The following is a 115,343-nucleotide window of genomic DNA, read 5'->3' on the forward strand; positions in this document are numbered from 1 at the left end:
TCACTATAGTGATTATCAAGAAGCCTTAAAAATACAAAACTATCTTTCTTACAAACTTGGAAATTTGCTTATAAAACATCCTTTTACTTTTGTATTTAGGGTAGCTGGTGTTTATAGAGAGTGGAAGAAGGGTAGATAAAAATATGACAGAAGAAACAAAAACCCCAAAAGTAAAAATTTTAGTAGGCTATCATAAACCAGCAGTTTTACTAAAAGATGATATTTTAACCCCAATTCATTTAGGAAGAGCTTTAGCTACACAAGCTTCAAAAGATGGAGAAATGTCTAAAGAGGATTTTGAATGGATGTGTGAAAATATGATAGGAGATGATACAGGAGATAATATTTCTCATCTTAATAGATATTTTTGCGAACTTACGGGAATTTATTGGGCTTGGAAGAATTATGATAAATTAGGCAATCCTGATTATATAGGGTTTATGCATTATAGGAGAATTTTTGATTTTTGTAGTGAATCACTCAATTTGCCAATAAGCAAAGAATTTAATACGCCAGAATTAGATTATGTTAATAATTCTGATAAAAATAAATATTTAAATCAAAAAGATATTATAAATACTATATTAAATTACAATAGGGTAATTTCTAAATCCCAAAATGTAAATCCATATTTGCATTATAAGCATGTTGGAGATTTTCTAAAAATTAAAGACTATGATATTTGTTTAAATATAATAAATGAAAAATTTAATAAATATTCTAGTGCATCTAAAAACTACAACAGCAATAGTAATTCATATTTTTGCAATATGTTTATTATGCCAAAAGAAGAGTTCTTTGAATATTGTATATTTTTATTTGGGGTTCTTTTTGAATGTAGAAAACAAATTGATATAAGTGAATATAATACAGTAGAGCAAAGGGTATTTGGTTACCTTGGCGAATGGATATGTGGTATATTTTTTACATATATAAAAATAAAAAAGTATTTATTAAAAGAATTGAATGTAATATATATAAAAAATTATGAATTACAACAAGAAATCACTCCAGCTTTTACAGATAATAATATTCCTATTATTTTTTCATGCGATGATAATTATTTACCTTATTTAGCAGTAATTTTACATTCTATTAAAATAAATTCTAGTAAAGACTATAATTATGATATTTGCATATTATATAACTCATTAAATAAAGAAAATATGGATAAAATAAAAAATTTTATTCAAGATATAAATATTTCTATAAGATTTATTAATATCAGTCCTCATATTTATAATGCAAAAAAACAAGTTCATTTTCATGTTGCTGCACATTTTAAAGAAGCCAACTATTATAGATTTTTTATCCCAAGTATTTTTAAAAACTATAAAAAAATTATTTATTTAGATTGTGATATGTTGGTTTTAAAAGATTTAAAAGACTTATATTCATATAATTTTAATACTTCTATCGCAGCCTGCAAGGAAATTACTGCTATTTTAATTGTTTTAAATAATATTGATAAATATTATATTGATTTCATTAATTCAAAACAAGCTTTTAAAGATATTAGCAATTATATTCAATCAGGTGTATTGGTTTATAATATCTCAAAATGTATTGAAAATAACTTTACTCAAAAATGTTTAGATACCTTAAAATATTTAGAGCATCCACCTATAGTTGATCAGGATGTTATTAATAGTGCCTTTGAGGGAGATATAAGTTTTCTTGATGCAAGATGGAATTTTACTTGGAATTTACCTATAAGATATCCAAATTTTAAGACACTGCTTCCAAAGGCATTTACAAAAGATGCTTTAAAAATGATAAAAAATCCTTATATTATTCATTATAATGATATTTTTAAACCTTGGAATTCACCACATCTACCAAACGCTCACCTTTGGTGGCACTATGCTAGACAAACACCATTTTATGAAGAAATATTATTTAAAAATATCACTCAAAATATTTCTAGCTTTAATCATACAAATTTCACTCCACAAGGAGCAGTAGAAAAGGTAAAAACACATTTATCTTATAAATTAGGAAAAGAAATATTAAGTATAAAAGAAAATAAGTTAAAAATACTTATACTACCTTTACTACCTTTTACTTTAATCTTTATATATATAAAACATAAAATATCAATTTTAATATTTAAACTTATATTAAATTCAAATCCAAATTTGAAATCTTCACCATTAAATCACTATAGTGATTATCAAGAAGCCTTAAAAATACAAAACTATCTTTCTTACAAACTTGGAAATTTGCTTATAAAACATCCTTTTACTTTTGTATTTAGGGTAGCTGGTGTTTATAGAGAGTGGAAGGAAAACAGATGAGTAAAGAAATTCAAGAGTTTATAGAAAAATTAAAAGATTGGAAAAATAATTTTTCTATACAGGATTATGATTATACAAAATATAATTGTGAAGTTGCTGATATCGCTAAATGGCAAAAAGAAAATAATGTAAATGAATTAATCAATTTTTGGAATGAAAAAATAAAAGAAGATTATTTCGAGCTGAAACATCCTATATATAATGATGTGATTACTAGGGCAACTGATAATTATTTTGACAAAAATGTACTCAATATTATTTTTATGACAGATAGAAATAATAAAAATCCTTGGATATTTGCACAGTGTTTTAGAAGCGTAAATTTAGTTATTTGTCAACAAGCAGTTTTTTCTATTTTTGAAGATAATCCTGGATACAATAATAATATTATGCATACAATTCAGAAATTAGTAAATGAATATGCATTCAATTATAATATTTCTAAAAAATTTGCAATTTTATTAAGCAATGCAAGACCTACTCACTTCTTTTATATGTTATTATGCTATGTTATTTCAATTAATTTTTTAAATATAAAAATTCCCTATCAAAAATGTTTTTTTTATTCAAAAAAAAAACAAAATTTCGAAAAGCTCAAATAACAGAGTTTTTATTTTTCCAACAGTTATGCCTTTACCTATAAACCATTTTTTAAATTTGAATGTATCTAATTTCGTCCTCCAAGAATCTCTTGAAGATTATGATACTCTCGTAGAAAAAGATAATTTAACACAAGAATATGATTTAACTATTTGGCTAGGACTACCTGGAGAAAGAAGAGCTTGGTTAGAACAAATACAAGGAACAGCAAATATATTAAAGCATCTTAATAAATATTTTAAAAAAATAAAAGTTTATATAGATGGTATGACAGCTTATGATGGAGAAAGACAAGATTTTCCTGAAAATAAAATTCTTTTTAATAAAGTTGTAAATGCCACAAAAGAACTTTTACAAAAAAAATATAACAATATCTCTATAAATACAAATTCTTATAATAATATTTACAGTATTAATTCTAAAGATTATCATGAAAGAGAGTATATACCAAATTCTAATACTTCTATCCTAGACTTTGATGAATTAAAGGAGCTAGAATTTCAAAGTCAAGATAATACTTATGATAATCACATTAATGCCTTAGAAAAATTAAGTGAAATAAAATCTAAAGAAAAACTCATTGTTTTTAAATCTTTAGCAGGATATGATTATAGAACTAAGATTTGCTATTGTAATGATTGTGATATTGCTATAAGCGATAGCGGAACTACTGCTTTAGTGCCTTTTAACTTTCATAAAAAACCAGGTGTTGTATTTTATGGTGATATCTCTTTGACTTGGATTCATTATTCGCAAGCATTAATACAAAATGATTTTCAAAAATTATTTAATAAAAATTTAATGAAACAAACAAATAGAAAATCTCCTTTTATTTGGGATTACCACATCCCATCAGAACATATTTATAATCTTGCAGCTGAAGTATTAGAAGAATTAAGCATAGCAGGTAAATTAAAGATTAAAAACCTTAAAATGCATCGTCTTGATGTTCCACCTGTAGAATTAGTAGCTAAACAATACGAACTAGAGCAAAAACTAGGGATTAAACTTTCTATAGAAAATGTAGCTTTATATAATGAATTAGAAAAACAAATCAGTACTCTAGCTTTACACAACAATATAAGTTTAAACAAGGCATTAGAAAATATTAATACAAACAACACTTTAAATTCTACTTTACAACATTCTTTACAAAGCAAAGAACAAATCATTCAAAACTTAGACAATAAGATTAAAAACATAGAATTTAAACTTCATTTCAAAACAGCCAAAGAAAGAATTCAAAACCATTTAGCCTATAAACTTGGAAGTACCTTGATAGAAAATTCAAAGTCTTTGCTAGGTTATATAAGAATGCCTTTCGTTTTATCTTATATAAGAGATAAACACAAACTTGAACAAAAAAAGTATGAAGAAAATATTAAAAAACATCCAGAACTTATTTTACCACCTTTAGAATCTTATCCAGATTATAAAGAAGCTTTAAAGGAAAAAGAATGTTTTACTTATAAATTAGGGGAAGCTTTGATACAAGCTGATAAATATTGGTATAAAGGTGGATATATAAAGTTTTATTTTGAAAGTAAGAAAATGAAGAAAGAGTTTTTAAAAAGGAGAGAAGAGTGAGTGTATTAAAAGCTTTAAACAATAGTTTCAATAAAGACACTAATACCACAAATTGCATCTTAAATAAAAGCAAAGAATTGTTTTTTGGTACTTTAAGAAGTATTGTAAAACAGATAATGTTTGAAAAGTGTAGTTTTCAAACAAGTGGAAGATGAAATTAAGATAAAAAATAAAAGTTAAATTTAAGAAAGGATAGAAATGAAATTTACAGCAGTTATTCCGGTGAAAGCCAATAGTTCAAGATTGCCAAATAAAAATATAAGACCTTTTGGTAATGAAAATTTGCTTACAAGAAAAATTAGACAAGTAAAAACTTCAAATATAGCTGATAGGATTATTGTAAGCTCAGACAGCGATGAAATGCTACAAATGGCAAGAGATATGGGGGTTGAAGCTATAAAAAGACCTATTGAGTTTGCAGATGAAAGTAGGCCTTTTGGAGAATTTTTAATTTATTTAACAGAACTTATCAAAGAAGGACATTTGGCATATACTTGTGTTACCTCACCTTTTTTAGATGAAAATCTTATGAAGCAAACAAAAGAAAAATATATTGAAATAATACAAAATGAATATGATTCTTTGATTACAATTTATAAGTTTAAACATTATCTATTAGATGAGAATGGACCAATAAATTTTCAAATGGGACTTAAACATCAAAATTCTGAATATTTGCCAGCTTTGGATTTTTTCACAAATGGAATTTTATTTGCCCCAATAGAATCTGTGAAAAAATGGCATTATAATTATGGACCCAAAGCTTACAGATTTGAAGTAAATCAGAAAGCTTCCATAGATATAGATACGAAATATGACTATTTAGCAGCATTAGCTTGGCTAGATGAAGATAGGCTTATGGGGGGGGGGGATCAATAAATGCTTAATGCAATACCTAGCTCACTCTTATGGCTTTTTAGCATCAAAGGTTGCCTAATGAAAATATTAGGTGTAATTCCAGCAAGATATGGTTCAACAAGATTTCCAGGCAAACCTTTAGTCGATATTTTAGGCAAACCTATGATTTGGTGGGTTTATCAACAAGCTAAAAGAGCTAAAAAACTTACCAACTTAATAGTTGCTACAGATGATGAGAGAATATCTAGGGTTTGTGATGAATTTGATATACCTTGGATGATGACGAAGACCACTCATCAAACAGCAGCTAATAGACTTTATGAAGTTTCCAATAAAGAAGAAGCCACTTATTATATACAAATTAATGGTGATAAACCTGTGATTGAAGCTTGCTTGATTGATTTGGTAATTCCTAATGAAATTCCACAAGATATTGAATTTGGATCGAATTTGGTTGTTAAAATGGATAATCCAGTTGAAGTTATGGAACCTAGCAATATTAAGGTTGTATTTGATAAGAATGGTAATGTTTTATATATGTCACGCTCACCCATACCATTTCCTTATAAAAGCTTAAAATTTAATTACTACAAACATATTGGAGTTATTGGTTATAACAAAAAAATGCTCGATTTATATAATAATACAAAACCGGGAATTAGAGAATCGATAGAAGGTATAGATACTTTAAGATTTAATGATTATGGCAAAGTTTTTAAAGCTATAAAAGCATCTTATATTAAGTCTTTATCCATTGATACTCCAAAGGATTTAGAAAAAGTTATTGAAATTATAAAAACAAAATTTAAAAATAATGAGCTTAATAATATTAAGGAGATTTTATGAATAATATGCAAATTTTAGATTGTACTTTGAGAGATGGTGGCTATATAAATGATTGGAAATTTGGTTTAAATGTCATTCAAGATATTATTGGAAAATTAATTGAAGCTAATATTGACTTGATTGAAGTGGGTTTTTTGAGAGATTGTGATTATGATGTAAATAAAACTCTGTTTAATAATTGCAAAGAGATTGCAAACATTTTACCAAAACACAAAAGAAATTCTCAGTTTGTAGCTATGATTTTGCATAACCTCTATGATATTAATAAGCTAGAAAATTATGATGGGAAAACTATCGAATTCTTAAGAATAACTTTTCATGATTATGATATTGATGAGGGTTTGCAATATATTGCTAAAGTGCAACAAAAAGGATATAAGGTTTTTTGTAATCCTATTAATATTATGGGATACTCTGATAAAGAGATTTTAGAACTCATACAAAAAGTTAATATTATTAAACCTTATGCTTTTTCTATAGTGGATACTTTTGGTTCAATGGATAGAAAAGATCTAATAAGGATATATGCTTTATGTGCTAAAAATTTACATCCTGACATTGTAATAGGTTTACATTTACATGAAAATTTAAATTCTTCTTTTGCATTAGCGCAAGATTTTTTAAATATGGCAGATTTAAAAAGGCGACATACTTGTGATGGTTCTTTGTTCGGTATGGGGAGGATACCAGGGAATTTATGTATAGAGTTACTTGCGAGTTATCTTAATAAAGAGTTTGCTTGTAATTATGATGTGGATTATCTTTTAGATGCTATTGATGATCATATTCTTAAGCTAAAAAAAATTGAAGAATGGGGCTATAATATTGCTTATGCTTTAAGTGCTAAGCATAATTTGCATAGAAATTATTCGGAGTTTTTGTTGAATAAAGGCAAAATAACTTCTAAACAAATTAATCAAATTTTATCTCAAATAGAACCGCATAAAAAAACTGCATTTGATAAAAATTATATTGAGGAATTGTATTTAAAGTTCCAAAATGTAAATATTGATGATAGGCAAAGTTGTGAGATTTTAAAGAAAATACTGCAAGATGCTAATATTTTGCTATTGGCTCCTGGAAAGTCGCTTGAAAATGATAAACAGGTTATTGTAGATTATATAGAAAAGTATAAGCCTATTGTAATTTCTTTAAATTTCTACACCGATGGTTTTAAATGCAAATTTGCATTTTTCAGCAACAATAAAAGATTTTCTTTTTTCAAGAAAGAACTAAAAGAAGGAAAATATATTATTACTTCTAATATTAAAGATGAAGTAGGATATAAGCAATTGGTTTTTGACTATTATAAATTGGCATTTTTAAATGGGGTTTTATATGATAATTGTACTATTATGTTGTTAAAGTTATTGATAAATATTGGCATTAGAAAAGTTAGCATTGCTGGGTTTGATGGATTTTTGGAAGAATGCTATTTTGATTTTGCACTTAACACTAATGCTAGTTATCAAAATGCTTTGGAAAATAATCAAAAAATTAAAAATAGATTAAATAGTTTAAATAAAGAAATTGATTTAAATTTTATAACTCCAAGCATTTTTGAAGAATGCTTTAAAACTCAAGGTAAATAATGCATAAATATAAAAATATTTTATGGGATCTTGATGGGACTTTACTTGATACAAATATAGGAGTAATTAAAGCAGTTAGAAAAACGATTGAAATGTTACATTATGATATGCCAAATGATGAAAAACTTAAAAAATTTGTAGGTCCGCCTATGCAAGAAAGTTTTGAAAAATATTTTGGGCTTAGTCAAGAAGAAGCACTAAAAAATGCAAATATCTTTAGAGAATTTTATAAAGATTATCTTTATGAAGCTAAACATTATAATGGAGTTTTAGAATCATTGCAAAGGTTAAAGGAGCGAAATTTCAAAATAGCTATAGCCACAAATAAAAGCCATGAAAATGCAATAAATATCTTAGAAAAATTTGGAATTTTAAAGTTTTGTGATTTTGCCAAGGGGAGTGATTTAAAAGGTGAATTAACAAAAACAGATATTGTTAAGGAATGTTTAAATTATTTAAATGCAAAACAAGAAGAGAGCGTATTGATTGGAGATAGTATAGCCGATGCTAAAGGTGCTAAAGAAAATAATATTGATTTTATAGCGGTGCTTTATGGTTTTGGGTTTAAATCAGCAGAAGACTTAAAAGATATACAGCATATAGCCAATTTTAAAGATGTTTTTGCACTGAGTGATTTTTTGTTAGATTATAAGGGAGATAAAAAATGCTAGAAGAATTAAAAGAGAAAGTATGTAAGGCAAATATAGAGCTTTTTATTCAGAAAATTGTAATTTTTACTTGGGGTAATGTGAGCCAAATAGATCCTAAGAGTAATTTAGTTGTAATAAAGCCTAGTGGCATACCTTATGATACAATGAAACCGCAAGATATGGTGGTTGTAGACTTAAAAGGTAATATCATAGAGGGGAATTATAAGCCTTCATCAGATACTCCGACACATTTGGAGCTTTATAGAAATTTTAAAGAGCTAAAAAGTGTAGCACATACTCATTCAGTTTATGCTAGTGCTTTTGCTCAAGCAGGACAAGAAATTATTCCTTTTGGAACAACACAAGCGGATTATTTTTATGAGAATATCAGAGTAACTAGGGATCTTACGCAAAAAGAGATTCAAAAAGATTATGAATTAAATACAGGAAAAGTTATAGTTAAAGCACTTCAAGATCAAGAGATTATGCATACACCAGCAATATTAGTAAGATCTCATGGGCCTTTTATTTTTGGAAAAGATGCTTTAGACAGTGTGCATAATGCCGTAGTTTTAGAAGAGATTGCAAAGATGAACTATATAACTTTAAAACTTAATCCAAATATTAAACGATTATCTCAAGATATTTTGGATAGACATTACTTAAGAAAACATGGAAAAAATGCATATTATGGACAACAAAATTAATGCTTTAGTTTATTTAATTTAAGGAGTAAAGATGAAATGTTATCTATGCGGTAGCAACAATTATCATAAAAGAGAAGGAAAAGTAAGAGATAATCCAAATATAGAGATATTAGAATGTGATGAGTGTGGGTTGGTGTTTTTAGATACAAGAGATATAGGAGAAGACTTTTATAAACAAAATAATATGCTGAATGCTGATTTTTTTAAATTAACACAAAGAGATAGTGATAGCTTAAAAAATCAAATATTATTTCTTGAAAGAGAGTGGAGATTGAGGGCGCAACTTAGATTGGATTTTTTAAAAGAAACGATCATTGGAAAAGATATCTTGGATTTTGGTAGCGGACATTGTCAATTTTTGAGTTTAGCTAAAGAATTTGCCAAGAGTGTAACAGGAATAGAATTAGAAGAACAAGTAGAACCTATTTATAAAAAACACAATATCCCTTTATATAGAAGTATTAGCGAATCTATGGAGAGAGAGAAAAAAAAAGGGGGGGGGGTAAAATATGATATTATAACAGCCTTTCATGTAGTAGAACATTTGCAAGATCCTATTGCAATATTAAAAGAACTTTCTACTTGTTTAAAAGAAAGTGGAAAGATAATTATAGAAGTTCCTAATGCAAATGATGCACTACTTACCATCTATAAAAATAAAGCATTTAGTGAGTTTACTTATTGTAGCGGGCATTTGTTTTTATATAATTTGCATACTTTAAGAAAGCTTGGAGAAAAAGTGGGTTTAAAAGTAGAATTTGTAAAATGTATCCAAAGATATCCTTTATCCAGCACATTACATTGGTTAAGCACAGGAAAGCCACAAGGACACAAACATTGGGGAAATTTTATAGATAATCCTATTTTACAAAATGCTTATGAGCAAACTTTAGCATCATTAGGTGCAACAGATACATTGATAGCACAGTTTGTTTTAAAATGATAAATAAAAATATATTTTAGGAAATAAGATATTAACACACAAGATCACCAAAGATTAATCACAATCTTTGGTAATAAATATAATTTGGTCTTTGTTTTTTAAAGTGACTGAAACTTTATTATCTCCAAGTAGTTTAATATGAAAATCGCCTTCAACCTTACTGCAAATTTTTCCATTGATATGGGTATTATTTGGATAATAATCTAAATAATAAATTAAGTGAGGAATATAAATAAATATCTGTGCTAGTTTGCCCATCATTAAACTTATAACCCAAATGATAGAAAAAATTCCCATTATTATATAAAATACTATATGCCATTGATTTACAAATTTAAAATATTCAACTAATTTATTTTTTAAAGTTTTAGAATAATCTATCATTATAAAAACAATAAAAAGCATATATATTACGAGAATAATAAAAATTACAATAACGAAAAAAGAATAAAATAAACTTAAAGCTCTTATGGATAAAATAAAATTATCTGGTATAAATCCAACAATATAATAAATATGCTCTCTTGCAAATCTTTCAGCAACAATTTGAAAGATAATATAGGTAAATAATAAACCAAAAAACCATAGTAAAACTTTAACAAACTTAGAATTTGAAAATTTTAAATACAATATTTTAAAAATTCTTGCGGTATCAAAAATAGCTGAAATTAATATTGCAATAAAGCCAAGATAAATATATAAAGTATGTTCAAACCACCAATTTTTATCTAATACTATACTAATGATATAAGGTGCAATCAGTATCAAGAATCCTAAATAATATCCATAATATAATTTTTTATTTAATTTATCCCAAGTCAAGTTTTAACACTCTATCAACTGTTTTATCCATATCATAATATTTATAATCCCCAAGCCTACCTAAAAAATACACATTTGTAAGTTTAGCAGCTTCATTTAAATATTTTTCATATAGCTTTTGATTTTCATCATTAGGTATAGGATAATATCTTTCATTTTTCCCATCTTCATACTCACAAGGAAATTCATAAGAAAGTATGGTTTTATTAGATTTTTCATCAAGATAATATTTATATTCAACACTTCTTGTAAAATCGTAATTTTCAGGGTAGTTTATCTGAGGGCCTGATTGCATATACTCTTTATCAAAAGTTTCAAATACTATATTTAAACTCCTGTAAGGCAATTTACCAAATTTATAATCAAAAAATTCATCGATCGCTCCTGTGTAAAATAATCTTTCATATTCTATATCTTTTTTTATGTCTTTAAAATCAGTATTTAATTGTACTTTTATCAAAGGATGATTGATTATATTTTCAATCATTTTTGTATAACCATCTTTTGGTATAGCTTGATAAGTATCTACAAAATATCTATCATCACGACTTATGTATATAGGAACTCTTGCACTTACTGAAAAATCAAGCTCTTCAGGCTTTACACCCCATTGTTTAACGGTGTATCCCAAAAAAACTTTTTTATAAATGTACTCAGCTAAAAATTCTAAATCTTTATCATTTGCATTTTTTAATTCTAAAATAGGAATTTTGGAATTAAAAGCAAATTTACTTACTAATTTTTGCTCAAGTTCTTTGGCTAAATATTCTGGAAAAACTTTATGTAAAGTATCAAGATTAAATGGGATATTTACTTCTTTACCATCTATAAAAGCTTTTACTCTATACATAAAATAATGCCATTTTGTAAAACGACTTAGATACTCCCAAACTTCTTTTATACTAGTGTGAAAAACATGGGGTCCATATTTATGCACGGTTACATTACTTTCTTTATCTTTATAATCATAAATATTTCCGCCAATATGCTCTCTTTTATCTATGATTAAAACCTCTTGTCCTTTACTAGCTAAACGCTCAGCTAAAATCGCCCCGCTAAGCCCACAACCTACAATTAAATTTTTTACTTTTTTCATTTTAATACTTTCTATTATTTTCCCAATCCCAAGCACTTTTAATAATATCTTTAATATCAGTGTATTTTGCTTCCCAAGATAAGATTTCTTTTGCTTTTTTATTATCTGCGTATAATCTTGCAGGATCCCCTTCTCTTCTTGGTGCATAATTTATAGGGCACTTTTTGCCACTTACAACTTCAGCTGCACTGATAATTTCTTTTACACTTGTACCTATTCCCGTACCAAGATTTATACAACCACTAAATTTATGTAAATTTTCCAAAGCTAAACGATGAGCTAAAGCTAAATCTTCTACGTGAATATAATCTCTTATACAAGTTCCATCTTTAGTATCATAATCGTTTCCAAAAATATTTATAGCAGGAATTTCTCCTTTTATAGCTTTTAAAACTAAAGGAATTAAATGAGTTTCAGGTTCGTGACTTTCACCGATAAGTCCATCCTTGCTTGCACCTGCAGCATTAAAATATCTTAAAGAAATATGCCTTAAACCATAAGCTTTTTCATAGTCAGCAAAAACTTGTTCTATCATAAGTTTAGTTCTTCCATAAGCGTTAATAGGATTTTGAGGGTGTTTTTCATCAATTGGAGTATATTGTGGCTCTCCATAGGTTGCACAAGTGCTTGAAAATACTATATCCTTAACATTATTTTCAAGCATTGCATTTAAAAGATTTATAGTTCCTACTACATTATTTTGATAGTATTTTGCAGGATTTACAACACTTTCTCCAACATAAGCAAAAGCTGCAAAATGCACTAGGGCATCTATTTTTTCTTTTTTAAAAACACTAGTTAAAGAAAAAGTATCTAATAAATCTGCATGAATAAATTTAGCTCTTTTGTCTATAGCTTGTTTGTGTCCATAGATGAGATTATCCATGACAATACAATTGTAATTATTATCTAATAAATGTTTTAAGGTATGTGAGCCTATATATCCTGCACCACCTACAACTAAAATATTTTTCATCTACCTATACCTTGATACTCAAAACCTAGTTTTACAGCTTCATTTTTATCAATCAAATTTCTTAAATCAATAATTTTTTTATGTCTTAATAAATCACAAGCCTTTTTTAAATCAAGACTTGAAAATTCTTTCCATTCTGTTAGTATAGCAATCACATCAGCATCTTTTATAGCTTCATACATAGAATTAGCATAATCAATCTTATCTCCTAAAATTTGCTTAGCTAAATCCATAGCTTTTGGGTCATAAGCACAAATTTGAACTTTTTGCTCCAAAAGTTTAAAAACAATATCTACAGCAGGACTTTCTCTACAGTCATCAGTACCATCTTTAAAAGCAAGTCCAAGTACGGCTATTTTTGGATTTTTAATATCCTTAACGCTATTTAAAATTCTTTCACACATATGGTTTTTGCGCTCTTCATTTCCCTTAATAGCTGCATTTATTAAAGTTAAATCGATATCATTTTGCTTACCCATAAAAGCCATAGCTAAAGTATCTTTTGGAAAACACGAACCTCCATATCCAGGTCCAGGATTTAAAAAACGATTTCCTATCCTAGTATCAAGACCCATACCTTTAGCAACTTCTAAAATATCAGCTCCAGCTTTTTCACAAAAATTTGCCATTTCATTAATATAGTGAATTTTAATAGCTAAAAATGCATTAGAAGCGTATTTAATAGTTTCTGAAGAACGGCGATTTACAAAAAGCAATTCGCTTTTTCCTTGAAAAGGCTCATAAAGCTTTTCTATCACTGCTTTTGCTCTTTGTGAATTTGTTCCTACTATAATTCTATCTGGATTAAAAAAATCATATACCGCAAAACCTTCTCTTAAAAATTCAGGTAAAGAAAGAACATCAAATTCAGCATTTGGATTTTTCTTACTAATTAAACTTTCTATATCATCGCCTGTACCAACAGGAACAGTAGATTTTGTAGCAATTACTGTATAACCTGTTAAATAATCCGCTAGCTCAGTTGCAGCCGCATGAATATACTTCATATCTGCTTCTTTTGTAACTGGGTGCGGTGGAGTTCCTACTGCTATAATTACTAAATCTGCATCTTTAATGCCTTCTTGCATAGAAGTTGTAAATTTTAAACGACCTTCTTTTACATTTTTATGAAAAAGCTCTTCAAGATTATCCTCATAAATTGTTAAAATTCCATTATTTAAGGCATCAATTTTTGATTTTTCTCTATCTATACAAATAACATCATTGCCAAGTTCTGCTAGTCCAACACCTGTTGGAAGTCCAACATAACCTGTTCCTATGATTCCTACTTTCATAAATTTTATCCTTTAAATTCTGTAATTTTTTCTTTAAAATACTTTATAGTTTTTTCCAAACCTTCATCTAAATTTATCTTTGGCTCCCAATTAAATTTAGCTTTAGCTAAAGAAATATCAGGTCTTCTTTGAATTGGATCATCCAATGGTAAATCTTTATAAATAATCTTTGATTTTGAACCTGTTTTTTCTATAATTTTTTGTGCTAATTCTTTTATGGTAAATTCACCAGGATTGCCAGTATTTATAGGTCCTTGAAAATCTTTTGAAGAATTCATCACTTTAATAATAATATCAATTAAATCATCCACATAACAAAAAGAACGCGTTTGCGAACCATCTCCATAAATTGTGATATCTTTTCCACTTAAAGCTTGACATATAAAATTACTTACAACTCTGCCATCATTTGGATCCATATTTTCTCCATAGGTGTTAAAAATTCTTATTATTTTAATATCCACGCCTTCATGTCTATGATAGTCAAAAAACAAACTTTCAGCACATCTTTTTCCTTCATCATAACAAGCGCGAATTCCTATAGGATTTACATTGCCTCTATATTCTTCATTTTGTGGATGAATGAGTGGATCTCCATAAACTTCTGAAGTTGAAGCTTGCAAAATAGTTGCATTATGCTCTTTTGCAAGTTCAAGCATATTGATAGCACCATATACACTTGTTTTTGTTGTTTTTATGGCGTGTTTTCCTTGATAAGCAGGCGGAGAAGCTGGACAAGCAAAATTATAAATTTGATTGAGTTTTTGTGTGATTTTTAATGGCTCACAAATATCATGCTCTATAAAAGTAAAATTTTCATTTTCTAAAAGTTCTTTGATGTTTTTCATTTTACCTGTATAATTATTATCTACACAAATAATTTTATTGCCTTCACCAAGCAATCTTTTGCATAAATTTGAACCTAAAAATCCTGTTCCACCAGTAATTAATATATTTTTCATAATTTTACACACCTCCTTTTCTAAAAATTTTCAATCAAATCTGGTATTATAATATAAAACTCTTTATTTTCAATTAATAAAAATAACATACTTTAATAAATTTTTAATTTTATCAGAATGCATAATGACATAAAAACCAATCATTTCACGTCAAAACACTTTAGAATCCATACAAATATTTTTCCAACTTTATATGAATAGTGATTCTTAATTCTTTTTAAACTTGGATTCTCATCTAACTCCGACACAAACTCAACAAAAGGAAAATATTTTATATTATTTTTGAAATTTTGTTTTTCTAGATAATAATCTTGAATTTCTTTTTTCATTTTAGGAATAAGAGTTAATAAACCTTTAAAATTCCTATAATTATTTAAAAAAAGATATCCTAAACGGTAACTTAACTCATATTTAAAAGATTCTGCTCCGCTAAGTTTAAATTCTTTAAAATAAGGCTCTAAAGAATTTAAATAAGCTAATAAATTTAAAGGATCTTTTTCTAAAAACAAAATTACAACAGCTCTATCTAGTAACATAGGTATAAAAACTTTTTTCGTTTCTATTAAAATAAGATTTTCTGCTTTATTTTCTTCTATAAATTCAGCTACTTTTACACAACTTAAAACACAACTTAACGCCGCTTGATATCTTTTGAAAAGCTCATAATTTTTATTAGCTTTTAAATATAAAGGATACAAATAAGAATTACCAGCTACTTTTGTTCGCTCATTTTGCGTCATAATACTTCCTGATCTCACACGATAAACATAAAGTGTTTCTGGATAAACATATATATATTTTGCCATAGAAAAAAGTAAAATTCCAAAATGATTATCTTCATGGATAATGCCATTTATAAATTTTAATCTGATTTTCATTAAAAAACTAAAATTTATCATTCCTTGCCAAGCAAACCAAAATAAAGGTTTATGCTCAGAATTCACTTGTTTTAACCAATCTAAAGAAGTTATAATTTGCTCTTGATTATAATCAAAAAATTGCATTTGATTTTTAGTCTTTTTCTTTAAAGGAATCTCAATTAATGAATCATGTCCAAACCAAACTATATCCACATTATTAATTCTTTTAACACATTCCTCAATACAATTAGATTTCCAAAAATCATCACTATCTAAAAAAATAATATAGTCAATTTGCAAAATTTCAAAATTTTTATCTAATATAGTATTTTTTCTATAAATACCACAAATATCCAAATAATTTTCATTAATAATTTGAAATTTTAACAATTCTTGCTCTTCTTTTTCAAACTGTAATGTATATTGATCGGCAAAAAATTCTATCCCTGTGTTTCTAGCACTCGATAAACCACCATTTTTCTTATCAATTATAATAATTCTCTCATCTTGCAAGGCGTATTTTTTTGCTATACTTAAAGAATTATCATTGCTACCATCATTAACCAAAACTATACTTAAATTGGTGTAAGTTTGATTAATAACGCTTTGTATACACTCATCTAAATATTTTTCTACATTATAAATAGGAATTACAATACCAACTTTTTTATTTTGCATAATTCAAATACCTTTTAAAAGTATTTTTAGTACGAGCTAGAAATTTAATAATTTTAAAAAAAGGGCTTCTATAAAAATCATAAAATTTTTTAGGATTTTCTATAATTTTTTGAAGTTCCTTAAGTTCGCCTTGAGTAAAAAATTGACTATTTAAACAAGATAGTTCATTTTTAAAATCCTTAGCAAAATACTCAAAAAATTCTAGTTTATATTTTGTATCAATACGTCTAATATTCCACCAATAACTTTTAAATTTTCTATAAAGAAACACATCTTTAAAATATTGATTTTTTCCAAGATGTAATTCTAAAAAATTTTCTATAAATTTATACTCATCACAAACATAATACACTTTATCTTTACTTTGCATCGAAGCATTTGGATTATCTTGCCTATAAAAATACAAACCCTCATTATGAAAATAAATATTTTTTGCAAAAACTACCATTAAAAACCAAAGTCCCAAATCTTGATAAGAAGCTCCTAAAGTTTCATTAGCTCTAATGTTAAATTTTCTTATAAAATCCATTTTATAAATACCACTTTGATTCATGTTCCAAGAATTTTTAAGAATTTCTATTTTATCATCGAAATACAAGGTTTTCCCATATAAATTTTTATCATAACAAATGGCTTCATTTTGGAATTTTTTTACTCTCTTTTTATCACAAAAACCTATAATATCAGCTTTAATCATATCACAATCATAACTTTGAGATAATACCCAAAGCTTTTCACACATCAACAAATGTGCATAATCATCACTTTCAACTATAGTAAAATATTTACCTTGAGCCTGCTCTAAACCGAGATTAATCTGATAACCTAAACTTTTTTTATCAGACAATATAATTTTAATCCTTTTATCCTTTAAAGCATATTCTTGCAATACTTCCAAAGTTCCATCATGAGAATAAGCATCAATACATAAAATTTCTATCTCCTTTAAGCTTTGATTTATAACACTTTCAAGACATTCTTTTATGTAAAAAATTGAATTAAAACTAGGAATTAGAATAGAAATTCTTATCATTACAATCTTCTCAAAAACAACATAAATCGCTCAAAGCTAAAAAGTTTTGGTTTATAAGCGTCAAGTAAAACAGCATATTTATCTATACTTACATTATATTTTTTACAAAGTTGTTCATAAAATTCTATCAGACTTGCTCCATTATCTTCTAAGTTAGAAGCAAGTTTAATTTTTTCTTGCAAAAGATTTGAATTTTTATCATACTGCCTAAAATATCCACGCAGTCTATTTCTTCCATGATAAATATGAAAAGCAACTTTTTTTTCAAAAAAATAAGGCAAACCATTAAAAGTAAGATATTTTCTAAAACCTTCGCTTAAAAGCGGGGCTTTATAAAATTTATTAACCATTAAATCCTTAGTTGGTTTAATTACATTTTTATAAAGTGCAAGTTTAATCATGAATTCAAAATCTTCGCCGCCACGCCCTATAAAATCTTCATCAAAACCACCCACAGCAAAATAATCTTCTTTTTTCATAAAAATACTTCCACCGCTAGGACTTGCAAGAGCAATAAACAAATCCTTTCTAAAAGAAATATACTTCTCAAACATTTCTTCTCTGCTAAATTTAAAAACCTTCCTTGAACCTTTCCTTGAAAGATATAAACAAGGCAAAATTATAAAAGGATTTTTACCATTTTTTATATCATTAATACACCCATCACTTAATGCTTCATCAAATAAGTAATCCACATCCATAAGATAAATAAAATCGCTAGAACACTGTTCAACTGCTCTATTTCTGAGTAAGCTCTGACAAATTAATCTTGTATAAAATCTACCTGAAACTAATTTTACATTACTTTTCTTTGCGCAAATTTTTCTAAGATATTTATCATATAAACTTCCACGGTCATTATGCCCAAAAACAATCTCAACTTTATCGCTAGATCTTTTTAAAATACTCTTAACTTTTTTCAGTATATCAAAAGGTCTAAGATCCAAATCTACAGGAACAATAACACTATATTTACTCACACATTTCCTATCGCATAAAGTTGAATAATACCTACAATCTTATTTTCCCTAGATACAACAATTTCTTTGATTTTATGTTTTAACATGATCTCCTCTGCTTCACTTGCCATAGCATCAGCATCAACTACTTTAGGATTTGTACTCATGATTTCTTTAGCCTTAAAATCAAACCTTGGTTTATCACTTGCTTTTAAAGCACGACGCAAATCCCCATCAGTGATGATACCAACCAATTTTTCATTTTCAAGTACTACGCAAAGCCCTAGTTTTCCACTAGTCACCACATCAACAAGATCGTTAAATTCAGTATCAGGATGCACTATAGGAAGATTACTTGAAACCATAAGATCTTTTACCTTGGTTAAAAGCTTACGCCCCAAACTCCCCCCTGGATGAAAAAGGGCAAAATCATCAGGCTTGAAATTTCTTACCTTCATCAAAGCAGCAGCTAAAGCATCCCCCATAACCAAAGTTGCCGTTGTCGAAGACATAGGAGCAAGCTGCAAAGGACAAGCTTCCTTTTCCACAGCTATATTTAAAAATATATCGCCTTGCTTTACAAGGGTGGAATTTTTTTTACCACACATTACTATAAGTGGAATTTTGCGCTTTTTTATAGCAGGAATGATTTTTAAAATTTCTTCAGTTTCTCCTGAATTTGAAATAGCGATTAAAACATCTTCAGGAGTTAACATTCCAAGATCTCCATGCAAAGCCTCTCCTGGATGGATAAAAAAGCTTGGTGTTCCTGTGCTTGCTAGAGTAGCTGCTATCTTAGCACCTATATGGCCTGATTTACCCATTCCACTGACTATGCAACGCCCTTTGGTATTTAGCATCAAATTTACAGCTTGATTGAAATTTTCATCTAAATTTTTAGCTAAATCTAAAATAGCTTGCGCTTCTTTTTCAAAGACTTCTTTGGCTATTTCAAGAGTATTCATTTTAAACCTTAAAGATTAAGCACAACATTGGTTGCAATAGCAATTTGATAAAGAATTTGAGTTAACATTGAAAAAATTTGCAAATTCTCACTATCTACTTTTGGCAATACCAACACAGAATCACCTGGTTTCATATCTATACCACTATGATATTTTTCAGCTTTTCCATTGCTTCGTATCACTAAAACTTTTGAAGTATCCGCTCTTTCTCCATAACCTCCTGCAAGATTGATATAATATCTTAAATCTTTTCCTTTATCATACACAAAAGCTCCAGGTAAAGAAACCTCGCCCTGAACTATGACAAGATTATTCTTACTTGGTACATTAATAGTATCACCATTTTCTAAAATAACCGAATTATAAGACTTTGGATTATCGATGACAATTTGGCCCTTAGGCTCTACTTGCTTAGCTCTTTGAATAAATTCTAAAATCGTTTTTGCTTGTTGAGCTCTTATAGCCGCGCCTTGAGCTGTAACAGAACTGCTAGTTAAAGCTAGAGTTTCAAGCTCTTTAAGTTGAGCATTGATAAGTTCTTTTTGAGTTCTAGCTACACTTTTTCTAAATACTTGCAAAGCTTGCATATTTGATTGCGGATTAGCCTTGATTAGTTTAGAAATATCTTCTAAAGTCGTTCCTTTATCCACAACTAAAGTTTTTAAACCATTATGCTCGCCATTTACACTTATAGTTATATTTTCAGAAACATACTCAGGGTGAAATTCTACCTCATCTCCCGTTCTAAGTAAAACTTTTGAAAATTGCATTTTATTATAAGCACTGACATCAAGTTTATGATCTTCACCATAACTTTTTACGATAGCATTAGTTACGATAGGTTTAGCACCTGATACTCTAGCTAAGTCAGCTAAAGTTTTAATATCATTTGAAAGTTCAAAACGAAAAGGTCTTTGCACATCACCGTTAACAAAAGCGTAATTTTGAACATTTCCTACTAAAATAACATCTCCGCTTCTAAAAGGAAAAAGATCCATTTGCCCTTTTAGCAAAAAATCATACAAATCGATATTTTTTATCACGCTGTTATTGCGCAAAATTTGAATATCTCTAAAACTTCCATATTCTAAATTTATACCCCCTGCTTTATCAAGATACTGTATTACTGAATCCGAGCTAAGTCCTTGATAAAGTCCTGGAGCATTAACGCTTCCTGTTACAAAAACACTGACATTTTGATAAGCATTCATATCTGCATAAACAAAAACATTGCTTTTATAGATTTTATTAACACGCGCTTTTATAACACTTACAAGGGCGCTATTTTTCACACCTAGTAAATTTACAGCTCCTACTTTAGGGATAAAAATATTTCCTTGAGAATCCACCACTAAAACTTGTGAAAACTCAACAGCTCCCCAAATTTTAAGACTGATTTGATCACCGACTGCGATCTTATAATCTGGGTTATAAACTCTTTGATTGTAATTTTTAAAATTTCCATTAAAAAGATGAGCACCAAATACTAAAATTTGATGAATTTTTGTAAGATTATTTTCTTTATTTGCTATATCATAATTTGAGCTTAAATTTTGATCTATGCTAGTTGTAGTAGAACCTTGATCCTCTGCTGAAATGATTTGTGAAACATCCACGGCTCCAAAACATAAAATACAACTAAAAAATAAAATTAATATTTTTTTCATTTTAATACTTATGCTCCTCTATTATCATTTTAATAAATTTAACAATCCCAAAAATCAAACATAATACAATAAATGCTGTTAAAATATCATAAATTCTTTCAGGATATTTTGCGCTTTCTGGAATATCTGGACTTTGGATGATGACAAGTTGTTTTATTTTTCTTAATGCTTCTATTCTAGCGCTTTCATAAGCTTTTAAAGCTGCTTCGTAAGCTTTTTGTGCAAAAGTAGCTTCTATAGTTAAATCCTGAAATTTAGCAGCCAAATCGTTAAGCTTTTGAGAAGAATTGTTAGCTGAAATTTTAGATTTTTCCCTTAAAAGCTGTTTTTTAATCGCTTCAATTTCTGCTTTAAGTGCTACTACTTCAGGTGCTGCATCATTCATATAACTTTGTAAAGTTAAAAGTTTAGCTTCTTTTTGAGCTAAATTAGCCTCAATTTGCGCAACCAAACTCGCTTTAGCTTCAGCTTGCTTTAAAGGGTCAAAAACTCCATACTTATTTTGAAAAGCAATTAAATCATTTTGTGCTTTTTGATATCGTTCTTTGTATTTTTGTACCTCATTTTCAGCAAAAGCCATTTGTTCTCTAGCTGCTTTATGAGAGATTTCGTTGATAAACTTTTCGCTTTCTTGCATAATAGTTTGAGCAATCAAATGAGCTGATTTAGGTGTAAAACCTTCTACTTCTACCTGCAAAAGCTTAGTAGTTTCATCCGTATGCACCTTAACTCTTGCTTGGTAATATTTAAGATAAGATTCTATCGAACTTGAATCCCAAATTTTAAAAGGCAAATCTATATGTTGTTCTTGATAAAGACTTTTAAGTTTAATTTTCCCATCTAAAATTTTTAACATATCACTTGATTCTATATAACCTTTTAGATAATTTAAATCTTCGCTTGCTGTAGAAGTACTACCAAGCAAAGACAAAATTCCACTTGTTTGAGCACTTTCTCCGCTTGTTGATCTAACATCTAAAATCATCGTGCTTACATATCTTGGCGCTGCAATCAACGTATAATAAATCACAACAAAAATCATTATAAACCAAACAATTTTAAAAGAATCAAATATACTTAAATCTTTGATTTTTTCTAATAAAGTTTTATTTTCTTCCATTAAGCTTTTCCTTGATATACAGCTATTCCTTCATCTACATCATCATAAACCGTAATTTGTCCATTTTTCATATAAATTATTTTATCACACCATTCTTTAATTTCAGCTACATTATGAGATACCATAATCACCTTTGATTTGCTTAATCTTTCCCTATATAATTTCACGCTTTTTTCTCTAAAAGCAGGATCTCCAACAGCTCCAGCTTCATCGATTAAATAATAATCAAAATCAAAGGCCATACTAAGTCCAAAAGCTATCCTAGCACTCATTCCCGAAGAATAAGTCTTCATAGGCTCATCAAAAAATTTCCCAAGTTCTGCAAAATCTTCTACGAATTTTACTTTTTCTTGAAGTTCTTTACCCTTATATCCATACACTCTAGCTACAAATTTAGCATTATCTCTAGCAGTTAAAGAACCTTGAAAAGCTCCGTTTAAACCCAAAGGCCAAGATAATTTTTTATTAGTAATTATTTTACCACTATCAGGAAGCTCTGCCCCGCTTAAAAGTCTCATAAGAGTGGACTTACCTGCACCATTACCCCCCATCAATCCTATACTACAATTTTCAGGAAATTCGAAAGTAAAATTTTTAAAAACATAATGCCTCCCACCGCTAAATAAAGGATAAGATTTAGTTAGATTGATTAACTTTATCATTCTTTTTTTGCCGCCGTTAAAGCTTGTCTGTTATAGTAATAAACAAAAAGTCCTATAAATAAAACAAGTAAAATCCAGAATATAGCATAAAAATAGCTATATTCATCCTGCAAAGGATAATTCTCAAAAAAATTAAATCTTAAAAGTTCAAAAATATGAAGCAAGGGATTATAATATAGTATATCAAGTAAAGGACGAGGAGTTAGCCAAGTAGGAAGTATAACACCTGAAGTCCAATAAAACACTATGCTAAAATAAGTTAATAAAGTTCTTAAAGGCTCTACAAAATGCCAAATAATAGCAAAACAAACCCCCAAAGCAAAAGCTGAACACATAAGTAAAAAAATACAAAATAAAACCCCAAGTAAATGAGCGGGGAATACATCAAATCTAAAAAACCATCCTACAAAAAAAAGTACAGTGATAAAAATCACAAAATAAATACAAAACTCAAGCAAAGTTCTAGCAATAAATACATGTATAGGCTTTACAGGCTTATAAGCAAAAAGAGCCAAATTTGCCTGAGTACCATTCATAAGTTGAGTTACTATACTTCTAAACATAAAATAAGGCATAATACCTGAAATTAAAAACATAAAAATAGAAATTCCCTCAGGCATAACTTGATGATGATATTCTCTTATGATAGTGACAATTGCTGTGATTGCAAGTGTTATTGACATTGGCTCTCCAACCACCCAAAGATAACCTAAATGTCTATTGGCACCAAATCTAGTTTTTAACTCTCTAAAAAATAAAGCGTGAATTACATTTAACATTTATTTTCTATACCTAACAATTTACATAAACTATAATCATAACTCATTTTTTTAAACAAAATCATAAAAATTTATTTTTTACAAAATTCAAGCTTTTTACTAAGTCCTAAAGCATTGTTAGTAAATTTAAGCCAAAAAAGCTCTAAGGCATAAATTTTTGCACTTTTATCAAGTTTAGCAAAGGGGAATTTAGAAAAATAAATTTTCATTTGCTCCTTACTTGCCATTTTAAACTCGGCCTTAGCTTGCACACCTTTTAAAAAGGCTATTTTACTTTCTTTGGCTATATTAAGTGCTATACTTGAATTTTCACTGGCTAATCTTATATGCTTAGTATCTTCATGAGAAGCGATAATAAAAGCTAAATTCTTCTCATCAAAAGCATAAAAAGCACTAGCTGTATAAACACCTTTTTCATCAATCACAGCCCAAGATAAAAGTTGCTCATTTTTTATAAATTCTAAAATTCTTTCATCCATGATTATAAAAATTATACTAAAATATTTTTAAAAATAACCGATTTTTAATTTAAACTATAAATATAAGGGGAAGAAATGCAAATTGATGCTAGCAAAAACCAAAGTTTTTCGATGGATTATACAACAAAAAGTGGCAAACACTTAGCCTTATCTATGTATGACAATCAAAGCATAAGTTATGCAAATAATGAAGAAGGTAAAACTCTTAATCTTAAGCGTCAGTATGGTTTTAGCTTTACTTTTGAAGGCTCTAAACTCACACAAAATGATCTTGATGAGATTAAAAATGCTATGAAAGAAGTTGAACCTATGATCAAAGATTTTTTAGCAAATTCTAAAGTTGGAGAGTTAAAGCCAAAGGAAATTATCGAATCAGCTATGCAAATGGCAAATGTTCTACCAACTCCAAATGATAAAAACCATCAAAATGCTATTATGAATAATTTTACAAATAAACTCAGTGATTTGCTAAAACAAAATCAAACAAATGATAAAGATATCAATACTTCTATGCTTGAAGATAGCAAAAAACTTCTTGATGAAGTTTTAGAACAAATGAAAAAACAACTTGAAAAACAACAAGAAAAAGCCAAGGAAAATCAAGATAAGACAGATGATAGTTTAAATCTTTACGCTTAAATCATATAATATTAAAAATTATCAAGGAGTTTTAAATGACAAATATCGAAATTTTAGAAAATATGCTCAAACTCCAACAAAAACTCAACGATGAAACAAACGGCTTAAATTGGGAAAATGGCTACACCAAAGAAGGAAAACTGATCAGTTGGAGACGCTGTATTTATATGGAATGTGCAGAACTTATAGACTCTTTTGCATGGAAACATTGGAAAAACATTTCAAATCCGACAAATTGGGAAAATGTGCGTATAGAGATTGTCGATATTTGGCATTTTATTTTAAGTCTTTTACTTGAAGAGTATCGCGATAAAAACAATAAAGATTTCAAAGCTATAGCCACAGAAGTTAATGCTGTAAGCGTGTTTCAAGATTTTTGCAAAGAAGAAGAATACCCTAATGAGGGTGATATTTATGGCATTTTAAATGATATAGAGCTTATTATCCATAAATGCAGTGGTTTTGGATTTAATCTTGGAGAATTACTTTCAACCTATTTTACTCTAGCTATTAAATGTGGGCTAAATCTTGAAATTCTTTATAAGACCTACATAGGTAAAAATGTTTTAAATATTTTTAGACAAAACAATGGTTACAAAGATGGTAGCTATAAAAAAACTTGGAATGGCAAAGAAGACAATGAAGTTTTAGCTCAAATTTTAGAACAAGAGCTTGATTTTGATACTATTTATAAAAAACTAGAAGAATGCTACAAAAAGGCATAATTTGGATATTTTAAAACTTGCAATCAAAGATTTTTTAAGTCTTAAATTTTTAAAATTTGCCTTAATTCCTTTGATTTTTAGCCTTATACTGATGCTTTTTTTAGGAGTACTTGGCTTTTCGGCCTTGCTTGATTATTTTAATTCTTTATTTAGCGTTGGAGAAGATTCGTTTTGGGCGTGGTTTTATGCTCTTCATTTTGTACAAATTTTAATCACCATCATAAGTTTTTTATTTTCAGGTTTTATTGTTGTTTTTGCTTCGGTTTTTTTAGCCCTTTTTATCACTTCTTTTCTTACTCCTTTTATCGCTAAAGAAATCAACCAAAAATATTACCATTATGATAATACAAACGAAGTTTCAACCTTAAAAACTATCTTTGAAATTTTTAAAATATTTATAAAATTTATAGGGATTTTATTGCTTTGCACCTTGGCTTTATTTTTACCTTTTATAAATATTTTTGTATATTATCTTGCTTTTTATTATCTCTTTCACAAACTTTTAATGATTGATGTTACAAGCACGATTTTAGACAAAGAAAGTTTTAAAAATTTTCATTCTGATTTTTCGCCTTTAGAGTTTAAATTTAGCACTCTTTGTTTTTATCTACTCTCATCAGTACCACTTTTAGGACTTTTTTTGCAAGTATTTTTTGTGATTTTTCTCACACATTTAAGCTATCAAAGAATTTTAAAACTAAAAGCTAAGGCTTGAAATATCGATTTTGTGATTGTATAAATAAGCTCTTAAAAGTCTTGGAATTTTAGCTATTCTACACTCTTCTTTGAAATTTTTAGGTAATTTTTGACAAGTTTCATACTCAAAAACAATAGCTTGTTCGTTTTTATATGCAAGTGCTATTTTACCACCTAAAACACAATCACCCTTTAAAAGCTCTTTTCTTTGTGCCGTGCTTAAAAGCAAACCTTTCATTTTCACCGCTCTAGCAATCAAGCTTTCATTTTTAGGGCAAATAAGAAGTCCTTGAATTTCTTTGATATTTTCAAAATCATAAAGTTTTTTCCTGTCTTCATCAAGATAAGAAAAACTTCTTTTTAAACCCTGATGAAATTCACTCACAAAGGCATTAGAGAAATTTTTTCTTATATAATTTCTAAAATATTTTTCATTTTCATTACTTTCATCATGGAAATAAAAAATATCTTTTTCTTTTAAAAAAGATGAAATTTCATCTTTACTTATAAAGAGTAAAGGGCGTAAAAGTGTATAATTTTGGCGTTTTTCACACTCTTGCATACCTAAAATTTCAGCCAAACCTGCTCCTCGTGAAAGTTGCATCAAAAACCATTCAAATTGATCGTTTAAATGATGGGCTAAGATAAGATGATCATAATCTTGCTCAAGACAAATTTTTTCAAAAAAATCATAGCGAAAATCTCTGGCTTTTTTTTCAAAATTACTTTGAAATTTAGGAGCGTGTTTTATGAAAATTTTTTTATGAAATTTTAAAGCAAGTTCTTTGGCTTTTAACTCTTCTAAATCACTATTTTTTCTTGTTTTGTAATTTATCATCACAAGATCAAAGTCGATCTTTTCTTGCATTAAAAGATAAAAAAGCGCACTAGAATCACTTCCATAAGAAAAAGCGAGTAAATTTTTACCCTTTTTTAAAAGGGCTAAAATTTCATCTTTAATTTGCATCTACTTTTCTTAAAGCCTTAGCAAGGAGCTTTTTATCAAGGTTTTGTAAAATTTCACATTCATAAATTTGCCCCATTTCTAAATTTCCACATTCGCTTTCATTGATAAGAATTTCCCCATCAATCTCTCTATCCCATCTTAAATCTTTAGCTGCGATAAAAAACTCTCCCTCGCTACTTTCTCCTGTGCAAACTACTAAACGCTTTTGCCCTACTTCTTTTTCAAAACTTTTTTCTATCACTTCATCAACAATTTTTTCTATGATTTTAAGCCTTTTATTGATCACTTTAAAAGGCACTTGCTCCATATCAAAAGCGGCTGTATCTTCTTCCTTAGAATACGCAAAAACACTCACCCTATCAAAACCAAAGTCTTTAACAAACTCACAAAGCTCTTCAAAATCTGCCTCACTTTCACCTGGATGCCCTACGATAAAGCCCGTGCGTAAAAAGCTATTTGGCGCACTTTTCATTAAATTTAGCATTTCTTTAAGTCTTGTGCTATTTGCCCCACGCTTCATGATTTTAAGCATATTATCACTTATGTGCTGCAAAGGCATATCAAAATAATTTACAAAAATTTCAGAAGCTATAATGCGTTTGATCAAAGCTTCACTCGCGCTCGTAGGATAAAGATATAAAATTCTAGCCGCTCTTATGCCTTTGATTTTTTCCACCTCATCGATTAAGCGTATAAGCCCATCTTTTTCACCCTTATCAAACAAATAAGAACTCGTATCTTGTGCAATAAAAGAAAAGTCCTTATAACCTCTAGCTACCAAATCTTTAAGCTCAGCTATAATGCTACTTATCTCGCGAGATTTTAACTTGCCTTTAAAACTTGGGATGGCACAAAAAGAGCATTTTTGATTACAACCTTCGGCGATTTTTATAAAAGCATGGGAATTTGAACCTGTGATAATACGTTTAGAATTTTCACTCTGCAAATAAGTCGAATTTGAAAATAAATTTGTTTTTTTAAGTATCATTTCATCGACTCTTTCATAATCACCCACACCTGTGAAAAGATCAACCTCAGGAAGTTCTTTCATAAGTTCTTCGCGGTAACGCTGCATCAAACAACCCGTAACCACCAAAAGAGAATCTTTTTTTCTTTGTTCGTGCAAATCCAAAATCGCATTAATACTTTCTTTTTTTGCACTATCGATAAAACCACAAGTATTTACGATTATAACATCAGCTTTGCTTGGTTCATCGCAAAGCTCATAAGCACTAAGACGTCCTAGCATAATCTCACTATCGACTAAATTTTTATTACAACCTAAAGACATAAGATAAAGTTTTGACATTTTTCTCACTTTTTTAAATTTTTTGATAAAATAATTCCTTAAAATCATATCAAAATAATAATTAGGAAAAATTTATGAATGAAAAAAATATAGTTTTACTTGGTGGAAGTAATTCTGTAATGGTAAATGGGCTACAAAAAGGGTTAAAAGAAGGTATTGAAAAATTTAATACCACTGTCAACAAGGAGCAAGAGAAATTAAAATTTTATAATTTAGCCTTGGGAGCATCTTCATCGCTACAAAATTTATATGAACTTAAACGCAATAGAAACAGAACTATATTAAAAAATGCTAAACTTATTATTTCCGAATCAAACATAAACGACTCTTGGTCTTATAATAATTTTGAAATTTACGGAATTATAGAATCATTTTTTACAGAATTAAGTTGTTTGAATAGTAAAATATTAATTCTAATACTACCTTTTTTTAATTACAATTCTAAAGTCATTAACCAAATTCACAAAAAATTAGCTCTAAAATTTAATTTTAATATTATCGATATAAATAACTATTATGAAAAATTTAATTTAATTGATTTTTCTTTTTTAAGAGAAAAAGATGGCTCTCATCAATTTGATATAATTTACACACAATTAGGAAATAGTATTATTAATAATATAGAAAATTTTTTAACAAACAATACACATAACGTACACAGTTCAACCTTTCATTTTAAAATTTGCGAAGCAGATGTATTAGAAAATTTATCAAAAAAAAATATCATATATTATCGCTCTAATTCTGCTTTTAATGAAAAATGCATAAGGTTATTTGACTCCAATCTACTAAAATTTCCAAATAAATATAAAGGGTTTAAACTGATAGGTTATCACTGTTGGACAACCGAAGAAGATGCAAATATTTGTGTTTCACAAAATTGGTTAGAAAGACGAAAAATTACAAGCAATATTCTTATTTATAATAAAAATGGTGAGGTTTTATTAAAACCTTGTCTTGATAATATATTTGTTGATATATATTCTTCCATTTGCATTGATGAAGATACATACATTAAAGTTAATAAAGATTCATTATCTTATTGTGATTTCATTGCATTTTTTTTAGCCTATCCAAAAAAACATATTAATGATAATTTAAACTTTGAAAAATTACAAAATATTAACATAAAAATTCCAAAAAAATATGATTTTAATCACTTAATTCCCCAAATAGAAATTTATAAAGAAATCATTAATGAATATCATTTTTATAAGGATAAATCTACCTTATCACAAGAAAATCTGTTAAATTTCCAAAATAACTACGGAAAAGCTAAAACAAGAATTCAAAACCAACTTTCTTATAAACTAGGACAAGCTTTGATTATAAATTCTAAAAGTGTATTAGGCTACTTATCTTTACCTTTTATAATATTAAGCATTGTTATTTCACATAAACAAGAACAAAAGGCTTATAAATTTAAAATAAAGAAAAATCCAAATTTGGCTTTACCACCTTTAGAAACTTATCCTGATTATAATGAAGCTTTAAAAGAAAAAGAATGTTTTACTTATAAATTAGGAGAAGCTTTTATTAAGGCTAGTAAGAATTGGTATGGGGGGGGGTATATCAAATTTATACTCAAAGATGCGCCTAGGTTGAAGAGAGAAATTAAGAAGAGGTAAAATAAGCAAATTTCTTTAAACATTCGCAAAATATAAGAAATTGTGCAATAGATTTTTTAATGTAAAATTTGCTAAAATAATATCTTAAAAATGAAGAAAGAAAATTTTTATGGATAACTACGAATTTAGCGAACTTTTAAAAACTTTAAAAAACAAAGTCGGCAACATAGCCTCCATCATCAAGCCTGAAAATATCCAAACAAGGCTTAAAGTAATCGAAGAGCTTGAAAATTCTCCTTCTTTTTGGAGTGATGTTAAACAAGCAGGAATCATAGGTAAAGAAAAAACTAAAATCACCAATCTACTTAAAAACTATGAAAATGCTTTTAATGCTCTAAATGATGCAAGCGAACTTTTCGATCTGGCCAATAGCGAAAACGATACAGAAACGCTTGAAGCTTTATTTAATGACGCACCAAAACTTGAAGATACTATCACAAGTCTTGAAATTTCCATGCTTTTAAGCGGGGAAAATGATGGTAAAAATGCCATTGTTTCCATTCACCCAGGTGCAGGTGGAACAGAAAGTAATGACTGGGCAAGCATACTTTATAGAATGTATTTAAGATTTTGTGAAAGAGAAGGTTTTAAAGTCGAAACTTTAGACTTTCAAGAAGGCGAAGAAGCAGGTCTTAAAGATGTGAGCTTTTTAGTTAAAGGCGAAAATGCTTATGGTTATTTAAAAGCTGAAAATGGTATCCATCGTTTGGTAAGAACTTCTCCTTTTGATAGTGCAGGACGCCGCCATACAAGCTTTTCAAGTGTTATGGTAAGCCCTGAACTTGATGATGATATAGAAATTGAAATCGAAGAAAAAGACATAAGAATAGATTATTACAGAGCAAGTGGTGCAGGCGGACAACATGTCAATAAAACAGAATCGGCTGTGAGAATCACGCATTTTCCAACCGGCATAGTTGTACAATGCCAAAATGACAGAAGTCAGCACAAAAACAAAGCCACCGCTTTTAAAATGCTAAAATCTCGCCTTTATGAACTTGAACTCATGAAACAACAAGATAGTGCTAATGCCGGAGAAAAAAGCGAGATAGGCTGGGGGCATCAAATCCGCTCTTATGTGCTTTTCCCTTATCAGCAAGTCAAAGACAATCGCAGCGGAGAAGCTTTTTCTCAAGTAGATAATATCCTTGATGGGGATATTAAGAAAATGATAGAAGGCGTTTTGATTGCTTTAAAAGCGGAGTAACAGGCTTAAAAATAAATAATTTCCGCAAAATGTCGGTATAAAAAAGAATTAGAAAGATAGCGGGATTTTCCCGCTATTAATATAAACCTGCGTCTTTTGTTTTATCTATTACACTGCAATAATCTTTTAAACAACTAACTAAAACTAACCTATAATTTTTATCTTTATCCATTAAAAAAATATAATTGCTATATTTTTCAGGACTTTGTTTTTTCATATCTTTGATGTGATTAGAAGCCCATACATAAATTTCTTTTCCTTCTTTAATAGAAGAAAGATTTTTTAAAGAAGCAATATCATAAAGCTTATAATTTGGATATTTTTTCATAATCTCTTGATTACCTAAATCAAACATAGCTTGATCGTTGCCATTGTTTTTTAACTCGACTAAATCGCCATCGCCACACAACCTATAATCAAAGTCATAGCTCCTAAAGCCAAAGCACTTGTTAAAATCTTTTTCATTTTTACTCCTATTTTAAAAATTAAATTAATATAATTATACCTAAATTTAAAATTTAAATATCATTTTTGCAATAAATTCTAAAGTAAAAATCACATAAAATTTAACTCACAATCATTTCATTCAAACAAATTTTTATGCAAAATTTCTTCTAAAACCACAGTGGCATAAGAGCCTTTTTGTAAAAAAAACTCTATACAAAAATGAGCTTTTTCTTCATCATAACGCCATTTTAACTCTTCTAAATATCCCCACATAAAGCGTCTTGAACCTTGCATTTTGGATTTAAACTCCAAAGCATCTTTAAAAATTTCATTTTCTAAATTTAAAGCCAAACCTTCTCCTGTTTCATAAGTCTTAACACCGATTAAAAGCCCCATAGCACTAATGTCTCTTGCTCTAAAACGCTCAAGCTCAGCACTTAAATCCTCGCATAAAAAACACTTTCCAAAAGGATAATGCCCTAAAACTTCGCCTTTTAAAAGTTTAAAAAATTGCTCTTGTTTTTTAAGTTCTTTAGCTTCTTCTTTAGAAATTTTATAAATTTGGATCAATTCTTTTTCGCTAAAATCATTTGCAAAATGTGATAACTCCACTCTTTTACTCACATAGCGATTAAAAAGCTCACTTTGAAAAGCTGAAATTAAAAACTCTTTCATTTTTACATTTTTCATCTTTTTGCCACGCAAAATTTCAAGCCCTTCTTTATAATTATCTCCAAATTTTCCAAAACGCTGATAACCAAAATAATTCGCAAAACCTTGTTTATCCAAATTCATCAAAGCTTGTTCTAGTTTTAAAGCATCGCTTGGCATTACTTTTTTTAAGCGTATGAAAAAAGAATTTCCTTTTAAATGCCCTATTCTTAGCTTGTTTTCATGGGTAAAAATTTCTAAAATTTTAAGTTTAGGATGAGAAAAATTTGACAAAAAACTCTCAAATTTTTTAGGCATAGAAAGGTATTGAAAGGTTGATCCTTGCTTGTCTTTAAGCCCTGCATAACCAAAATCTCTTATTTTAACCCCGCTTACTTCGCTTAAAATTTTTAAAGCTTCATTTGTGGTTAAATCTTTTTTATTGATATGCAAAATAAGATGCTCACCCTTACCGCTAAATTCATACAAAGGTCTTTCACGCACTACAAAATCATCGCTATTTTTACTAAAATACGCATTAATAGGGCTGTGTTTTAAACTATACAAAGGCTTAAAAATGATGTTCTCTTCCGCTAAATTCATATTTTCCTTTCACTGCTTTTCCAAAGATATTTAATTTCACGCCGTGTTTTTTGGCTATTGTTTCTATATTTTGCTGTTCTTTTTCATCAAAAGCAAATAAAATTTCATATTCTTCTCCACTATAAAGCGTATAATCATCAAGTTTTTTAAACCAAGAAATACCGCATTTATTTAAGGCTAAAAGTCTTGATAAATCCTTGCTTAAACCATCTGAAATATCCATAGCACAAGAAATTAAAGGTGCGATTTCATAAAAAAAACTAGCTCTTAATTTTGGCTTTATAAATACATGGTTTGGTTTTAAAGTACCCCCATTTTGTAAAATTTCAAGCCCTTTTAAACTTTGCCCTAATTTTCCTGTATAAGCAAGTAAATGTCCTTTTTTTAAACCTTTTCTAAAAACAGCTTTATTGTTAATCTTTGAAATGATAGTAAGACTAATGTCTATTTTATCATTGCCTATAGTATCGCCGCCTATGATTTTTATATTAAATTTTCTCGCTGTTTTTAAAAAACCTTTTTGCAAGGCTTTGATCTCATTTTCGCTTAAATTTTTTGGTAAGGCAAGTCCTAAAAGTGCGTATTTTGGTACAGCATTCATCACAATGGTATCTGAGATATTGACAAGCATTGCTTTTGTAGCGATTTGCTCTAAGCTAAGCCACTCTCTTTTAAAATGCACATTTTCAAAAAACAAATCCTTACTATAACACCAATCATCAATAATAACTCCATCATCGCCATTTTTTTCATTTAAAAAAGCTTTGATAATAAAATCTTCTTTATTCATAATGCGTGATTTTATAAAATTTCCTTTTAAATTCTAGTGAATTTTAAAAAAATTTTATATAATATAGAAATATTTAAGGAAAAACCATGAAAAAATTAGAATTAAGAATTTTTAGATTTGATAAAACCAAGGATTATGAGGCTTATTATAAACCTTATATTTATGATAATTATGAAAATTTTGCAAGTTTTTATGATCTGCTTTTGCAAATTCAAGATGATGATATTTATTTTGATTTTGATAAAGATGAAGACACTTATATAGTTGTAAATAAGCAAATCATACCACTTTTTACACCTTTAGAAAAAATAGCAAAAGAATTTGATTTTAATCTTTGTATCGAGCCTTTAAGTACAAAAAGAGCTATTAAAGATCTTATCATTGATAAAAATGATTTTTTAGACAAATACAAATATCTTGAAAAATTTGGCAATGAAGAGGATAAAAAGCTTTATGCAAAATATGATTATTTATATTATGCAAGTGAAATTTTAGACTATCTTCCTGAATATATGGGTGATGGAGTGTTTTATTTGGCTTCAAAAATGATAGAAAAATATCCTGAAAAAAAGATAGAAATTTTAAAAACTCTAGCAGATAAAGAAAAGGGTATTTTTTATCATCTTGAAAGCAAAAATGAAATTTTAGAAACAACGATCAAAAACCTACAAAATGAAATTTTAAATTTAGGGCTTTTTGATAAAAATATTTTACACTTTGATTTACCTAAAACCAATGCTTTTGACAATGAGATCAAAGAACTTAAGGAAATTAAGCATAATTTTAAAGATTTCAATATAGCTTTTTATGGTTTTAATGCTTGTGATACTTTAAAATCCAAACTTGAGGCTAAATTTATTTCCTATGAAAACAGTACAAAAAATAATGGTTTTACTTTGCTGAATTTAAATCCTACACTAAGCTATAAAATGGCTGCAGATATTGTTTTGGACGCTTATGATAGCGGGGCTGATTTTATGGTAGTAAAAGAAGAAAAAGATTTTTATCTTTTTGATACTTGTGCTAAAAAACTTATGCAAACAAGCAAAAGAGATTTTGAAGACTTTTATATTTTAAGCCGTTTTGAGTTTTTAGCCCTTATCCAAGGCATACAAGCTCCATCATTAAAAAATCACACTTTAAAGGTTAGTTTGATATGAAAATCTCTTTAGAATGTAAAGATCTCATCATAGAAAAAACTTTAGAACTTTTTTTAAAAGATCATTTGGTAATGAAAAAAGATTGTGATTTTATCATTAGTGATGAAAAAATTCACACCGCAAAACCCTTATTTATCATCTCTAAAAACTCTCCATTTTTAAGCGTGCCATTTAGCAAAGAAGCCTTGTTTGAGTCTTTAAATGAATTTGATAATGCCTTAAAAGCAGCAGCTTTGCAACTTGCACTTGAACAAAAAAGACTGCTTGAAGAAAAAATTGACGCTATTGCTTTAGAATTTAAAAAAGATTATGAAAATAAAATCGATCTTGCCATAAAAGATCTTAAAAACAAACTTGTAAAAGCACTTAATGATGAATGATGAATTTATAAGCGTTAAAGACTTTTTTAATCACAATGAAAAAAGAAAAAAATTGCTTCAAAAACAAGAAATTAAACCTCCTAAAGAAAAAATAAAAAAAGTCAAAGAAACAAAGCTTTATACAAATATAGAAAGTGGTAAATACAAGGGAAAAAAACTACTTTTACCTAGTCTTACAACAACAAGAAGTACCAAAAGCATAGTAAAAAGTTGTGTTTTTAATGTAATAAGAGAAGATTTAAGAGATAAAATTTTCATTGAAGCCTTTGGTGGAAGTGCTTTGATGGCGGCTGAAGCACTAAGCAATTATGCTTTAAAAGCTTATGCTATAGAACTTGATGTAAAAGCCTATAAAATTGCTTTAGAAAATGCTAAAAACATAGATCCAAATTTAGAAGTGATCCACGCAAATACTTTTGAAATTTTACCCCGACTCATAGAAAATTCAAAAAATGAAATCATCTTATATCTTGACCCGCCTTTTGATATCAGAGAAGGTTTTAGCGATATTTATGAAAAAATTTATCATTTTTTAGAAAATTTAGATTTAAAGACTTTAAATTTAATCATTTTTGAACACCACTCAACCATAAAAACTCCCGAAAAAATCCAAAATTTTCAAAAAGTCAAAGAAAAGAAATTTGGATCAACTAGCTTAAGCTTTTACGCTTCTTAACTTACTTGGAACACTTCTTGCTTGATCTATCATCAACAATAGATTAAAGGAAGAATCCATGAGAGTTTTAACGATATTTTTACTCTTTATGACAAGCATTTTTGCAGTGCAAATCAAGGATGTAGCAAACACTGTAGGTGTAAGAGATAACCAACTTATAGGTTATGGACTTGTTGTAGGGCTTAATGGAAGCGGCGATGGAACAAGCTCTAAATTTACACTACAATCCATCTCAAACCTTTTGCAAGGTATGAATATCAAAGTAGATCCTAACGATATCAAATCAAAAAATACCGCAGCTGTTATGGTTACAGCCAAACTTCCAGCCTTTGCAAAAAGCGGAGATAAACTTGATATTACCGTTTCATCTATGGGTGATGCAAAATCCTTACAAGGCGGAACACTTTTACTGACTGCACTTCGTGGGATTGATGGTGAAATTTATGCTATAGCACAAGGCTCTATCTCAACAGGAGGTTTAACACCTAGACCAGGAGGAGCAGGTTCTCACTCAACTGCTGCAACCGTAATGGGTGGAGCTAATGTAGAAAGAGAAATTCCACAAAATTTTAGTCAAAACAATGATCTAACCTTAAGTTTAAAAGTAGCGGACTTTAAAACCGCAAATGATATAGAAAGAGTTTTAAATACCATTTTTGGCGAAGAAGTGGCTAAAGCCATCGACTCTCGCACAGTAAAACTCAAAAAACCTGAAGATCTTTCAAATGTTGATTTTATGGCAAGAGTTTTAGAACAAGATATAGCTTATAAACCGCAAAGCAAAGTTATCATTGATGAAAGAACAGGAACAGTGATTGCTGGAGTTGATGTAGAGGTAGAACCTGTTTTAATCACTCATAAAGATATCACCATAAAAATAGATCCAAACAATAACACAGTAGCTAATCAAAATGAAATCGATATGAAAGATGGTGGTTTTATAGATCCAAGTTCAAATACCTTAAGAATTAACAATGCAAAAAGTACAGTTGCAAATATAGCTAGAATGCTTAACAAACTTGGAGCAACCCCAAATGACATTATCGCTATTATGGAAAATTTAAAGCGCGCAGGTGCAATTAACGCGGATTTGGAGATCATCTAATGAAAGTGGATAATTTTTTAAATACCTATAGTATGAATAGTGCTTTACTTGATCGTGCAACCAAAGCAAGAAGTTTAGAATCAAGTATTAAAATAAATGATAATGATATAGTCACAAAAACCAAAGAAGATGAAGCCTTAAAAGAACAAACGGATGCTTTTGAAGCATTTTTTTTAAAGCAAGTTTTAGACGTATCTTTAAAAAGTCAAAATTCACTCTTTGGAAAAGATGCCAGCGATGAAATATACTCTTCCATGTATAACGATACTATGAGTAAAGCTTTAAGTGGAGGTATGGGTTTTTCAAAATTATTATACGATTTTTTAAAAGAAAGGGGTTAAGTTTTTTAAATTTAGGTCGATATGGTTTGTAGAGGATTATAACTAAGATCAAGGAGGCAGAAATGATCAATCCTATACAACAAAGTTATGTGGCAAATACCACATTAAATACAAATAGAATAGATAAAGAAACTAAAACAAACGATACTCAAAAAACGGAAAATGATAAAGCGAGTAAAATCGCGGAGCAGATTAAAAACGGTACTTATAAAATCGATACAAAAGCTACGGCTTCTGTGATTGCTGACTCTTTAATCTAAAACTTTCATTCTCCTTTTTTTTGAGAGAGAAAAGGAGAAAATATGCTTAAACAAAGACTTGATGAAGTAAATGCTATCTTAGCAAAACTTATTGCTTTAACCGAAGAAGATATAGAAAATATCAAAGTGGCTAAACATGAGAGTGTAACGCCAAGTGTAGAAGAAAAAAACAAACTTATCGCCGAATTTATTACAGCTAAAAAACAACTTGATGTTGCCTTGGTTGAGCTAAATAATAGCTCTACAAAAGGGCTTAGTGAACTCTTAGATGATGAAGATAAACAAAAACTAGATCTACTTAAAAAAAATCTTCAAAACCTTCATAGTAAAAACAAAGAGTATGCTAAATTTGTTCTTATTGTCAAAGATTTTCTTGATGGCTTAGTAAATAAAATGTTTGATATCAATGATGGAACAAATAATGCTTATGGAGATAAAAAGACAAATCCAGAGTCAATTTTCAAGATCAATGTATAAGGATTTATAATGGGTATTTTTGGAACATTATACACAGGTGTTACAGGCTTAAAGGCAAGCGAAGTTCAAATCGCAACAACTGGAAACAATATCTCAAATGCTAATGCAACTTTTTATACACGCCAAAGAGTGGTGCAAACTACAAATGGGTATATTACCACAGGTGGAGTTCAAGTAGGCACAGGAACTGCTGTAGAAAGTATAGTACGTTTGCATGATGAGTATTCTTACTATAAATTAAAAGGTGCATCAAACCAACTAGAATACACTAAATATATGGCTTCAACCTTGCAAGAAATCGCTCAACGTTTTCCAGACTTACAAAATACTGGAATTTTGCAAGATTTAGAAAATTATAACAAAGCTTGGAATGATTTTGCATCTAATCCCAATGAAAATGCCACAAAAATAGCCCTTGTAAAAGCTTCTCAAACCTTAACAGAAAGCGTTAATAACACTTTTGCAACCTTGGATAAAATCCAAAAAAAAGTAAATGATGATATTAAAAATACAGTTGATGAGATTAATAAAATCGGCGAAGAAATTGCTACTATAAATAAACAAATTTATGGGCAAGAAGCCTTACCAACAGAACACGCAAATGAGCTTAGGGATAGAAGAGATGAACTTGAACTCACTCTTTCAAAGCTAGTTAGTGCAGTTGCAAGCAAAAATGAAATCAATCAAGACAATCGCCTTGATACAACCATCACTGATCCAGGACATCAATACAATCTAAGTATAGAAGGTTTTAGTATAGTAGATGGGATAAATTTTCATCCTTTAAAGCTTGATTATGATGATAAAAATAAATCTTATAGCATTTATTATGAAACTCCTGATGAAAAAGTTCGCGATCTTACTGCAAAGATTAGCGGGGGACAGCTTGGTGCTCAACTTGACTTACGCGGTAGAAACTATAGCAAAAGCGAAGGAAAATATGAAGATGGAATTATCCAAGGTTATATGGATTCTTTAGATACTTTTGCTAAGACCATGATCAATGAAACTAACAATCTTTATGCAAGTTCTGCGAAAAGTTCTGTTACTTCTGATTATCTATCTGGGCTTAAGGGAGATATTCCTTTAGTTAATTACGATAGAACCATACAACCAGGAAGTTTTGATATAGTCATTTATGATGATAAAGGCGATAAAAAACTCACCAAAACCATCACCATAGATGTAAATACAACCATGAATGATATCATGCGTCAAATCAATGCTAACACAGATGATAATAACGATCACAATGCAAATAATGATGTTGATGATCATATCAATGCAAGTTTTAGCTACGATGCAAAAACTGGAGATGGTTTATTTCAAATCAATGCAAAATCAGGTTTTAAGGTAGCCATTGAAGATAAGGGCACAAATTTCGCAGGTGCGTTTAGCATAGGTGGTTTTTTCAGTGGAACTGATGCAAGTAATATGAAAGTAAAAGATTCCATCTTAAATGATCCAAGCACAGTAAGAGCAAGTTTAAGTGGGGTTGATAGTGGAAATGACATGGCAAATAAAATCATCCAACTTCAATATGAAAAAGTTAATTTTTATAATGAAGATGGCACTATCGATAATCTTACCATGGAAGAATATTACCGCAAACTTACAGGTAAAATAGCCTCAGATGGTGAAAATAACAATGTCGTCAATTCAAGCAATGAAACTCTTTATAATTCTGTTTATAGCGAGTACCAATCTAAAAGTGGCGTAAATACAAATGAAGAATTAGCCGCCCTTATACAATATCAATCAAGTTACGGTGCAGCAGCAAAAATCGTCTCTACCGTAGATCAAATGCTTGATACCTTACTAGGGCTTAAATCTTAAGCTCTAGTAATATCAAATGAAAAATTTTATCCATCTTAAAGCTAAGCTTGATTTTTTAGCCAATCAAAAAAATACCAATCATTCCCTTTTTGAAACTCCAGATCCTTTGCAAATTACTAAAATTCACAATGATGAATTTATTGCCTTAATTTGTGCTTTATTTGCCTATGGAAATGCTAAAAATATAGTAAATTTTCTAAAGAAACTTGATTTTTCTTTATTAAACCTTCAAGAAAAACAAATAAAAAAAGAACTTAAAAATTTAAAATACCGCTTCCAAAATGAGAAAGATATACAAGAAATTTTTATCACTCTTTCAAGACTTAAAAATGAAATTTCACTCTACGAACTTTTTTATCAAGCCTATCAAGAAAGAGAAAATACCACAGATGCCATCTTAGCTTTTATGCAAAAAATCAAAACCTTAAATTCATATTCAAGTTATGGGTATGATTTTTTCTTTGGAAAAATTTGGCAAAACACCCCTACTTCACCTCTTAAACGCTATAATATGTATCTAAGATGGATGGTTAGAAAAGATGAACTTGATCTTGGACTTTTTACCAAAATTCACACCAAAGATCTTTTAATTCCACTTGATACACATACACATAAAATTTCCTTGACTTTAGGACTTCTAAAGCGTAAAATATATGATTATAAAAGTGTTTTAGAACTCACGCAAAATTTAAAAAAATTAGATGCAAATGATCCTATAAAATATGACTTTGCACTCTATCGTTTAGGGCAAAGTAAGGAAATTGACAAATTTAAGGAGTGAAAAATGGGCTTTGAGCACTTAGATACAATTTATTATTTCATACTTTTTTTTGTAGCTCTTTTTGCTGGTTTTATAGATTCTATTGTAGGTGGAGGAGGGCTTATTACTCTACCAGCACTCATAGCCTGTGGAATTCCTGCGCATTTATCCTTAGCAACAAACAAACTCCAAAGCGTCTTTGGTTCTTTTACGGCTACTTTAACTTATTTTAAATCCACCACTCTACCTCATCTTGCTTGGGGTGTTTTTTTTACAGCCTTAGGAGCAGCTATAGGAAGTTATAGTGTTCTTTTTGTAAAAGATGAGCAATTAAAGCTTATTATCTTAATCTTTTTAACTCTTACTTTCTTATATACAGCCTTACGTCCTAACTTAGGCAAACACGAAAGCGAACCTAAAATAAAAAATATCAAAATTTTTCATTTAATTTGTGGCTTAACTTTAGGATTTTATGATGGATTTTTAGGGCCTGGAACGGGTTCATTTTGGATTTTTGCTTGTGTGATGCTACTAGGTTTTAATATGAGAAAAGCAAGCATTAATACTAAAATTTTAAATTTCACTAGTAATATCATTGCTCTTGCTATATTTTTATGGCAATACGAACTTTTATGGGCTGTAGGCTTGCTTATGGGCGTAGGACAAGTTTTAGGAGCTTATTTAGGCTCAAAACTTGTATTAAAAACTAATGGAAAGTTTATAAAAACTTTATTTTTAATCGTTGTAGGAGCCACTATCATTAAAGTAGCTTGGGATTATTTTAGTTAAAATTGACCCCTGAGCTAAGCTCCCACATAGGTAAAAATATACCTAAAGCCAAAAACAAAACTAAAAGCGCCACAAATAAAGTCATCATAGGCTCTAAAAAAATCAAAAATCTATCCATTAAATTTTCGCTTTTTTGTTGATAATATTTGGCAATTTCTTCACTTAACACTTCAAGTCTTCCGCTTTTCATCGCAACACTAAGCATAGAAAATACCAAAGAATCAAAAATATCAATCTTTTTAAAAGCCTGACTTAACTCAAGACCAGAATCTATAAAATTAAAAAGTTTTTTATACTGAAAAATTAAAAATTTATTTTCAAGCCCTATAATAGCTAAATCAAAAGCTTTGGATATTGAAATTCCATTTTTTAAAAGCAAAGAAAAAACCATAAAAAAATAATAATTTTGATTATAAATAATCAAACGAGAAATCAAAGGTATTTTTAAAAATAAAAAATCGCAAGAAAAAGCAAAAGAATGAAAATTTTTATAAGCTAAAATAAGCATAACAATAAAAATAACAAACAAAAATAAGCAAAAAATTCCATAGTCATCTAAAAAATTATAAATTTCTAACATTACATGCGTGATAAAAGGCAAACTCGTGCCTAAATTTTCAAATAAATCTTTAAAATTAGGCACTACAAAAAGCATTAAAAACAAAAATGCTCCGATAATACTTAAAAAAACCAAAGTAGGATATCTAAAAGCCTTTTTTAATTGTTTTTGACTCTCTAAGCTTTTTTCTCGAAGTTTAGAAATTTGACTAAACACTTCGCTGATTTTTCCTGTCTTTTCAGCCGTTTTAATCAAGGCTAACTCCGCACGATTTAATCCAAAATTAGCATTTTCAAAAGCTTGATTTAGATTTTGAGCTAAAATTAAATTGTCTAATATTTTTTTCATAATCTTGCAAGAATGCATAAGATATAATTCTCTAATCGCTTCTTGAACACTTAATCCAACTTCACACAACAAAGCCAGCTCTTTAAAAAAGAGTATAAAATTTTCATCTTTTAATCTCTGAAAATTAGATTTTTGAATTTCTTTTATATCAATGATTTTCCAATTCTTTGATAAGGCTTTTGCTTGTGCTGTATTTAAATTTTCAGCTTTTATAGTTTTTGTATAATTTTGATTGTTTTTAAGAAATTCTACTTCATAAAATTTCATCTTACAACCCTTAAAAGCTCATCTATACTTGTAAGACCTTCTTTGGCTTTTTTTAAACCTTGTTCAAACATAGTTTGAAAACCATATTTTTTTGCAAGCTCCATTAAAATCGTTTTATCTTGATTTTCCCTAATTGCACAAGCTAAATCTTCATTGATCTCTAAGCACTCAGCGATTAATTCTCTGCCAAAAAATCCACTATGATGACAACGCTCACATCCTTTTGGTTCAAAAAATTCACCTTCAAATTCAATATAATGTTTTTTGCTTTTTTGCTTACACCAAGGACAAAGTTTTCTAACCAAACGCTGTGCTATAACAAGACTCAAAGCTGATGCTATCAAGTAACTTTTTGCTTGCATATCCAAAAGCCTATCAATGGTACTAAGAGCATCATTAGTATGCAAGGTGCTTAAAAGCAAATGACCTGTTAAAGAAGCTTTAAGTGCAATATCTAAACTTTCTTCATCGCGAATTTCTCCTATCATGATAATATCAGGATCTTGCCTTAAAATTGCTCTTAAAACACTATTAAACTCGACTCCAACTTTTGAATTGAGCAAAATTTGCTGCACTAAAGGAATTTTATACTCTATAGGATCTTCTGCGGAGATAATCTTTTTTTCAATACTTTTCAACTCATTTAAACACGCGTATAAAGTTGTGCTTTTACCACTACCTGTAGGGCCGGTTAATAAAATCATTCCATTGGGACGATGTAAAATCTTTTTTAAAATTTCTAAATTTTTATTTCCAAGATTTAGTTTATACAAATCCAAAATTTCTTTATCATGTTTCAAAATTCTTATAACAACACTTTCGCCATAAATCAAAGGCAAACATGAAACACGAAAATCATATCTTTCATTTTCAAAATCTAATTCAAAACTTCCATCTTGTGTTTTTCTTGATTCAGCTAAATTCAAACAAGCTAAAAATTTGACATGAAAAACCAAAGCTTCATAAATATCCTTCTCAAAAATAGCAAATTCACGCAAAATTCCATCAACCCTAAATCTAATCAAAGCGTCATCATTCCTTGCTTCTATATGAATATCACTCACATGAAAAGATAAAATTTCATGTAATAAAAAATCAAAAATTTGACTGATGCAACTTTGATCATCTCTTTTTTGATTTTCTTGCCATTCAAGTCTAAGCTTAATGCTTAATCTTTTAATCTCCTCTTGAATGCGAATTTGATTTAAAATTTTAGCTATCTTTAATTCATCGGCAATTGCAGTGTCGATTTTTTCACAAATCATAAAAGTCTTAACTTGCTCTAAAAGCTCTAAAGAACAAGGTTTGGATCTAATAATCATAAAGCCGTCATTGTTTTTAATAAGCAGAAATTTAAATTTTAAAAGTAAAGAAAAAGGTATACCTTCATAAATAAAATCATTATCTTCATCTAAATCAACAAAATGTAAATTACAAAAATTTGCTAATTTTTTAAAAAAATCCCAAGAAGTGATATTAAATTTAGTGCAAATTTCATCAAGACTTATTTCATTATCAATATAAGCTTGAAAAATTTTATCCATTCTACTTTCCATCTAATTCCATTAAACCATAATAATTTATATAAGCATCTAAAGCACTTTGAGCTTCTTTTTCTTCGCCTAAAGCTCTTTTAGCCTGAGCAAAAATCAGCCAAGAATCTTGTTTTTTCTTGTCAAGTTCATTGGCTTTTAAAGCCCAAAATATTGTCTTTTGATAAGCTTTAATATCAAAATACTTCTTAGCTAAATTTAAAGCCTTTTCATAGCTTGGATTTTGATAAAAAGATTTTTTTAAATCAGAAATATTTAAAATTTTAGAATCAATTTCTATCTTACTAATATGTGTATTTTCCTGCACCGCTTTAACTTCTTCTAGTTCTTTATATAACTTTTCCCTAGAAATCTTATTTTTTTCTTGTAAAATTTGCGCTTGAAGAATCTTTTGCTCTAAATGCTTTTTATGTTCAATAGCTTGCAAATAAATATTTTTTTGCTTATTATATTTTTGCATTAGCACAAAAAAACAAAATGCTATAACTGATATTAAAATAACTAACAATAAATATTTTAAATATTTTTTAAGTAAAAAGTATTTATACCTAAGCTCAAGCTCTTTAATTCTTTCTTGCATATCTTACCTTAATAAGCCATTCTCTAAAGCACTAAGCTTTAAAATATACTCTTGACTTTTATTTTTATCAAAAAAACTATTTATCTCATAAAAACTTTTTAAAGTTTTATCAATATATCTTAAATTTCCTTGAGAAATTTTTTGTAAAAACTTAAGACATTTATTTGAAAAATTCATTCCGAATTTCAATTTAATATAATCATCAAGCTCTAAAAGACTAATATTTTTCAATTCAAAACAAGCACTTAAACGACTTTTAAAATGCTCTTTTTTAAGTATATTTAACTTTTTATGAGAACTTAAAACAAAACTTATAGAATCACTATAAATCCTAATGCTTTCTAGCATTGCATAATCATACATTCCTACTTCATCAAGAATGATTAAACTCTGACCTTGTGAAATCAAAAACTCAATTTTTTCTTTTAAGAAACTCTGATCTTTAAAATTTTCATTAATAAAATCAACATTATATTTTTTTGCCAATCTTTGCAACAATACACTTTTACCGCTACCACTTTTTCCCCATAAAAAAATAAAAGCTTTTTGGCTTTCTAAAATTTGATTGATTTGATGAAAAATTTCTTCTCTAAATGGAATAATTTTACTCATAATGCTTAAATCCTAGATCTTTAAGACTTGGAGCGTTTACACTATCTACTATACTTGGAGTGATAATAAAAACAATTTCGGTTGCTTTAGAATTTAAAACTTCTCCTTTAAACAAAGAACTTAGGATTGGAATTTTTGATAGAAAATTGATAGAATTTTTCTCATTAGATTTATCGTGAGAAATCAATCCACCTAAAATTAAAGTTTGATTATTCTCTACTTGCACAACACTAGAAAGCTTTTTTTGTATGGTATCAGGAGCAATAGTTCTTGGTTCTTTTTGTCGTTTATTATCTTCTGGATACTTAAAATCACTTAAGCTTGGATTAATCCTAAGCATTATTTTTCCATCATCAGAAATTTCAGGCAAGATATTGAGTAAAATGCCTACAAAAATAGAATAATTGTTATAACTTTCACTAACAGTAGTCCCATTTTCAGTGCCTTTAGAGCTTTCTTTAACTTGATAATTTATAGTATCGCCTACAGAAATAATGGCTTGTTGGTTATTTAAAGCCATAAGCTTTGGATTAGAAAGCACGCTAGTTTTTCCATTTTGAGAAAGAAAGTTAATAATAGAATCAAAATTTAAATTCGCCCTTAAACCCAAATTCTTAACAAAACCTTGCCCATTTTGAAACTGAATAAAAGAATTTTCATTATTTACTTGTGAATTTAAACCTATATTAAAATTTTGCCAATTAATCCCACTAGAATGGCTTTCATTTAAACTCACAGCAAGTATGCTAACATCGATAATAACTTGTTTTTTAAGACGATTTTCTAGTTTTTGCAAATAATTTTTCACACTTTTTAACTGAGAATTTGTTCCAGTTACTATAATAAGACCTGCATTGGGATTTATAATGGGAGTTTTAGCCTCATAATCTTCATGAGAATTTTTTAATAATACAATAATCTCTTTTTCTATATTTTGCCAAAAATCAAATTTTTCCATACTTTTAATCATATTGTCTTCTGCGTCATCAAAACTACCGCTATATTCACTTTGCCTTGGTTTAGCGTCTACAGACGCTTTAGTTATGCTTTGTCCTTCTCTGATAGAAGTGATATAACTTATCTTAAAAATCTTCGTATTAATGCCTGAAATTCTTAAAATTTTACCATCAAAATCATAGCTAAGATCATGCTCTTTGATAAAAAAATTAAAAATTTCGTCTAAACTCATTTGATGAATATTGACAGAGTTTTGCAATGTTTCTAATTTTTCTTTGGCAATTTTATCTTTAACAATAATACTAAAAGAACAATATTTTGCAAGCTCATCAAGACTTTCTTGTATGCTTAATTTTTCATTAATACTGATATCAAAAAGACGCTTTTGACAATCTAAAGCATAAAGATAATGGCAAAAAAGAATGTTAATTAATATTAATCTTATCATTTTTATTTATTTGGATTGCAATTTCTAAATTATCATATTGGAATTTAATCTCTTTAGTATTTATTTCATGTATTATAGCATCATCAATCATATCACCTTTTTTATACCATCGATCATAAATTTTTACTTTATCAAGCATAATTGCAGTAATTTTAATATGTCTTAATTTTTCAAAAGTAGGATTCACAAATGGGTTTTGAAGAGTATTAAAATTTATGCGATTTTCTTTATCTATAAGTTTAAAGTACTCTTCAAAATTATCTTGTGCAAACAAAGTGCTAAAACACAATGTAGCACTAAAAATATATTTTATCAGCTTTCAACCTCATTGCTATAATCAGCCATAGCGATACGCTTAAGCTGTCTATAGCGACGTTGAGCGTCTTTTTTATTGCGTTCAAAAAGCTCAGCAGCGTGTTCAGGATTTGCTTTTTTAAGTGAATTATAACGCACTTCATTCATCAAAAATTGCTCATATAAATCCCAATCAGGTTCTTTTCCTGTTAGAGTTAAAGGATTTTTTCCTTGCTCTTCTAAACGAGGATCAAAGGTATAAAGTGGCCAATAACCACATTTTGTAGCAAGCTCACCTTGCTCTCCTGAATAACCAAGCCCACCTTTAATACCATGAGCTATACAAGGAGAATAACAAATCACCAAAGATGGTCCATCATAGGCCTCAGCTGCAGTGATAGCTTTGATAAGATGAGTATAATTTGCCGTTGAATTTACTTGTGCTACAAAAATATAACCATAAGTCATAGCAATTTGACCTAGATCTTTTTTCTGTATAGGTTTGCCTGCTGCTGCAAACTGTGCTACAGCTCCTGTTCTAGAAGATTTTGAACTTTGACCGCCTGTATTAGAATAAACTTCTGTATCAAGCACTAAAATATTTACATTTTCTCCACTTGCTAAAACATGATCAAGTCCGCCATAGCCTATATCATAAGCCCAACCATCACCACCAAAAATCCAGTGAGATTTTTTACTTAAATACTGTTTAAGCTCTAATATATCTTGTACGGCTTTAATATTTTTATTTTGCTCTAAAATAGGGATCATTTTATCTTTAATTTCCACAGACATAGCACCATTGTCTTTATTTGCAATCCAATCTTTAAAAAGGGCTGATAAAGCATTTGGAACTTCTTGCATACTTTCATTCATGATATGTTCAATGCGGTGTCTTGTATTTTCAGTTGCAATTTTCATACCCAAACCAAACTCAGCATTGTCTTCAAAAAGTGAATTTCCCCAAGCAGGACCATGTCCATTTTTCACACTTTTTCTATAAGGAGTTGATGGAGCTGAACCCCCATAAATAGAACTACATCCTGTAGCATTAGCCACAATCATTCTTTCACCGAACAATCTTGTAATTAAAGTAATATAAGGAGTTTCCCCACATCCAGGACATGCCCCATGGAATTCAAATAAAGGTTGGGCAAATTGTGCTCCTTTTGTGGTTTCTTTATTTAAAATATCATCTTTATAAGTGATTTCTTTAAATAAATAATCCGCATTTTCTTGCTCACCAAAATCCATCTCTTCTTGAAGTGGTACCATAACCAAAGATTTTTCTTTAGTAGGACACTCATGAACACAAAGCTCACAGCCTGTACAATCAAGTGGAGAAACTTGAATTTTAAAGCTTAATTTTTCTCCTTTGGTTCCTTTAGCTTCTAAAGCATGATCTTTTACACCACGAGGTGCATTTGCCATTTCTTCATCATTAATCAAAAATGGCCTGATAACAGCATGTGGACAAACTGAAGCACATTGATTACATTGAATACAATTTGCCTCTATCCATCTTGGTACCATAACCCCAACACCACGTTTTTCGTATTCGGTTGTGCCATGTTCAAAACTTCCATCTTCATAACCTAAAAAGGCTGAAACAGGTAAATCATCACCCTTAGCTGCGTTCATAGGTTTTACGATTTTTTCAACAAATTCAGTGCCTTTATAGGCATTGGTTTGTTCTTTTTCTTTAAGCTCTAAATTTTTCCAATTTGGATCCACTTCAACTTTTACAAGTCCATCAGCACCCACATCAATAGCCTTGTAATTCATTTCTACAATAGCATCGCCTTTTTTACTATAAGATTTATACGCAAGCTCTTTCATGTATTTTTGTGCGTCTTCATAAGGAATGATTTTTGCAAGTTTGAAAAAAGCTGATTGCATAATGGTATTTGTACGATTTCCCAAACCTATATCACGAGCTAGTTTGGTTGCATTGATGATATAAAAATTTACTTCTTTTTCAGCTAAAGTTTTCTTTACTGCATCTGGAAGTTGTCTTATAGTTTCTTCAGCATTCCAAATACTATTTAAAAGGAAAGTTCCGCCTTTACGAATTCCTGCTAAAACATCATAAATTTCCAAATAAGCCGCTACTGAACAAGCGATAAAATGCGGAGTTGAAACAAGATAAGTTGAACGGATAGGTTTTTTAGAAAATCTTAAATGGCTTCTTGTATAACCCCCTGATTTTTTAGAATCATAAGCAAAATAAGCTTGAGCGTAAAAATCCGTTTTATCACCGATAATTTTAATCGAGTTTTTATTTGCACCCACAGTTCCATCAGCACCAAGTCCGTAAAATAAACATTCGATCGTACTTTCATCTCCAAGTGAAATTTTCTCTCCAGTACTCAGTGAAGTATGAGTTACATCATCAACTATACCTACAGTAAAGCCATCTTTTGGATTATCAAGTTTAAGATTTTCAAATACTGCTATCATTTGAGCAGGATCAACATCCTTTGAAGAAAGTCCGTATCTTCCACCCACTATAACAGGAGCATTTTCTCTTCCATAGAAAGCTGATTTTACATCAAGATAAAGTGGTTCTCCGAGACTTCCTGGTTCTTTGGTTCTATCTAAAACCGCGATTTTTTTCACTGATTTTGGCATAACATCAAAGAAATATTTTAAACTAAATGGGCGATAAAGATAAACTTTTAAAATCCCTACTTTTTCACCCTTAGCATTAAGATAGTCCACTACCTCTTCAAGTGCTTGAGTTACAGAACCCATAGCAACAATCACACGCTCTGGCTCTTTGTGACCATAATAAGTAAATGGTTTATATTCTCTACCTGTGATTTTTGAAATTTCTTGCATATATTCATTAACAACATCAGGCAAAGCATCATAAAAACGATTGCTTACTTCTCTAGTTTGAAAATAAATATCATCATTTTGTGCTGTTCCACGTGTTTTTGGATTTTCTGGATTTAAAGCATTATTTCTAAATTCAAGCAAAGCTTCTCTATCTAATAATCTATCAAAATGCGCATAATCCATTACTTCAACTTTTTGAATTTCATGGCTTGTTCTAAAACCATCAAAAAAATGCAAAAATGGCACTCTTCCCTTAATCGCAGCTAAATGTGCTACACCAGCTAAGTCCATAGTTTCTTGCACAGAATGCGAACAAAGCATAGCAAAACCAATTTGTCTTGCCGCATAAATATCTTGATGATCGCCAAAGATAGACAAAGCTTGAGCAGCCAAAGAACGCGCTGCTACATGGATTACACAGGGGAGCAATTGACCTGCTATTTTATACATATTTGGAATTTTAAGGAGTAATCCTTGAGAAGCCGTATAAGTTGTAGTCAAAGCCCCAGCTTGTAAAGATCCATGCACACTGCCTGCAGCACCTGCTTCACTTTGCATTTCTACGATTTTTACAGGAACTCCAAAAAGATTTTTTTTGCCTGCAGCTGCCCACATATCGGTGTAATCAGCCATAGGAGAACTAGGTGTAATAGGATAAATTCCAGCAACTTCAGTAAAAGCATACGCAGCGTATGCAGCAGCCTCATTTCCGTCCATAGTTTTCATAATTTTACCCATTGAGACCTTCCTTTATATTGATAATTTTTATAATTTTTTAGCTATCAATTTACTATAAATTCTCTTAAAAGGCGTTTAACGAAAACTTGAAATTAGTTTAATCTAGCTATATAATTAACAGCCTCATATGCGTTTAAAAATACCATAGAATGGGTTTTTAATTCATTTTCATTGCCATAACCACAAGTTAAGGCCAAAGGAGTGATATTAGCAGAAATTGCAGCTTGAATATCTAATATTGTATCGCCTATCATATAGGCATTTTCTTGAGTTTTATTGAGTCTTTTTAAAGCTAAAATTATAGGTTCGGAACTTGGCTTTGGATTTGTGACATCTTCAAGAGTAATTAAAGTTTTAAAGAATTTTTTAACTCCCAAATAATCAAGTAGAATCGGAGTAAATTTACCTCCTTTTGTTGTAACTATACCAAGATCTGCAATTTCGCTTCCAAGTTCTAATGCTTCTTTTGCTTTAGGCAAAAGAGTGGTTTGTTCTAAATAAATTTGTGCATAAATTTCACGATAAGCTAATACAAATTCTTTACTTAAATTTACTTTATCTGGATAAAGCATTCTAAACATTTGCTCTAAAGGATAACCTATGAGATTTTTGATTTCTTCATTATTTTTAGAAGTTAATCCAAGGGCTTTAAAAGCTCCTTGGAAAGAATTTAAAATAGCATCAGTAGAATCAATTAAAGTGCCATCTAAATCAAATAAAATAGTTTTATTCATTATCTTAAAATAAATTTAGCATCCACTCTTCTATTATCCGCTCTACCTTCTTTAGTGTCATTGCTTGAGCGAGGATTATCTTGACCATAACCTACTGTTTTGATGCGACTTTTTTCTACGCCATATTTTTCAAGTTCATTAGCAACACTTTTAGCACGTCTTTCTGAAAGCTTTTGATTATAAGCTCTTGAACCGATATTATCTGTATGTCCTTCAAGAATAGTATCATATCTTTCATTTTCATCTAAAACTTTTGCAATTTCTTTGATTTTTTCTTGAAAAGTTGGATTTATAGTAGTTTTATCAAAACCAAAATGACCTTCCAAAGAAATAGTTTTTTCGCAACCATTTTCATCTAACAAAGCACCTTCTCTTGGTTCTACAGGACATTTTGTTTGTGGAGCTGGACGAGTATCAGCAACTTCTTCTACAGCTTTTTCCTTTTTGCCACCAAAACCAAAACTAATACCTAAAGTTGAAACCCAATTATGGTTTGCATGATTAAAATTAATTTGATCTCTAGTTTCAAGTTTTAAAGCCAAAGAATCACTAAGACGGAATTTTACACCCGCGCCATAATGTCCAAATCCACCGCTTTTATTATCATAAGCAGCATTTGAAAAATCTTCATATCCTCCACCTGCTAAACCATAGAAATAAAATTTCTCACCCACATCAATACCTTTAATAGCACTCAAATAAGTTCTTGTAATATCTGTAGTTTTATTTGTATTTGTATATTTAACATCAGAATAATGCTCTAACCCAAATTCTAATTGATCAAGCCAAAAATCGTCAAAATGATAACCAAGTCTAACACCTGGTGCATAGCGATTATCCATATCTAAATTACCTTCAAAGTAATTATAGTTTAAAGTTGGAGTGATTTCAAATTTTACATTGTTATCAGCACCGAATAAAACACTTGCCAAACCTAAACATAAGAATATTTTTTTCATAGAAAAAACCTTTCATTGTGTTATAAAATAAAAATTTAAATTTTTACAATTATATCATAAATGATAGAAAAAAGGATGAGTTTTATAAAAAATTGTAGAAAGGTGGGAAAATCCCACCAAAAATATTAACGTTTAGAGAATTGTGGGCTTCTTCTTGCTTTGCGGCGTCCGTATTTTTTACGCTCAACAGTTCTACTATCTCTAGTAAGAAGTCCTTTAGGTTTTAATAAGGCTCTAAAATCAGCATCCATAGCTGCTAAAGCTCTTGAAATTCCATGTCTTAAAGCTTCAGCTTGAGCACTATAGCCCCCGCCTAAAGTGGTTGCTTTAATATCCATTGAAGTTTCTTGTTTAGTCACAAGTAAAGGTTGAACCACTTTAAGCTTAATCGCCTCGTGTCCACCAAGCCAAGTGTTTAAATCAACACCATTAACACTAATTTTACCACTACCTGGTTTTACCCATACCTTTGCGATAGCAGTTTTTCTCTTACCTGTTGCGTATGTTGTTGCCATGATTATTTTCCTTCTTTAGCAATTTGCGCAGTGTGTGGGTGCTCACTACCCGCATAGATTTTTAATTTTTTAAGCATAGCTCTGCCCAAATTTGTTTTAGGAAGCATACCTCTAACTGCTAATTTATATAATTTTGCAGGATTTTTTTCAAGTAAATCACCAAATTTTTCGCTTTTTACACTTCCAAAATATCCTGAATGTCTATGATAAAGCTTATCTTCTGCTTTATTAGCACCTGTAAATACAGCTTTTGAAGCATTGATGATAATTACATAATCACCACAATCAACATTTGGAGTAAAGCAAGGTTTGTTTTTACCTCTCAAAATTGTTGCTACTTCAGTTAAAAGACGACCAAAGCGTTTGCCTTCTGCGTCTAAAACAATCCATTCTCGTTTTACTTCGTTTGGCTTTGTTATCTTTGTCATAATTTTTTACCTTTGCCAAAAATTTAAAATGTGATTGTATAAAAAATAATATTAATTTTTACTTAATTTAAGTAAAAATAAAGTTTATATTTCCAAAATTTGAATTTCATTTTCCAAACAATAAACTATAAAAGCACGCACTTTATCTTTTTGCAAAATTTCACTAATGGCGATCTTATAAGTTCCTACCTGCTCTTTATGTTTATCTTGCATAGCAAGACCTGTTTTATAATCAATTATAAAAGCTTCTTCATCTTTTAAAGCAAGCAAGTCTAATTGTTTAATTTCTCCATTAAAACTCAAAGCTTGTTCTTTTAAAAGCTTTCCATCACCAATCAAATTTTGAAATTGAATATTTTTAAGTAAAATTTCAATTCTTTTAAAAAGCTTTTCAAAATCACTCTCATCTAAAAAATGTCTAAATTTACTCTTGCATCTTTGAGTAAGTATTTGAAAATTTTCACCCTTAGGAAGTTTTAAATTTTGCATAAAAAAGTGAAAAGCATTTCCAAAATATAGCTCTTTACTATCAAGCTTTTCTTCACTTTGAACTTCTTGTGGGCTAATTTTTTCAAATTTTTGCAAAGTTTGAATGCTTTCTTTTTTAACGCTTAAAATTTGTTCTTTGCTTTCTAAAAAACCTCTCTCTTGAGAATGTATATTTAAAAATCCCCCCTTAAAATAACTTGGATAATTTCCATTTACACTTTCTTCATTTCTTTTTATGATGATCAAACTTTCCTTAGCTCTTGTAAAAGCCACATAAAGTTTATTAATATCATCTTCATAATTCGCTCTTGTAATATTTTCTTTAAAAAGGGTATAAATAGGCTCTTTAGTAAGCTCTCGAATTTTATCTTTAATATGGAGTTGCCAACCTTGATTGATATCATATTCAAGCATGATATCTTCATTGTTTGAATTGTTTTTAGATAAACTATCAAGCAAAATCACATGATCAAATTCCAAACCCTTAGATTTATGCACACTCATAATACTAATTCCCATATTTTGTTCGCTTACTATTTTCAAAGTACAAGGCTCAAATAAAAGCTTTAAAAAATTCTCCTTAGTTTTAGCATATTCGATAAATTGTATTAAAGCTATATCATTTAAATCAAGTTTTAATTCCTTTATTAAAAAAAGTACATTTTCCATAGTATTTTTTGAAAAATCAAGGGTAATTTTTCTGGGCTCAAAACCTAAAAGTTCTTTTAAAAATACCAAGTAAAATTCATCGCCAAAAATACAATATTTAGCATATTCTAAAACAAGTCTTACGCTTGCTTTATTTTCAAGTAAAACATTGCTTTGAGTAAATGCAGGAACATTTTGCTCTCTTAAAAAATCCAAAACCATATCTGCATCACTATTTTTCCAACACAAAATACAAATATCATCATAAGAAATATTTTTAGATCTTAAAAAATTAATTTGCTCAAATAAGGTTTCTAAAGTTTTTTCCTTGATTTCTTGGGCTTGGTTTTTAACCTTTTGTTCTTTAGATTCCACAATACGCACAAAACCGCCTTTTTTGCTTTCTAAGGCAAATTGCTCTTTATAATCTTTGATTTTTTCTTTAAAAGTTTCATTAACAAAATCAACCAAAAGCTCTTTAGAACGATAATTAGTATTTAAACTATCACTTTTAATTTGACTAAATTCTTGTTTTAACAAATCAAATAATTCTTTTTTTCCTTTACGAAAGCGATAAATACTTTGTTTTTTATCTCCTACATAAAAAAAAGTGCGATTTTTTTTAACTCCTTCTCCTGAAACAAGCTCAGTAATCAAAGGGCGTAAAATTTGATATTGGATCACGCTTGTATCTTGAAATTCATCAATAAGCAAATGCGAAATAAAACCATCTAAACGAAAATAAATCATATCCTTAAATTCACTAGTTATTAGCTCATAAACTTTTTTACTCACATCTTGGAAATTTAAAGTATTTTTATCTTTATGAAATATATTTTTAGCTTCACTATAATGATTTAAAAGATTCATTAAATTAGCAATTTTATAATTTTCAAGCTCTATGGCATAAGTATTTAAAGCATTTATAAGCTCCATTCTTTTTGCACTAAAATGCAAGTTAGTGCTTTCTAAATCTTGCAAATATTTTGTACTTTCAAATTTTGTCATAAAACTTGATTGCATAAATACAGATAAATCTAAAACTTCACTTTTAAAATTGTCACACAAATTTTTATAATTTTTTACATGAGTAAGACCCAAACAATAACTTCTTAACTCACTATAAGCTTTATTGATATAAGCTTTAGATGGATTTGGAATTTTAGGACGATTTTGAAAATAAGCATTCTCATAAAATTTTTCAAGCTCGTTAAAAAAATTTTCTTTCTCATCAACTAAATTAATGTAATAAGCCAAATCTTTTAATTCATCTTTTTTAAGAAGTTTTAAAAAAATCTCTCTTACATCAAGCCTCTCTTCACTCATTGTAAAATCACTACTTAAGCCCAAATTTAAAGCAAAAACACGCAAAATTTTTCCGAAAAAAGCATCAAAAGTACTAATTTTTAACTCTGTTCTTAAAAATTCTTCTTTTTTAGCATCTCTTAAAGAAATAAGCTCTTCTTTATCTTTACCTAAAAGCTTGCAAAGTTCATTGCATTCACTGGTTTTATTTTCTTTTTCTAAATTTAAAAAAGTCTCAATAATTCTTTTTTGCATTTCATTAGCAGCTTTTTTGGTAAAAGTTAAAGCTAAAATTTCATTAATCCTAGCTCCTTTTAAAATAAGTGCTACAAAACGCACACTCAAGGCAAAGGTTTTTCCGCTTCCTGCACTCGCTTCTAATGCCAAAAAAGGCTCAAATTGACTCATTTTAATTCCTTTTTATAAATGAGTTTATAAGGACAATACTCATCTTGTTCATTTTCAAACTCTATTTCTTCCTTACTCATAAGAACTAAATCTTTAAGTCTTTCTCTTAGCTCATCTAAACTTTTGGCTTTTTGATGCAATATTTGCATACTATTTAAATCATAAAAACCCACACTTGCATTTTCATCATATAAAGCTTGGTAAAAAGCAAGTTGATAAGAATTACTTGGCACTTTTCCACTTTTATAATCAATAATCAAATTACCTTCTTTTGAACTATCGATACGATCTATAGTACCCTTAAGTTTTATACTATCTGTTCCGAGCTTTAAAATATTGTTTAACTCAAGCTCTGTATGTGCGACATAAAAGCCTTTTGAAAAATGCTCTTTTTCATTATTAGCAAATTGTATAAATTTTAATTTAAATACTTCAAGATCAAGTTCACTGATATTGTATTTTTGATATTCTTTATTCAATAAATTTGCAAAAACTTTTATATCAAAATCATTATTTGAATAATTTTTATAATAAATTTCAAGCATTTTATGGATAAAATTTCCTTGATTTTTCGCTTTGCTTTCCTCGCTTAAAACCCTAGGTTCTGCTAAATTTAAAATATAACGATAATAATAAGTTCTTTTTTGATTTTCCAATAAATTAAAACGACTAAAAGAAAGCGGAAACTCGAAAGGATTATGCTTTAAAATAGGAGCTTTTATAGGAGTTAGATTAGGTTTTATGCCTTCATAGTCTAATTTTAAAGCATTAAGATAAGCTTTTTGGTGGATATGAGTTTCATAAAAAAAGTCAAAATCAAGTTCATCTAAAAAACGTGATTTGCTTTTTTCTTCATTTTCCACAAAGCAAATACTTACTTCTAAAGCATTCTTCATCAAGCTTTCATAATAAAATCTTTGTAAATTTTCTCTTCTATCATAGCTAATCAATCCTGCTTTTTTACGCACTTCATTGTTTAAAAAAAGCTCATTAATACTTCTTTTAGGAATAAATTCTTCATTAAAATCAACCAAAATCACTCCATCAAAACAAAGCCCACGACTTTCTAAAAGTCCCATTACCGTAACCTTACCTCCACCTACATCACTAAGGGAAAGTTGTGAAATTTGCATGAAAAAAAGATGGATCAACTCTTTAAGAGTTAAAGACTGATTTTTCAATAAATCTTTAATAAAATAAAGTTCTTTTCGTATCAAATAAATAAGCTCTTGCTTTTCATTTTCTAAAAACAAAGCAAGTAATTTTTCAAAATATTCAAAATCACATTTCTCATCAAAATACTTTTTAAACTCTATAAAATCAAGTTTTAAAGAATGTAAAAGCGTATTGTGATAATCAAAAATCATCTGCGTGTCTTCAAAATAATCCTCTTGATTTTTATAAATAAAAGAAGCACTACTAGCACTTTCATAAAGTGCTTGAAATTTTTGATAAAACAAACTCTCTTTAATACTAATTCCACTTGCAAAGTTAAGCATATTGTCTTTATCAAAAAGTCTTAAAAACTCACAAAAACTTTCATCTGGAGTTATAACTGCAATATTTTCAGGCTTTAAACCTTTGCGTACAAAATGTGAAATTTCATCCATAACAAAAGCACATTGCAAAGCCCTTAATTCAAAAGATTTGAGTTTAATTTTTGAATTTTTTGTTTTAAAAATTTCTTCTTTTAAGATCTCTTGTTTTGAAAGATTGATTTCATAATGAGTGTTTATTTTTAAATCAAATATTTTTAAAAAATCAAGTTTTAAAAGATATTCAAGATTAAATTTACTCGTTTTAAAACTTAAAACCACTTCTTTAATCTGAGAAATTTCACTTAATAAATTTTCTTCAAATTTACTCAAAAAACCTTGCAAATCATAAACTATAGCTTCATACTCATCTAAAAAATCTTTATTAAGAGTGTAATTTTTAGGCAAAGAAAGATCATCATAAAAAGAATTCTTTTCAAGCAAAGCAAGATAATTCTTATATACCTCATCTAAAATTTCCAAATGTTCATTATAGGTAGCATAATAATCATTGTTTTTAAGATCTTCTATGCTTTTTTTTTCTAAACTAAGTTCTTTAAAAAAAGAAAAAAGATATTCGTTATTTTTCAAAAAAGCAAAAAATTCTACCGAAATTCCTAGTTTTTTTTCTAAATCCTTACTTTTTAGACAAGCTTCTTGCATTAAAAGCAAGCTTTCATAAGAACTTGCCTTATGAAAATTGCTCAAACAAACTTTATCTAAAAATTCACCTATATGAATAGCACTATCTAATAAGGCATTTTGCTGTTTTTTTTGGTTATAATACTCTCTAATTTGTCTTGAAGAACTAAAAATTCTTAATTTCATTGAGCATTTAATTCGTAGCTAAAAAAACCCACTGTTTCTTGATTTGCATAAAACTTTAGCTTAAGCTCCCATCTACCTTTATCTAGTTTAGGTAAAGCGATACTTAAAATTCCATTTTTAACTTGTCCTTCTAACTTTTGATCAAAATTTTTAGTGAATGGTCTTGTAAGAAGAGCTTGAACTTTTAAATCATCAGAATTTATATTTTGTAATGCAGAAATTTTAAAATTTGCAACATAGGAATTTTGATCCACTTCATAACTAGGAATTTTTCTTTTACCAATAAAAGTGATTTTATCATTTTGAAAATTTACTTTAAAAAATTTATCAAAATTTACTTGTTGTTTTTGTATTTGATTGTAATTATTTTCAACATTTTGATAAGAGTCAAAATAAAAATCATCCTCATACACAGGATGGTGACTTGCTATAAAAATCGTTACAATACAAGCAATAATTATAGCCAAAAGTGAAAGCAAAATACCATAAGGCCAAAAACTTTTTTTAGTTTCTAACATTTTTTTTCCTCTTTATTCTTCTTTGTGCATAGTATAACAATGCAAAGCAAATAAATCCATAGATAAGTATTCTTAAGATATTGATAGTATCACGATTTGCATTACCTATAGAATGTTCTAATTGTAATCCCAAGGATTTTGCCACACGATCTACAATATCTGCATAACCATTAAGTATAGCAGCATTATAAATATCACCTTTATTTGTAGCTAATATCGGCAAAATAGATCCTGTTCCAGGATAAGGACTAAGCACAGCTTCTTTATCAATCAAAGCTAAAGCACCTTTTGAGCCCACTATATCAACTTTGTGAGAATTTTTCGACAAAAGAAGCAATATATAAGATTGAGGAAGTTCTTTTTGTTTATTTAATAAAGTTTCAATTTCAGTTTTATCACCAACCATAACACCGATAAAAATATTACTTTTTTGGTAAAGCTCTTTTCCTATAAGATTAATCTCATTACTTACTTTTTGACTTAAAATATTTTCATTAAAAAGTACAGCATCAAGAGCAAAAACCCTAGAAGGCAATAAAACAAAGAAGAAGATGGCTAAAAAAAAGCCATCTTGTAATATTTTTTTCATCCTATATGAAGATGATTTACGGTCAAAACCGACCAAGCGGTGATTGCAGCAGCAACAACTAAACCAATAACAATTAAATATTCCAAAGCCTTACTCATTGTGCTTCCTTTATACTTCTATGATCTTGTTCTTTTGAACCAAACATCTTTACACTTTGTACATCTTTAAGACTATATGGCTTTTGCATCACTTCTTGCTGAGCTTTAAGACCCCAAATAGTTAAAACTACTAAGATAGCAAGTAACAAAACCGTAGCAATTAACATACCTGTAACACCTGAAAGAGAAAACACGCATCTATTATTATTTTCCATCATTCACCCCTTGAAAGAGAAATTACATACTCGCCAACAGCTTCTTTTTGAATATCATTAAGTGTTGGAAAACTCGGCATTGTTCCTATAAAACCAGCCTTACCACTATGTAAAACATCTACTACAAAAGCTGCAGAACCGTATTTTGTAAGATCTGGGAACATTCCATCTTGACCTTTTCCATCTTCTCCATGGCATGCTGCACAAGTTGCATAAGCTTCTTTACCTTTTGCTACTAAATTTTCATTTGCAGTTTTCTTAATAGCTGAAAGATCTTTCGCCACATAAGCAGCAATAGCAGGGATATCTTCTTCTGCCACACCTAAATCAGCAGCACCAAGCATTTCTCCACCTGGAAAATTCATACCTTTTGAACCATGTTTAATTACATTGATTATACCTTCTTCACTACCCCAAATATTTAAATTTTGAGCTTTACCATTGATACCATCGCCTGTAATTCCATGACAAGCTGAACACTGAACTAAAAAGATATTTTGACCCATCGCTATTTTATCTTCAGGAGATAAATTTTTAAATTTTTCTTCGAATTTTGTATTATGAGTTGCTACTTCTTCATTGTATTGACCTATACTTGAAAAAGAATTTAAAGGATATCCCCATAGAAAATACCAAATAGCCCAAACAATAGTCAGGAAAAATACCACAGCCCAACCAGTAGGAACAGCATTTTTATACTCTCCTATTCCATCCCAACTATGTTCACTAAGCTCTGACTCGCCTTTTTTTTCTTTCATTTGCTTAAACATTCTACCCACAATAACTAGTGTGATTAAAATGATAAGAATAGCTCCAATTAAAGATAAGAGATTAACATTATCTTCTAAATTTAACCATTGCATTAAGCACTCCTTTTACTTTCTAATACACTATCATCAATATCATCTTCTAAGGCAAGATTTGCATAATTTTCATAATTTCTCTCGCCCTTTTTTTCTGTTCTATATAAATGATACCAATACGCATATAATACTATTGACAAAAACATCACGAGTACAAAAAAACCATAACCTTGGAAAATCTCCCACTCATGTTTTTGAACTGTTGCTAAATCAAATGTGATTAAATTTTTAATCACATCAAAAACTATTGATAAATGTTCCATCATCTTACTTTAAGCTATTTAAATAAGCGATCAAAGCAACTATTTCTTTGATTTCACCTTTAGCAAAAGCATCTTTTACTTCTTGATTTTTCATTTGATCAACTATAGCCTGAGCTTCAGCTTTTACTTCAGCTTGCGCATCTTCCCAAGAACCAAGTTTTGTTCCATTTTCTGTATCATAAGGAACATTGAAAACTTTTTTCACAGTTAAAGCCTCAGCATAAGCAGTTTCAATATCTGCATTATTTTTAAACATATGCTTATATGAAGGCATAATAGAATCTGGAACAACAGAAGTAGGATCCCACATATGATTTTCATGCCAATCAGCTGTTCTATAATTTCCTACACGAGCAAGATCAGGTCCTGTTCTTTTTGAGCCCCAAAGAAAAGGTCTATCATAAGCAAATTCACCACTTACAGAATACATACCATAACGATCTGTTTCTGATTTAAATGGACGAATAAGCTGTGAATGACAAGCATTACAACTATCTTTAATATATACTGCACGCCCTGCAAGTTGTAAAACCGTATAAGGTTTTTTACCTTCAATTGGTCTTGCATTTTCTGCAAAATTTGGTAAAACTTCAACTATGCCTGCATAAGCAATCACTACAAAAACAGCTACAGCAAAAAAGAATGGATTTTTTTCTAACCAACTAAACATATTTTCTCCTTTTTATGCTGCCATAGGCGAAGCGCTTTTTGGTTCTTTATCAAGCACTCTTCCACAAGCAATTGTTTTGTAAATATTATAAGTAAACATAAAGAAACCGATAAGATACAACAATCCACCAATCGCTCTAATCCAATAATAAGGAACAATAGCCACAACAGTATCAATAAAGCTATAAAGCAAGTTACCATACTCATCTGTCGCTCTCCACATCATACCTTGAGTAATACCCGCAATCCACATTGAAGCAAAATAAAGAACTATACCTGTGGTTTGGATCCAAAATTGAGCTTCCATTAAAGATTTGCTATAAAGCTCTCTTTTGAAAACTCTAGGAGTCATATGATAAAGCGCAGCCATAGTCATAAATCCTACCCAACCTAATGTTCCATCATGAACATGTCCTGGAATCCAATCTGTAAAGTGTGCTAAAGCATTAACAGATTTAATTGAAAGAATTGGCCCTTCAAGTGTTGAGAACATATAGAAAGTTGATGCCAAAATCATAAATTTAATCAACGGACTCTCGCGAAGCTGACTCCACTCACCTTTCATAGTAAGCAAGATATTAATCGCTGAACCCCAAGAAGGTAAAATCAATACTACAGAGAAAACCGAACCCATAGTTTGCATCCAATCAGGTACAGTTGAATAAATCAAATGGTGACCACCTGCCCAAAGATAAACAAACATTAAGCCCCAAAATGCAAATAAAGAGAGTTTATAAGAGAAAATCGGCTGACCACTTTCTTTTGGCAAGAAGTAATAAATTTGAGCAATAATACCCACAGTAAATACAAATGCCACAGCATTATGTCCATACCACCATTGTACTAAAGCATCATTTGTTCCTGCATACATTGATACACTATGCCACCATTTACCCATTCCAGTAACAAAATAAGTTGGTACTTCCATGTTGTTAAAAAGATAAAGCATAGCTATACCTAAAAATGTAGCTATATAATACCATAGAGAAATATAAAGGGTTTTTTCACGGCGAATTCCAATAAGTCCAAAAATACTTACACCCCATAAAACCCAAACAAGAACAACAAGAATATCTAAAGGCCACTCAAGCTCTGCATATTCTTTAGATGTAGTCACACCCATAAACAAAGATATAACAGCTAAAACCATAGTAAGCATATAAAGCCAAAAATGAAGCTTACCAACAGCCATTAAAAATCTTGACTCAGCCATACTCACTTTAAGAACACGCTGACCTATATAATACCAAGTTGCCCAAATCCCTGAAAGCATAAAACCAAAAATCACACCCGAAGTATGAAGTGGTCTAAGTCTTGAAAAAGTGGCATATTCTCCTGCTAAATAGTTTAAATTAGGATATGCCATTTGAAAAGCTATAAGAGTTCCTATAGCCATACCAACAATGCCGAACAATATGGTCGCAAACATAAAATATCTTGTAACCGTATAGTCGTAATTTAATACATTACCTGGATGCATCGACTTTCTCCTTAAAATTTTTGATAACAAGAGAATATTATAGAATATTAATTATACATTTTTTCTTAAAAACAACAATTTTGTTAATCATTTGTTATGCTTTATATTTTAAGGTTAAATCAGTCTTATTTATTGATATTTATCTTATAACCTAAACTTGGCACATTTTTTATAAAATCTTCACCCACTTTATCTCTTACTCTTTTTATAAAAGTTCTAACAGCAGTATCGCTCACATGTTCACCTATCCAAACATTTTTCTTAATATCTTCATGCAAAACCAAAGCCCCAGGTTGCTTTAAAAGCAAAGAAATAAAAGCCAATTCTTTTTTAGTTAAAACAATTTCTTCACCACTGTAAATTAAAGTTCGTTTAGTTTTGTTAAATTGATATTCTTCAGAAATTTTTACAAGCATATTTGCTTCAATTTTTTCACCTATCAGATAATCTAAAACTTTAAACAACTCTTCTATATCAACAGGTTTAATCAAATATTTATCTATACCAATATCAATAGAACGCAAAAGTCTCTCTTTCTCTGAATACGCACTAAGAACAACAATTGGAACATCATCTGAAATTTCTTTAATCTCTCTTGCCATATCCAGTCCATCCATAATAGGCATAGCAATATCTGTGATAACTAAATCTGGCTTAAATTTTTTAAATTTTTTAAGCCCCTCATCTCCATTTTGAGCTCCGATTACTTTACTAAAGCGTTCGCTTAATATATTAATCATTGATTCTCTAGCCTTAACCTCATCTTCAACTACTAATATTATCAATTCTTTACATTCTTGTGACATTTCTACTCTACCCTCTCTTTTAGTTTTAAAAATATCTCAAAACAAGCCCCGTCTTTTCCATTTTTAACTTTTATTTTTCCTTGGAAACTTTCGATAATTTGTCTACTTATATAAAGTCCTACTCCTATACCTTGACTAGGATGTTTTGTTGTAAAATAAGGTTGAAAAATTTTATCTAAATTTTCTTTATCAATCCCACCAGCATTATCTTTTATTGTAATTTTCAGATAATTTTTTCCAAATTTTGAAAAATTTATTGTTATGATTTTCCTTTTTTTGTTTTTAAATGCTTCTATTGAATTTAAAATCAAATTAAGAAAAACTCTTATTAAACCATTCTCATATGCCAAAACTTCATAATCACTTTTCGAAACAATATTAATATTTACATGATTTTTTTCTATAGTTTCAAAAGCAATTTCCAAGGCTTTATTTAAAGTCTCTTTTATAAATACACACTGCTCTACTCCTTTGTTAAACAAAGTTCTAAACACATCAATTGTTTCTGACATATTTTTAATCATATCTTTTGATTGTGAGTAAATTTCAGCAAATCCTTTTTCATCTTTAAGATTTTGCTTCATTTGAAACATGGCAATACCGAGCTCATTTAACGGTTGTCTCCATTGATGTGCTATATCGCTAATCATTTGTTCTAATGAAGATTTCAAAATCTCTTCATATGCTATTTTAATATCTTTTTCATTTTTTTCCAAGGCAATTTGCATTTTTTTCTCAAATTTTTTACCTAACTGTATAAATTCTTGTTGGTGATTTTTAACTGTATTTTCAAGATTAATACTTAATTCTCTTAATTTAGCGTGATTTAGAGCAAGCTCTTCATTAAGCTTAAAAGAATTACTAACATCATGAGAGAATGCTACTATTTCTATTAATTCATTATTTTTATCCAATATGGGGATTAATAAAGTTTCAAGATAGAAAGTTTTGCCTAATTTATCAATATTTTTAAAAATAACTTGATAAGGTTTTTTATATGAAAGTTTTTTTAAAAGTTCTTCAATATAACATTCCTCAACATCTGGATGTTTAAATATTGAATGTTTTTTTCCTATAAGCTCTTTTTTACTATATCCACTTATTTGACAAAGTTTATCACTGACAAAAATTAAATTTCCTTGAACATCAGCTCTTGAAAAAATTGTATTTTTTTCAAGAGCTTTAAAAAACTGATCTTTAAAAAAATCTTTCATTGAAAAGCCTTAAAACCTATATAGGCAAGATTTATACCGTAACAAACAATAACGCCATACGATAAATAATTAAATAAATTTTTCAAAAAATCACTAAAAAACTGTGAAATTTTAGAAAAAAATAACATCGCAGGTAAAGTTGATATTCCAAAAATCATCATTACCAAAATACCTTCAAAAATATTTTGCTTACTCATTGCATTGGCTATAAAAAAATACACCAATCCACAAGGAACAAAACCATTTGAAAATCCTAAAAATATGGCTGATTTTAATCCTTTAAAATTTTTAGATTTTTTAATAATTTTCTTTACAAAACTATCAAAAAAAACATTATTTTCAATAAAAGATAACATATTGCCTCTAAAAATAAGAGCAAAACCCAAAATCATCATAAATATACCAAGAATAAAAAATGACAAACTTTGAACCTTAGCATTGATTGCCAAGATATTCCCAAAAGTCCCAAAAATTATCCCTAAAACAATATAAGCAAAAATTCTAAACAAATGATAAATAAAAGTTAATAAAAATAAATTATTGCTTTTTGAATTCAAATTTATAAAAAGTAAATTAAAACCACCACACATAGAATAGCAATGTCCAAAACTAGATAAAAAAGCAACGCTGATAATAGCTAAAAAATCTATACTCACATCAAATTCATAAATTCTTTAAAAATATACTTACTTTCATGAGGACCTGAAGAACTTTCTGGATGATGTTGTACTGAAATAATAGGATAGTCTTTATATCTTACTCCTTCAACATTATCGCCAAATAAATTTCTATGAGTGATATGAGCCACTTGAGCTAATTCTTCTGGAACATTATAATTATGATTTTGTGCGGTAATTTCTACCGTTTTTGTATCAAGATTGATCACAGGATGATTTGCTCCATGTTGTCCAAATTTCATTTTATAAGTTTCATATCCAAAAGCATTACTTAAAAGCTGGTGACCTAAGCAAATTCCAAGCATAGGAATTTTAGCTTCTGCAAGTTTTTTAATCTCTGCAATCTCTTGTTTTAAAATCCTTGGCTCACCTGGACCATTAGAAAGAAACACGCCTTGAATTTCACCTTTTTTATACAGAGTAATCAACTCATCTGCTTTAACATTATATGGATAAACTTCTACTTCAAAACCTACTTCTACAAGTTCATTTAAGATATTTGTTTTAACACCATAATCTATAACAGCAACTTTTTTCTCACTTCTTTTAGCATCATTAAATTTTTGAAAACTAGCGTTCCAAACGCCTTGTTTATGAGAATAATTTTTCTTAGTGCTAACTTCTTTTACAAAATTTACTTCATCAATTTTTGCTGATTTTTCTAAGGCGATTTTTAAATCTTCTTTATTTGAAATTTCAGTTGAAATTACAGCTCTTAAATTGCCATTATTTCTTATCATTTTTACTAGATATCTCGTATCAAGTTCATAAATTCCTATTTTTCCATGTTTTTCAAGATAATCTTGCAGACTTTCTTTAGCGCGAAAATTTGAAAAACTGGAACTTAATTCACGCATTAAAACACCACTTGCAAAAATTTCCTTGCTTTCATTATCATTTTCATTGGTTCCCACTATACCAATTTCTGGCATGGAAAATACGATAAATTGCCCTGCATAAGAAGGATCTGAAATAATTTCTTGATACCCTGTTAAAGAAGTGTTAAATACAAGCTCTCCAAAAAAAGTACCGCTCTTTCCAAAAGCCTTAGCACTTAAAAAAATATCATTTTCTAAATAAATATAAGCCTTCATTAAAACATACCTTTTTTTCTGAGCTCTTCTTGATAGAGTTTTTCAAAGATAAGATCGTATTCTTCGCTACCTGGAATAGGTTTTGTTTTATAATTGCTAATTTTCTCATAAACCTCATCTTCAAGTTTTTCATAAATTTTAAGATAAGACTCTATGCTTGAAAAGATTAAATTTTTAACTCTATTTTCACTCACTATAAAATTAATATAATCATTCTCTACAAGTTCTTCTAAAATTTGATGCGCTAGATGATTATGTCTATCTTCAGAATCTAAAATCACATTAAATTCAGGAGCTAACTTTTTCTTCACAAGCCAAAACATATTTTTACGATCTACTTGCATAAGCTCCATTTCATCTTCTTGTTGCTCTAAAAGCTCTTTTACTCTTTCATCTAATTTTCTTTCATTTAGAATATCTTTCTCTAAAACTTCTATTATACATACCTTAAGCTTTTCTAATTGATCTTTAATTTCTACAAAAGAAGAATTAGCTATATCTAACATCATTTTATTTGCGATATAAGGAATATGTGGTAATTTTATACGCATCTTAAAAACCTTTTATTTGATAATGTTTGAAATAATAGCTTATTTTTGGTAAAAGAATGTTAAAAATGAAAAATTTTCATTATTTTAATCACCTAATTACTAGCATTATTATCTAAATTTTTCAAAAGCAAAGTAAGCTCGCTAGCTTTTTTTGGATCCATTTTAGATAAAACACCTGAAATTTTACGCGATTCCAAAGAAAGCATTATTTTGCTTGCATCCTCTGCATCCATTTGACTTAAAACATCTGCAATGGCTGCATCTTTCATTTGGGAATAAATTTCTTTAACCCTACCTTGAGTTTTATCATTGATTGAATTTAAAATCTTTTGTTGTTTTTCTACAAGCCTTGCGTTTTCAAGCTTTAATTCTTCAATTTTTGCCAAAGTTGCATTAACCTCAGCCTCTTTTTTTTCTAAATTTTCAAGCCTTTCTTTTTGCAAAGCTTCAAAAGAGGCTTTATAAGCTTCTAAAGATTGTCTTGCTTCATCAAATTCTCTAGTTTGCAATTCAATTTGAGCTTTTCTAGCTTCAAAATACTGCTCACAATCTTGTTCAGCTCCAAAAACTACACTTGAAATAAAAACTAACAATATAAATTTTTTAATCATCTTTTTCTCCTTTGAAAAAACGACTGATTGCAATTTCATCTAAAAATTTTTCTTCAGCCTTGGCAAGTTCTTTTTGCTTTTGTTTAATTTCCTCGGCTTCTAAAACCTTCATTTTTTCATAATCTAAATGTGCTTTTTGATATAAAAACTGATAATGATTCATTTCTTTTTTAGAAAGTTCTACTTTCTCCTTAGCTCTTGCCAAAGCCTCGCGTCCTACTTGTGCCATACTTAAATTCGATCTTAACTCTGCTATAGATCCTGATTTTGGCAATACGCCTAAACTTTCACACTCTTGGCGTGAAAGTTCATAAGCTTTTTCATGTTCAAGCTGTCTTTGTTTGGCTTGATTAAGATTTGATTCTGCTTTATCAAGTTGTTGTTTTCTTACCTTTACAACAGAATTATATTTACTTTTCATAAGATGATAGTATCATCTCTTTCAGGGCTAGTAGAAATATATTTTACCTTAACCCCTGCAAGCTCTTCAAGTCTTGCTATATATTTTTTAGCATTTTCTGGCAATAAATCATAATCTTTTATACCAAAAACTTTATCCCAACCATCCATTTCTTCATAAATAGGTTGAACATTTTCTAAATCACTTGGTATATAGTCGATTTCCATACCCTTATATTCATAAGCACGACAAATTTTTATCTTTTCAAAACCATCTAAAACATCAAGCTTCATCAAAGATAAAGCATCAAGACCATTAAGCCTTGCTGTATATCTTACAGCAACCGCATCAAACCATCCACAGCGTCTTTTGCGTCCCGTGCTTACGCCAATCTCTTTTCCAATTTGCGCAATTTTTTCTCCATCTTCGCCCTTATCCTCAGTAGGAAAAGCTCCATTTCCCACACGCGTTGCATAAGCTTTTACAATACCTATAATATTTCCCGCTTCTTTAGGATTTAACCCAAGTCCTGTTAAAGCGCCTGCTGAAATAGTACTTGAACTTGTAACATAAGGATAAGTTCCATGATCAATATCAAGCATAGAGCCCTGAGCTCCTTCTAAAAGTACTCTTTTATCTTCATCTAAAGCCTTCCAAAGCATTCTTGTAGTATCTGTAATATAAGGAGTTAAAATTTCATTAAAACGTTTTAAATCAGCAAGCAATTCTTCAGCACTTGGAATTTCAATTTCAAGCATTTCAAAAAAAGTTTTATTAGCTTCAAAATCTTTTATCAAAGCCTCGCAAAGTCTTTGTGGTTCTAAAAGCTCTCCAAATCTATGTCCTGTACGATTAATCTTATCTGCATAAGAAGGTCCTATACCCTTACCTGTTGTTCCTATGGCATTTTTGCCTTTGAGCTTTTCTTTTGCAATGTCTATTAAAGAATGATGTTTTAAATTTAAATGAGCTCTATCGCTGATATATAATCTACCTTTTAAATTTTCAAATTGAGCCATTTCAGCGATCAATACTTCAGGAGAAACCACAACTCCATTTCCGATAATATTAATACATCTTGGATGCAAAACTCCACTTGGCATAAGATGAAGCGCATATCTTACACCATTTACCCAAATCGTATGTCCTGCATTGTGTCCACCTGCACTTCTGCAAACAAAATCATAATTTTCACATAATTTATCAACTACCTTACCTTTTCCTTCATCGCCCCATTGAATGCCGACAATAATATCTGCTTTGCTCATAAAAATTTCCTTGATTTTACTTAATATTGGCGAGAAGATGAGAGAATCGAACTCCCCAAAGAATAGTCAACTATCCTTTCATCTGATTTGAAGTCAGTGGCGATCACCAGATACGCTAATCTTCCAAAGTGATAATTATAGCGATTTTTAATGAAAAACAAAATAAATTTATCAATATTCTTTTTGACTTCATATTAAATTTAAGCTATAATCTTACTCTTTTTTAGCATCAAGTTTTGATGATTACATTTTTAGGATCTTTCTTTGAATTCTTTTAAACAAAAATATTTAATCAATTTTTGGGACAATTCCCGTTCTATGATTGCACTTGGAATTTTAAGTGCAGTGTATTTTGGGATTTTTGGTGGCGTTTGGGCTGTTACTGGAGAAATGACACGTTGGGGTGGCGAGTTTTTAGAGCTTTTAGGTATGAATTTAGATGGATATTCTTATTACCAAAAGCAAAATTTAAATGGAACCCCTTTAACAAGAACTGATGGTATTATGCTCATAGGTATGTTTATAGGTTGTTTAGTAGCCGCACTTTTAGCTAACAAAGTCAAATTTCGTCTACCTGCTAGCAATATAAGAATTTTTCAAGCAATAGTAGGTGGAATTCTTTCAGGATATGGAGCAAGACTTGCATTTGGATGCAATTTAGCTAATTTTTTTACAGGTTTACCTTATTTTTCTTTACACACTTGGCTTTTTACTGTTTTTATGGTTTTAGGAATTTATCTAGGAGTGAAAATTTGCAACACTTCCTTTTTTAAACCTAAAGCTAAATTAGAACATGTAAATAAAGAAAACTTGCCGTTAAACAAGCAAAGTTTGCGTACAAAATTATATTTTAACTTAGGCATATTGCTTTTCATAGCCTTTTTAGTTTGGGTGTTTTATCTTGTTTTTACAAATGGCAATATCAGCACACAAAACAAACAAAGTCTTCTAGCTTTAGCACTGATTTTTGGTTTTGTTTTTGGCTTTGTTATTTCTAGAGGGCAAATTTGTTTTACTTCTTGCTTTAGAGATTTATTTTTATTTGGTAGAGATAATGCTATAAAAGGCGCATTAATCGGTATGATTATCGCCTCTTTAATCGCTTTTGCTTTTATCTTGCAAGGTCATACTAGCAAACTCATAGAACTTTCTCCTGCTGTAGCTGTGGGAGCATTTTTGTTTGGTTTTGGTATAGTTTTTGCCGGAGGTTGCGAGTGTGGTTGGACTTATCGTGCCTTTGAAGGACAAAGTCATTTTATAATAGTAGGAATTGCAAATATAATAGGAACTATGATTTTAGCTTTAAGTTATGACTTTTTACCAAAAGCTTTTAAAGAAGGTATAAAAATCAATCTTTTAACTGAATTTGGCAATTTAAATGGATTTTTTATCAACCTTATTTTATTCATCTTAATGTTTGTTTTTGTAGTATTTTACAAAAAACACTTTTTTAAAAATCAACTTAAAGGATAAACAGTGAAAATTACTTATAGTTTAAATTTACAAGGTGAAGCTTGTCCTTATCCTGCTATAGCAACACTTGATGTCTTACCTAAGCTTAAAAGTGGAGAAATTTTGGAAGTGCTTTGCGATTGCCCACAAAGTATCAATTCCATACCTCAAGATGTAAAAAACCGTGGTTTTAAAGTGCTTGAAATCGATCAAAGTGGACCCACGCTAAGATTTTTAATACAAAAGCCTTAAAAAAGGCTTTTGTTCTCAAAGCTCTTTTAACATCTTTTCATAAGCTGCTTTAGTTCCAGATCTTACATTTGTAAACAAACTTGCAATAATAATCACCGCCGAAGCTGCTAAAAACCCTGGAACTATTTCATAAAGACCTGAATTTGCAAAATTCTTCCAAAGCACCACAGTAGCAGCTCCTGTTATCATACCTAAGATCGCTCCTACTCTTGTCATCCTACTCCAAAATAAAGAAAAAAGCATTACAGAACCAAAAGAAGCTCCAAATCCAGCCCATGCATAAGAAACTATACTCAAAACACTTGAGTTTTTATCAGTAGAAATCAAAAACGCTATTACAGCTACCAATAAAACACCTAATTTACCTAAATTTAATACAACATGACTTGGCGCATCTTCTCTAAAAATCTTTTTATAAAAATCTTCCGCTATAGTAGAACTTGAAACCAGCAATTGTGAACTTGCTGTACTCATAATAGCTGCTAAAATAGCACTGAGTAAAATACCTGCTATCCAAGGATTAAATAAAAGCTGCGACATCACGATGAAAATCTTTTCAGGATCTTGCAAACTTAATTCAAATTTATGCACATAAGCTATGCCCAAAATACCTATCATACAAGCACTTAAAAGACAAACCGCCATCCAAGCAATACCTATAAAAGTGGCCATAGGAATATCTTTAGTAGAACGAATCGACATAAAACGCACTAAAATATGTGGTTGACCAAAATAACCCAAACCCCAAGCAAGTGCAGATATAATACTTATAACTCCTACTCCTTCGCCCATAGATAAAGCTTGTGGTTTTATTTCTCTTACTATATTCATCGCTTCACCAAAGCCACCTAAATGATAAAGCATAACCAAAGGTACAATAATTAAAGCCATCATCATTAAAAGCCCTTGTATCATATCCGTCCAACAAACCGCCTTATATCCACCTAAAAAAGTATAAGCAACAATAATAATCGTTCCAGTAGTTAAAGCATAATCGTATCTGATACCAAAAGTACTTTCAAAAAGTTTTGCTCCGCTTACAAGCCCTGATGAAACATAAAAGGTAAAAAATATCAAAATTACCACCGCACATACGATGCGCAGTATATGTTTATCATCATCAAAACGAGTTTCAAAATAATCAGGAATAGTCAAAGAATTTGCAATCACACTGGTATAAATTCTAAGTCTTTTTGCCACAAAAATCCAATTTAAACTAGCTCCTATAGTAAGCCCAATTGCAATATAAGAATCTATAAAACCACTTACATATAAAGCTCCCGGTAAACCCATTAAAAGCCAACCACTCATATCAGAAGCCCCTGCGCTAAGTGCAGATATCACAGGCCCCATGGTACGCCCACCTAGAAAATAATCCTCTGAATTTTTATTTTGTTTATAAAAATAAAAACCTATATAAAGCATTAATAAGGCATAAGCTACAAACATCACTGCTATTGGGGTATTAATTTGAACCACTTCCATCAATCTCTCCTTGATCATTAAGATATTGCTCTAATGCCTAAATTTCCATAACGATGAAAAGATATACTTAAAGCTTTTTCATTAAAATAATTTAAAAGTTCAAAACGACCATTTAATAATGGCTTTTCTCTTATAATGATTTTAGCAAGCTTTGCAGCCTCTTTATAAATCTCATCATTTACATCTGGCTTTGCTAAATAACGCACTCTTTCATATTCTTTAATACTCTTGATAAAATTTTCTTTATTTTCTTTTAAAAACAATACTTTTGCTCCTATGCTTTGAACAATTCGTTCTATTATACTAACATCTTGTTCATCATAACTGATACTTAGATCAATATTTGCAATATTTGCACCTAAAACCACACCTAAAACATCTTTTAAGCTTTCATTTCCACAAAGTCTTAAAACCATATTCTTTATTTTAGTATAAGAAAAAAGATTATCTTCTCCACGAATATTGACATAATCTTTTGAAACACTAAACTCGTTTTTATAATGATAAGCATAAGATTGAGACATTTTAATTAAATTGTTCATAAAATCTTGTGCTTCTTTTAAATCTATTTGTGCTAATTTTTTTGAAAATTTATCTTCAATTAAATGATCATCAAAATCTTCTTGCTTAACCTCTAAAAATTGAGTGATATAATTATAAATTCCCACTTTTCTACCCAAACCTATAGCTGATTTTTTAATCCCACCAAAAGGTTGACGCAGCACTATAGCCCCTGTGGTTGGTTTATTGATATAAATATTTCCTGCTTCTATGTGAGTGTGAAAATACTCCCATTCTCTTTCATCTAAGCTTTCAAAACCTGCAGTTAAACCATAACCTGTGGAATTTACTATATCAATAGCTTCTTTTAAGTCTTTAGCCTTCATCACACTTAAAATCGGTACAAAAAGTTCATTCATATGAGTAAAATCACCCTTTTTAGTGCCATATTTTATGCCTGGAGTCATCAAATAAGGATTATCCTCTAAAAACTTAGGTTTTAATGCCCATTCTTCATAAGGTTGTAATTCATCTAAGGCCTTTTGAACTTTAGAACTTGGCTTATCAGCTAAAGTACCTAATTTATTTTTAAATTCAAAAGGATTGCCCACTGCCATAGAACTCGCAGCATCCACTAAAGTCTTTTTAAATTCTTCATCATGATAAACCTCTTCTTCTAAGACTAGCAAAGAAGTAGCTGAACATTTTTGACCGCTATTACTAAAAGCAGAATGAATGATATTTTTAATCGCACTATCACGATCAGCAAATTTAGAAACTATAGTCGCATTCTTTCCGCCAGTTTCAGCACTTAAAAGCAAGGTTGGATTAGCTTTTAACATAGCATAAGCAGTATCCTCTCCTCCTGTAAGAATTGAAAATTTAATCGCTTCATCAATAAGTAAATATTTAGAAATATCACTTCCTTTTGAAGGTAAGAAAATCAAAGCATCTTTTGGAATACCCGAATCCCAAAAACACTTACAAAGCATATAACCTGTTAGAGTTGAAAGTGAAGAAGGTTTGTAAATCACCACATTACCTGCGGCTAGTGGTGCAGCTATAGTACCTACTGAAATTCCTATAGGAAAATTCCAAGGAGCTATGGTAACCCCTATACCTTTAGGTGTGAATGTAACTTTTGGATTTTGTTTTTTAAGCTCTTCTAAAGAGTGCGGATAAAACTCTATAAAATCAATAGCCTCGCTTACTTCAGGATCGATCTCTAAAAAGGTTTTACCCACTTCTAAAGCTGCCAAACCTATCAAATCCCCTCTTCTTTCTCTCATCAGTTTTGCACTTTTGGCTAAAATTTGATAAATTTCATCATGACTTTTTTGTGTAAATTTGGAATTTTTAGCTACTTCTAAAGCTTGTTTGATTTCTTTTTCTCCTGCTAAATAAGCCTTTCCTATAACTCTATCTTCGATCTTATCTTTAACTTCTAAAACATTTAAATTTTCTGCTTTAAAATCAAGTTCGCCTATAACAGGATAAACATCATAATCTTTTAAATTTTCATATTTAGTTTTAATTTCTTTAGCCCACGCTCTATTTTGCGCTAAAATAAAATCCGTATCGCTTTCATTGCTAAATTTTTTACTTTCATAAGAACTTATGATATTTGATTCTTTATTTCTATCTTGCTTACGATGTGTAGTATTATCAAGAGTTTTTATGCCTTCTAAAGATTTTAAAAAAAGTTCTTTTTGAGCCTTCCAATTTTCATCTCCTACTTTAAGATTGAAAAAATAACGCATAAAATTATCTTCACTTGTATTTTCATCAAGGCGTCTTACAAGATAAGCAATGGCATTGTTAAAATGTGCTTCATCGCAAACTGGAGCATAAAGGATTAAATCATGCATTTTGGATAATTCATAAGAACATTGCAAACTCATACCTTCAAGCATTTCAAAAGTAAAAGAATCCAAAGCACCCGCTTCACTTATGCGTGTATAAGCATAAGCAATCTCAAAGATATTATGACTTGCAATTCCTATGTTGATGTATTTATGATTATCTCCTTCAAGAATAAAATCAAGCATTTTATTATAGTTGCTATCAGTATCTATTTTTTTATAAAAAGTAGGAAGTTCCCAGCCTTTTTGAGATGCAATGGTTTCTTCACTTTCCATATTAGCACCCTTAACAAAACGGATCTTAATAGGCTTCATACCTTTTAAAACCCTCTCTTTTGAAAAAGCAAAAAGTTTTTTAAGATACTCATAAGAATCAGGAATATAAGCTTGCAAAACAATCCCCGCTTTAATATCAAATTTGGCCACACTTTCTATAAAAGCTGCAACAGTAAGTTCTAAATCTCTAAATTCCTCCATATCAAGATTGATAAATTTAGAAACACCTTGTTTTTTCTCTTCTTCTAAGGCTAAAGCATAAAGATAATCTAGTCTTTTTACTACCTCTTCTTTGGAATAATCAAAATCTATAATATTAATTTGTGAAAAAATCGTAGTAATTTTTATGGAAATATAAGTGATATAACTTGATTTTAAAGCCTCTTCATATTTTCGCATACGATATTTACTCTCAGCTTCACCTAAAACCTCTTCGCCGATTAAATTCACATTTAAAGTGATTTTATCTTGCTCTTTTCTTTTTTTAATATGCGGCTCTAAAACACTAGGGTTTGCATCTAGAACCATAGCTTTAGTATCTTCTCTTAAATGTTTGACAAAAAAAGGTACACTTAAATTAGGAGCAAATTTGCCAAAATTTAAAAAGCTAAAAAGTAGGAATTTTTCAAAAGTGCTAAAAAAATCCGCTATGCCATATTTACTCAAAGTATATTCTATAAGCTCAAAACTTGCATTTTTATCTTTACATCTAAAAGAACGATCTAAAAGTTCTATAAGCATAACTTTATTTTTGGGATTATTAAGAAGTTTTTGCATTTTAGCATGAAATTCTTTTTCAGAATTTGAAATATTGGCTTCTATTTGTCCTTGCAATTCTTCAGCTAAAGCTAAAGCTTTTTGTATCATTTCGTATCTCCTAAGATAAAATAAATTTTAATAAATAATATATAAATAAGATAAAAATAATATTTTAAATCATAGAAAATGTATAAAAAATGATAAAAAAAATTTTAATGGGTATATAAGTAACAAAAATTAAGAAATGATAATATCATTTTCTTGCTTATTTACAACCTTAGCAATAATTTTAGCTTGAATATTTTCATCTTCTAGTTTTTTTAAACATTCTAAGGATTCTTTTTCACTTATAGAAATTAAAAGTCCTCCTGAAGTTTGCGGATCACAAAGTAATAATTTTTCTTCATTTAAATCAGGGATAAGTTCTTTTATAAATTCTAAATTTTTATAAGCTCCAGCAGGAATTAAACCCATATTAAAATACTCTTTTACTCCATCTAAAAAAGGAAGTTCACTTTCAAAAATTTCAAAAGAAATATTTTTATTTAGCATTTCTTTTAAATGTCCTAAAAGTCCAAAACCTGTGACATCACTCATGGCACCTGGATGAAATTTAAGAGCAATTTGACTGGCTTTATAATTTAACTCCATCATACTTTTAAGCATTATATCTAAATGTTTTTGATTTAACATTTGTGCCTTTAAAGCTGTACTTAAAATTCCTGTTCCTAAAGGCTTGGTTAAAATGATACAATCTCCAACTTTAGCCGTATTATTAGCAATAAATTTACTAGGATGTACTTTTCCTGTAACACTAAGTCCAAAAAAAAGCTCAGTGCTTTCTATAGTATGGCCACCCACAACTAAAGCATTGCATTCTTGAACCTTATCATTTGCACCTTCTAAAAGCTCTTTTAAGATATTTATATCATGATTACAAGTATCAAAACCTACTATATTTAAGGCATTAATCACCTCTGCACCCATAGCAAAAACATCGCTTAAAGCATTTGCTGCAGCAATAGCACCAAAATGATAAGCACTATCTACTATAGGAGTGATAAAATCAAGCGTTTGCACCAAAGCTAAATCAGGACTGATTTGATATACGCTTGCATCTTCATTATTTCCGATATCACTAAGTAAAGCAGGAGTTTTTTGCATGAAATTTAAAATTGTTTTAAGACCACCCGGGCTTAATTTCGCTGCTCAACCTGCTGCTTTAACAAAATGGGTTAAATTTTGATTTTTATATTGCAGTGTTTTTCCTTATAGAGTAATGATTTTTGCTTTACCAAAAAGCTCGTTTAAAATTTCATAAGCATTGCCTATATTTCCTATTTTAAGTTCTTTGCTTTTATTAAAAAATTCTAGACAAGCTCCACAACTTATGATCTCAATACCTAAATTTTCAAGTTCTTTCATAGCTAAATGTGCTTTATGATTTTCATCAACATTGATTAAAACACTTTCATTTACGCAAAGAATTTTACTTGGAGCATGATCTAAATTTTTTAAGGTACTTAAAAATCCTACAAGTAAATTTTGTCCCAATTCACCCTCGCCCACTTTGTCGGTTTTTAAAAATAAAACATTATAATCGTGAATATTTACTTCACTAGAATCAAAATTCTTTTTTTGTACTTTGATGCAAAACTCTTGTGCATTTTCATCTACAACAGGGTTTAAATTTAAAGAGTTAAGAAATTTTACAACATTATTTTTTGAAATAATAGAATTTAAAACAATTTCTAAAATTTCATTTTCTTGAAGTTTTTCAAGAGCGTTTTTTGTTTCAACCATAGGCTGAGGACAAGATAGATTGCGACAATCAATTTTCATTATTTTTCCTTGATATTAGCTTTGAAAAATAATATTATTTTATTACTTGTTTTGTGTTTAAAAATTTTAAATAATATAAAAAAATTTAAAAGCTCAAAAATGAGCTTTTTTAAAATCTTTTTTTATTCACATCTTCAAGAATTGCCGCAGCAATTTGATTGACTTCATTTGTTATATTATTGGTGACATTTGCAACTTCGACATTTTCCTTAGTTACAGTTTCAAGTTGTGCTATAGCATCGTTAATCTGTGTGATTCCTGCTGTTTGTTCTTTTACAGATTCTGCTACTTCATTTACGCTTTGAACAAGTATATTAATATTTGCCTCGATTTCAGATAAGGATTTTCCTGTTCTTTCCGCAAGCTGTCTTACCTCATCTGCAACAACTGCAAAACCACGCCCATGTTCTCCAGCACGTGCAGCTTCAATAGCTGCATTTAAAGCAAGAAGATTCGTTTGCTCAGCGATATCTTTAATTACATTGACAATATTTTTTATATCATCAGCTTGTGAAGCAACCTCAACTGTTTTTCCACTTACATTTTGCATAGAAGAATTAATCTCCTCTACGGCTGCAGCCGATTGTTCTAAAGAACTCGCTTGTGCATTAGAGCCATCAGCAAGTTTTTGCATAGAATTTTTTAACTCTTCTGACTGATTGGCTAAATCTTTAGCAAAATTTGAAGAAGCCAAAAGCATCTTTTTAATTTCTTTGCCTAAAATATTAGTTGTAATCTCAACTTCACCTTTAGCATTAAATACTTCTGTACTAAAATCAAGAGCCTTATAACTATCAAAAACTCTATTAATTTCATTCATATTAGAACCAATTTTACTTTGTAAAACATCAAGCATCCTATTAAGAACATTTTTAAGTTCTACTAATTGAGGATTTATAGGATTTTTAGTAATTCTTGCAGTTAAATTACCCTTTTCGATTTCTCTAGCAGTTTGCACCGATTCATCTACAGCATTTTGATCTTGTTCTAAAGATATTTGAATCTTTTCAATATTTTCATTTATGATTCTTCCCATTGCTCCTAGCTCATCATTAGCACGAATTTCAATAGCCTTAGGTTCAATTTTTTCATGATTTAAAAAACGGAAAAATGATTCTAAAGAACTAAGAATCACAGGCAATCTAGATGCGACAATTTTTCTTACGCAATAATAAACCACTCCTAAAACAACAAAAATAAAAATAAAAGATGCACCAAGAATAATTAATTGTAATTTTTTTAAGGGTTTAAATACTGAATATTTAGGAGCAGTTACCAAAACTGCCCAAGAACTATCTTGCACTTTAAAACTATTAATCGCAGCATAAGAATCATCACCATCAGAAGCTATATAGTCAAAAACTCCATTTTTTCCTTCGCTTATGGCCTTATAAGTTTCTTGTGCACCTTTATTAGGATTGACATCTTTTAAATTTTTTAAAACTAGATTTTTATTTGGATGTATCGCCATCAAACCATCTGAATTTAAAAGAACTCTTAATTCACCATCATATTTTTGACCTTTAGGGTCTAAAAGATAAGTAGCAATATCTGAAAAATCTAAAGTCATGCCTATGACACCTACAACTTGATTTTTTCGATCAAAAATAGGCATAGCAACATTTACAGCATCAAAATCTTGACCTTCTAAATTCATCTTAATAGGACGGCCTATATATACTTTATTTTCCCCATATTTTGCTTTTTTTAATATATCTTGCACAACTTGCAGATTAGCTATTTCATCACTAGCTTGTATTGCTTTTATTCCGCCTTTATTATCCTTTTCTTCATCAGCGTAAAGCATGACAAATTTTCCACTTTGAGTATTGAAAAATTTACTCTCTTCTTTAAAGTATTCTGGCGGATCGATAAGATACAAATAAGTAAAATTAGAATAAGCACTATTATCAAAAGTATTGGTTATAATATTTGTTATATTATCTATATCTAAATCTTCTTTAGAGGTTGATCTAAACATTTCTGTTAAAGTACCTGAAATACTTTTATTTAAAGCGATCATTTCCCCAAAAATTCCTTGAGTTTGGGTAGCATATTCTTTCGTGATAGAAGCAAGAATATCTTCTGTATTTTTAGTAATATTTTGACTTACTTGTTTTGTGATTAATGAAATTAAAATAATAAGTCCAATAACAACAACAGTTGCCACAGAAAAAATAAGTTTTAAACCGATATTTAAAGATTTAAACATCTTATAACTCCTAAAAAATAAAAAATTTAGATTCTAATTTTAACATATTTTTAAAAAAATAATATTAATTAATTATAAAAATATTATGTATTAGTATTTTTTGATAGAAGATTTATTTTTTTCCTTTTAAAAACAGTTCTTTAAAGCGTTTATTAGCGTATTCTTCTATATCTTTTTGTAAAATAGAGTAATTTTCCATTAATTCCAAAGCTCTAGGAGTAAGTTTTGTTCCTGATTCTTTAGAGCGTCCTTGTCTTGTACTAACTAAGATTTCTTGAGAATTTTTTTGTAAGGTTTGTAAATGCATCCAAGCTTTTTTATAATTAATCCCCATAAGTTTAGAAGCATGTAATAAACTACCTGTTTGTCCGATAAGTTCCAAAAGTTCTGTTTTTCCTCGTCCAAAAAGCAAATCTCCATCCGCATTTTCGATCCAAGTTTTTGTTCTTACTATAAATTGCTTACCTTTTTTTTCTTTAAAACAACCAAGTTGACAATACTTTACATCAACCTTATAAGCTTTTAAAGCTGAACGCATACTTTTAAGCCCACAACCTTCTTTAGCAATATCTCTTGCATCTTTACAAAAAATTCTACGCTTTTCATCTAAACTAGGTTCTATTTTTTTAAGTACTTCAATCTTTGCTTTTTCAAAATCTAAATGTCCAAATTGCCCCAACTCGCAATTATCAATTCTCATGTGATTTTCATCGGCTAATTGTCCGATTTTTTCTATATTTACATTAAATTTCTTTGCAATTTTAAAAGCCGTACCACAATCTAATTTTTCATTACTATTTAACAATTCTCTCATATATGAGATGATTTCTTTTTCTTGATTTTTATCCATGAATTCTAAATTCTCCACTATAAATATTAATCTTATTTTCTCTAGCAAAACCACAAAGCGTTAAATCAAATTTTCTTGCTATCATAACTCCTAAACAAGTAGGAGCCGTGCGTGAAACAAGCACTGGAATTTTATGCATAACTGCTTTAGCTACCATTTCAGAACTTAGCCTTCCACTAACCATTAAAAAACATTGACTTAAATCAACCCCAGCTAAACGTGCTTTTCCTAAAGCTTTATCTATGGTATTATGCTGAGCTATATCTTCACCTATAAAAAAAGTTTTCTCATCTACAAAAAGCTTAGCCGTATGTACACAGCCTGTTTTCTCATAAAGCTCGCATTGAGTATAAAAAGTACTCATTTGTTTTAAAATTTCATCTTTGCTAAATTTTGCATCAGAACTAATTTTACTCGCTTCAATAGCTTCTGGATCGATATTGGCAGTATGTGCTCTACCGCAACCACTTATAACTACACCTTCAGCATTAAGCTTTGCTAAATTTTCTTTATCAATCTTTGCTTTAATATGCACACTCATGCCATCATCTTTTGTTTCTATGCTCTCAATATCGCTTACTTTCGCAATGATATTTTCGCTCATTAAATATCCTATTGCTAATGCCTGTTCATCTACAGGAGTTGCCATTAAAGCACCTACTCTTTCATTATTAATAAAAATTTCAAGTTTAATTTCACGCACTAAAGTATCATCACATGTAAAAGAATCATTACCTTTATATTTTAAAATTTGAGTTGTAAATAACGGATCCATACCTTATCCTTTAAATATCTTTAAATAATATTATATCAAAAAAACATAAATAACAAATTTATATATGGAAAAATAGATTTTAGATTCAACTTATAAAATAAAATTCGTTCTATTTATTTCAAAAAAGCTTAAAACTACCGCTATGCAATAACATAGCGGTTAAAGATTAAATTTTTACATTAGGATCATAAGAAAAACTAGGTTCAATTTGCTTTTTATTGCTTAATTCTTTATACCAATAAGAATGTAAAATATAAACCTCTTCTTCTTCTTTATAACCACTAATCATAGAATGGATACTGCCTTTGATTGCAAATACTGCCATATAAATATGCACGCCAAAAAACACTGCACACACTATACCCAAGAAATTATGCACTATAGCTGAAATTCTTAAAAGTTCAATTTGAGTTAAACCAAAAAGACCTTGAATTGCTGTGGAATTAAAATCAAGAAAATACATAAATCCACCTGTAATTATCATCAAAAATCCACCAAATACGGCTATATAATACCAAGATTTTTGACCAAAATTAAACTTACCTGCAGGTACAGGACGTTTGATTTTACTTAAATAACCACCTACTATCATCATCCATCTGATATCATAACTTGCAGGAAGCATTCTTTTAATCCACCATAAAAACATAGGGATTATAGAGATGATAAATAAAACCGTTGCAAAAGCATGTAAATTTTTACAAACCCTTACAAAAAGTCCGCCTCCAAAAGTCGCCCCAAACATCATCACAAAACCAGTTGGCACTAAAATCACCCAAGAAATTGCCGCGATAAAATGAAAAAGTCTTTCAAATAATGTAAAAGCATAAATTTTCTTTCCATCGTGTGAAAATTGCTTAGGTCCTATAACCATATAATGCAAAGCAAATGCAGATAATACCGCAATAACAGCGATTAAAGCTATAGTAGCTATATATTCACCTTGCAAAGTTGTCCAAAGTTTGCCAAAAGTATCATAATTTGGGATATTTGTAATACGATGAAAATCCCAAATTTGAGTATCTTGTCCCATTCTCTCGCTACCATAAGCAAATAAACTTACCACGCTTAACAAAAGCGTTACAAATACTTTTCTCATAAGCGTTCCTTTCCTGTGTAAGCAATCTTCCATTCCAAACTTTCCGAAGGATTTGGAATGCCATAATTTCTATTCATAAGTCTATTATGATAAATCTCTTCTATTTTAGAACTTTCACCTACTAAAAGTGCTTTTGTCGAACACATCGCAGCACATACAGGAACTTTTCCTTCTGCGATACGATTTTGACCATAAAGTTCTCTTTCTTTTTCTGAATTCGTTGCTTCAGGGCCACCTGCACACATAGTACATTTATCCATAATGCCTTTATTTCCAAAAACACTATCTTTTGGAAATTGTGGTGCACCAAAAGGACAAGCATAAAGACAATATCCACAACCTATGCAAATTTCTTTATCATGCAAAACAATACCATCAGCACGGATGTAAAAACAATCCACAGGACAAACGATAGAACAAGGAGCATCATCACAATGCATACAAGAAATAGAAGTTGAAACTTCTTTTCCTTGAATTCCTTCATTTAAAGTAATCACACGGCGGCGGCGAATATGAATAGGAAGCTCATGTGCTTCATCACAAGCTACCGCACAACCATTACAATCAATACAACGCTCATTATCACAAAAGAATTTCAAGCGTTCTTTTTCTAAATTTGCAAAATTTACCTTACTCATTTTCCATCCTTACTGATTCTACAAAGCCCACCTTTAGTCTCTGGAATCTGACACATGATATCATAACCATAATTTGTTACCGTATTAGCACTTTCTCCGCTTGCATAAGGCTTAGTTCCTTCTGGGAAATTGTGCGTTAAATCCACGCCTTGCATAACTCCTGTAAAATGGAAAGGCAAGAAAATCATATCTTTTGCTACACCTGGATTAACCTTCACTCTTACATGAATTTTAGTACCTTCTGGAGAATGTACCCAAATCATATCTCCTGCTTTAATGTCTTGCTCTTTTGCTAATTCAGGATTGATCTCACAAAACATTTCAGGTGTTAAACGCGTTAGATACATAGATGCTCTATTTTCCATACCTGCACCATTTAAATTCACAAGTCTTGCAGTAACAAGATTAAGTGGGAATTCTTTAGAATAATCCTTAGCTTGTTGCACAGACACAAATTTAGTATCCACGCGGTAAAGCGCTTTTTGATCTTCAAAACTTGGATATTTTTGCACCAAATCGTTTCTTGGAGAATGTAAAGGCTCACGGTGGAGTGGAATTTTATCTTTAAAAGTCCAAACTACAGCTCTAGCTTTAGCATTTCCATAAGGAACTATGCCTTTTTCTATACATTTAGTTGCTATGATATTGCTATCATCATAAGACCAAGTTGATCCCATTTTTTCTTTTTCTTGGGCACTTAAAGTAATGCCTAAAACTTTTTCTATATTATCTTTAGTAATTTGTGGATAACCTGTATCAATAGGTGAATTTAAAGGCGCATTTTTAGCAAGTAAACTCTCTCCTTCATACTCAAGTCCAAAATTGTTTCTAAAGCCCATACCACCTTTTGCGACTTCAATGTCGGTATTATAAAGCACAGGAGAACCTGGATGCTTATCACTCCAACAAGGCCAAGGAAGCCCGTAGTACTCGCCAGCAACTTCGTCTTTTCCTTCTAAAGTTACCTCATCAAATTTATCCCAGTATAAAGTATGCTTTTTAAGCCTTTCAGGACTCCAACCATTAAGCCCTATACTTCTAACCGCTTTTGCAATTTCTCTTGTTGCATTTTCAGGCCAAACAATCTCACCTTTTTCATCGCGTAAAGTCTTAGTAAAGTCTTCATAAAAGCCTAATTTTTTAGCAAGCTCAAATAAAATTTCTTGATCTTCCATGCTTTCATAAAGTGGATCTACAACTTTAAATCTCCATTGTCCGCTACGATTTGTTGCTGTTACACTTCCGCTTGTTTCAAACTGTGTTGCTGCAGGTAAAAGATAAATTCCATCTTTTCTTTCTGCAATAATCCCTGCTTCATTTACAAAAGGATCAGCTAAAACTAAAAGCTCTAAAGCTTCCAAACCTTCTTTAACTTTTACTTGTTGTGCAGTCGAAGTGATACCATTTCCCATAACTACTAAAGCTTTTAAAGGCGTTCCTGCATTATCGATAGCATCATTGCCATCTTTTCCATTTAAAGCCGCTGCCCACCATCTAGCAAGTGAAAGTCCGGTTTTATGCATCCAATCTTTGCTTACAAAATTTCCTAAAAGCCACTCATAATCCACGCCCCAAATTTTGGCATAGTATCTCCAAGTCGCTTCATTTAAAGGATAATAACCTGGTAAATTTTCACTCAAACAAGCCATATCTGAAGCACCTTGAACATTATCGTGTCCGCGTAAGATATTAACTCCACCACCAAATTTACCTATATTTCCAAGTACCATTTGCACAATAGGTGCTAAACGTGTATTTGAAGTTCCTACAGTGTGTTGAGTTAAACCCATAGCCCAAATAAGCGTAGTTGGTTTGTTTTTAGCTACTTCGTGAGTGATTTGCACCAAAAGTTCTTTAGAGATCCCTGTAACATTTTCTACTTCTTCAGCTGTCCATTTTGCTGCTTCTTCACGAATTTTATCAATTCCAAAAACTCTTTCATCAAGATATTTTGTATCTTCTAAGCCTTCATCAAAGATGATTTTTAGCATTCCATACATGAAAGCAATGTCAGTTCCTGGACGAATTCTTGCATAAATATCCGCTTTTGCCGCACTTTTTGTAAATCTAGGATCTACAACGATAAGCTTTGCACCTTTTTCTTTTGCTTTTAAGAAGTGTCTAAAACCCACAGGATGATTTACCGCTGGATTTGCCCCAATGATAATGATACATTTACTTCTTTGAATGTCTCCAAGATGGTTTGTCATAGCGCCATAACCAAATGTATTCGCCACACCGGCGACTGTTGCGCTGTGTCAAATTCTAGCTTGATGATCTACATTGTTTGTTCCAAAAAACGCTGCAAATTTACGTACATAATAAGCTTGTTCATTGCTCATTTTTGCAGAACCTAAAAACATAACACTTTCAGGATTTTCTTTACGATAAGCAGCTAGTTTTTCTCCGATCTCACTTAAAGCTTGCTCATAACTTATGCGTTTCCATTCTCCATTTTCTTTTTTCATAGGATATTTTAAACGCACATGTGAACGCACCATATCGATCATATCAGATCCCTTGCAGCAATGTCCACCTGAACTCACAGGATGATCTTGAGCGATTTCTTGACGCACCCAAACACCATTTTGCACTTCTGCAATAATCCCACAGCCTACAGAACAGGCTGTACAAACTGTTTTTACTTTTTTACTACCTTCATAAGCTTCTTTAAGCTCATCAGCACTCGCTTCTCTTAAAGTTTCACTTCTAGCAAGCAACGGTGTTGCTAGGCTTGAAAGTGCTGCCATTTTAAGAAAAGAACGACGCGTAAGCTTGATATTTTCACCTACACTTGACATTACTCAGCCTTTATATAATAATTTTCCCAATTAGCACTTCTTTGAAAAAGCACTTCTTTTTTCTTACTTTTACCTTTAACCAAATCTTTTCTTTCTTTATCTTTAGCTAGAGCTAAAGTCGTGCTACCAAGCACTCCAGCAGCCCCTAAGGCAAAAGCGGATTTTTTAAGAAATTCCCTGCGATTTTTCACGAGTCCTCCTTTGTTTATTTGCTTCTCTTCTTAAAAATTCTGAACGCGATAGATCGTTTTGCACTTTTTTAGAATTTATTTTTGCAGGTTTTTCCACTTCAAAGCAAAGTCTTTCAAATTCCATAAAAGCCGATGCAATACTTGCAATTTCCTTATATAAATTCGCATTTTTATTCATGAAAACATCGCCTAAAAACTCATCAATGCTTTTATTGATCACTTTTTCAAAAAGCTCTTTGGCTAAATCATCTTCATTTTGCCTTAAAAATTCACTCATCAACAATAAACAAAATCCAACACTATCTTCACTTTCTTTAAAGAATTTTTCATTGCGTCTTATTTTGCTTTTGACTAAAATTTGACGCACGCAAAGTAAAGGATTTGAATTTTCAAAACCTTCTTCTATGTAAGAAAAAGTCGTTGGAATGCTGTTTTTAAGACTTAAAAAAAGCAAATCGTATTCTTTAAAAAATGCTTGTATAGAATTTTCATCATCTAAATGCCTAAGCAAGATATCAAAATTTGATTTTAAATTTTCATCAAATAAACATTCCTGCATTGTCTTTAAATACTCTTGTAATTTTGACAATCTTTCTTCAGAAAATGAAAAAACAAAAAGCTCTCCTAGACATTGATAATAAAGACTTCTAGCTAATCTTAATTTTTCCAAATCCATTAAAGCCCCCATGCATTCAAAATTTTCAAAAATAGCTTTAAATTTTGCTTGAATGAATATTATGCAAAATATACCTAATATTCATTTTAAAGCCGATTTTTAAATCGATTTATCTTAATACTATTTGATTTAAAAATCACTGAATTTCAATAAAATTCCACAAGGATTTAAAATATTAAAAAATCATACCAAAGTATTGAAAATTAGATATTTGAGTTGATTTTATATGTGAAAAAATAAAATACTTTGCATAAAATTTATATCTTTGATTCTCTTCCGAGTAAAATTAACATTTTATGCAAATTATAAATAATACTAATTTCTTAAAGAATAATCCTTATAAGAAAATTCTCTTATCATTTGAAGTTCATTTTTATGGTCTAAAAGCATGAGATTTGGAAGTCTTATACCATTAAAAGTTGTGTTTTTCACAATGGTGTAATGAATTTGATCTAAAAAAACAATTTTATCGCCGATTTTAAGCTTTTTATCAAAAGCGTACTCTCCCATTACATCACCCGCTAAACAAGTATTTCCAGTAAGTAAATAGGCAAATTCGTTTTCTTTTAAGTCTGAAATTTTTTCATTTTCTCTTGTGGCTAAAATTCTAGCATTTAAAACTTCACTTGTATAAGGCATGATGATAGTATCTGGCATATGCGCTTCGCTTGAAGTGTCTAAAATAGCAATTTGTTTTTCATTTTCTATGATATCTACTACACTAGCCACTAAATTTCCTGTTTGCCAACCTACCGCTTCACCTGGTTCAAGATAAACTTGCACGCTATATTTATCACTGAAATTTTTACACAAAGCAATAAGTTTTTCAACATCATAGCCTTTTTTGGTGATGTGATGCCCTCCTCCAAAATTCACCCATTTCATTTGCCCTATCCATTTGCCAAATTTCTCTTCAAAAACCTTTAAAACAGCTTCTAAAGCATCAGCACTTTCTTCGCAAAGTGCGTGAAAATGAAGTCCTTCTATGGTACTTAAATCCACATTTTCAAAATCTTTAGCACGAATTCCAAGTCTTGAGTATCTTCCACAAGGATTGTAAAGTTCTTTTGGGGCTAGAGAAAATTCAACATTGCAACGAAGACCTAAGGAATTTTTTTGTGTTTTAGCTTGAAATTTATGAAATTGAGCTAAAGAGTTAAACACTATATGATGAGATAAGCTGGCTATTTCATCGATTTCATCTTCTTTAAAAGCAGGCGAATAAGTATGAATTTCTTTATCCATGTATTCTTTAGCAAATTTTGCTTCCCAAAGTCCGCTACAAGTACAACCTTTTAAGTATTCTCCAACAATTTTCATCGCTCCTGAAAAAGCAAAACCTTTTAAAGCTAAAAGCACTTTAGCACCACTTTTTTCGCCAACACTTGCTAAAAGCTCACAATTTTTTCTTAATTTATCTTCTTCTAAAATATAAGCTGGAGTTTGAATTTTTTCATAAAACATTATTTTTCCTTGATTAAATTGCTAAAATCATAACAAAATTAAACCAAATTTTCAAAATAAATATTTACTAAAGTTAAAAAAATAATGACTATAATACAAAAAATCAAGCAAAAGGAAAAACTAATGAATAGAAGAAATTTTTTAAAATTTAATGCACTTACTCTAGCAAGTATGGGTGTAGCCTATGCAAATCCTATGCACGATATGCACTCCATGCATAAAAATCATTCTATAAATCATGACTTAGATACTTCTTTTATAAACTTTGCTCCAAAAAATTTAAAGCTTTTAGATCCAAAACAATTCCCCCAAGGAGAAATTTTAAAAGCCTTGCCTTTACTCAAAAATGAAAGTAAAGAAAAAAATATTTTTCGTGCTACCCTAGAAATCAAAGAAAATCATATAGAACTTATCAAAGGTAAAAAAACCTTATTTTATACTTACAATGGCCTAGTGCCTGCTCCAAAAATAGAAGTTTTTGAAGGAGATAAACTTGAAATTTTAGTCAAAAACAAACTCAAAGAAGCTACAACTATACATTGGCATGGCGTTCCTGTACCACCTGATCAAGATGGAAGCCCACATGATCCTATCTTAGCAGGGGAAGAAAGAATATATCGTTTTGAAATTCCTCAAGATAGCGCAGGAACTTACTGGTATCATCCGCATCCTCATTATACCACTTCTAAACAAGTCTTTATGGGTTTAGCTGGGGCTTTTGTAATCAAAGCAAAAAAAGATGCTTTAAGTCATTTAAAAGAAAGAGATTTGATGATTAGCGATTTGCGTCTTGATGAAAACGCTCAAATTCCAAACAATAACCTAAATGATTGGCTAAATGGTAGAGAAGGAGAATTTGTACTCATCAATGGACAATTTAAACCTAAAATCAAACTCGCCACAAACGAACGCATACGCATTTATAATGCTACTGCAGCAAGATATTTAAATTTACGCATACAAGGAGCTAAGTTTATACTTGTTGGTACTGATGGTGGACTTATAGAAAAAGCTATTTATAAAGAAGAACTTTTCTTAAGTCCTGCTTCTCGTGTAGAAGTTTTAATCGACGCTCCAAAAGATGGGGAATTTAGACTAGAAAGTGCTTATTATGATAGGGACAAAATGATGGTAAAAGAAGAATCTAATACCCTATTTTTAGCTAGTATTAGCCTAAAAAAAGAAAAATTAGAACTTCCAAAAAATTTAAAAATTTTCAAACCTTTAGAAGAACCTAAGGAATTTAAAGAAATAATCATGAGTGAAGATCATATGCAAATGCATGGAATGATGGGAAAAAGTGAAAATGAATTAAAAATCGCTCTTGCGTCTATGTTTTTAATCAATGGCAAAAGCTATGATTTAAAACGCATTGATTTAAGCTCCAAGCTTGGAGTAGTTGAAGACTGGATAGTGATAAATAAATCTCACATGGATCATCCTTTCCACATACACGGCACGCAATTTGAACTCATCTCATCAAAACTCAATGGCAAAGTTCAAAAAGCCGAATTTAGAGCCTTCAGAGATACTATAAATGTGCGTCCTAATGAAGAGTTAAGACTTAGAATGAAACAAGATTTTAAAGGACTTAGAATGTATCATTGCCATATTTTAGAACATGAAGATTTAGGAATGATGGGAAATTTAGAAGTAAAGGAATAAAATGGTAAAAGTGGAATTTTTAGGCCCTATAAATAAAGAAAATTTAGAACTTAAGGTAAAAAATTTAAAAGAATTAAAAGAAATTTTGCAAAAAGATGAGAGTTTAAAAGAATGGCTAGAACTTTGTGCGGTATCTTTAAATGATGAAATCATTTTTGATGAAAACACTAAGTTAAAAGATGGTGATAAAATAGCACTTTTACCGCCAGTTTGTGGGGGCTAAATGGAACATTTTACACTCTATCAAGGTTCTTTAGATATTCCTAAAATTTATAGCCAATGGTATAAATTTGCCAAGGATAAAAACTGCGGTGCTTTGCTGACTTTTTGTGGTATTGTGCGTGAAGAAGGAGGTATTGAGGCACTTAGTTTTGATATTTATAAACCGCTTTTAAAAAAATGGTTTAATGAGTGGCAAAAAAGAGTAGATTTTGATGGTATTACCTTGCTTTTTGCTCACTCTATAGGCGATGTGGCGGTTCATGAAAGCTCGTATTTTGCAGGAATTTTAAGCAAACAAAGAAAATTAGGACTTAAACTTCTTAATGAATTTGTTGAAGATTTTAAAGCAAGTGCACCCATTTGGAAGTATGATGTGATAAACAAAGAAAGAATTTATGCCAAAGAAAGATCAACCAAACTTTGCGGTGCAGGACTTTTAAAAGGATAAAAAATGTTAATGTCTTATGAAGAAAGTTTAAAAATTTTACATTCTCATATTAAAACTTATGAAAAGATTGAAAAAATAGCTCTTACAGAGTGTTTAGGACGCATTTTAGCTCAAGACATAAAAGCCCCTAAAAATCAGCCCGAATTTCCAACTTCGGCTATGGATGGTTATGCGATCAAATTTGAAGATCAAGATAAGCCTTTAAAAATTTTAGGCCTCACACCTGCAGGCACTATGCCACAATTTAGCGTGCAAAATGGTACTTGTGTAAAAACCTTTACAGGCTCACTCATGAGCGAAGGAAGCGATACTTTAGTCCCTGTTGAAAATGTACGCGTAGAAAATGATACTCTTTTTATAGAAAAAAAAGTTCCTCAAGCTTTTGCCGTGCGTGCGGTAGGAGAAAACTATAAAAAAGATGAAATTTTACTCAAAAAAGGCACAAGGTTAAATTATAGCGAGATAGCTCTTTTGGCTGAACTTGGATTTTTTCACATTAGTGTGTTTATAAAGCCTATTGTAGGGGTTTTAAGTAGTGGAAGCGAGATCAAAGATCTAGGAGAAGCCTTAGAAAATCCTGCTCAAATCCGCTCTTCAAATCATATCGCCATAGCTAATTTAGCTAAAAATTTAAATTGCGATACAAGGGTTTTTCCACTTTTAAAAGATGATGAAAAAGCCACTTTTTCTACCCTTGAAAGTGCTTTGCAAAGTTGTGATATTTTGATTACAACAGGCGGAGTTTCTATGGGAGATTTTGACTTTTTAAAAAAAGCTGTAAAAGAATACGAAATCATCATCGATAAAGCCGACATAAAACCAGGTAGACATATCAAAATAGCCAAGGCTAATGAAAAATTCATCATCGCCTTACCAGGTTTTCCTTACTCGGCTATGGTAATGTTTAATCTTTACGCAAGAGAGATTTTAAACTCTTGGTTACTTCAGCCTAAAGACTATATTTGCAAAGCCTTTTTACAAGGAAGCTACAAGAAAAAAACACCTTATTTGGAATTTGTCGCTTGTAATGTGGAATTTAAAAATGGACGCATTTTAGCCAATCTTGAAGGCAAGAAAGAAGGCTCTAGTGCGATTATAAATAATCTTAACAATAAAGCTGCCCTTATGGTGGTACCAAAAGAATGTGAAATGTTAGAAAATGAAAGTTTAGTGGATATTATCTTTATGCCTTAAAATTATTTAAATAATTTTATTTCGATTTTAATCAACCCTAAATTTCAATAAGTTTCAAATTTGCAACCTCCTTTTAGTGAAGTAATTAGCCCTAGCAGAGTTTCAATCCACTAGGGTTTTTTAGTCCCTTTTTAAATTTCTTTATGGTAAAATTGTGGTGTGCTTGGGTCTGTATTGATATCTGTTTTAGTCCCTTTTTAAATTTCTTTATGGTAAAATCCAGCAAGTCGTGCAATTTTAATACACTGGGTTTTAGTCCCTTTTTAAATTTCTTTATGGTAAAATAGATATTTACCAGATAATGAAAATTTTGCTATTTTTCATGAAAAATAGCAAAAATTATGCTATAATCTCATAAGAAATTTAAAAAGGGACTAAAATAAAGAGTTTGCGGGACTCTGCGGGGTTACAATCCCCTAAAACCGCTTTTAAAATTCAAATAAATTTTGCTGATGATATTTTTCTTGTTTTTTGTTTATTTGAATTTCTTCGTTATTTGAATTTTTATATTTAAATTCTCCATGACTATCTATATCAAAAAGCGTTAAATTGGTTTCGTTATTAACTTTTTCGTTAAAAACTATGCCACCAAGCAAAAGCTCCATTTTATCAAACTGCTTTTCAGTGATGATTAAAGCCCTTATATTTCCATAAGGTGGCAAAATCTTTTTTACATTTTCAATAGAACTTTTTGCAGAACTTAAACCCTTGCAAATACGCATATAAACGCTAAATTGTAACATAAAATAACCTAATTTTATAAGATTGTTTCTAAATTTACTTGCTAGTTTTTGCTCTTTTTTACTTTTAGTAGGTACATCAAACATCAAAAGCACGCGCATAAATTTATCTTCAATCATCAAATTTTACTATCTTTAGTTCATCTTCATACAATAAAGCATTTTTAAAATTCGCCACATAATGATTTATCGCTCTATTTAAAGGATAATTTTGCCCATCAAAATTGATTTTGCTTTGTAAATTGCCAATCAACGCTCTTTTGTCATCTTTACTTAAAAACTCACTTTCACCCTTAAGCTTTAAAACACAATCATCAACACTAGCCCTAAACACTTCTATCAAATCATCGCAAAGCGCAAAAGAATTATAAATATTATCGTGCTTTATGCCAAGCCAAGGCAAAAGCCCACTTATACAAACTGCTCTAATAATACAAGCCCTAATGATTGCATAGCCATAATTTAAAGCAGAATTTTCAAAGCAAAGCTCATCTCTTGAAAAAGAAACACCAAACAAAGTTTTAAAATAAAGCGCCGCCGCAACAGCTTCAATATTTTTACTATCATTTAAGCTTACTTTTTTAGCCAAATTTATAAGCTCATTGCTTTGCTCTATTTTATTGTGTTTTTTCAAAACAAAGGCTTGATTTAGGATTTTATTTTTAATGATTTTTTGCCATAAAATAGCCTTTTTTTGAGCGCTTACATTCATTTGCTCTTTTGCGATTTTTGCACTTTGAAAATGCCCTAAAAAAGGAGTAAAAACACCATTTATACTATGAGTTTCATCGCAGGTTAATAAGATAATTTTATGCTTTGCAAAGGCATTAAAAAGTGCGGAACTAAGGCTTACTTGTAAGCTTTCTAAAACGATGATGTTTATATCCTTTAAAAACAATTTGGCTATATTTTCATCTTGCTTAATCACAAGATGATTTAGCTCTAAATTTAGCTTGGCATTAGAGCTAATAAGCAGTGTTTTAAAAGCTTCATCGTAACTCATTTTTAAAATCTTCTCTTTGTCTAAACTCAGCCTTTGTAACTTCTCCAAGTGCTGAAACTATGTATTTTTCAAATACTTTTAGATTTTGAATTCCTATGCTTTTTGCGATTACTTCTTTTTCATTTGCATTTTTAAACAATATTTTTTGATTTTTGCTTAGCGTTTCAAATTTATTATCGTGTTTTGAAACAATCAAACTAACGGTAGAGCTTGTAAAAGCATTAAAATAAACAAGTTCTGGCTCTTGCATATCTTTAGTTTGAATTAAAATCAAACTATCTTTGTATAAAGAAAAGCAAAACTCATAATCTTCATCCATTAAAATCCAGTCTTTTATCTCACCTTTTTTACTTCGCGCTACAGCTTTATTTGGTAATACTTTTAAAGCAAAATCCATAGTATAAATTGGCACAGCATAAAATTTATTTGTCTTTTTGTGTTTAAAAATATCCACTCTAAACATATCGCCATTTTTAACTATTTTACCATTTACTTTGCGGATTTTACCAAGCTCTAGGGCTTTTAAAACTCCTTCTTTTCCGCCGTATGATTGATAGAATTCTTCTTCTTTTCTAAATGTTTCTTCATGTAAAGCTCCACTTGGCTTTTTTCTCTCAGGTTTTGAGACAAAAATTTCATCAATTTTATCTAAAACCTTTTGCCTAAAACCACTAAAAGGCTCAAAAAACTTCCTTTTGTTTTTATAATCTAATTCACTAATTTTTTTTGCATAAAGTTCTGCACTATTGCTTTCTTGCTCTTTTTTAAAATCTGAAAAAGCCTTTACGATAGAGTTGTTTGCATAAGCAATAATTGCTGCATCGATGGCGTGATGAAGATGATTATTTCTATCCTTAGTGCTAAAGCCCCAAGTGTGTCTTAAAGCCGATGTTAGCATACCGCTTTTTGCTTCTACATGCACTTTTGAGCCTTTTTGTGTGTCGTTTAGCTTTGTATTTTCATCATCGCTTAAAGGTAAAAAATCTAAATAATCTTTAGTGTAGTTTAAAACAAGCCTTGCGATGTAGCGAGTATCGTTTAAATTTCTATCTTTAAAGTCTTTTTGCTCTTTATCTTTATAGTTTTTATCTAAAATTCTTTTTTGCTTTTTAGTAGGTAAATTTTTTGTTAAAACTTCAATTTTCTGCCATTTTGTACTATCATTGCCAAAGGCTTCAAAGGGGGTTTTATTAAGCTTTTCTTGATTTTGCTTGGCAAAAACTAAAACTTTATTCATATAAGAATCATCAAAACTTCTAGAATAAGGGTAAATATGGTCAATTTCAAGCATTTTTTCATCTTGCAAATCGCTAAGTTTAATCTTTTCCCCGCTATAAACACAAAATTCTTTTTGTTCTTTAAATAATCTTAATTTTAAAATATTTTTGCTATTTATTTTTAAGCCTAGTTTTTCACATTCAAGTTCGGCGTCTTTTTTGGCCTTGTAGTTTTCGTTTTGCTCTTTTTCTATTTTAGCTCTTTGGCTGTGATTTTTACCTACTTCTCTTGCTAATTCAATGTTTATTTTATGCACTTTACCGTATTTTTTAAGTAAGGCATTTAAGATTTTTCTATATTCTTTAATCGCCCTTAAAACAACAGGATTAGTTACTTCATCTTTGTAATAAGTTTCATTAAATGCGGGTAAAAAGTCTTTTTTATCTTCATTGATTGCTACTTTTAAATTAAGCTCATTACAAGCTTCATCGTATTTTTTACCTTCAAGCATTAAAGGAGTGATAAGTTTTAAGGCTTTAAAACTTATATTCAAATGGTCTTTAAATTCCAATTTGCTTAAGCTATCAATTTGATTTTCTTTTAAATCGTATTTTGCTAAAGCCTTTTTAAGTTTAATCTCATCTTTTATAAGAGTGATATCTTTTGCTATTTCATTTAAATCATCTTGGCTTAAACTATGTTCATCTAAGGCTTTTATAAATTCTTTGTATTTTTTAAACTCAATAAAATAAGTTCCTTTTTCTCCTTTAAATTCATAATCATCGCTTAAACCCAAAAGCTTTTTTGTTTGTTTATAAGTTAGAGTGCCGTTTTTTAAAACTTCATTTAAAAGAGCGTTTAAATCATCTTTTGTATATAAAATTCCTTCAGTATTTTTAAGATTGTTTAAAAGATTGATAATTCTTGTAAGTGCTACAAACATAAAAGCTAAAGGCGAATTTTTTGGCGCTCTTTTTTCATCAGTAAAAAAACTACAATTTCCCACTAAATGAGAAAAATCTTTTAAAGCCCTTTTATAAAATGCTACACTAAGCACCTCTTCTTCAAATTTTTTTGAAAAAGAAAAGCCAAATTCTCTTTGTTTTTGAAAAATAAGCTTTAATTCATCTTTTAAAAAACTTTGCGCTATGCAGCGTTCATAACTTTCTTTTTTATTTCTAACATTTATAAATTCTTTGGAATTTTCTTTGAATTTTTAAAAATACTCTTTATAAAGATACTCTCCTACACTTTGATAATTTACTAGTTTTTCTTCATTTTGCTTGATAGCTTTTAAAATCTCGCTCTTTTCTTCATCACCATTATTTTTAATATCATCATAGCCACGCCTTTTTGCAATATGTAAAATCACTCTTGCAAAATCTTGCTTACTTAAAAGCTCGTTTAAAGCTCTAAATCTTAACTCATAAGGGCTAATTAAAGATCCTTTATAAGCCTTGGCTAAACTTTCATCAAAGCTTTGATAATCTTCGTAATTTAACTTAAATTCATTTGCGATTAAATGTTTTAAGTGATTTAGCCTTGCTTTGCGTCTAGCAAGGCGTTTTCTAGCACTTCTTGCAAGGCGTCTTGGCAAGGCTAAGGATTCTCCTGTTTTGGGATTTTCAGCCTTTGTAAAAATCCTAACTCCACAATCTTTTAACTCATCATTTTCACTAAATGCCCAGCCAATAGAGCTTATTCCTATATCAAATGCCAAAATTCTTGCCACACTAGATCCTTTTTAATATTTATGATTTGTGTATAATTATAATACAAAAATCATTTTTTTAAACAAACATAAACTTTTCAGTAACCAAACTATATATGTTAATTTTATAATACAAAAAACAAGTAATTTTTAAATAAAAAATATTTTTTATTTAAAAATTTAGATAAAATCCAATTTATTGTAAATTCAAGAGACCCTATGCTAATTTTTATGATATACTCAAAAAATACAATCCCATTTTTGTATTTTTTCTTTCAGGTATTATCTTGCTTATTTTTGCTTTTTACATCACAGGAACACCTATACCAAAAGCTCCAAGCAGAGAGTATACAAGCTTTTAAATGTTTTACTTGATAGTTATCTTTTATCACAGCAACTTTTAAAAGTCAGCTTTCTGGAGTAGGACTTATTATCATGAGTGTGGCAGGTTTTGCTGCTTATATGAAACATATCAATGCTTCGGCAAAACTTGCTTTTTTAGCAAATAAACCCTTAGGAAAATCAAAAATAAATACTTGATTTTAAGTGGAACTTTTGTTGTTGGAATGGCTTTAAAAATCGTCATTTCTAGCTATGCTGGATTGCTTTTGCTTTTGTTAGCATGTATTTATCCTGTTTTAATCTCACTTAAAATCCGTCCTATTACAGCTGTATGTGTGCTTTCTTTAATTGCGCTTGATTATGGTCCAAAAGATGGAAATTCAATCAATATGGCAGATATGGTAGGACAAAGTGATAATGTCGTAGGGCTTTTTTAAATTACCAAATTTATAGTGTGATTGCCTATGTTGTAGTTATTGCCATCTTGATTCCTTTTTATTTTGCTTGGATTGATAAAAGAGATAAAGAAAAAGGTGTTTTAAATGATGAAGTTGAAATTCCGCAAATCATTGATCCTAAATGCCCTACTTTTTACATATTCTTTCCTTGGTTACCTGTTGTATTTTTATTTACAGCGTATTTTTTTACTATCAAGCTCGATGTTGTAACAGCAAATTTTGTAAGCATTTCTTTAGTTTTTCTTGTTGAATTTGCAAGACACAGAAATGCTAGAAAATTAGGCGAAGATATGATGGTGATTTTAAAAGCTATGGCTGAAATTTTTATCTCAGTCGTAAGCATAATCATCGCTGCTGGAGTATTTGCTGAAGGCATTAAAGCACTTGGTGGAGTTAATATCCTTGCCAACGCGGTTTCAAATCTTGGAACAGGAAATTTTGCATGGTTTGGAATTCTTTTGAGTATAGCTATTTTAAGCTTTTTAGTTTATTTTGCCACAGTGATTATGGGAAGTGGAATTGCTGCTTTTAATGCTTTTGGAAAACTAGCTCCTGATATAGCTACAAAATTAGGCGTTGCACCTATTACTCTAGTTTTACCTATAGAAATTGCATCTTGTTTAGGTCGTGCAGCTTCACCAATAGCAGGCGGAATCATAGCTTTAGCTGGATTTGCAAAAGTAGCTCCAATGGATATTATAAAACGAACCACTCCTCTTTTACTTATCGCTATGCTTGTAAATGTGCTTGTAGCCTTTTATCTAGCACAAACCAATCCTTTGCCAAAAGAACAAAACACTACAAAAATAGAACTTAAAATACAAAAATAAAGCGTATTAACGCTTTATTTTCATTCTAAAACAATACCTTCATTAATGCAAATTTCGCCGATAATAAAGGCATCTGAATTTTCTAAAACCTTACTTACATTAGAAGGATCTACAACCATTACTAAACCCACTCCCATGTTAAAGCTTCTATACATTTCGCTTTCTTCTACAGCCTGTCCTATAGTATAAAAAATTTCAGGAGTCTTAAGATGATGTTTGCGTATAGTTGCACCCATACCACGAGGTAAAACGCGTGGTAAATTTTCTACTAAACCACCCCCTGTAATATGAGCTAGAGCACTGATGTAAGGCTTTAGTGTAAGAAAATCACGCACATAAATCCTTGTAGGTTCTAACAAAATATCAATTAAATTTTTACCCTCTATCTTGTCATCAAATTTTAATTTTAAACTTTCAAAAAGTACTTTTCTAGCTAAAGAATAACCATTTGAATGAAGTCCTGAACTAGGAAGTGCCAACAAAATATCACCATTTTTAACAAATTTACTTCTATCGATCTCATCTTCTTCAGCCATACCCACTGCAAAACCCGCAAGATCAAAATCATCTTTTGCATACATTCCAGGCATTTCAGCAGTTTCTCCGCCAATTAATGCACAATTTGCCATCTTGCATCCCTTGGCAATGCCTGATACAACAGCCTTTGCTACTTCTACTTCGAGCTTGGCTGTAGCATAATAATCTAGGAAAAACAAAGGAGTAGCAAAATTACAAATCAAATCATTCACACACATTGCTACTAAATCTTGCCCTATAGTATCATATTTTTTAGCATCAATTGCCAAGCGAAGCTTGGTACCAACCCCATCTGTTGCACCTAAAATCACAGGCTTTTTAAAACCACTTGGCATTCTAAAAGCACCAGCAAAAGAACCAATTCCACCTACAACATTATCATTAAAAGTTTCTTTAACCAAAGGTTTTATAGCCTCTACAAAGGTATTTCCATTATCTATACTTACGCCTGCATCTTCATATGAAATTTTCATTTATTTTCCTTTAAGAACTAAAAAGGTATTTTAACGAAAAAAGTTTTAATAAGGCATAAGATGAAAAATGCTTTTTTTGTAACCGCTTCAATTGCTTGTGGTAAAAGCACTTTTATAGAAATAGCGAATTCTTTAGGCTTTAAAAGCATTAGCGCAGACAAAATCGCTCATAAAATTTTAGATGAAAATGCTTTAGAACTTGAAAAGATTTTTTCTCCCTTTAGTTTAAAAAATTTACTCACAAAAGAAAAAAAAATCGATAGAAAAATCCTTGGAGAAATTGTTTTTAACAATAAAGAAGCTAAAAAAATCTTAGAAAATTTCACTCATCCTAAAATTCGAGCTAAAATTTTAGAACAAATGCAAATTCTAGATAAGGAAAATAAAGCTTTTTTTGTAGAAATTCCTCTTTTTTTTGAAAGCGGTGCTTATGAAAATTTAGGCAAAGTCATTGTAATTTACACACCTAAAGAATTAAGCCTTAAAAGAATCATGCAAAGAGATAAGCTCAGCTTAGAAGCTGCAAAAGTGAGACTTGATTCTCAAATAGATATTGAAGAAAAACTTAAAAAAGCAGATTTTATCATTAAAAATACTAATTCTTATGTCGATTTTAGGCAAGAATGTGTTAAAGTAATACAAGAAATTTCTAAAGGAAAAATGTGAAATTTTATAAATATTGTGCAAGTGGGAATGATTTTGTCATAACAAATGCTGATAGAAAAGAAGATAGAAGTGCTTTAGCTAAAGAACTTTGCAATCGTTATGAGGGCATAGGTGGGGATGGCTTTATCGTGATATTGCCTCATGAAAAATACGACTTTGAATGGGAATTTTATAATAACGATGGCTCAAGGGCTGCTATGTGTGGCAATGGCTCAAGGGCTGCGGCACATTTTGCACATCATATTAACAAAATAAATCCTAACATGAGTTTTTTAACCGGTGCAGGAATAATAAAAGCAAAGGTAAATCAAGATAAAGTTGAAGTATCTTTAGGCAAAATAAAAAGCGTGCAAAATACTTTTGAAGAATTAGGAAAAACTTGGCAACTTTGCGACACTGGAGTTCCACATCTAGTGCATTTTTGTCAAAATTTAGATGAATTTGATACAATACTTTGTCAAAAAATGAGACAAAAATATAATGCCAATGTTAATTTTGTAAAAATTTTAGATGAAAATCATTTAAAAGTTCGTACCTATGAACGCGGAGTTGAAGATGAAACCTTAGCTTGTGGCACAGGAATGGGGGCTTGTTTTTATCTGGCATTTTTAAATAAAAAAGTACAAAATAAAGTTAAAATAACTCCTAAAAGTGGTGAAGAGGTTGGGTTTACATATAAAAATGAAGAATTGTTTTTTGAAGGAAAGGTAAAGTATTGTTTTGAAGCCAATTATAATTTTTCTTAGTCTTTTTCTAATCCCACTTTTTGCTGATGATCTAAAAAATGGCTTTGGAGAGGAATATTACAAACTTGATATAGATCAAAAAAGACAAATTTTTTTTATAAAAATGAATGAAATGTTTGATCAAAGCTTTAAAAAAATTGAACAAGAAAGAGCTTTTATTGAAGCCTTTTTTAAAGATGCTTACAAAACAGGCTTTAGGACTTCAAATCAAACAAATCTTGAAAAACTTATCACGATAAAAAACAAATATCGCATTGAAAATCTTTATGATTTTGCAGAATATAAAAAACGTATTCAAAAAATTCCAAAATCCATGGGTATAGCCCAAGCTTTAGTTGAAAGTGCTACAGGTACAAGTCGCTTCGCAAGAGAAGCAAATAATCTTTTTGGAGAATGGACTTGGGGTGAGAAAGGTTTAATTCCTGATTTAAGACATCCAGATAAAAAACATAAAATTAAGATTTTTGATAGTCTGCAAGATAGTGTTTACTCTTATGTTTTAAATTTAAATCGTCATTTTGCTTATGAAAAGTTTCGCGATGCAAGAGCTAAATTTGCAAGCGAAGGCAAAGAGATAACAGGACTAGAGGCTATTAAAACTTTAGATTCTTATTCTGAACGCAAGGGATATTATATCAATCTTATTACAAAAATCATCAAACGATACAACCTTGAAAAATACGATACAAACTCAAATAACACCTAAAATCCAAGTGAAAATTTATCAAAAGATATGACTTCAAATTTAACCCCTTGCTCAAAAAAACTATCCTCGCTTGAAAGAGTGATAAAAATCACATGAAAAATTCCAAGTTCTAAAGCCTTTGGTAAAATTTTCTTAGTACGTAATTTAATCAAATCAATATCTAAAGTTGGACTTGAAATATAAGCAATTTTAGATATTTGGCTATAAAAGTTAAAGTATTTGTTATAAAAAAAATCTTCTTTAAATTTAAACAACTCGCTTAAAACTAAATTTTCAAATAAATGCGAAAAATCCTTTGAAATACAAAGATTATTTCTTAGGCCAAAATCTTTAAAATAAATCTTTTGAAGTTTTTTTTCATCATGTTTTAAAGTATAGATCACATAAGTATTTTCTAATTTTTTTATAGCTTGATAAACACTATCTTTTGAAGTTTTTAATCTTTTTTTAAGTTCTATAAATATCTTAGAAATACTGATTTGCTGACCCAAATTTAAAGCTAAATACTTTAAAATTTCTAATTCTAAAAGAGTAAAGCTTTGTCTTAGAAGTATGTTTTTTTCTCCAAATTTACTGCGTCCACTTTGTAAAAAAAGACCTACTAAATTATTTATAGGTAAATTTTTCTTACTTACACTAATAAATTCTTCAAAATCAAAATAATCAAGTTCAAGCTCTTCAAACCCATTTATATTTAAATCTTTTATATTTGTACTTAAGATGATGGGAATTTTAATTTTTTCTAAATTAGGGATAAAATCCAAATTATAAAGGCAAAGAATTTTAATTTGTAAATTTTCATTCAGAAAATCAGCAAGTCTTTCTAAACTTTGTTTTTCAAAGCGTGTATCATATAAATCTAAAAACAAAATTTCACTTGCTTTAAATTGAGATAAAAAATTAAAAATAAGTGTTTTTTTACCACAAAATCGTGGGCCTTTTATGATAATATTTGGTTTTGAAATTTGATTTTTTCTTTCATAACTTACTTCAAATTTAGGGTGGTTTTCATAAAAAAAATTAAGTACTTTCAATTTTATCCTTTAAAAAAGGATATTATAACCTAGTTTGTATAATTGGGGCATAAAGCCCCTTAAATTACATTTTGCAAGCACCTTGTAAAGTAGCGCCTATCATCCAAAGACTTTTTTCATATTTTGCGATATTTTCTTGCGCAAAAGCAGCTGTTGTGGTATCACTTTCTTTTTCTGCTGCTTCATTGAGTTTTTTAAATTCTGCTAAAAGATATTCATAATCTTGTTTGATCAGTTCTATGACTTCAATCGGAGTAAAGCAATCTTTTGCAACTTTTGGACTTTTTGCATTTTCCATTAAAACTTTTTGGCAAGTGATAGCTTTTTCGCCAAGTTGTAAAACTCTTTCAGCACAACTATCAAAAAGTTCTGCCATTTCTTCATAAGCTTTTTCTGTGTACTCGTGTATAGAAAAAAATTGCAAACCTTTTACATTCCAGTGATAATTATGAAATTTAACCCATAGATGATGAGCATCTGCTTGCATTTGTAATAATTGTTTTGTAACTGACATGATTGACTCCTTTTTTTAATTTTTAAAATTATAACATAAAATTCTTAAATAATAATTATTATTAATTAAAAATTTTTATTATAATTTTAACTTAAAATCATTATACTCTTTTTTAATGAATTTTGATTAAGAATTTAATATATTTTTTAAGATCAACTTTCCAACTTCCACACCAGGTTGATCATAGGTGTTAATCCCTAACATAACACCGCAAGTTGAAGTAAAAAGTTCATAATAATACATCAAATATCCCGCATGCCAAGCGTCAAGTTTTTCAAGTTCTATCACATCAACACTCAAATTTTCAGCGATTAAAGCGTGCATAGTTGCATCACATTGAGCGTTTAAAAGTTCGTGAAGATTGACTTTATTACTTAAAGAATCTAAAAATTTAAAATGAATATCAGGGATAATAGGTGCTTTTTGAGCGTCTTTGATTTTTAAAAAAGTTACAGTTTTATTTTTAGGTCCATCCATGATGAGTTGTAAAAAACTATGTTGATCTCTTGCTCCAATGAGTGCAATAGGAGTTAAACCTATGCGTTTATAGCCTTGCTTTTTACCTAAACTTTCAGCAATAAGCTGGATATACCATTCATTAAAGCCTTTAAAAGCATCGCTATATGAAAAAAGTACATTGATATTGGCATTTTTGTGCGTGCAATAATGATAGGCTTTTTGTAAAATTTCATCTTTTTTGTGAGTAAAAAAATCTTCAAAACAAGCTTTAGCTCCTTCTAAAAGAGCTTTGGCATTATAGCCACAAAAACAAAGCGGAACTATACCTACAGCTGAAAGTATGCTAAAACGACCTCCTACATTTGCAGGGATAAAAAAGCATTTAATACCTAAATTTTCACCTTCTTGATGAAGTTTTGAATCCTTATCGGTAATAAAAACAAAGTATTTTTTTAATTCTTGCATATCAAGTTTAAAATGTTCAATAAGAAGTTTAAAAAGCGATACAACTTCTATAGTGCTACCTGTTTTACTGATGATTAAAAACAAACTTTCTTCAAGCTTGATTTTTTCTAAAGTCTTATTAAAAGAATGTGAACTTGTGTTATCGAGTATAAAAAGTTCTCTTTGATTACTTTTTTCATTAAAAAGCATATCACGCAAGGCTTTTACACCGCAACTTGAACCACCCATTCCCACTAAAACAATATTTTTTATGTGTTCTTTGTCTTTGATAAAAGCCAAACTCTCATCAATCAGGCTTAAGCTCGTGTCAATAAGATGATAATACCCTATATCTCCACTTTTTACCTCATCATTAATACGATTTGCATAAGAGCTTATAGTGTGAATTTCACTTTGTTTAAAAAAAAGTGTATTGTTTAACATTTACTTTTCTCGTAAAAATAATTTGTAGCCTCTACAAAGCCTTCTACACTTCCACAATCAAAGCGTTTTCCTTGAAATTTATAAGCTAAAACCATACCATTGGTTGCTTGAGTTAAAAGCGCGTCGGTAAGTTGAATTTCGCCATTTTTTCCTGCTTTAGTATTTTCTAAAATTCCAAAAATATCAGGAGTTAAAATATATCTTCCTATGATAGCAAGATTACTTGGAGCTTCATCAGGACTTGGTTTTTCTATCATAGAATTAACCATGATAAGATTTTCTTCTACAAAATTTCCAGAAATTACTCCATAGTTTGAAACTTGTTCTTTTGGTACTTCCATCACAGCTATGATGGTGCAGCGATATTTTTCATAAATTTTTACCATTTGAGCCATAACATTTAAGCCTTCTTCATTGACACACAAATCATCAGCCAAAATTACGCCAAAAGCTTCATCGCCAACCAAAGGTTTACCTTTTAAAACCGCATCACCTAAGCCTTTCATTTGATTTTGTCTTGTAAAAGTAAAGGTGCAACGATTGATCAAAGAGCGAATTTCATCAAGTAAGTATTCTTTTTTTGTACCTGAAATTTGATGCTCAAGTTCATAAGAAATATCAAAATAATCCTCCAAAGCTCTTTTTCCACGCCCTGTGACAAAGCCCATATTTTCCATTCCTGCTTCCAAAGCTTCATCAACCCCATAATGAATCAAAGGCTTAGTTAAGATAGGCAACATCTCTTTAGGTAAAGTTTTTGTTGCAGGTAAAAATCTTGTCCCATAACCTGCCGCAGGGAAAATACAAGTTTGAAGCATAAAAATTTCCTTTTATTTTTTTATCATTATAGCTTATTTTTATGAATTTTCATGCAACAAGGCAAAGTTCTTTTTGCCTTGTTATTCAAACTCTGCCTTAGCTAATTTAACAATGATTTCTACTACTCCAGAATCTTCGAGTGTTGAAATATCCTGTTTGATTTCTTCACCTCTTGCTATAGTTCTTAAAATTCTTCTCATTATTTTACCACTTCTAGTTTTTGGCAAACCTGGAGTATAAAGAATTTTTTCTATTTTAGCTATAGGTCCTATTTCTACTCTTAAAATGTCATTAAGTTCTTTTAAAGTTTCTATAGCTCCGCCAAGATCACAACTGGATGCAGGACTTAAAACCACAAAAGCAAACAATGACTCACCCTTAATCGCATCCAAAATACTCACTACAGCTGATTCTGCTACACTTGGATGTTTAGCAATAGCGCTTTCAATTTCAGCCGTTCCTATACGATGTCCTGCAACATTAACCACATCATCTGTTCTTCCTGTGATAGTTATATAACCATTTTTATCATAAAAAGCACCATCGCCACTAAAATATACAGCTTTTCCATCTTTTTTAGCTTGAGAAAAATAACTTTCTATATAGCGTTCATCATTACCCCAAATTCCACGAATCATCGAAGGCCAAGGTTTGGTTATACAAAGCAATCCATCTTCACCTTCATCTTTTTTATTGCCTTCTTCATCAATAACTTCTGCAAAAATTCCTGGCAAAGGCAAGGTAGCACAACCTGGTTTTAAAGGAGTAGCGCCTGGTAAAGGCGTGATCATATGCCCACCTGTTTCTGTTTGCCACCAAGTATCGACTATAGGACTTTTAGTTTCCCCTATTTCATCATAAAACCACTTCCAAGCACTAGGATTGATAGGCTCTCCAACCGTTCCAAGCACTTCAAGCGTACTTAAATCATATTTTCTTGGCTCATCAGGTGCATCAGCATGAAGCATTCTTATGGCAGTTGGCGAAGTGTAGAATTTGCTTATTTGATACTCTTCTATCATTCTCCACCAACGCCCAGAATTTGGATAAGTAGGAGTTCCTTCATGCATTATAGTCGTTGCTCCACATGCTAAAGGCCCATAAACTACATAAGTATGTCCTGTAATCCAACCCACATCAGCACTACACCAATAATTATCATAATCTTTAATATCAAAAACCCATTCCATAGTCATTTGTGCCCAAAGTATATATCCTGCACTTGCATGCATAACTCCTTTTGGCTTGCCCGTTGATCCTGAAGTGTAAAGCAAAAACAACAAATCCTCGCTATCCATAATTTCGGGTTCACACTTATAAGATTCATTTTTCACAAGTTCGTTATAAACATAGTCCCTTCCTTTAATATATTCTATAGGCTCATTATTGCGTATAACTATAAGTACTTTTTCTACACTTTCACACCCTTCACTTAAAGCCTTATCTACTGCAGGTTTTAACATATAAGGTTTGCCACGACGAAAAGCACCATCAGCCGTTACTACAAGTTTAGCTCCTGCATCTATAATTCTATCTCTTAAGGCTTCAGGAGAAAACCCTCCAAATACCACACTATGAATAGCCCCAATCCTTGCACAAGCTAACATTACTATAGCTGTTTCTGGAATCATAGGCATATAAATTACAACCCTATCGCCTTTTTTTACTCCGAATTTTTTAAGCAAATTGGCCGTCTTGCAAGTTGCATGCAATAATCTTCTATAAGTATAAACTTCATAATCCCCCATTTCACCTTCAAAAATCAAAGCAGCTTTATTGCGTCTTGTTTTCATATGACGATCAAGACATTGATAACTTACATTTAAAGTTCCACCTTCAAACCATTTATAAAATGGAGCTTTATCCTCATTTAACACTCTTGAAAAAGGCGAAAACCACTCGATCTTCTCAAGTGCTTGTCTTTTCCAAAAACCTTCAAAATCTTCCTTGGCTTCATCGCATAAATCATAGTATTCACATAAATTTTTTATACGAGCATTACGAGAAAATTCTTTACTTGGCTTAAAAAGCTCTTGATTATTTTGATTAAGCATAAAAACTCCTTTATGGTTATTTTTAAACATTATATAAGAGTTTATTTGTATTAAATACAAATTTAAAAAATAATTAAGATAAATTTTATAAAAAATGGGAATATTTGTAATATTTTATTTAAAATTTATAATGTATGTTAATTTAAGAAACATATTGCATCTTCATAAAAATAAAGACTGAGTTCTTCGTATAATTTTAAATCGAATTTTAAAAATTCTTGTTTTTCTAAGGCAAATTCTAAAATTTTATCCATACAACTTACCCTTATAAAAACATCACTTTTCCTGCTTCTAAGTGCTATAATATAACATTTTTCTAAAATAAACTCATAATTATTTTTTGGGATATTTTTAGAATTAAAAAAAGAAATTTTATAAGGATCAATAGCAATTTTACTTGGAGGTTTTTTAAAATCTTTATATTTTTTACAATTACTAAAATCTATAAAATTACAAAATTTCACACCTTGATTTTCTAGTTCAAAAACATTAGTATTTTCAAATTCTAAAATTTCTCCACTGTGTAAATAAAGTTTTTTTTGAGCCAAAGAATCTAAAAAATGTTTATCATGGCTTGCGATTAAAAAACCTGTATTGAAATTTTCATGCATTTTAAGAATAGCTTTTTTAAATAAAAGCGTAGTATTTTTATCCAAAAAAGCACTCGGTTCATCAAGTAAATAATACCTCGCTCTTACGCTTAAAGCTATGGCAAAAGCTATTTTTTGACTTTGTCCTGATGAAAGTTCATTAGGATATTTACTTAAAAGACTTTCATCTAAATTTAAACGCATTAAACTTTCTTTTATGCGCTCTTCAATGTCTTCTTTAATCCCATAAGTTTTTAAGGTAAATAAAAAATTTGCCCTTACACTACGATTTAACAAAATAGGCTCTGGAAAAAGCAAATAAATTTCACGCTTTTGTTTATTATTAAGTTTAAAATTTCCAAAATAAGAAATATTTTTTGAAAAATCTCCTTCTAAAAATTTTAATATTCTTAAAAATGTAGATTTTCCACTTCCATTCGCTCCCATTAAGATGCTAATTTTACTCGTATCAATTTTTAAATTTTTGATTTTTAAAACTTCTTTGTTTTGATAGTTGAAAAAAAGATTAGAAATTTCTATCATTTTATGTTCTTTTGAGTTTGTGTGTGATGAAATTTAAACAAAAGGCAATGAGAATTAAAACCAAAGCCAAAGCTATACCGCTAGCAAATTCGCCTTTGTTGGTTTCAAGTGAAATAGCTGTGGTTATGGTTCTAGTGTCGTATTTGATATTTCCACCCACTATCATCGCTACTCCTACTTCTGCTACAATGCGTCCATAAGCTAGCGCAACGACGCTAATCAAAGCAAAGCGTAATTCATAAATCATCATTAAAACAAGTTTTAAAGGACTTAGGTGAAAAGATTTTATAAGTAAAAAATGTTTTTTATTCATATTTTCTATCAAATTTGAAAAAAGTGCGATCACTATAGGAAGTGCTAAGATAAACTGCCCTAAAATTAAAGCCTTTATAGTAAAAAGCAGTCCAAATTCTCCCAAAGGTCCTCGACTTGAAATCAGTGCATAAAGTATAAGTCCTACTGCAACTGTTGGAAAAGAAAGGCTAGTATCTATGATAAGTTTTATAAAGCGTTTGAATTTAAAATCAAAAAAGCCTAAGATAAATCCCAAAGGAAAACCTATAAGCAAAGCTAAAACTATAGAAATACTTGAGCTTAAAAGTGTAGTTTTTATAGCTGAAATTACGCTTTCATCGGCATTGAAAAGTAAAAATAAAGCTTGTTTAAAACCATCAAAAATATAATCCAAAAATATCCTTTTTAAAATAAGTAATTTTAGCATAATTATGCTAAAATATTTTTTTATGTAAATTTATAAGGAGAAAAAATGAAAAAAATCATTTCTTTAGCCCTTGCTTTAGCTTTAAGTGCAAGTGCAGCAGAACTTAAAATGGCAACCACAACAAGCACTGACAATACAGGACTTTTAGATGCTCTAAAGCCTCTTTATGAAAAAGAAAGTGGCAATACTTTAAAATGGGTTGCGGTAGGAACAGGTGCGGCTTTAAAAATGGGTGAAGATTGCAATGCTGATGTGCTTTTTGTGCATTCTCCAAAGGCTGAAAAAGAATTTATGAAAAAAGGCTTTGGTGTAGATAGAACTCCTGTGATGTATAATGATTTTATCATCATCGCAGATAAATCTTTAGCTTCTAAATTTAAAGGTAAAAATTTAAAAGAAAGCTTAGAACTTATCAAAAATGAAAAGCTTACTTTCATCTCAAGAGGCGATAAATCAGGCACTGACAATAAAGAAAAAAGTCTTTGGAAAAATCTTGGCGGTGTTCCTGAAAAGCAAAGCTGGTATCAACAAAGCGGACAAGGTATGTTAGCAAGCATTAAAATCGCTGAAGAAAAAAAAGGTGTGATTTTAACCGATCGTGGTACTTATATCAAATATGAAGCCAATGAAAAAGGCAAACCAAACTTAGTCATTGTAAATGAAGGCGATGATAGTCTTAAAAATTTTTATTCTGTTATAGCGACAAATCCTAAGCATTGTAAAAATGTAAATTATACAGAAGCTAGTAAATTTATCAAATGGGTAACAAGTGATAAGACTTTAAATTTCATTGCTGATTTTAAACTTCTTAATAAACCTTTATTTGTAATTGATGCAAAAACAAGAAAAGACTAAAAATTAAGCAGGTTTTAACCTGCTTAAAATATCATTTTTTACTTATTGTAACTTTTTTATTTATTTTTCAAAACTTTTAGCTTATTTAAAATTCTTCTTTAGATATAATAAAATCAATAATTAAATATACAAGGTCAAATAATGTTCAAAGTGGATTTAAATAGTGATTTAGGGGAAAGTTTTGGCGCCTATAAAATGGGAATGGATGAAGAAATTTTAAAATTTGTAAGTTCAGTAAATGTCGCTTGTGGCTTTCATGCGGGTGATCCTTGTGTGATGGATGAAACCTTAAATTTAGCCAAGCAAAATGGTGTTTGCATAGGAGCACATCCATCTTATCCTGATCTTTTGGGTTTTGGAAGACGCAATATGCAAATAAGCTTTGAAGAGGCTAAAAACTATGCCTTGTATCAACTAGGAGCTTTATTTGGCTTTGCTAAGGCAAAAGGTATGAAAATACAGCATTTTAAAGCCCATGGGGCGCTTTATAATATGGCAGCTATTGATGAAAATTTAGCCTTAGCACTTTGTGAGGCAGTGGCGAGTTTTGATGAAAATATTATTTTTCTAGGGCTTAGTAATTCTGCTATGAATGAAGCAGCTAAGAAAAAGGGTTTAAGATATGCTAATGAAGTTTTTGCAGATCGTGCCTATAATAATGATGGCACTTTAGTTTCAAGAAAATTAGAAGGGGCGTTAATACACGATGAAAATTTAGCTATCAAACGCGTGATAAAAATGATAAAAGAAAGCAAAGTTACAAGCATAAATGGCAAAGAAATTGATTTAAAAGCCGATAGTATTTGTGTTCATGGGGATAATGCAAAAGCTTTAGAATTTGTTAAAAAAATCAAAGAAAATTTAAAAAAAGAGCAAATTCAAATTTGTGCTTTGGAAAATTTTATATAAGTTTTAGCAATGTTTAGTGTGCATTTTAGTGGAAGTAAAGCTTTGCTTTTGCGTTTTGAGCAAGAAATTTCACCTCAAATCAATGCCTATGTTTTAAGCACAGAACAAAGGATACAAAAAGCCCTAAAAGAAGGTGAAATTTATGGGATTGATGAGTTGGTAAGTGCTTATGCAAGCTTGCTTATATATTTTAATCCTTGCGTGCTTTCTTTAAATTCCTTGCTTGATTTTTTGGAAAAAATTAAAAAGGATATTAAACTTGCAGAACAAAACTCAAGTCTTTGTATAGAAGTTCCACTTTGTTATGATGAAGAATTTGGGCTGGATTTAGAATTTGTGTGCAAACACAATCAAATTTCAAAAGAAGAGCTTATATCTCTTCACACTAAACCTTATTATCTTGTTTTTATGCTAGGTTTTATGGCAGGTTTTCCTTATCTTGGAGGTTTAGATGAAAGACTTTTTACCCCACGCCTTTCAAGCCCTAGAGCAAAAATAGAAGCTGGAAGTGTAGGTATAGCCGATAAACAAACAGGAGTTTATCCCATATCAAGTCCAGGGGGTTGGCAAATCATTGCTAGAACACCTTTGGAATTTTTTGATAAAGAAGATGAAAAAAATCCCACTCTTTTAAAAGCGGGTATGTTTTTAAAATTTAAAGCCATTTCAAAAGATGAATTTTTCGATATCCAAGAGCAAGTTGCTAAAAAAGTCTATCAAAAGGAAATTTATGAGTATAAAAATCATTGAAGCATCTATAAATTCAAGTTTGCAAGACTTTGGTAGAAAAAAATTTGCTAAATTTGGCATAGCAAGAAGTGGAGCTATGGATGAAGATGCTTTAAGAATGGCAAATATCTTACTTGGAAACAAACAAGATGAAGCAGGAATTGAGCTTTGTTTAAAGGGTGGAAAATATAAATTTTTAGATGAGAATTATTTTGTTTTAAGTGGGGCTGAATTTGAAGCAAAGCTTGATAATCAAAAAATCAAAACTTGCAAGGTGTATAAAGCAAATAAAGGCGATATTTTAGAACTCGGTTTAGCAAAAATAGGTTTTCGTGGATATTTATGTATAGCAGGTGGTTTTGAAGTAAAAAGTTTTTTAAACTCTAAATCCAGCGATGCTAAAATGGGAGTTGGAATTTTTGAAGGAAGGGTTTTACAAAAAGATGATATTTTAAAAACTAATGATACTTTTATACCTTTTAATTTAGAAGCTAGAGAATGTGAAAATCCTATTTTTAAAAGCTCTAAAGAGCCTATTATACGCGTTATTTTAGGAACAAATGAAGATGCTTTTACTCAAAAAGGCATAGATACTTTTTTAAATACTAGCTATAAAGTAGGTTTAAAAAGCGATAGAATGGCAATTTATGCAGAATCTATCGAAAGTATAGAGCATAAAAACTCAGCAGATATTATCTCAGATCCTGCAGTTTTTGGAAGTATACAAGTACCAAAAAGTGGTATTCCTATCATTTTAATGGCAGCAAGACAAAGTACAGGAGGCTATACAAAAATAGCCACGGTTATAGAAAATGATCTAAGCTTACTCGCACAAGCTAAGTTAGGTTCTAGCTTTAAATTTCAAAGCATTAGCATGCAAGAAGCCTTAGAGCTTTATAAACAAAGAGAAATAAAATTTAAAGCCATGGATCAAAAAATCAATCTTGATTTTGAAAATTTGATCTAAGCTTTTTTGCCATAAATATTGATAAAATATATAGCACCTATAGCCAAGGCACAACCTAACAAGGTAAGTGCATTTGGCACCTCATCTAGTATAAAATAACTACAAATTAAAGCACTAGCAGGAGTGATTAAAACAAAAGAATTTGCCTTAACGCTCCCTAAAATGTGAATCCCATAATAATAAATACTAGTACCTATAATAGTTGATAAAAAAGCCACGACAAACATACTAATCCAAAATTTAAATTCAAAATGAAAAATTTCATAACTTTTTACATCAAACAATACCCAAGAAAACATTAAAACAGAAATGAGATTAATATAAAAGTTAATCGCCAAAGGGTGAGCTCCTTTGGCTTTATGATTAAACACTGCTATCAAAGCCCAAATAAAAGAACAAGTTAAAAATAAAATATTAAATTTGCCAAATAAATCTTCTAAACTCCCTAAATTTAACAAACAAAATCCAGATAATAAACCTAAAAATAAGCCTAGAATTTCACTCTTTGTGATCTTGTGAGTTGATTTTTTATCTTTTTGAAATAATATCGCTATCATAAATATCAAATAAGAAAAAATAGGAATCATAGTGGTTACTAAAACTCCTCCTTTGCCTGCCAAGCCGTGCTTTATAGCAATAAAAAATACAAAGGCATAAAGCCCATTTAAAACTCCTGCTATCAATACCCATTTTAAGGCAGTTTTTTCGATTTTAAGAGGAATTTTTAAGAAGTTTAAAACAAAAAATGAACCCAATACAACAAAGAAAAAACGCCAAAAGGTAATAATAGAAGTATCCGTATAATTTGCTAAAATCTTAGATGTTGGCCAAGATGAGCCCCATAAAAACATAGCAATAACAAGCAAGATATACAAATACTTTGTTCGAGTCAATGTTACACCTTGAAATTTTTAAGTCAAATTTTTTAAAAAATTTTTTTCAAGTGTAGTTCATACTCGTTTAGATATTTTTCCACTTGAGGATTTTTTACCACATCATTACACATAAAAGTTGGTAAAGCTTTCATACCTATAAATTCATGAGCCTTATGCAAATGCCAATACACCATATCTACACCCTTTCCTTCAAAAAATTCATTTTTATCATTAAAGGCTTCAAGAGGTGCATTCCAAGTGAGAGAAAACATGTATTTTTTACCATGATCTAAACCACCTTTTCCGTAGTTTTTACTAGGATTTTCATGAGTTCTTCCATCATTTTTAAAAAGCACTCCAGCACCCAAACCAAACACTTCATCGATATATTTTTTAACTATCCAAGGCTCCCCCATCCACCAAGCTGGCATTTGATAGATCACAGCATCAGCTTTTATAAATTTTTGTATCTCTTCTTTAGGATCATATCCTTGATCTATGTGAGTTTGATCTACCTCGTATCCTAGTGTTTTTAAAATTTCTAAAGCATGATTATGCAATGTCAAATTAAGTTGTCCTTTTGAATTTCCAAATTCTTTAGCACCATTAAGCAAGAGTATATTTTTCATTTTTATCCTTTTTTAAATTTTATGATACAATTATAACTTAGCATAATATCATTTTCAATACAGAAAATAAAGTAATATACTATACTAAAGGAATGTTAAATGACTAAAGAGAATTCTCCGTGCAATTTCGAAGAATGTGGATTTAACTATACTCTAGCATTAATTAATGGAAAATATAAAATGAGTATTTTATACTGCTTATTTCGCTATGAAATCGTGCGTTATAATGAACTCAAACGCTTTTTAAGCTCCATATCTTTTAAAACTTTAACCAATACCTTAAGAGAACTAGAAAACGATGGTTTAATTATCAGAAAAGAATACGCTCAAATTCCACCCAAGGTAGAATATAGCTTATCCAAACGTGGACAAAGTTTAATTCCCATTTTACAAGCTATGAGCAAATGGGGCAAGAAAGACAA

112 protein-coding genes, 1 tRNA gene and 2 pseudogenes (1 of these 115 running past the window's edge) are annotated in these 115,343 nt (G+C 29.9%); 40 read left to right on the forward strand and 75 right to left on the reverse strand.

Annotated features, from left to right (window positions below; translation table 11 throughout):
* Positions 1-107: 107 nt before the first annotated feature.
* From SR62_RS07025 to SR62_RS07065, 10 genes are read left to right on the forward strand one after another with little or no spacing between them, the layout of a single operon-like run.
* The gene (locus SR62_RS07025) at positions 108-2,297 is read left to right on the forward strand and encodes a DUF4422 domain-containing protein (protein WP_147502325.1); all 2,190 of its coding nucleotides are present in this window, start codon (positions 108-110) and stop codon (positions 2,295-2,297) included.
* Positions 2,294-2,899 (forward strand): hypothetical protein, encoded by a 606-nt coding sequence (locus SR62_RS07030; protein ID WP_147502326.1) that lies wholly within the window; start codon positions 2,294-2,296, stop codon positions 2,897-2,899. The genes SR62_RS07025 and SR62_RS07030 overlap by 4 nt, the downstream gene beginning before the upstream one ends.
* Positions 2,900-2,954: 55 nt before the next feature.
* Positions 2,955-4,484: a hypothetical protein gene (locus tag SR62_RS09415; protein ID WP_261791852.1), complete on the forward strand. Its 1,530-nt coding sequence runs from the start codon at positions 2,955-2,957 to the stop codon at positions 4,482-4,484.
* Positions 4,481-4,639 carry a hypothetical protein gene (locus tag SR62_RS09205; RefSeq protein ID WP_002893110.1) on the forward strand — a complete coding sequence of 53 codons (159 nt, stop codon included), beginning with the start codon at positions 4,481-4,483 and terminating at the stop codon, positions 4,637-4,639. The genes SR62_RS09415 and SR62_RS09205 overlap by 4 nt, the downstream gene beginning before the upstream one ends.
* Positions 4,640-4,682: 43 nt before the next feature.
* Positions 4,683-5,363 carry a cytidylyltransferase domain-containing protein gene (locus tag SR62_RS07040; protein ID WP_074484214.1) on the forward strand — a complete coding sequence of 227 codons (681 nt, stop codon included), beginning with the start codon at positions 4,683-4,685 and terminating at the stop codon, positions 5,361-5,363.
* A gap of 57 nt (positions 5,364-5,420) precedes the next feature.
* Positions 5,421-6,188: a 3-deoxy-manno-octulosonate cytidylyltransferase gene (kdsB, locus tag SR62_RS07045; protein WP_074484213.1), complete on the forward strand. Its 768-nt coding sequence runs from the start codon at positions 5,421-5,423 to the stop codon at positions 6,186-6,188.
* Positions 6,185-7,780, forward strand: a complete 1,596-nt coding sequence (locus SR62_RS07050) for an aldolase catalytic domain-containing protein (RefSeq protein ID WP_002893162.1) — start codon at positions 6,185-6,187, stop codon at positions 7,778-7,780. Before kdsB ends, SR62_RS07050 begins: the two co-directional genes overlap by 4 nt.
* Positions 7,780-8,451, forward strand: coding sequence for an HAD family hydrolase (locus SR62_RS07055; RefSeq protein WP_002893163.1), 672 nt, complete (start codon positions 7,780-7,782; stop codon positions 8,449-8,451). The genes SR62_RS07050 and SR62_RS07055 overlap by 1 nt, the downstream gene beginning before the upstream one ends.
* Entirely contained in the window at positions 8,445-9,137 is a 693-nt protein-coding gene (gene araD, locus SR62_RS07060) for an L-ribulose-5-phosphate 4-epimerase AraD (RefSeq protein ID WP_002893165.1), read from the forward strand. The genes SR62_RS07055 and araD overlap by 7 nt, the downstream gene beginning before the upstream one ends.
* A 31-nt stretch (positions 9,138-9,168) precedes the next feature.
* Positions 9,169-10,080: a class I SAM-dependent methyltransferase gene (locus SR62_RS07065; RefSeq protein ID WP_079889280.1), complete on the forward strand. Its 912-nt coding sequence runs from the start codon at positions 9,169-9,171 to the stop codon at positions 10,078-10,080.
* Between the two features lie 54 nt (positions 10,081-10,134).
* Here SR62_RS07065 and SR62_RS09210 read toward each other — a convergent pair whose 3' ends face one another.
* The 14 genes from SR62_RS09210 to SR62_RS07135 all read right to left on the reverse strand — a co-directional run bounded on the left by SR62_RS09210 (position 10,135) and on the right by SR62_RS07135 (position 24,433).
* Positions 10,135-10,848 (reverse strand): hypothetical protein, encoded by a 714-nt coding sequence (locus tag SR62_RS09210; protein ID WP_002893168.1) that lies wholly within the window; start codon positions 10,846-10,848, stop codon positions 10,135-10,137.
* 40 nt (positions 10,849-10,888) lie between these two features.
* The gene (glf, locus tag SR62_RS07075) at positions 10,889-11,998 is read right to left on the reverse strand and encodes a UDP-galactopyranose mutase (protein WP_032604043.1); all 1,110 of its coding nucleotides are present in this window, start codon (positions 11,996-11,998) and stop codon (positions 10,889-10,891) included.
* 1 nt (position 11,999) lies between these two features.
* On the reverse strand, positions 12,000-12,974 hold the full coding sequence (gene galE, locus SR62_RS07080) for a UDP-glucose 4-epimerase GalE (protein ID WP_002893170.1): 975 nt from the start codon (positions 12,972-12,974) through the stop codon (positions 12,000-12,002).
* Positions 12,971-14,269 (reverse strand): UDP-glucose dehydrogenase family protein, encoded by a 1,299-nt coding sequence (locus tag SR62_RS07085; RefSeq protein WP_002893171.1) that lies wholly within the window; start codon positions 14,267-14,269, stop codon positions 12,971-12,973. The genes galE and SR62_RS07085 overlap by 4 nt, the downstream gene beginning before the upstream one ends.
* A 5-nt stretch (positions 14,270-14,274) precedes the next feature.
* Positions 14,275-15,231 carry a UDP-glucuronic acid decarboxylase family protein gene (locus tag SR62_RS07090; protein WP_002893173.1) on the reverse strand — a complete coding sequence of 319 codons (957 nt, stop codon included), beginning with the start codon at positions 15,229-15,231 and terminating at the stop codon, positions 14,275-14,277.
* Positions 15,232-15,371: 140 nt separating this feature from the next.
* A complete protein-coding gene (locus SR62_RS07095) occupies positions 15,372-16,769 on the reverse strand; it encodes a glycosyltransferase (RefSeq protein ID WP_002893174.1) in 1,398 nt (465 codons plus the stop codon).
* Entirely contained in the window at positions 16,759-17,802 is a 1,044-nt protein-coding gene (locus SR62_RS07100; protein WP_002893176.1) for a glycosyltransferase family 2 protein, read from the reverse strand. The genes SR62_RS07095 and SR62_RS07100 overlap by 11 nt, the downstream gene beginning before the upstream one ends.
* On the reverse strand, positions 17,802-18,782 hold the full coding sequence (locus tag SR62_RS07105; protein ID WP_002893177.1) for a galactosyltransferase-related protein: 981 nt from the start codon (positions 18,780-18,782) through the stop codon (positions 17,802-17,804). The genes SR62_RS07100 and SR62_RS07105 overlap by 1 nt, the downstream gene beginning before the upstream one ends.
* A complete protein-coding gene (locus tag SR62_RS07110) occupies positions 18,779-19,726 on the reverse strand; it encodes an SIS domain-containing protein (protein WP_002893179.1) in 948 nt (315 codons plus the stop codon). The genes SR62_RS07105 and SR62_RS07110 overlap by 4 nt, the downstream gene beginning before the upstream one ends.
* Positions 19,727-19,734: 8 nt before the next feature.
* Entirely contained in the window at positions 19,735-21,393 is a 1,659-nt protein-coding gene (locus SR62_RS07115) for a polysaccharide biosynthesis/export family protein (RefSeq protein ID WP_002893181.1), read from the reverse strand.
* A 1-nt stretch (position 21,394) separates the two neighbouring features.
* A complete protein-coding gene (locus tag SR62_RS07120; protein ID WP_002893183.1) occupies positions 21,395-22,513 on the reverse strand; it encodes a capsule polysaccharide transporter in 1,119 nt (372 codons plus the stop codon).
* On the reverse strand, positions 22,513-23,175 hold the full coding sequence (locus SR62_RS07125; protein WP_002856664.1) for an ABC transporter ATP-binding protein: 663 nt from the start codon (positions 23,173-23,175) through the stop codon (positions 22,513-22,515). The genes SR62_RS07120 and SR62_RS07125 overlap by 1 nt, the downstream gene beginning before the upstream one ends.
* Complete coding sequence (locus SR62_RS07130) at positions 23,172-23,954, reverse strand: ABC transporter permease (RefSeq protein ID WP_002893186.1); 783 nt, start codon at positions 23,952-23,954, stop codon at positions 23,172-23,174. Before SR62_RS07130 ends, SR62_RS07125 begins: the two co-directional genes overlap by 4 nt.
* A gap of 71 nt (positions 23,955-24,025) precedes the next feature.
* The gene (locus tag SR62_RS07135; RefSeq protein ID WP_002871865.1) at positions 24,026-24,433 is read right to left on the reverse strand and encodes a hypothetical protein; all 408 of its coding nucleotides are present in this window, start codon (positions 24,431-24,433) and stop codon (positions 24,026-24,028) included.
* A gap of 75 nt (positions 24,434-24,508) precedes the next feature.
* Here SR62_RS07135 and ciaI point away from each other — a divergent pair, with 75 nt between their 5' ends.
* The 3 genes from ciaI to SR62_RS07150 are packed head-to-tail and all read left to right on the forward strand — an operon-like array spanning position 24,509 to position 26,512.
* Positions 24,509-25,072 carry an intracellular survival protein CiaI gene (gene ciaI, locus SR62_RS07140; protein WP_002867263.1) on the forward strand — a complete coding sequence of 188 codons (564 nt, stop codon included), beginning with the start codon at positions 24,509-24,511 and terminating at the stop codon, positions 25,070-25,072.
* A 35-nt stretch (positions 25,073-25,107) separates the two neighbouring features.
* On the forward strand, positions 25,108-25,797 hold the full coding sequence (gene dut / locus SR62_RS07145; protein WP_002876056.1) for a dUTPase: 690 nt from the start codon (positions 25,108-25,110) through the stop codon (positions 25,795-25,797).
* 1 nt (position 25,798) lies between these two features.
* Complete coding sequence (locus SR62_RS07150; RefSeq protein ID WP_002819467.1) at positions 25,799-26,512, forward strand: EI24 domain-containing protein; 714 nt, start codon at positions 25,799-25,801, stop codon at positions 26,510-26,512.
* On the opposite strand, the gene tilS is transcribed toward SR62_RS07150, so the two are convergent.
* Positions 26,495-27,460: a tRNA lysidine(34) synthetase TilS gene (tilS, locus tag SR62_RS07155; RefSeq protein WP_002867260.1), complete on the reverse strand. Its 966-nt coding sequence runs from the start codon at positions 27,458-27,460 to the stop codon at positions 26,495-26,497. The genes SR62_RS07150 and tilS overlap by 18 nt on opposite strands.
* The gene (gene rimO, locus SR62_RS07160) at positions 27,450-28,769 is read right to left on the reverse strand and encodes a 30S ribosomal protein S12 methylthiotransferase RimO (protein ID WP_057031588.1); all 1,320 of its coding nucleotides are present in this window, start codon (positions 28,767-28,769) and stop codon (positions 27,450-27,452) included. The genes tilS and rimO overlap by 11 nt, the downstream gene beginning before the upstream one ends.
* Positions 28,770-28,843: 74 nt before the next feature.
* On the opposite strand from rimO, the gene SR62_RS09420 reads away from it, so the two are divergent.
* Positions 28,844-30,397 (forward strand): hypothetical protein, encoded by a 1,554-nt coding sequence (locus tag SR62_RS09420; protein ID WP_251817527.1) that lies wholly within the window; start codon positions 28,844-28,846, stop codon positions 30,395-30,397.
* Between the two features lie 109 nt (positions 30,398-30,506).
* Entirely contained in the window at positions 30,507-31,604 is a 1,098-nt protein-coding gene (gene prfB / locus SR62_RS07170; RefSeq protein WP_002893204.1) for a peptide chain release factor 2, read from the forward strand.
* A gap of 76 nt (positions 31,605-31,680) precedes the next feature.
* Here the strand turns inward: prfB and SR62_RS09505 are convergent, their stop codons facing one another.
* The 3 genes from SR62_RS09505 to SR62_RS07185 all read right to left on the reverse strand — a co-directional run bounded on the left by SR62_RS09505 (position 31,681) and on the right by SR62_RS07185 (position 34,095).
* Positions 31,681-31,959 (reverse strand): hypothetical protein, encoded by a 279-nt coding sequence (locus SR62_RS09505; RefSeq protein WP_410002864.1) that lies wholly within the window; start codon positions 31,957-31,959, stop codon positions 31,681-31,683.
* A 227-nt stretch (positions 31,960-32,186) separates the two neighbouring features.
* Positions 32,187-33,305, reverse strand: a complete 1,119-nt coding sequence (gene truD, locus SR62_RS07180; protein ID WP_002893201.1) for a tRNA pseudouridine(13) synthase TruD — start codon at positions 33,303-33,305, stop codon at positions 32,187-32,189.
* Positions 33,274-34,095 carry a thiamine-phosphate kinase gene (locus tag SR62_RS07185; RefSeq protein ID WP_002893200.1) on the reverse strand — a complete coding sequence of 274 codons (822 nt, stop codon included), beginning with the start codon at positions 34,093-34,095 and terminating at the stop codon, positions 33,274-33,276. Before SR62_RS07185 ends, truD begins: the two co-directional genes overlap by 32 nt.
* 86 nt (positions 34,096-34,181) lie before the next feature.
* On the opposite strand from SR62_RS07185, the gene SR62_RS07190 reads away from it, so the two are divergent.
* From SR62_RS07190 to SR62_RS07235, 10 genes are all read left to right on the forward strand, one after another.
* The gene (locus SR62_RS07190) at positions 34,182-35,255 is read left to right on the forward strand and encodes a DUF5644 domain-containing protein (protein ID WP_002892417.1); all 1,074 of its coding nucleotides are present in this window, start codon (positions 34,182-34,184) and stop codon (positions 35,253-35,255) included.
* On the forward strand, positions 35,252-35,635 hold the full coding sequence (locus SR62_RS07195; RefSeq protein WP_002870895.1) for a hypothetical protein: 384 nt from the start codon (positions 35,252-35,254) through the stop codon (positions 35,633-35,635). Before SR62_RS07190 ends, SR62_RS07195 begins: the two co-directional genes overlap by 4 nt.
* Positions 35,628-36,311: a 16S rRNA (guanine(966)-N(2))-methyltransferase RsmD gene (gene rsmD / locus SR62_RS07200; protein WP_002892419.1), complete on the forward strand. Its 684-nt coding sequence runs from the start codon at positions 35,628-35,630 to the stop codon at positions 36,309-36,311. Before SR62_RS07195 ends, rsmD begins: the two co-directional genes overlap by 8 nt.
* A 58-nt stretch (positions 36,312-36,369) precedes the next feature.
* Entirely contained in the window at positions 36,370-37,416 is a 1,047-nt protein-coding gene (locus SR62_RS07205; RefSeq protein ID WP_002892421.1) for a flagellar basal body P-ring protein FlgI, read from the forward strand.
* On the forward strand, positions 37,416-37,757 hold the full coding sequence (locus SR62_RS07210) for a hypothetical protein (RefSeq protein WP_002892423.1): 342 nt from the start codon (positions 37,416-37,418) through the stop codon (positions 37,755-37,757). Before SR62_RS07205 ends, SR62_RS07210 begins: the two co-directional genes overlap by 1 nt.
* 62 nt (positions 37,758-37,819) lie before the next feature.
* A complete protein-coding gene (gene flgM / locus SR62_RS07215) occupies positions 37,820-38,017 on the forward strand; it encodes a flagellar biosynthesis anti-sigma factor FlgM (protein ID WP_002892425.1) in 198 nt (65 codons plus the stop codon).
* Between the two features lie 42 nt (positions 38,018-38,059).
* Entirely contained in the window at positions 38,060-38,494 is a 435-nt protein-coding gene (locus SR62_RS07220; protein ID WP_002779263.1) for a flagellar protein FlgN, read from the forward strand.
* A 9-nt stretch (positions 38,495-38,503) separates the two neighbouring features.
* Positions 38,504-40,330 carry a flagellar hook-associated protein FlgK gene (flgK, locus tag SR62_RS07225; protein WP_002892427.1) on the forward strand — a complete coding sequence of 609 codons (1,827 nt, stop codon included), beginning with the start codon at positions 38,504-38,506 and terminating at the stop codon, positions 40,328-40,330.
* A 16-nt stretch (positions 40,331-40,346) separates the two neighbouring features.
* Positions 40,347-41,111: a TIGR02757 family protein gene (locus SR62_RS07230; protein WP_002892429.1), complete on the forward strand. Its 765-nt coding sequence runs from the start codon at positions 40,347-40,349 to the stop codon at positions 41,109-41,111.
* 3 nt (positions 41,112-41,114) lie between these two features.
* Positions 41,115-41,879 (forward strand): TSUP family transporter, encoded by a 765-nt coding sequence (locus SR62_RS07235; protein ID WP_002855301.1) that lies wholly within the window; start codon positions 41,115-41,117, stop codon positions 41,877-41,879.
* Here SR62_RS07235 and SR62_RS07240 read toward each other — a convergent pair.
* The 30 genes from SR62_RS07240 to SR62_RS07385 all read right to left on the reverse strand — a co-directional run bounded on the left by SR62_RS07240 (position 41,872) and on the right by SR62_RS07385 (position 70,366).
* Positions 41,872-43,053 (reverse strand): type II secretion system F family protein, encoded by a 1,182-nt coding sequence (locus SR62_RS07240; RefSeq protein ID WP_147502327.1) that lies wholly within the window; start codon positions 43,051-43,053, stop codon positions 41,872-41,874. The genes SR62_RS07235 and SR62_RS07240 overlap by 8 nt on opposite strands.
* A complete protein-coding gene (locus SR62_RS07245) occupies positions 43,050-44,609 on the reverse strand; it encodes a GspE/PulE family protein (protein WP_032604002.1) in 1,560 nt (519 codons plus the stop codon). Before SR62_RS07245 ends, SR62_RS07240 begins: the two co-directional genes overlap by 4 nt.
* Complete coding sequence (locus SR62_RS07250) at positions 44,599-45,186, reverse strand: hypothetical protein (RefSeq protein WP_002892435.1); 588 nt, start codon at positions 45,184-45,186, stop codon at positions 44,599-44,601. The genes SR62_RS07245 and SR62_RS07250 overlap by 11 nt, the downstream gene beginning before the upstream one ends.
* Positions 45,187-45,189: 3 nt before the next feature.
* The gene (locus tag SR62_RS07255) at positions 45,190-45,798 is read right to left on the reverse strand and encodes an ATP-binding protein (RefSeq protein WP_002862129.1); all 609 of its coding nucleotides are present in this window, start codon (positions 45,796-45,798) and stop codon (positions 45,190-45,192) included.
* Complete coding sequence (gene mshL, locus SR62_RS07260) at positions 45,791-47,203, reverse strand: pilus (MSHA type) biogenesis protein MshL (protein ID WP_002892437.1); 1,413 nt, start codon at positions 47,201-47,203, stop codon at positions 45,791-45,793. The genes SR62_RS07255 and mshL overlap by 8 nt, the downstream gene beginning before the upstream one ends.
* Complete coding sequence (locus SR62_RS07265; protein ID WP_002862131.1) at positions 47,181-47,492, reverse strand: hypothetical protein; 312 nt, start codon at positions 47,490-47,492, stop codon at positions 47,181-47,183. The genes mshL and SR62_RS07265 overlap by 23 nt, the downstream gene beginning before the upstream one ends.
* Positions 47,493-47,515: 23 nt before the next feature.
* Entirely contained in the window at positions 47,516-51,076 is a 3,561-nt protein-coding gene (gene nifJ, locus SR62_RS07270) for a pyruvate:ferredoxin (flavodoxin) oxidoreductase (protein ID WP_002877436.1), read from the reverse strand.
* Between the two features lie 92 nt (positions 51,077-51,168).
* Complete coding sequence (locus SR62_RS07275) at positions 51,169-51,810, reverse strand: HAD family hydrolase (RefSeq protein WP_002872339.1); 642 nt, start codon at positions 51,808-51,810, stop codon at positions 51,169-51,171.
* A complete protein-coding gene (gene cadF / locus SR62_RS07280; protein ID WP_002892440.1) occupies positions 51,810-52,769 on the reverse strand; it encodes a fibronectin-binding outer membrane protein CadF in 960 nt (319 codons plus the stop codon). The genes SR62_RS07275 and cadF overlap by 1 nt, the downstream gene beginning before the upstream one ends.
* Positions 52,770-52,894: 125 nt before the next feature.
* On the reverse strand, positions 52,895-53,284 hold the full coding sequence (gene rpsI / locus SR62_RS07285) for a 30S ribosomal protein S9 (protein WP_002851459.1): 390 nt from the start codon (positions 53,282-53,284) through the stop codon (positions 52,895-52,897).
* 2 nt (positions 53,285-53,286) lie between these two features.
* The gene (gene rplM, locus SR62_RS07290) at positions 53,287-53,712 is read right to left on the reverse strand and encodes a 50S ribosomal protein L13 (RefSeq protein WP_002779321.1); all 426 of its coding nucleotides are present in this window, start codon (positions 53,710-53,712) and stop codon (positions 53,287-53,289) included.
* 84 nt (positions 53,713-53,796) lie between these two features.
* Positions 53,797-56,562 carry a RecB-like helicase gene (locus SR62_RS07295; RefSeq protein WP_147502328.1) on the reverse strand — a complete coding sequence of 922 codons (2,766 nt, stop codon included), beginning with the start codon at positions 56,560-56,562 and terminating at the stop codon, positions 53,797-53,799.
* Positions 56,559-58,925 (reverse strand): PD-(D/E)XK nuclease family protein, encoded by a 2,367-nt coding sequence (locus SR62_RS07300; RefSeq protein WP_100621310.1) that lies wholly within the window; start codon positions 58,923-58,925, stop codon positions 56,559-56,561. Before SR62_RS07300 ends, SR62_RS07295 begins: the two co-directional genes overlap by 4 nt.
* Positions 58,922-59,443 (reverse strand): FixH family protein, encoded by a 522-nt coding sequence (locus SR62_RS07305; RefSeq protein ID WP_002877447.1) that lies wholly within the window; start codon positions 59,441-59,443, stop codon positions 58,922-58,924. The genes SR62_RS07300 and SR62_RS07305 overlap by 4 nt, the downstream gene beginning before the upstream one ends.
* The gene (locus SR62_RS07310; protein WP_002851454.1) at positions 59,430-60,032 is read right to left on the reverse strand and encodes a hypothetical protein; all 603 of its coding nucleotides are present in this window, start codon (positions 60,030-60,032) and stop codon (positions 59,430-59,432) included. The genes SR62_RS07305 and SR62_RS07310 overlap by 14 nt, the downstream gene beginning before the upstream one ends.
* Entirely contained in the window at positions 60,029-60,130 is a 102-nt protein-coding gene (locus tag SR62_RS07315; RefSeq protein WP_002858872.1) for a hypothetical protein, read from the reverse strand. Before SR62_RS07315 ends, SR62_RS07310 begins: the two co-directional genes overlap by 4 nt.
* On the reverse strand, positions 60,127-60,348 hold the full coding sequence (locus SR62_RS07320; protein ID WP_072224426.1) for a DUF4006 family protein: 222 nt from the start codon (positions 60,346-60,348) through the stop codon (positions 60,127-60,129). The genes SR62_RS07315 and SR62_RS07320 overlap by 4 nt, the downstream gene beginning before the upstream one ends.
* Positions 60,345-61,208: a cbb3-type cytochrome c oxidase N-terminal domain-containing protein gene (locus tag SR62_RS07325; RefSeq protein ID WP_002851306.1), complete on the reverse strand. Its 864-nt coding sequence runs from the start codon at positions 61,206-61,208 to the stop codon at positions 60,345-60,347. The genes SR62_RS07320 and SR62_RS07325 overlap by 4 nt, the downstream gene beginning before the upstream one ends.
* Positions 61,208-61,471, reverse strand: a complete 264-nt coding sequence (locus tag SR62_RS07330; RefSeq protein ID WP_002869792.1) for a cytochrome c oxidase, cbb3-type, CcoQ subunit — start codon at positions 61,469-61,471, stop codon at positions 61,208-61,210. The genes SR62_RS07325 and SR62_RS07330 overlap by 1 nt, the downstream gene beginning before the upstream one ends.
* Positions 61,472-61,475: 4 nt before the next feature.
* Positions 61,476-62,141, reverse strand: a complete 666-nt coding sequence (gene ccoO / locus SR62_RS07335; protein WP_002855439.1) for a cytochrome-c oxidase, cbb3-type subunit II — start codon at positions 62,139-62,141, stop codon at positions 61,476-61,478.
* Positions 62,142-62,153: 12 nt separating this feature from the next.
* Positions 62,154-63,620: a cytochrome-c oxidase, cbb3-type subunit I gene (gene ccoN / locus SR62_RS07340; RefSeq protein WP_002860335.1), complete on the reverse strand. Its 1,467-nt coding sequence runs from the start codon at positions 63,618-63,620 to the stop codon at positions 62,154-62,156.
* 125 nt (positions 63,621-63,745) lie between these two features.
* Entirely contained in the window at positions 63,746-64,426 is a 681-nt protein-coding gene (gene bumR / locus SR62_RS07345) for a butyrate response regulator transcription factor BumR (protein WP_002858876.1), read from the reverse strand.
* 2 nt (positions 64,427-64,428) lie between these two features.
* A complete protein-coding gene (gene bumS / locus SR62_RS07350; protein ID WP_002851243.1) occupies positions 64,429-65,640 on the reverse strand; it encodes a butyrate sensor histidiine kinase-like phosphatase BumS in 1,212 nt (403 codons plus the stop codon).
* A complete protein-coding gene (locus tag SR62_RS07355) occupies positions 65,637-66,296 on the reverse strand; it encodes a sulfite exporter TauE/SafE family protein (RefSeq protein ID WP_002867237.1) in 660 nt (219 codons plus the stop codon). The genes bumS and SR62_RS07355 overlap by 4 nt, the downstream gene beginning before the upstream one ends.
* A complete protein-coding gene (carA, locus tag SR62_RS07360; protein ID WP_002851156.1) occupies positions 66,293-67,411 on the reverse strand; it encodes a glutamine-hydrolyzing carbamoyl-phosphate synthase small subunit in 1,119 nt (372 codons plus the stop codon). The genes SR62_RS07355 and carA overlap by 4 nt, the downstream gene beginning before the upstream one ends.
* Positions 67,411-67,962: a DUF507 family protein gene (locus SR62_RS07365; protein ID WP_002851269.1), complete on the reverse strand. Its 552-nt coding sequence runs from the start codon at positions 67,960-67,962 to the stop codon at positions 67,411-67,413. Before SR62_RS07365 ends, carA begins: the two co-directional genes overlap by 1 nt.
* Before the next feature lie 92 nt (positions 67,963-68,054).
* Positions 68,055-68,573, reverse strand: a complete 519-nt coding sequence (locus SR62_RS07370) for a MotE family protein (RefSeq protein WP_002855458.1) — start codon at positions 68,571-68,573, stop codon at positions 68,055-68,057.
* Positions 68,566-68,994: a flagellar export protein FliJ gene (locus tag SR62_RS07375; protein WP_002797496.1), complete on the reverse strand. Its 429-nt coding sequence runs from the start codon at positions 68,992-68,994 to the stop codon at positions 68,566-68,568. The genes SR62_RS07370 and SR62_RS07375 overlap by 8 nt, the downstream gene beginning before the upstream one ends.
* The gene (locus tag SR62_RS07380) at positions 68,991-70,241 is read right to left on the reverse strand and encodes an adenylosuccinate synthase (RefSeq protein ID WP_002867236.1); all 1,251 of its coding nucleotides are present in this window, start codon (positions 70,239-70,241) and stop codon (positions 68,991-68,993) included. The genes SR62_RS07375 and SR62_RS07380 overlap by 4 nt, the downstream gene beginning before the upstream one ends.
* A 27-nt stretch (positions 70,242-70,268) precedes the next feature.
* A tRNA-Sec gene (locus SR62_RS07385) sits at positions 70,269-70,366 on the reverse strand.
* A gap of 139 nt (positions 70,367-70,505) precedes the next feature.
* Between SR62_RS07385 and yedE the strand changes: the two genes are divergently transcribed.
* Together yedE and yedF (SR62_RS07395) are read left to right on the forward strand one after the other, a co-directional pair.
* Complete coding sequence (yedE, locus tag SR62_RS07390; protein ID WP_032582239.1) at positions 70,506-71,714, forward strand: selenium metabolism membrane protein YedE/FdhT; 1,209 nt, start codon at positions 70,506-70,508, stop codon at positions 71,712-71,714.
* 3 nt (positions 71,715-71,717) lie between these two features.
* On the forward strand, positions 71,718-71,945 hold the full coding sequence (gene yedF / locus SR62_RS07395; RefSeq protein WP_002851188.1) for a sulfurtransferase-like selenium metabolism protein YedF: 228 nt from the start codon (positions 71,718-71,720) through the stop codon (positions 71,943-71,945).
* Between the two features lie 15 nt (positions 71,946-71,960).
* Here yedF (SR62_RS07395) and putP read toward each other — a convergent pair whose 3' ends face one another.
* From putP to nspC, 13 genes are all read right to left on the reverse strand, one after another.
* Complete coding sequence (gene putP / locus SR62_RS07400; RefSeq protein ID WP_002872334.1) at positions 71,961-73,430, reverse strand: sodium/proline symporter PutP; 1,470 nt, start codon at positions 73,428-73,430, stop codon at positions 71,961-71,963.
* Between the two features lie 17 nt (positions 73,431-73,447).
* On the reverse strand, positions 73,448-76,936 hold the full coding sequence (locus tag SR62_RS07405; RefSeq protein WP_002892457.1) for a proline dehydrogenase family protein: 3,489 nt from the start codon (positions 76,934-76,936) through the stop codon (positions 73,448-73,450).
* Between the two features lie 129 nt (positions 76,937-77,065).
* Positions 77,066-78,088 (reverse strand): selenide, water dikinase SelD, encoded by a 1,023-nt coding sequence (gene selD / locus SR62_RS07410; RefSeq protein ID WP_079263920.1) that lies wholly within the window; start codon positions 78,086-78,088, stop codon positions 77,066-77,068.
* A 9-nt stretch (positions 78,089-78,097) separates the two neighbouring features.
* On the reverse strand, positions 78,098-78,670 hold the full coding sequence (yedF, locus tag SR62_RS07415; RefSeq protein WP_002892461.1) for a sulfurtransferase-like selenium metabolism protein YedF: 573 nt from the start codon (positions 78,668-78,670) through the stop codon (positions 78,098-78,100).
* A 109-nt stretch (positions 78,671-78,779) separates the two neighbouring features.
* On the reverse strand, positions 78,780-80,882 hold the full coding sequence (ccaA, locus tag SR62_RS07420) for an aspartate chemotaxis receptor CcaA (RefSeq protein WP_002892463.1): 2,103 nt from the start codon (positions 80,880-80,882) through the stop codon (positions 78,780-78,782).
* A gap of 112 nt (positions 80,883-80,994) precedes the next feature.
* A complete protein-coding gene (locus SR62_RS07425) occupies positions 80,995-81,732 on the reverse strand; it encodes a winged helix-turn-helix domain-containing protein (RefSeq protein WP_002855349.1) in 738 nt (245 codons plus the stop codon).
* On the reverse strand, positions 81,725-82,507 hold the full coding sequence (gene fdhD, locus SR62_RS07430; RefSeq protein WP_002855544.1) for a formate dehydrogenase accessory sulfurtransferase FdhD: 783 nt from the start codon (positions 82,505-82,507) through the stop codon (positions 81,725-81,727). The genes SR62_RS07425 and fdhD overlap by 8 nt, the downstream gene beginning before the upstream one ends.
* A gap of 166 nt (positions 82,508-82,673) precedes the next feature.
* Positions 82,674-83,606 (reverse strand): formate dehydrogenase subunit gamma, encoded by a 933-nt coding sequence (locus SR62_RS07435; RefSeq protein ID WP_002855337.1) that lies wholly within the window; start codon positions 83,604-83,606, stop codon positions 82,674-82,676.
* A complete protein-coding gene (gene fdh3B / locus SR62_RS07440) occupies positions 83,603-84,244 on the reverse strand; it encodes a formate dehydrogenase FDH3 subunit beta (protein WP_002851264.1) in 642 nt (213 codons plus the stop codon). Before fdh3B ends, SR62_RS07435 begins: the two co-directional genes overlap by 4 nt.
* Positions 84,241-87,045, reverse strand: coding sequence for a formate dehydrogenase subunit alpha (locus SR62_RS07445; RefSeq protein ID WP_079263921.1), 2,805 nt, complete (start codon positions 87,043-87,045; stop codon positions 84,241-84,243). Before SR62_RS07445 ends, fdh3B begins: the two co-directional genes overlap by 4 nt.
* Complete coding sequence (locus SR62_RS07450) at positions 87,045-87,236, reverse strand: twin-arginine translocation signal domain-containing protein (protein ID WP_002862162.1); 192 nt, start codon at positions 87,234-87,236, stop codon at positions 87,045-87,047. Before SR62_RS07450 ends, SR62_RS07445 begins: the two co-directional genes overlap by 1 nt.
* Complete coding sequence (locus tag SR62_RS07455) at positions 87,211-87,924, reverse strand: molecular chaperone (RefSeq protein ID WP_074484210.1); 714 nt, start codon at positions 87,922-87,924, stop codon at positions 87,211-87,213. The genes SR62_RS07450 and SR62_RS07455 overlap by 26 nt, the downstream gene beginning before the upstream one ends.
* A 303-nt stretch (positions 87,925-88,227) precedes the next feature.
* Positions 88,228-89,376, reverse strand: a complete 1,149-nt coding sequence (nspC, locus tag SR62_RS07460) for a carboxynorspermidine decarboxylase (protein WP_002892468.1) — start codon at positions 89,374-89,376, stop codon at positions 88,228-88,230.
* Between the two features lie 123 nt (positions 89,377-89,499).
* Here nspC and cueO point away from each other — a divergent pair, with 123 nt between their 5' ends.
* The 4 genes from cueO to SR62_RS07480 are packed head-to-tail and all read left to right on the forward strand — an operon-like array spanning position 89,500 to position 92,905.
* Entirely contained in the window at positions 89,500-91,041 is a 1,542-nt protein-coding gene (gene cueO, locus SR62_RS07465) for a multicopper oxidase CueO (protein WP_002892470.1), read from the forward strand.
* A gap of 1 nt (position 91,042) precedes the next feature.
* The gene (locus tag SR62_RS07470) at positions 91,043-91,264 is read left to right on the forward strand and encodes a MoaD/ThiS family protein (RefSeq protein ID WP_002807291.1); all 222 of its coding nucleotides are present in this window, start codon (positions 91,043-91,045) and stop codon (positions 91,262-91,264) included.
* Positions 91,265-91,711, forward strand: a complete 447-nt coding sequence (locus tag SR62_RS07475; protein WP_002892472.1) for a molybdopterin synthase catalytic subunit — start codon at positions 91,265-91,267, stop codon at positions 91,709-91,711.
* Positions 91,712-91,714: 3 nt separating this feature from the next.
* Entirely contained in the window at positions 91,715-92,905 is a 1,191-nt protein-coding gene (locus SR62_RS07480) for a molybdopterin molybdotransferase MoeA (RefSeq protein WP_002892474.1), read from the forward strand.
* 428 nt (positions 92,906-93,333) lie between these two features.
* On the opposite strand, the gene cas2 is transcribed toward SR62_RS07480, so the two are convergent.
* The 3 genes and pseudogenes from cas2 to cas9 all read right to left on the reverse strand — a co-directional run bounded on the left by cas2 (position 93,334) and on the right by cas9 (position 97,598).
* Complete coding sequence (gene cas2, locus SR62_RS07485) at positions 93,334-93,765, reverse strand: CRISPR-associated endonuclease Cas2 (RefSeq protein ID WP_002893450.1); 432 nt, start codon at positions 93,763-93,765, stop codon at positions 93,334-93,336.
* Positions 93,758-94,648, reverse strand: a complete 891-nt coding sequence (gene cas1, locus SR62_RS07490) for a type II CRISPR-associated endonuclease Cas1 (protein ID WP_002893451.1) — start codon at positions 94,646-94,648, stop codon at positions 93,758-93,760. The genes cas2 and cas1 overlap by 8 nt, the downstream gene beginning before the upstream one ends.
* Positions 94,635-97,598: pseudogene (gene cas9 / locus SR62_RS07495) on the reverse strand (type II CRISPR RNA-guided endonuclease Cas9). The gene cas1 and the pseudogene cas9 overlap by 14 nt, the downstream one beginning before the upstream one ends.
* Before the next feature lie 173 nt (positions 97,599-97,771).
* Here cas9 and dcuC point away from each other — a divergent pair.
* Positions 97,772-99,207, forward strand: a pseudogene (gene dcuC, locus SR62_RS07500) (C4-dicarboxylate transporter DcuC).
* 20 nt (positions 99,208-99,227) lie between these two features.
* Here dcuC and purM read toward each other — a convergent pair.
* Positions 99,228-100,217, reverse strand: coding sequence for a phosphoribosylformylglycinamidine cyclo-ligase (purM, locus tag SR62_RS07505; protein ID WP_002858893.1), 990 nt, complete (start codon positions 100,215-100,217; stop codon positions 99,228-99,230).
* Positions 100,218-100,277: 60 nt separating this feature from the next.
* On the opposite strand from purM, the gene coaE reads away from it, so the two are divergent.
* The 3 genes from coaE to SR62_RS07520 are packed head-to-tail and all read left to right on the forward strand — an operon-like array spanning position 100,278 to position 102,335.
* Positions 100,278-100,883 carry a dephospho-CoA kinase gene (gene coaE / locus SR62_RS07510; protein ID WP_147502329.1) on the forward strand — a complete coding sequence of 202 codons (606 nt, stop codon included), beginning with the start codon at positions 100,278-100,280 and terminating at the stop codon, positions 100,881-100,883.
* Positions 100,880-101,629: a diaminopimelate epimerase gene (gene dapF / locus SR62_RS07515; protein WP_002867218.1), complete on the forward strand. Its 750-nt coding sequence runs from the start codon at positions 100,880-100,882 to the stop codon at positions 101,627-101,629. The genes coaE and dapF overlap by 4 nt, the downstream gene beginning before the upstream one ends.
* Positions 101,604-102,335, forward strand: coding sequence for a glucosaminidase domain-containing protein (locus SR62_RS07520; protein ID WP_002855377.1), 732 nt, complete (start codon positions 101,604-101,606; stop codon positions 102,333-102,335). Before dapF ends, SR62_RS07520 begins: the two co-directional genes overlap by 26 nt.
* Here the strand turns inward: SR62_RS07520 and SR62_RS07525 are convergent.
* From SR62_RS07525 to tupB, 7 genes are all read right to left on the reverse strand, one after another.
* Entirely contained in the window at positions 102,332-103,369 is a 1,038-nt protein-coding gene (locus tag SR62_RS07525) for a DUF4143 domain-containing protein (protein ID WP_002867217.1), read from the reverse strand. The two genes, SR62_RS07520 and SR62_RS07525, sit on opposite strands and share 4 nt — an antisense overlap.
* A 64-nt stretch (positions 103,370-103,433) precedes the next feature.
* Positions 103,434-103,883 carry a Dps family protein gene (locus tag SR62_RS07530; protein ID WP_002892927.1) on the reverse strand — a complete coding sequence of 150 codons (450 nt, stop codon included), beginning with the start codon at positions 103,881-103,883 and terminating at the stop codon, positions 103,434-103,436.
* A gap of 126 nt (positions 103,884-104,009) precedes the next feature.
* On the reverse strand, positions 104,010-105,230 hold the full coding sequence (locus SR62_RS07535; RefSeq protein WP_002867077.1) for a glucose-6-phosphate isomerase: 1,221 nt from the start codon (positions 105,228-105,230) through the stop codon (positions 104,010-104,012).
* A complete protein-coding gene (galU, locus tag SR62_RS07540) occupies positions 105,224-106,048 on the reverse strand; it encodes a UTP--glucose-1-phosphate uridylyltransferase GalU (RefSeq protein WP_002871129.1) in 825 nt (274 codons plus the stop codon). Before galU ends, SR62_RS07535 begins: the two co-directional genes overlap by 7 nt.
* A gap of 81 nt (positions 106,049-106,129) precedes the next feature.
* Positions 106,130-108,103: an acetate--CoA ligase gene (acs, locus tag SR62_RS07545; RefSeq protein ID WP_002892929.1), complete on the reverse strand. Its 1,974-nt coding sequence runs from the start codon at positions 108,101-108,103 to the stop codon at positions 106,130-106,132.
* A 137-nt stretch (positions 108,104-108,240) separates the two neighbouring features.
* Positions 108,241-109,236, reverse strand: a complete 996-nt coding sequence (tupC, locus tag SR62_RS07550) for a tungstate ABC transporter ATP-binding protein TupC (RefSeq protein ID WP_147502330.1) — start codon at positions 109,234-109,236, stop codon at positions 108,241-108,243.
* A 1-nt stretch (position 109,237) separates the two neighbouring features.
* On the reverse strand, positions 109,238-109,924 hold the full coding sequence (tupB, locus tag SR62_RS07555; protein WP_002871132.1) for a tungstate ABC transporter permease TupB: 687 nt from the start codon (positions 109,922-109,924) through the stop codon (positions 109,238-109,240).
* Positions 109,925-110,002: 78 nt separating this feature from the next.
* Between tupB and tupA the strand changes: the two genes are divergently transcribed.
* The 4 genes from tupA to SR62_RS07575 all read left to right on the forward strand — a co-directional run bounded on the left by tupA (position 110,003) and on the right by SR62_RS07575 (position 113,417).
* Complete coding sequence (gene tupA, locus SR62_RS07560) at positions 110,003-110,812, forward strand: tungstate ABC transporter substrate-binding protein TupA (protein WP_002851335.1); 810 nt, start codon at positions 110,003-110,005, stop codon at positions 110,810-110,812.
* Between the two features lie 141 nt (positions 110,813-110,953).
* Positions 110,954-111,721, forward strand: coding sequence for a LamB/YcsF family protein (locus SR62_RS07565; protein WP_147502331.1), 768 nt, complete (start codon positions 110,954-110,956; stop codon positions 111,719-111,721).
* A 9-nt stretch (positions 111,722-111,730) separates the two neighbouring features.
* Positions 111,731-112,471, forward strand: a complete 741-nt coding sequence (gene pxpB, locus SR62_RS07570; RefSeq protein WP_002851148.1) for a 5-oxoprolinase subunit PxpB — start codon at positions 111,731-111,733, stop codon at positions 112,469-112,471.
* Positions 112,452-113,417, forward strand: coding sequence for a biotin-dependent carboxyltransferase family protein (locus SR62_RS07575; protein ID WP_147502332.1), 966 nt, complete (start codon positions 112,452-112,454; stop codon positions 113,415-113,417). The genes pxpB and SR62_RS07575 overlap by 20 nt, the downstream gene beginning before the upstream one ends.
* On the opposite strand, the gene SR62_RS07580 is transcribed toward SR62_RS07575, so the two are convergent.
* Both SR62_RS07580 and SR62_RS07585 read right to left on the reverse strand, forming a co-directional pair.
* Positions 113,414-114,310 (reverse strand): DMT family transporter, encoded by an 897-nt coding sequence (locus tag SR62_RS07580; protein WP_002892934.1) that lies wholly within the window; start codon positions 114,308-114,310, stop codon positions 113,414-113,416. The two genes, SR62_RS07575 and SR62_RS07580, sit on opposite strands and share 4 nt — an antisense overlap.
* Before the next feature lie 32 nt (positions 114,311-114,342).
* Positions 114,343-114,921: an NAD(P)H-dependent oxidoreductase gene (locus tag SR62_RS07585; RefSeq protein ID WP_002851227.1), complete on the reverse strand. Its 579-nt coding sequence runs from the start codon at positions 114,919-114,921 to the stop codon at positions 114,343-114,345.
* 99 nt (positions 114,922-115,020) lie between these two features.
* On the opposite strand from SR62_RS07585, the gene rrpA reads away from it, so the two are divergent.
* Positions 115,021-115,343, forward strand: partial view of a MarR family transcription factor RrpA gene (gene rrpA / locus SR62_RS07590; protein WP_002855295.1) — the 5' portion only. It continues 25 nt past the right edge of the window; the window shows 323 of its 348 coding nt (coding positions 1-323); its start codon is at positions 115,021-115,023; its stop codon lies off the right edge, out of view.

Source organism: Campylobacter sp. 2014D-0258 (genome assembly GCF_008000495.1).
Lineage (GTDB): Bacteria > Campylobacterota > Campylobacteria > Campylobacterales > Campylobacteraceae > Campylobacter_D > Campylobacter_D jejuni.

What these genes read in the sequence shown, in the direction of transcription:
- SR62_RS07030 (WP_147502326.1), top strand. Translation starts at nt 2,294, where the DNA reads ATGAGTAAAGAAATTCAAGAGTTTATAGAAAAATTAAAAGATTGGAAA.
- SR62_RS07040 (WP_074484214.1), top strand. Translation starts at nt 4,683, where the DNA reads ATGAAATTTACAGCAGTTATTCCGGTGAAAGCCAATAGTTCAAGATTG.
- kdsB (WP_074484213.1), top strand. Translation starts at nt 5,421, where the DNA reads ATGAAAATATTAGGTGTAATTCCAGCAAGATATGGTTCAACAAGATTT.
- SR62_RS07050 (WP_002893162.1), top strand. Translation starts at nt 6,185, where the DNA reads ATGAATAATATGCAAATTTTAGATTGTACTTTGAGAGATGGTGGCTAT.
- SR62_RS07055 (WP_002893163.1), top strand. Translation starts at nt 7,780, where the DNA reads ATGCATAAATATAAAAATATTTTATGGGATCTTGATGGGACTTTACTT.
- araD (WP_002893165.1), top strand. Translation starts at nt 8,445, where the DNA reads ATGCTAGAAGAATTAAAAGAGAAAGTATGTAAGGCAAATATAGAGCTT.
- SR62_RS07065 (WP_079889280.1), top strand. Translation starts at nt 9,169, where the DNA reads ATGAAATGTTATCTATGCGGTAGCAACAATTATCATAAAAGAGAAGGA.
- glf (WP_032604043.1), bottom strand. Translation starts at nt 11,998, where the DNA reads ATGAAAAAAGTAAAAAATTTAATTGTAGGTTGTGGGCTTAGCGGGGCG.
- galE (WP_002893170.1), bottom strand. Translation starts at nt 12,974, where the DNA reads ATGAAAAATATTTTAGTTGTAGGTGGTGCAGGATATATAGGCTCACAT.
- SR62_RS07085 (WP_002893171.1), bottom strand. Translation starts at nt 14,269, where the DNA reads ATGAAAGTAGGAATCATAGGAACAGGTTATGTTGGACTTCCAACAGGT.
- SR62_RS07090 (WP_002893173.1), bottom strand. Translation starts at nt 15,231, where the DNA reads ATGAAAAATATATTAATTACTGGTGGAACAGGATTTTTAGGTTCAAAT.
- SR62_RS07095 (WP_002893174.1), bottom strand. Translation starts at nt 16,769, where the DNA reads ATGCAAAATAAAAAAGTTGGTATTGTAATTCCTATTTATAATGTAGAA.
- SR62_RS07100 (WP_002893176.1), bottom strand. Translation starts at nt 17,802, where the DNA reads ATGATAAGAATTTCTATTCTAATTCCTAGTTTTAATTCAATTTTTTAC.
- SR62_RS07110 (WP_002893179.1), bottom strand. Translation starts at nt 19,726, where the DNA reads ATGAATACTCTTGAAATAGCCAAAGAAGTCTTTGAAAAAGAAGCGCAA.
- SR62_RS07115 (WP_002893181.1), bottom strand. Translation starts at nt 21,393, where the DNA reads ATGAAAAAAATATTAATTTTATTTTTTAGTTGTATTTTATGTTTTGGA.
- SR62_RS07120 (WP_002893183.1), bottom strand. Translation starts at nt 22,513, where the DNA reads ATGGAAGAAAATAAAACTTTATTAGAAAAAATCAAAGATTTAAGTATA.
- SR62_RS07125 (WP_002856664.1), bottom strand. Translation starts at nt 23,175, where the DNA reads ATGATAAAGTTAATCAATCTAACTAAATCTTATCCTTTATTTAGCGGT.
- SR62_RS07130 (WP_002893186.1), bottom strand. Translation starts at nt 23,954, where the DNA reads ATGTTAAATGTAATTCACGCTTTATTTTTTAGAGAGTTAAAAACTAGA.
- SR62_RS07135 (WP_002871865.1), bottom strand. Translation starts at nt 24,433, where the DNA reads ATGGATGAAAGAATTTTAGAATTTATAAAAAATGAGCAACTTTTATCT.
- ciaI (WP_002867263.1), top strand. Translation starts at nt 24,509, where the DNA reads ATGCAAATTGATGCTAGCAAAAACCAAAGTTTTTCGATGGATTATACA.
- dut (WP_002876056.1), top strand. Translation starts at nt 25,108, where the DNA reads ATGACAAATATCGAAATTTTAGAAAATATGCTCAAACTCCAACAAAAA.
- tilS (WP_002867260.1), bottom strand. Translation starts at nt 27,460, where the DNA reads ATGCAAATTAAAGATGAAATTTTAGCCCTTTTAAAAAAGGGTAAAAAT.
- rimO (WP_057031588.1), bottom strand. Translation starts at nt 28,769, where the DNA reads ATGTCAAAACTTTATCTTATGTCTTTAGGTTGTAATAAAAATTTAGTC.
- SR62_RS09420 (WP_251817527.1), top strand. Translation starts at nt 28,844, where the DNA reads ATGAATGAAAAAAATATAGTTTTACTTGGTGGAAGTAATTCTGTAATG.
- prfB (WP_002893204.1), top strand. Translation starts at nt 30,507, where the DNA reads ATGGATAACTACGAATTTAGCGAACTTTTAAAAACTTTAAAAAACAAA.
- SR62_RS09505 (WP_410002864.1), bottom strand. Translation starts at nt 31,959, where the DNA reads ATGTTTGATTTAGGTAATCAAGAGATTATGAAAAAATATCCAAATTAT.
- truD (WP_002893201.1), bottom strand. Translation starts at nt 33,305, where the DNA reads ATGAATTTAGCGGAAGAGAACATCATTTTTAAGCCTTTGTATAGTTTA.
- SR62_RS07185 (WP_002893200.1), bottom strand. Translation starts at nt 34,095, where the DNA reads ATGAATAAAGAAGATTTTATTATCAAAGCTTTTTTAAATGAAAAAAAT.
- SR62_RS07190 (WP_002892417.1), top strand. Translation starts at nt 34,182, where the DNA reads ATGAAAAAATTAGAATTAAGAATTTTTAGATTTGATAAAACCAAGGAT.
- SR62_RS07195 (WP_002870895.1), top strand. Translation starts at nt 35,252, where the DNA reads ATGAAAATCTCTTTAGAATGTAAAGATCTCATCATAGAAAAAACTTTA.
- rsmD (WP_002892419.1), top strand. Translation starts at nt 35,628, where the DNA reads ATGAATGATGAATTTATAAGCGTTAAAGACTTTTTTAATCACAATGAA.
- SR62_RS07205 (WP_002892421.1), top strand. Translation starts at nt 36,370, where the DNA reads ATGAGAGTTTTAACGATATTTTTACTCTTTATGACAAGCATTTTTGCA.
- SR62_RS07210 (WP_002892423.1), top strand. Translation starts at nt 37,416, where the DNA reads ATGAAAGTGGATAATTTTTTAAATACCTATAGTATGAATAGTGCTTTA.
- flgM (WP_002892425.1), top strand. Translation starts at nt 37,820, where the DNA reads ATGATCAATCCTATACAACAAAGTTATGTGGCAAATACCACATTAAAT.
- SR62_RS07220 (WP_002779263.1), top strand. Translation starts at nt 38,060, where the DNA reads ATGCTTAAACAAAGACTTGATGAAGTAAATGCTATCTTAGCAAAACTT.
- flgK (WP_002892427.1), top strand. Translation starts at nt 38,504, where the DNA reads ATGGGTATTTTTGGAACATTATACACAGGTGTTACAGGCTTAAAGGCA.
- SR62_RS07230 (WP_002892429.1), top strand. Translation starts at nt 40,347, where the DNA reads ATGAAAAATTTTATCCATCTTAAAGCTAAGCTTGATTTTTTAGCCAAT.
- SR62_RS07235 (WP_002855301.1), top strand. Translation starts at nt 41,115, where the DNA reads ATGGGCTTTGAGCACTTAGATACAATTTATTATTTCATACTTTTTTTT.
- SR62_RS07240 (WP_147502327.1), bottom strand. Translation starts at nt 43,053, where the DNA reads ATGAAATTTTATGAAGTAGAATTTCTTAAAAACAATCAAAATTATACA.
- SR62_RS07245 (WP_032604002.1), bottom strand. Translation starts at nt 44,609, where the DNA reads ATGGAAAGTAGAATGGATAAAATTTTTCAAGCTTATATTGATAATGAA.
- SR62_RS07250 (WP_002892435.1), bottom strand. Translation starts at nt 45,186, where the DNA reads ATGCAAGAAAGAATTAAAGAGCTTGAGCTTAGGTATAAATACTTTTTA.
- SR62_RS07255 (WP_002862129.1), bottom strand. Translation starts at nt 45,798, where the DNA reads ATGAGTAAAATTATTCCATTTAGAGAAGAAATTTTTCATCAAATCAAT.
- mshL (WP_002892437.1), bottom strand. Translation starts at nt 47,203, where the DNA reads ATGATAAGATTAATATTAATTAACATTCTTTTTTGCCATTATCTTTAT.
- nifJ (WP_002877436.1), bottom strand. Translation starts at nt 51,076, where the DNA reads ATGGGTAAAATTATGAAAACTATGGACGGAAATGAGGCTGCTGCATAC.
- SR62_RS07275 (WP_002872339.1), bottom strand. Translation starts at nt 51,810, where the DNA reads ATGAATAAAACTATTTTATTTGATTTAGATGGCACTTTAATTGATTCT.
- cadF (WP_002892440.1), bottom strand. Translation starts at nt 52,769, where the DNA reads ATGAAAAAAATATTCTTATGTTTAGGTTTGGCAAGTGTTTTATTCGGT.
- rpsI (WP_002851459.1), bottom strand. Translation starts at nt 53,284, where the DNA reads ATGGCAACAACATACGCAACAGGTAAGAGAAAAACTGCTATCGCAAAG.
- rplM (WP_002779321.1), bottom strand. Translation starts at nt 53,712, where the DNA reads ATGACAAAGATAACAAAGCCAAACGAAGTAAAACGAGAATGGATTGTT.
- SR62_RS07295 (WP_147502328.1), bottom strand. Translation starts at nt 56,562, where the DNA reads ATGAGTCAATTTGAGCCTTTTTTGGCATTAGAAGCGAGTGCAGGAAGC.
- SR62_RS07300 (WP_100621310.1), bottom strand. Translation starts at nt 58,925, where the DNA reads ATGAAATTAAGAATTTTTAGTTCTTCAAGACAAATTAGAGAGTATTAT.
- SR62_RS07305 (WP_002877447.1), bottom strand. Translation starts at nt 59,443, where the DNA reads ATGTTAGAAACTAAAAAAAGTTTTTGGCCTTATGGTATTTTGCTTTCA.
- SR62_RS07310 (WP_002851454.1), bottom strand. Translation starts at nt 60,032, where the DNA reads ATGAAAAAAATATTACAAGATGGCTTTTTTTTAGCCATCTTCTTCTTT.
- SR62_RS07315 (WP_002858872.1), bottom strand. Translation starts at nt 60,130, where the DNA reads ATGAGTAAGGCTTTGGAATATTTAATTGTTATTGGTTTAGTTGTTGCT.
- SR62_RS07320 (WP_072224426.1), bottom strand. Translation starts at nt 60,348, where the DNA reads ATGATGGAAAATAATAATAGATGCGTGTTTTCTCTTTCAGGTGTTACA.
- SR62_RS07325 (WP_002851306.1), bottom strand. Translation starts at nt 61,208, where the DNA reads ATGCAATGGTTAAATTTAGAAGATAATGTTAATCTCTTATCTTTAATT.
- SR62_RS07330 (WP_002869792.1), bottom strand. Translation starts at nt 61,471, where the DNA reads ATGGAACATTTATCAATAGTTTTTGATGTGATTAAAAATTTAATCACA.
- ccoO (WP_002855439.1), bottom strand. Translation starts at nt 62,141, where the DNA reads ATGTTTAGTTGGTTAGAAAAAAATCCATTCTTTTTTGCTGTAGCTGTT.
- ccoN (WP_002860335.1), bottom strand. Translation starts at nt 63,620, where the DNA reads ATGCATCCAGGTAATGTATTAAATTACGACTATACGGTTACAAGATAT.
- bumR (WP_002858876.1), bottom strand. Translation starts at nt 64,426, where the DNA reads ATGTCACAAGAATGTAAAGAATTGATAATATTAGTAGTTGAAGATGAG.
- bumS (WP_002851243.1), bottom strand. Translation starts at nt 65,640, where the DNA reads ATGAAAGATTTTTTTAAAGATCAGTTTTTTAAAGCTCTTGAAAAAAAT.
- carA (WP_002851156.1), bottom strand. Translation starts at nt 67,411, where the DNA reads ATGAAGGCTTATATTTATTTAGAAAATGATATTTTTTTAAGTGCTAAG.
- SR62_RS07365 (WP_002851269.1), bottom strand. Translation starts at nt 67,962, where the DNA reads ATGCGTATAAAATTACCACATATTCCTTATATCGCAAATAAAATGATG.
- SR62_RS07370 (WP_002855458.1), bottom strand. Translation starts at nt 68,573, where the DNA reads ATGATTAAAAAATTTATATTGTTAGTTTTTATTTCAAGTGTAGTTTTT.
- SR62_RS07375 (WP_002797496.1), bottom strand. Translation starts at nt 68,994, where the DNA reads ATGAAAAGTAAATATAATTCTGTTGTAAAGGTAAGAAAACAACAACTT.
- SR62_RS07380 (WP_002867236.1), bottom strand. Translation starts at nt 70,241, where the DNA reads ATGAGCAAAGCAGATATTATTGTCGGCATTCAATGGGGCGATGAAGGA.
- putP (WP_002872334.1), bottom strand. Translation starts at nt 73,430, where the DNA reads ATGGAAGTGGTTCAAATTAATACCCCAATAGCAGTGATGTTTGTAGCT.
- SR62_RS07405 (WP_002892457.1), bottom strand. Translation starts at nt 76,936, where the DNA reads ATGATACAAAAAGCTTTAGCTTTAGCTGAAGAATTGCAAGGACAAATA.
- yedF (WP_002892461.1), bottom strand. Translation starts at nt 78,670, where the DNA reads ATGAAAATTGATTGTCGCAATCTATCTTGTCCTCAGCCTATGGTTGAA.
- ccaA (WP_002892463.1), bottom strand. Translation starts at nt 80,882, where the DNA reads ATGTTTAAATCTTTAAATATCGGTTTAAAACTTATTTTTTCTGTGGCA.
- SR62_RS07425 (WP_002855349.1), bottom strand. Translation starts at nt 81,732, where the DNA reads ATGGATAAAAATCAAGAAAAAGAAATCATCTCATATATGAGAGAATTG.
- fdhD (WP_002855544.1), bottom strand. Translation starts at nt 82,507, where the DNA reads ATGGATCCGTTATTTACAACTCAAATTTTAAAATATAAAGGTAATGAT.
- SR62_RS07435 (WP_002855337.1), bottom strand. Translation starts at nt 83,606, where the DNA reads ATGAGAAAAGTATTTGTAACGCTTTTGTTAAGCGTGGTAAGTTTATTT.
- fdh3B (WP_002851264.1), bottom strand. Translation starts at nt 84,244, where the DNA reads ATGAGTAAGGTAAATTTTGCAAATTTAGAAAAAGAACGCTTGAAATTC.
- SR62_RS07455 (WP_074484210.1), bottom strand. Translation starts at nt 87,924, where the DNA reads ATGGGGGCTTTAATGGATTTGGAAAAATTAAGATTAGCTAGAAGTCTT.
- nspC (WP_002892468.1), bottom strand. Translation starts at nt 89,376, where the DNA reads ATGTTTTATGAAAAAATTCAAACTCCAGCTTATATTTTAGAAGAAGAT.
- cueO (WP_002892470.1), top strand. Translation starts at nt 89,500, where the DNA reads ATGAATAGAAGAAATTTTTTAAAATTTAATGCACTTACTCTAGCAAGT.
- SR62_RS07470 (WP_002807291.1), top strand. Translation starts at nt 91,043, where the DNA reads ATGGTAAAAGTGGAATTTTTAGGCCCTATAAATAAAGAAAATTTAGAA.
- SR62_RS07475 (WP_002892472.1), top strand. Translation starts at nt 91,265, where the DNA reads ATGGAACATTTTACACTCTATCAAGGTTCTTTAGATATTCCTAAAATT.
- SR62_RS07480 (WP_002892474.1), top strand. Translation starts at nt 91,715, where the DNA reads ATGTTAATGTCTTATGAAGAAAGTTTAAAAATTTTACATTCTCATATT.
- cas2 (WP_002893450.1), bottom strand. Translation starts at nt 93,765, where the DNA reads ATGATTGAAGATAAATTTATGCGCGTGCTTTTGATGTTTGATGTACCT.
- cas1 (WP_002893451.1), bottom strand. Translation starts at nt 94,648, where the DNA reads ATGAGTTACGATGAAGCTTTTAAAACACTGCTTATTAGCTCTAATGCC.
- purM (WP_002858893.1), bottom strand. Translation starts at nt 100,217, where the DNA reads ATGAAAATTTCATATGAAGATGCAGGCGTAAGTATAGATAATGGAAAT.
- coaE (WP_147502329.1), top strand. Translation starts at nt 100,278, where the DNA reads ATGAAAAATGCTTTTTTTGTAACCGCTTCAATTGCTTGTGGTAAAAGC.
- SR62_RS07530 (WP_002892927.1), bottom strand. Translation starts at nt 103,883, where the DNA reads ATGTCAGTTACAAAACAATTATTACAAATGCAAGCAGATGCTCATCAT.
- SR62_RS07535 (WP_002867077.1), bottom strand. Translation starts at nt 105,230, where the DNA reads ATGTTAAACAATACACTTTTTTTTAAACAAAGTGAAATTCACACTATA.
- galU (WP_002871129.1), bottom strand. Translation starts at nt 106,048, where the DNA reads ATGCTTCAAACTTGTATTTTCCCTGCGGCAGGTTATGGGACAAGATTT.
- acs (WP_002892929.1), bottom strand. Translation starts at nt 108,103, where the DNA reads ATGCTTAATCAAAATAATCAAGAGCTTTTTAAGCCAAGTAAAGAATTT.
- tupC (WP_147502330.1), bottom strand. Translation starts at nt 109,236, where the DNA reads ATGATAGAAATTTCTAATCTTTTTTTCAACTATCAAAACAAAGAAGTT.
- tupA (WP_002851335.1), top strand. Translation starts at nt 110,003, where the DNA reads ATGAAAAAAATCATTTCTTTAGCCCTTGCTTTAGCTTTAAGTGCAAGT.
- SR62_RS07565 (WP_147502331.1), top strand. Translation starts at nt 110,954, where the DNA reads ATGTTCAAAGTGGATTTAAATAGTGATTTAGGGGAAAGTTTTGGCGCC.
- pxpB (WP_002851148.1), top strand. Translation starts at nt 111,731, where the DNA reads ATGTTTAGTGTGCATTTTAGTGGAAGTAAAGCTTTGCTTTTGCGTTTT.
- SR62_RS07575 (WP_147502332.1), top strand. Translation starts at nt 112,452, where the DNA reads ATGAGTATAAAAATCATTGAAGCATCTATAAATTCAAGTTTGCAAGAC.
- SR62_RS07585 (WP_002851227.1), bottom strand. Translation starts at nt 114,921, where the DNA reads ATGAAAAATATACTCTTGCTTAATGGTGCTAAAGAATTTGGAAATTCA.